Origin of the sequence: Robiginitalea myxolifaciens (assembly GCF_900115205.1) — a bacterium.
In the GTDB taxonomy this organism is placed as follows: domain Bacteria; phylum Bacteroidota; class Bacteroidia; order Flavobacteriales; family Flavobacteriaceae; genus Robiginitalea; species Robiginitalea myxolifaciens.
Genome location: NZ_FOYQ01000001.1, coordinates 1210968 through 1326310 on the forward strand (window position 1 = coordinate 1210968; position 115343 = coordinate 1326310).

The 115343-nt window shown below is 49.4% G+C and carries 99 protein-coding genes and 1 tRNA gene (2 of these 100 cut by a window edge); 30 read left to right on the forward strand and 70 right to left on the reverse strand.

The window, feature by feature from the left end:
- Positions 1 to 579: the 3' portion of a methionine aminotransferase gene (locus BM318_RS05325; RefSeq protein WP_092981248.1), read on the forward strand. Its footprint begins 576 nt before the window's first position; the window shows 579 of its 1155 coding nt (coding positions 577-1155); its start codon lies off the left edge, out of view; it ends in the stop codon at positions 577 to 579.
- Positions 580 to 645: 66 nt separating this feature from the next.
- Here BM318_RS05325 and BM318_RS05330 read toward each other — a convergent pair whose 3' ends face one another.
- The 8 genes from BM318_RS05330 to trhO all read right to left on the reverse strand — a co-directional run bounded on the left by BM318_RS05330 (position 646) and on the right by trhO (position 9302).
- Positions 646 to 1797 (reverse strand): serine hydrolase domain-containing protein, encoded by a 1152-nt coding sequence (locus BM318_RS05330; RefSeq protein ID WP_092981249.1) that lies wholly within the window; start codon positions 1795 to 1797, stop codon positions 646 to 648.
- Between the two features lie 10 nt (positions 1798 to 1807).
- Positions 1808 to 2374, reverse strand: coding sequence for a GNAT family N-acetyltransferase (locus BM318_RS05335; RefSeq protein ID WP_092981250.1), 567 nt, complete (start codon positions 2372 to 2374; stop codon positions 1808 to 1810).
- Between the two features lie 415 nt (positions 2375 to 2789).
- The gene (locus BM318_RS05340; RefSeq protein ID WP_092981252.1) at positions 2790 to 3443 is read right to left on the reverse strand and encodes a CoA transferase subunit B; all 654 of its coding nucleotides are present in this window, start codon (positions 3441 to 3443) and stop codon (positions 2790 to 2792) included.
- Positions 3443 to 4144, reverse strand: a complete 702-nt coding sequence (locus BM318_RS05345) for a CoA transferase subunit A (protein WP_092981253.1) — start codon at positions 4142 to 4144, stop codon at positions 3443 to 3445. The genes BM318_RS05340 and BM318_RS05345 overlap by 1 nt, the downstream gene beginning before the upstream one ends.
- Before the next feature lie 9 nt (positions 4145 to 4153).
- Entirely contained in the window at positions 4154 to 6511 is a 2358-nt protein-coding gene (locus BM318_RS05350) for a transglycosylase domain-containing protein (RefSeq protein WP_092981255.1), read from the reverse strand.
- Positions 6512 to 6517: 6 nt separating this feature from the next.
- Positions 6518 to 7003: a gliding motility lipoprotein GldH gene (locus BM318_RS05355; protein WP_245759746.1), complete on the reverse strand. Its 486-nt coding sequence runs from the start codon at positions 7001 to 7003 to the stop codon at positions 6518 to 6520.
- The gene (locus BM318_RS05360; protein ID WP_092981257.1) at positions 6996 to 8153 is read right to left on the reverse strand and encodes a PSP1 domain-containing protein; all 1158 of its coding nucleotides are present in this window, start codon (positions 8151 to 8153) and stop codon (positions 6996 to 6998) included. The genes BM318_RS05355 and BM318_RS05360 overlap by 8 nt, the downstream gene beginning before the upstream one ends.
- A 117-nt stretch (positions 8154 to 8270) precedes the next feature.
- Complete coding sequence (trhO, locus tag BM318_RS05365; RefSeq protein WP_092981260.1) at positions 8271 to 9302, reverse strand: oxygen-dependent tRNA uridine(34) hydroxylase TrhO; 1032 nt, start codon at positions 9300 to 9302, stop codon at positions 8271 to 8273.
- A 329-nt stretch (positions 9303 to 9631) separates the two neighbouring features.
- On the opposite strand from trhO, the gene recA reads away from it, so the two are divergent.
- From recA to BM318_RS05385, 4 genes are all read left to right on the forward strand, one after another.
- A complete protein-coding gene (recA, locus tag BM318_RS05370; protein WP_092981261.1) occupies positions 9632 to 10639 on the forward strand; it encodes a recombinase RecA in 1008 nt (335 codons plus the stop codon).
- A 73-nt stretch (positions 10640 to 10712) separates the two neighbouring features.
- Positions 10713 to 11153, forward strand: coding sequence for a hypothetical protein (locus BM318_RS05375; protein WP_092981262.1), 441 nt, complete (start codon positions 10713 to 10715; stop codon positions 11151 to 11153).
- A 42-nt stretch (positions 11154 to 11195) separates the two neighbouring features.
- Positions 11196 to 11729, forward strand: coding sequence for an RNA polymerase sigma factor (locus BM318_RS05380; protein ID WP_092981264.1), 534 nt, complete (start codon positions 11196 to 11198; stop codon positions 11727 to 11729).
- A 9-nt stretch (positions 11730 to 11738) separates the two neighbouring features.
- On the forward strand, positions 11739 to 13310 hold the full coding sequence (locus BM318_RS05385) for an outer membrane beta-barrel protein (protein ID WP_092981266.1): 1572 nt from the start codon (positions 11739 to 11741) through the stop codon (positions 13308 to 13310).
- 45 nt (positions 13311 to 13355) lie between these two features.
- Here the strand turns inward: BM318_RS05385 and BM318_RS05390 are convergent, their stop codons facing one another.
- Complete coding sequence (locus BM318_RS05390; RefSeq protein ID WP_092981268.1) at positions 13356 to 14096, reverse strand: lysophospholipid acyltransferase family protein; 741 nt, start codon at positions 14094 to 14096, stop codon at positions 13356 to 13358.
- A 62-nt stretch (positions 14097 to 14158) separates the two neighbouring features.
- Between BM318_RS05390 and trpS the strand changes: the two genes are divergently transcribed.
- A complete protein-coding gene (gene trpS, locus BM318_RS05395) occupies positions 14159 to 15136 on the forward strand; it encodes a tryptophan--tRNA ligase (protein ID WP_092981270.1) in 978 nt (325 codons plus the stop codon).
- Between the two features lie 187 nt (positions 15137 to 15323).
- Here the strand turns inward: trpS and dprA are convergent, their stop codons facing one another.
- Positions 15324 to 16286, reverse strand: a complete 963-nt coding sequence (dprA, locus tag BM318_RS05400; protein ID WP_143099924.1) for a DNA-processing protein DprA — start codon at positions 16284 to 16286, stop codon at positions 15324 to 15326.
- 268 nt (positions 16287 to 16554) lie between these two features.
- On the opposite strand from dprA, the gene BM318_RS05405 reads away from it, so the two are divergent.
- Positions 16555 to 17520, forward strand: a complete 966-nt coding sequence (locus BM318_RS05405) for an HU domain-containing protein (protein ID WP_092981274.1) — start codon at positions 16555 to 16557, stop codon at positions 17518 to 17520.
- Between the two features lie 29 nt (positions 17521 to 17549).
- Positions 17550 to 18062 carry an acyl-CoA thioesterase gene (locus tag BM318_RS05410; RefSeq protein ID WP_092981276.1) on the forward strand — a complete coding sequence of 171 codons (513 nt, stop codon included), beginning with the start codon at positions 17550 to 17552 and terminating at the stop codon, positions 18060 to 18062.
- A gap of 27 nt (positions 18063 to 18089) precedes the next feature.
- On the opposite strand, the gene BM318_RS05415 is transcribed toward BM318_RS05410, so the two are convergent.
- From BM318_RS05415 to BM318_RS05520, 22 genes are all read right to left on the reverse strand, one after another.
- Complete coding sequence (locus BM318_RS05415; protein ID WP_092981277.1) at positions 18090 to 18926, reverse strand: aldo/keto reductase; 837 nt, start codon at positions 18924 to 18926, stop codon at positions 18090 to 18092.
- A 9-nt stretch (positions 18927 to 18935) separates the two neighbouring features.
- Positions 18936 to 20174, reverse strand: a complete 1239-nt coding sequence (locus BM318_RS05420) for a murein hydrolase activator EnvC family protein (RefSeq protein WP_092981279.1) — start codon at positions 20172 to 20174, stop codon at positions 18936 to 18938.
- The gene (locus BM318_RS05425; protein WP_092981281.1) at positions 20171 to 20944 is read right to left on the reverse strand and encodes a lipoprotein insertase outer membrane protein LolB1; all 774 of its coding nucleotides are present in this window, start codon (positions 20942 to 20944) and stop codon (positions 20171 to 20173) included. The genes BM318_RS05420 and BM318_RS05425 overlap by 4 nt, the downstream gene beginning before the upstream one ends.
- A complete protein-coding gene (locus BM318_RS05430) occupies positions 20941 to 21879 on the reverse strand; it encodes a tetratricopeptide repeat protein (RefSeq protein ID WP_092981284.1) in 939 nt (312 codons plus the stop codon). The genes BM318_RS05425 and BM318_RS05430 overlap by 4 nt, the downstream gene beginning before the upstream one ends.
- Before the next feature lie 27 nt (positions 21880 to 21906).
- Positions 21907 to 22341: a dUTP diphosphatase gene (gene dut, locus BM318_RS05435; RefSeq protein WP_092981286.1), complete on the reverse strand. Its 435-nt coding sequence runs from the start codon at positions 22339 to 22341 to the stop codon at positions 21907 to 21909.
- Positions 22338 to 23798, reverse strand: a complete 1461-nt coding sequence (locus tag BM318_RS05440; protein WP_092981288.1) for a lipopolysaccharide biosynthesis protein — start codon at positions 23796 to 23798, stop codon at positions 22338 to 22340. Before BM318_RS05440 ends, dut begins: the two co-directional genes overlap by 4 nt.
- Before the next feature lie 110 nt (positions 23799 to 23908).
- On the reverse strand, positions 23909 to 24430 hold the full coding sequence (locus BM318_RS05445) for a hypothetical protein (protein WP_092981290.1): 522 nt from the start codon (positions 24428 to 24430) through the stop codon (positions 23909 to 23911).
- Positions 24431 to 24544: 114 nt separating this feature from the next.
- The gene (locus BM318_RS05450) at positions 24545 to 25129 is read right to left on the reverse strand and encodes a hypothetical protein (protein ID WP_092981292.1); all 585 of its coding nucleotides are present in this window, start codon (positions 25127 to 25129) and stop codon (positions 24545 to 24547) included.
- On the reverse strand, positions 25116 to 25628 hold the full coding sequence (locus BM318_RS05455; RefSeq protein WP_092981319.1) for an RNA polymerase sigma factor: 513 nt from the start codon (positions 25626 to 25628) through the stop codon (positions 25116 to 25118). The genes BM318_RS05450 and BM318_RS05455 overlap by 14 nt, the downstream gene beginning before the upstream one ends.
- Before the next feature lie 3 nt (positions 25629 to 25631).
- Entirely contained in the window at positions 25632 to 26465 is an 834-nt protein-coding gene (locus BM318_RS05460) for an alpha/beta fold hydrolase (RefSeq protein ID WP_092981321.1), read from the reverse strand.
- Between the two features lie 147 nt (positions 26466 to 26612).
- A complete protein-coding gene (gene atpG, locus BM318_RS05465) occupies positions 26613 to 27473 on the reverse strand; it encodes an ATP synthase F1 subunit gamma (RefSeq protein ID WP_092981323.1) in 861 nt (286 codons plus the stop codon).
- Between the two features lie 49 nt (positions 27474 to 27522).
- Entirely contained in the window at positions 27523 to 29103 is a 1581-nt protein-coding gene (gene atpA / locus BM318_RS05470; protein WP_092981325.1) for a F0F1 ATP synthase subunit alpha, read from the reverse strand.
- Positions 29104 to 29105: 2 nt separating this feature from the next.
- Positions 29106 to 29642, reverse strand: coding sequence for an ATP synthase F1 subunit delta (gene atpH, locus BM318_RS05475; protein ID WP_092981327.1), 537 nt, complete (start codon positions 29640 to 29642; stop codon positions 29106 to 29108).
- A gap of 3 nt (positions 29643 to 29645) precedes the next feature.
- Positions 29646 to 30146, reverse strand: coding sequence for a F0F1 ATP synthase subunit B (locus BM318_RS05480; protein ID WP_092981329.1), 501 nt, complete (start codon positions 30144 to 30146; stop codon positions 29646 to 29648).
- A gap of 78 nt (positions 30147 to 30224) precedes the next feature.
- On the reverse strand, positions 30225 to 30416 hold the full coding sequence (atpE, locus tag BM318_RS05485) for an ATP synthase F0 subunit C (RefSeq protein WP_092981331.1): 192 nt from the start codon (positions 30414 to 30416) through the stop codon (positions 30225 to 30227).
- Between the two features lie 44 nt (positions 30417 to 30460).
- Entirely contained in the window at positions 30461 to 31597 is a 1137-nt protein-coding gene (gene atpB, locus BM318_RS05490; protein ID WP_092981333.1) for a F0F1 ATP synthase subunit A, read from the reverse strand.
- A gap of 90 nt (positions 31598 to 31687) precedes the next feature.
- The gene (locus tag BM318_RS05495; protein WP_092981335.1) at positions 31688 to 32107 is read right to left on the reverse strand and encodes a DUF6168 family protein; all 420 of its coding nucleotides are present in this window, start codon (positions 32105 to 32107) and stop codon (positions 31688 to 31690) included.
- A complete protein-coding gene (locus BM318_RS14525; RefSeq protein ID WP_092981337.1) occupies positions 32108 to 32371 on the reverse strand; it encodes an AtpZ/AtpI family protein in 264 nt (87 codons plus the stop codon). It abuts the gene before it with no gap.
- Positions 32346 to 32789 (reverse strand): bactofilin family protein, encoded by a 444-nt coding sequence (locus BM318_RS05505; RefSeq protein ID WP_245759747.1) that lies wholly within the window; start codon positions 32787 to 32789, stop codon positions 32346 to 32348. Before BM318_RS05505 ends, BM318_RS14525 begins: the two co-directional genes overlap by 26 nt.
- A gap of 5 nt (positions 32790 to 32794) precedes the next feature.
- Positions 32795 to 35347: a type IX secretion system periplasmic lipoprotein PorW/SprE gene (porW, locus tag BM318_RS05510; protein ID WP_245759748.1), complete on the reverse strand. Its 2553-nt coding sequence runs from the start codon at positions 35345 to 35347 to the stop codon at positions 32795 to 32797.
- A gap of 98 nt (positions 35348 to 35445) precedes the next feature.
- Positions 35446 to 36153 carry an ABC transporter ATP-binding protein gene (locus tag BM318_RS05515; protein ID WP_092981339.1) on the reverse strand — a complete coding sequence of 236 codons (708 nt, stop codon included), beginning with the start codon at positions 36151 to 36153 and terminating at the stop codon, positions 35446 to 35448.
- 11 nt (positions 36154 to 36164) lie between these two features.
- Positions 36165 to 37637: a DUF5687 family protein gene (locus tag BM318_RS05520; protein ID WP_092981340.1), complete on the reverse strand. Its 1473-nt coding sequence runs from the start codon at positions 37635 to 37637 to the stop codon at positions 36165 to 36167.
- Positions 37638 to 37779: 142 nt separating this feature from the next.
- Here BM318_RS05520 and BM318_RS05525 point away from each other — a divergent pair, with 142 nt between their 5' ends.
- The gene (locus BM318_RS05525; protein ID WP_092981341.1) at positions 37780 to 38829 is read left to right on the forward strand and encodes a ferredoxin--NADP reductase; all 1050 of its coding nucleotides are present in this window, start codon (positions 37780 to 37782) and stop codon (positions 38827 to 38829) included.
- Between the two features lie 19 nt (positions 38830 to 38848).
- Here the strand turns inward: BM318_RS05525 and BM318_RS05530 are convergent, their stop codons facing one another.
- Complete coding sequence (locus tag BM318_RS05530) at positions 38849 to 39688, reverse strand: patatin-like phospholipase family protein (protein WP_245759749.1); 840 nt, start codon at positions 39686 to 39688, stop codon at positions 38849 to 38851.
- A gap of 260 nt (positions 39689 to 39948) precedes the next feature.
- On the opposite strand from BM318_RS05530, the gene BM318_RS05540 reads away from it, so the two are divergent.
- From BM318_RS05540 to BM318_RS05550, 3 genes are all read left to right on the forward strand, one after another.
- Positions 39949 to 40284 carry an arsenosugar biosynthesis-associated peroxidase-like protein gene (locus BM318_RS05540; RefSeq protein WP_092981343.1) on the forward strand — a complete coding sequence of 112 codons (336 nt, stop codon included), beginning with the start codon at positions 39949 to 39951 and terminating at the stop codon, positions 40282 to 40284.
- Positions 40285 to 41340: an arsenosugar biosynthesis radical SAM (seleno)protein ArsS gene (arsS, locus tag BM318_RS05545; protein ID WP_092981345.1), complete on the forward strand. Its 1056-nt coding sequence runs from the start codon at positions 40285 to 40287 to the stop codon at positions 41338 to 41340. It begins immediately after the preceding gene.
- Between the two features lie 225 nt (positions 41341 to 41565).
- On the forward strand, positions 41566 to 42180 hold the full coding sequence (locus tag BM318_RS05550) for a TetR/AcrR family transcriptional regulator (RefSeq protein ID WP_092981346.1): 615 nt from the start codon (positions 41566 to 41568) through the stop codon (positions 42178 to 42180).
- Here the strand turns inward: BM318_RS05550 and BM318_RS05555 are convergent.
- Genes BM318_RS05555 through BM318_RS05565 form a run of 3 tightly spaced genes read right to left on the reverse strand, consistent with a single transcriptional unit; the run spans position 42170 to position 44765 of the window.
- Positions 42170 to 43210, reverse strand: coding sequence for a glycosyltransferase family 9 protein (locus tag BM318_RS05555; protein WP_143099925.1), 1041 nt, complete (start codon positions 43208 to 43210; stop codon positions 42170 to 42172). The genes BM318_RS05550 and BM318_RS05555 overlap by 11 nt on opposite strands.
- On the reverse strand, positions 43194 to 43799 hold the full coding sequence (locus BM318_RS05560; protein ID WP_092981348.1) for a DUF4254 domain-containing protein: 606 nt from the start codon (positions 43797 to 43799) through the stop codon (positions 43194 to 43196). The genes BM318_RS05555 and BM318_RS05560 overlap by 17 nt, the downstream gene beginning before the upstream one ends.
- A gap of 27 nt (positions 43800 to 43826) precedes the next feature.
- Positions 43827 to 44765: a DUF6427 family protein gene (locus tag BM318_RS05565; RefSeq protein ID WP_092981349.1), complete on the reverse strand. Its 939-nt coding sequence runs from the start codon at positions 44763 to 44765 to the stop codon at positions 43827 to 43829.
- A gap of 39 nt (positions 44766 to 44804) precedes the next feature.
- Here BM318_RS05565 and BM318_RS05570 point away from each other — a divergent pair, with 39 nt between their 5' ends.
- A complete protein-coding gene (locus tag BM318_RS05570) occupies positions 44805 to 45026 on the forward strand; it encodes a DUF6341 family protein (protein WP_092981351.1) in 222 nt (73 codons plus the stop codon).
- On the opposite strand, the gene purD is transcribed toward BM318_RS05570, so the two are convergent.
- The 20 genes from purD to BM318_RS05670 form a co-directional block, all read right to left on the reverse strand.
- Positions 45021 to 46292 (reverse strand): phosphoribosylamine--glycine ligase, encoded by a 1272-nt coding sequence (purD, locus tag BM318_RS05575; protein ID WP_092981352.1) that lies wholly within the window; start codon positions 46290 to 46292, stop codon positions 45021 to 45023. The two genes, BM318_RS05570 and purD, sit on opposite strands and share 6 nt — an antisense overlap.
- 103 nt (positions 46293 to 46395) lie before the next feature.
- Positions 46396 to 47382: a UDP-glucuronic acid decarboxylase family protein gene (locus BM318_RS05580; protein WP_092981354.1), complete on the reverse strand. Its 987-nt coding sequence runs from the start codon at positions 47380 to 47382 to the stop codon at positions 46396 to 46398.
- Between the two features lie 41 nt (positions 47383 to 47423).
- Positions 47424 to 48725, reverse strand: a complete 1302-nt coding sequence (locus BM318_RS05585) for a UDP-glucose dehydrogenase family protein (RefSeq protein WP_092981356.1) — start codon at positions 48723 to 48725, stop codon at positions 47424 to 47426.
- Positions 48726 to 48905: 180 nt separating this feature from the next.
- Positions 48906 to 50258, reverse strand: coding sequence for an undecaprenyl-phosphate glucose phosphotransferase (locus BM318_RS05590; protein ID WP_092981358.1), 1353 nt, complete (start codon positions 50256 to 50258; stop codon positions 48906 to 48908).
- Positions 50259 to 50345: 87 nt separating this feature from the next.
- On the reverse strand, positions 50346 to 51074 hold the full coding sequence (locus tag BM318_RS05595; RefSeq protein ID WP_092981360.1) for a WecB/TagA/CpsF family glycosyltransferase: 729 nt from the start codon (positions 51072 to 51074) through the stop codon (positions 50346 to 50348).
- Positions 51074 to 52207, reverse strand: coding sequence for a glycosyltransferase family 4 protein (locus tag BM318_RS05600; protein ID WP_092981362.1), 1134 nt, complete (start codon positions 52205 to 52207; stop codon positions 51074 to 51076). The genes BM318_RS05595 and BM318_RS05600 overlap by 1 nt, the downstream gene beginning before the upstream one ends.
- A complete protein-coding gene (locus BM318_RS05605; RefSeq protein WP_092981364.1) occupies positions 52185 to 53426 on the reverse strand; it encodes an O-antigen ligase family protein in 1242 nt (413 codons plus the stop codon). The genes BM318_RS05600 and BM318_RS05605 overlap by 23 nt, the downstream gene beginning before the upstream one ends.
- The gene (locus BM318_RS05610; protein ID WP_143099926.1) at positions 53423 to 54754 is read right to left on the reverse strand and encodes a hypothetical protein; all 1332 of its coding nucleotides are present in this window, start codon (positions 54752 to 54754) and stop codon (positions 53423 to 53425) included. The genes BM318_RS05605 and BM318_RS05610 overlap by 4 nt, the downstream gene beginning before the upstream one ends.
- Positions 54751 to 55587 (reverse strand): sulfotransferase domain-containing protein, encoded by an 837-nt coding sequence (locus tag BM318_RS05615; protein WP_092981367.1) that lies wholly within the window; start codon positions 55585 to 55587, stop codon positions 54751 to 54753. The genes BM318_RS05610 and BM318_RS05615 overlap by 4 nt, the downstream gene beginning before the upstream one ends.
- A gap of 4 nt (positions 55588 to 55591) precedes the next feature.
- Positions 55592 to 56503: a sulfotransferase family protein gene (locus BM318_RS05620; RefSeq protein WP_092981369.1), complete on the reverse strand. Its 912-nt coding sequence runs from the start codon at positions 56501 to 56503 to the stop codon at positions 55592 to 55594.
- Positions 56500 to 57849, reverse strand: coding sequence for an oligosaccharide flippase family protein (locus BM318_RS05625; RefSeq protein ID WP_092981371.1), 1350 nt, complete (start codon positions 57847 to 57849; stop codon positions 56500 to 56502). The genes BM318_RS05620 and BM318_RS05625 overlap by 4 nt, the downstream gene beginning before the upstream one ends.
- Before the next feature lie 24 nt (positions 57850 to 57873).
- A complete protein-coding gene (locus BM318_RS05630; protein ID WP_143099927.1) occupies positions 57874 to 58356 on the reverse strand; it encodes a hypothetical protein in 483 nt (160 codons plus the stop codon).
- 12 nt (positions 58357 to 58368) lie between these two features.
- The gene (gene rfbD, locus BM318_RS05635; protein ID WP_092981375.1) at positions 58369 to 59169 is read right to left on the reverse strand and encodes a dTDP-4-dehydrorhamnose reductase; all 801 of its coding nucleotides are present in this window, start codon (positions 59167 to 59169) and stop codon (positions 58369 to 58371) included.
- On the reverse strand, positions 59166 to 59711 hold the full coding sequence (gene rfbC / locus BM318_RS05640) for a dTDP-4-dehydrorhamnose 3,5-epimerase (RefSeq protein ID WP_092981377.1): 546 nt from the start codon (positions 59709 to 59711) through the stop codon (positions 59166 to 59168). Before rfbC ends, rfbD begins: the two co-directional genes overlap by 4 nt.
- A gap of 2 nt (positions 59712 to 59713) precedes the next feature.
- Positions 59714 to 60580: a glucose-1-phosphate thymidylyltransferase RfbA gene (gene rfbA, locus BM318_RS05645; protein ID WP_092981379.1), complete on the reverse strand. Its 867-nt coding sequence runs from the start codon at positions 60578 to 60580 to the stop codon at positions 59714 to 59716.
- A 1-nt stretch (position 60581) separates the two neighbouring features.
- Complete coding sequence (gene rfbB, locus BM318_RS05650; RefSeq protein WP_092981381.1) at positions 60582 to 61598, reverse strand: dTDP-glucose 4,6-dehydratase; 1017 nt, start codon at positions 61596 to 61598, stop codon at positions 60582 to 60584.
- Positions 61595 to 62593, reverse strand: coding sequence for a hypothetical protein (locus tag BM318_RS05655; protein ID WP_092981383.1), 999 nt, complete (start codon positions 62591 to 62593; stop codon positions 61595 to 61597). The genes rfbB and BM318_RS05655 overlap by 4 nt, the downstream gene beginning before the upstream one ends.
- A 9-nt stretch (positions 62594 to 62602) precedes the next feature.
- Positions 62603 to 64273: a DUF6909 family protein gene (locus tag BM318_RS05660; protein WP_092981385.1), complete on the reverse strand. Its 1671-nt coding sequence runs from the start codon at positions 64271 to 64273 to the stop codon at positions 62603 to 62605.
- A gap of 33 nt (positions 64274 to 64306) precedes the next feature.
- The gene (locus BM318_RS05665) at positions 64307 to 65809 is read right to left on the reverse strand and encodes a GH3 auxin-responsive promoter family protein (RefSeq protein WP_092981387.1); all 1503 of its coding nucleotides are present in this window, start codon (positions 65807 to 65809) and stop codon (positions 64307 to 64309) included.
- A 21-nt stretch (positions 65810 to 65830) separates the two neighbouring features.
- The gene (locus BM318_RS05670; RefSeq protein ID WP_092981389.1) at positions 65831 to 66703 is read right to left on the reverse strand and encodes a M23 family metallopeptidase; all 873 of its coding nucleotides are present in this window, start codon (positions 66701 to 66703) and stop codon (positions 65831 to 65833) included.
- Between the two features lie 125 nt (positions 66704 to 66828).
- On the opposite strand from BM318_RS05670, the gene tatA reads away from it, so the two are divergent.
- The 3 genes from tatA (at position 66829) to BM318_RS14400 (ending at position 70120) form a co-directional block, all read left to right on the forward strand.
- Entirely contained in the window at positions 66829 to 67011 is a 183-nt protein-coding gene (gene tatA / locus BM318_RS05675) for a twin-arginine translocase TatA/TatE family subunit (protein WP_092981391.1), read from the forward strand.
- Between the two features lie 261 nt (positions 67012 to 67272).
- Entirely contained in the window at positions 67273 to 69846 is a 2574-nt protein-coding gene (locus BM318_RS05680; RefSeq protein WP_245759750.1) for an OmpA family protein, read from the forward strand.
- 103 nt (positions 69847 to 69949) lie between these two features.
- On the forward strand, positions 69950 to 70120 hold the full coding sequence (locus BM318_RS14400; RefSeq protein ID WP_177218264.1) for a hypothetical protein: 171 nt from the start codon (positions 69950 to 69952) through the stop codon (positions 70118 to 70120).
- Positions 70121 to 70429: 309 nt separating this feature from the next.
- On the opposite strand, the gene BM318_RS05685 is transcribed toward BM318_RS14400, so the two are convergent.
- From BM318_RS05685 to BM318_RS05695, 3 genes are all read right to left on the reverse strand, one after another.
- On the reverse strand, positions 70430 to 71422 hold the full coding sequence (locus BM318_RS05685; protein ID WP_092982088.1) for a DUF4837 family protein: 993 nt from the start codon (positions 71420 to 71422) through the stop codon (positions 70430 to 70432).
- 11 nt (positions 71423 to 71433) lie between these two features.
- Positions 71434 to 73044, reverse strand: a complete 1611-nt coding sequence (locus tag BM318_RS05690) for a LysM peptidoglycan-binding domain-containing protein (RefSeq protein ID WP_092981395.1) — start codon at positions 73042 to 73044, stop codon at positions 71434 to 71436.
- 135 nt (positions 73045 to 73179) lie between these two features.
- Positions 73180 to 74370, reverse strand: coding sequence for a phosphoglycerate kinase (locus BM318_RS05695; protein ID WP_092981397.1), 1191 nt, complete (start codon positions 74368 to 74370; stop codon positions 73180 to 73182).
- A gap of 98 nt (positions 74371 to 74468) precedes the next feature.
- Between BM318_RS05695 and BM318_RS05700 the strand changes: the two genes are divergently transcribed.
- Positions 74469 to 75620: a DNA polymerase III subunit gene (locus BM318_RS05700; protein ID WP_092981399.1), complete on the forward strand. Its 1152-nt coding sequence runs from the start codon at positions 74469 to 74471 to the stop codon at positions 75618 to 75620.
- A gap of 23 nt (positions 75621 to 75643) precedes the next feature.
- Positions 75644 to 76036 (forward strand): DoxX family membrane protein, encoded by a 393-nt coding sequence (locus tag BM318_RS05705; RefSeq protein ID WP_143099928.1) that lies wholly within the window; start codon positions 75644 to 75646, stop codon positions 76034 to 76036.
- Between the two features lie 5 nt (positions 76037 to 76041).
- Here BM318_RS05705 and BM318_RS05710 read toward each other — a convergent pair whose 3' ends face one another.
- From BM318_RS05710 to BM318_RS05730, 5 genes are read right to left on the reverse strand one after another with little or no spacing between them, the layout of a single operon-like run.
- Positions 76042 to 76551 (reverse strand): OmpH/Skp family outer membrane protein, encoded by a 510-nt coding sequence (locus tag BM318_RS05710; RefSeq protein ID WP_092981401.1) that lies wholly within the window; start codon positions 76549 to 76551, stop codon positions 76042 to 76044.
- Between the two features lie 51 nt (positions 76552 to 76602).
- Entirely contained in the window at positions 76603 to 77427 is an 825-nt protein-coding gene (locus BM318_RS05715; protein WP_092981403.1) for a class I SAM-dependent methyltransferase, read from the reverse strand.
- A 36-nt stretch (positions 77428 to 77463) separates the two neighbouring features.
- Complete coding sequence (mnmG, locus tag BM318_RS05720) at positions 77464 to 79332, reverse strand: tRNA uridine-5-carboxymethylaminomethyl(34) synthesis enzyme MnmG (protein WP_092981405.1); 1869 nt, start codon at positions 79330 to 79332, stop codon at positions 77464 to 77466.
- Between the two features lie 2 nt (positions 79333 to 79334).
- A complete protein-coding gene (gene ybeY, locus BM318_RS05725; RefSeq protein ID WP_245759751.1) occupies positions 79335 to 79781 on the reverse strand; it encodes an rRNA maturation RNase YbeY in 447 nt (148 codons plus the stop codon).
- On the reverse strand, positions 79732 to 83325 hold the full coding sequence (locus BM318_RS05730) for a hypothetical protein (protein ID WP_143099929.1): 3594 nt from the start codon (positions 83323 to 83325) through the stop codon (positions 79732 to 79734). The genes ybeY and BM318_RS05730 overlap by 50 nt, the downstream gene beginning before the upstream one ends.
- Before the next feature lie 66 nt (positions 83326 to 83391).
- Between BM318_RS05730 and BM318_RS05735 the strand changes: the two genes are divergently transcribed.
- The 3 genes from BM318_RS05735 to BM318_RS05745 all read left to right on the forward strand — a co-directional run bounded on the left by BM318_RS05735 (position 83392) and on the right by BM318_RS05745 (position 87058).
- Positions 83392 to 84450 (forward strand): alkane 1-monooxygenase, encoded by a 1059-nt coding sequence (locus tag BM318_RS05735; protein WP_092981409.1) that lies wholly within the window; start codon positions 83392 to 83394, stop codon positions 84448 to 84450.
- 70 nt (positions 84451 to 84520) lie between these two features.
- On the forward strand, positions 84521 to 86020 hold the full coding sequence (gltX, locus tag BM318_RS05740) for a glutamate--tRNA ligase (protein WP_092981410.1): 1500 nt from the start codon (positions 84521 to 84523) through the stop codon (positions 86018 to 86020).
- Between the two features lie 105 nt (positions 86021 to 86125).
- Positions 86126 to 87058, forward strand: coding sequence for an SPFH domain-containing protein (locus BM318_RS05745; protein ID WP_092981412.1), 933 nt, complete (start codon positions 86126 to 86128; stop codon positions 87056 to 87058).
- 150 nt (positions 87059 to 87208) lie between these two features.
- Here the strand turns inward: BM318_RS05745 and BM318_RS05750 are convergent, their stop codons facing one another.
- Positions 87209 to 88897: a glutamine--tRNA ligase/YqeY domain fusion protein gene (locus BM318_RS05750; RefSeq protein WP_092981413.1), complete on the reverse strand. Its 1689-nt coding sequence runs from the start codon at positions 88895 to 88897 to the stop codon at positions 87209 to 87211.
- A 278-nt stretch (positions 88898 to 89175) separates the two neighbouring features.
- Here BM318_RS05750 and BM318_RS05755 point away from each other — a divergent pair, with 278 nt between their 5' ends.
- From BM318_RS05755 to BM318_RS05780, 6 genes are all read left to right on the forward strand, one after another.
- Positions 89176 to 91428 carry a T9SS type B sorting domain-containing protein gene (locus BM318_RS05755; RefSeq protein ID WP_245759752.1) on the forward strand — a complete coding sequence of 751 codons (2253 nt, stop codon included), beginning with the start codon at positions 89176 to 89178 and terminating at the stop codon, positions 91426 to 91428.
- A gap of 12 nt (positions 91429 to 91440) precedes the next feature.
- Positions 91441 to 93555: a PorP/SprF family type IX secretion system membrane protein gene (locus BM318_RS05760; protein ID WP_092981414.1), complete on the forward strand. Its 2115-nt coding sequence runs from the start codon at positions 91441 to 91443 to the stop codon at positions 93553 to 93555.
- On the forward strand, positions 93555 to 106973 hold the full coding sequence (locus tag BM318_RS05765; RefSeq protein ID WP_092981416.1) for a T9SS type B sorting domain-containing protein: 13419 nt from the start codon (positions 93555 to 93557) through the stop codon (positions 106971 to 106973). The genes BM318_RS05760 and BM318_RS05765 overlap by 1 nt, the downstream gene beginning before the upstream one ends.
- Before the next feature lie 17 nt (positions 106974 to 106990).
- Positions 106991 to 107953 (forward strand): PorP/SprF family type IX secretion system membrane protein, encoded by a 963-nt coding sequence (locus BM318_RS05770; protein WP_092981417.1) that lies wholly within the window; start codon positions 106991 to 106993, stop codon positions 107951 to 107953.
- A gap of 36 nt (positions 107954 to 107989) precedes the next feature.
- Positions 107990 to 108349, forward strand: a complete 360-nt coding sequence (gene folB, locus BM318_RS05775) for a dihydroneopterin aldolase (RefSeq protein WP_092981418.1) — start codon at positions 107990 to 107992, stop codon at positions 108347 to 108349.
- 44 nt (positions 108350 to 108393) lie between these two features.
- A tRNA-Cys gene (locus BM318_RS05780) sits at positions 108394 to 108464 on the forward strand.
- Between the two features lie 32 nt (positions 108465 to 108496).
- Here the strand turns inward: BM318_RS05780 and BM318_RS05785 are convergent.
- Genes BM318_RS05785 through rnr form a run of 3 tightly spaced genes read right to left on the reverse strand, consistent with a single transcriptional unit; the run spans position 108497 to position 112075 of the window.
- Positions 108497 to 109162 carry a LysE family translocator gene (locus BM318_RS05785; protein WP_092982092.1) on the reverse strand — a complete coding sequence of 222 codons (666 nt, stop codon included), beginning with the start codon at positions 109160 to 109162 and terminating at the stop codon, positions 108497 to 108499.
- 9 nt (positions 109163 to 109171) lie between these two features.
- On the reverse strand, positions 109172 to 109864 hold the full coding sequence (locus BM318_RS05790) for a head GIN domain-containing protein (RefSeq protein WP_092981419.1): 693 nt from the start codon (positions 109862 to 109864) through the stop codon (positions 109172 to 109174).
- Positions 109865 to 109891: 27 nt separating this feature from the next.
- The gene (gene rnr / locus BM318_RS05795) at positions 109892 to 112075 is read right to left on the reverse strand and encodes a ribonuclease R (protein ID WP_092981420.1); all 2184 of its coding nucleotides are present in this window, start codon (positions 112073 to 112075) and stop codon (positions 109892 to 109894) included.
- Between the two features lie 558 nt (positions 112076 to 112633).
- Here rnr and BM318_RS05800 point away from each other — a divergent pair.
- Genes BM318_RS05800 through BM318_RS05810 form a run of 3 tightly spaced genes read left to right on the forward strand, consistent with a single transcriptional unit; the run spans position 112634 to position 114452 of the window.
- Positions 112634 to 113065, forward strand: coding sequence for an RpiB/LacA/LacB family sugar-phosphate isomerase (locus tag BM318_RS05800; protein WP_092981422.1), 432 nt, complete (start codon positions 112634 to 112636; stop codon positions 113063 to 113065).
- 29 nt (positions 113066 to 113094) lie between these two features.
- Entirely contained in the window at positions 113095 to 114006 is a 912-nt protein-coding gene (locus BM318_RS05805; protein ID WP_092981423.1) for a cation diffusion facilitator family transporter, read from the forward strand.
- Between the two features lie 2 nt (positions 114007 to 114008).
- The gene (locus tag BM318_RS05810) at positions 114009 to 114452 is read left to right on the forward strand and encodes a GNAT family N-acetyltransferase (RefSeq protein WP_092981425.1); all 444 of its coding nucleotides are present in this window, start codon (positions 114009 to 114011) and stop codon (positions 114450 to 114452) included.
- On the opposite strand, the gene BM318_RS05815 is transcribed toward BM318_RS05810, so the two are convergent.
- Both BM318_RS05815 and BM318_RS05820 read right to left on the reverse strand, forming a co-directional pair.
- Positions 114453 to 114830, reverse strand: a complete 378-nt coding sequence (locus BM318_RS05815; protein ID WP_092981426.1) for a hypothetical protein — start codon at positions 114828 to 114830, stop codon at positions 114453 to 114455.
- Between the two features lie 102 nt (positions 114831 to 114932).
- Positions 114933 to 115343, reverse strand: the final stretch of a protein-coding gene (locus BM318_RS05820; protein ID WP_092981427.1) for a pyrroloquinoline quinone-dependent dehydrogenase. 1749 nt of this gene lie beyond the right edge of the window; the window shows 411 of its 2160 coding nt (coding positions 1750-2160); the start codon falls outside the window, past its right edge — the gene reads right to left on this strand; its stop codon occupies positions 114933 to 114935.

A 115343-nucleotide genomic window follows, 5' to 3' on the forward strand; every position in this document is an offset into this window, starting at 1 on the left:
CCGACGGACATCCTGTTACTCAGCGACGAGGTCTATGAACACCTGGTCTTTGACGGCCGGGAACACCAAAGTGCCTGCCGATTCCCAGGGCTTAGAGAGCGCAGTTTTATTTGTGCTTCCTTCGGAAAAACCTTTCACGTAACCGGATGGAAATTGGGCTACTGCCTGGCCCCGGCCGGGCTGATGAAGGAGTTTCGTAAATTGCATGAGTTTGTGGTATTCTGCGTAAACCACCCTGCACAACGCGCGGTTGCCGCCTACCTGCAGGTGCCAGCCCATTATCTGGAGTTGGGTGCTTTTTTCCAGCGCAAACGCGACCGGTTTTTAGCGGGTCTTGAAGGTTCGCGCTTTCGATGGACTCCTGCTCAGGGAACGTACTTCCAGCTCCTGGATTACACCGCCATCAGCGAGCAGGGCGATGTTGCGTTTGCCGAAGAACTGACCCGCAAACACAAGGTAGCGAGTATTCCTATCTCCGTATTTAACCTGAATCGCACCGATCCGAAACGGCTGCGCTTTTGCTTTGCGAAAAAAGATGAAACCCTGGATCGGGCCGCTGAGATTTTAAGGAGTCTATAAAATGTTCTTAAGTCTTGGGCAACTCCCACTTGGGCAACTCCAAGACTTCAAAGAATGCCCAGAAGTTTAAAGAGCTTTAAAAACTTCCCGTACAAAGTTGCCCACCTCGCTGGGCTCGAGCCAACGCAATACCATCACCAGGTCCTGATCGGGGGCTACCACAATAAAATTCCCTCCGAATCCTGCGGCATAGAACACGTTTTCGGGCACCCCTTCCCAGTGTCGGTTCCCTTGCTGGTTGAGCCACCACATGTACCCATAATTCGGATTGGGGGTTGAGGGGGTCAGGGCTTCGCTGATCCATTCTTCGCTAATGAGCTGTTCGCCATTCCATGATCCCCCGGAGAGGAAAAGCAATCCAAATCGGGCCATATCTTCTGCACTGATAAAGATCCCTGCCCCGGAATGTCCACCTCCGGTAACCGATTGCATTTTATAGCCATCGATGGTGGTCCAGGCGTGGTCATAACCAAACCAACGCCAGGTCGACGAGGCGCCGATCGGATCCATCAGGTGGGTTTTCAAGACGGTAGGCAGGGGTTGGCGCCACACATGTGTAAGCGAATAAGCCAGGACGTTTACCCGGACGTCGTTGTATTCCATAACGGTTCCCGGCTCCACGAGTTTCCGATTCTTCCAGTCGTCTATTCCCCCTTCCCGCGGCGGGCGATCGGCCCAGTCTTTTAAACCCCAGAGATCTCCCGACCAGTCGGAGTTCTGTTGCAACAAGTGGCTCCAGTTGATTTTTTGGTTATGCTCCGAGCGAAAAGTCCCGTCCCAGATGTATTCGTGTACCGGGTCCGAAGTATTTCGGATTAAGTTGCGGTCCGCAGCCAGGCCGGCTACCGTGGAGAGGAAACTCTTGGTGACGCTGAAGGTCATGTCTACCCGTTGGATATCCCCCCAGGATGCAATCAGGTATCCATCCTTGATGATCATTCCGGCAGGACCTCCCCGTTTCTTAACGGGTCCCAAAATCTCGTGATAAGGTTCATATTCGAATCCCTTCAGGATGGCTCTGCGCAAATCCCGAGGTCCGGAATACTCGTGTGTTTCTGCATAGTTAACGGCTTCCTGCAGCGCTGTGGCTTTTAAACCGGCCTCCCTAGGAGAACGGGTTTCCCAATCTACGCCGCGCTCCGGATAATAATAGTCCGTTTGGGCCAAGAGGGTGGAAAAACAAAAGAATACGAAGAAGAAAGATAGGGTTGGTTTCATATGTGGTCTATTAGAGATCAAGGCGCATCAACCAATCCATTTGGCGATCGGAACCTATGTAATACGGATGCTCCCCAAAAATAACAAATCCCATCCGCTGATAGAAGGCCACTGCCCGGGTATTCTCCTGCCACACTCCGAGCCACAGGAAAGATTTGCCTGCCTTCTTGGCCATTTCCCCCGAGCGCTCGATCATCCATTGGCCCAAACCCTTTCCCTGATGGCCATCCCGGACATAGATACGCTCCACTTCCATCCCTTCCTCCCCTAGGGGTTCGGACTGCGCGGCGTCGGTGTTGAGCTTTAGGTAGCCAAGGGTAGCAGCACTTGGCTCTGTTGCCCCGGTATCCGTATTATTTGCAACTGTCGGTGCGGCCTCCCGGAGAAAGTAAAAGGTAGTCCCCGCTTGATGCAATTCCTCAGTCAATTGTTCTCTGGAGAAGGCGTTCTGTAAATAATTCTGGAAGTCCGCGGGATCGTTTTGAGGACCAAAGGCCGCGGTGAATGTCTGGATGGAGAGTTCCCGCAGGTCCTCCAGCTCGTCTTCAGAAACAGGGATCAGGCTAAGTGGGTTCATTCCATACAACTGTTGGCATTTACTCCCACAAAATACGCACAAAAAAAAACGCCTCCGACTGGGAGGCGTTCATTAAGATTCTATTTGAATCTTATAGCATAAATAATTTTTTTGCCAGCAAAAGAAATCCGCTCCAAAAATCATTGCGGTAAACCTGTACTTCTTTTTGCTCTGTTTTTTGGATCTGGGCGTCCATGATAGTGGGATATTTTTGTTAATTCAGTTGCCTCGCTAATATAGGAACCGACTATGAAAAATCCATAGCGTTTGTTGTGAATTGTTGCGGAATTGTGGTGAGATCGACCAACGACAATTCGGTTTTCGACGAACTACACATTTTATTAAGAAATAGAAGGGGGTGCCCCAACTGAAGTGAGCGCCTGAAACCCGATTTGAGCATGAAAATGCGAAGTCCTTACAGGTCCATTTCCGGAACCTCGTCGGGGATGTGGAGCCGGCCAGCAGTAGCCGCCTTTATCTCGGCCACACTTACCCCGGGTGCCCGCTCCAAAAGGATAAACCCTTCCGGCCCTACTTCCAGAACGGCCAGGTTGGTCACGATTTTTTTGACACACCCCACTCCGGTAAGCGGCAGGGTACATCGCTCGAGTAATTTGGAAGCTCCTGCTTTGTTGGTGTGCATCATTGCCACGATAATATTTTCAGCAGAGGCTACGAGATCCATGGCACCGCCCATACCCTTGACCATCTTCCCCGGAATTTTCCAGTTGGCGATATCGCCGTTTTCAGCTACTTCCATCGCTCCCAGGATGGTGAGGTCTACATGTTGACCGCGAATCATGGCAAAACTCATGGAGGAATCAAAAAAGGATGCGCCGGGTAAGGTGGTAATGGTTTGCTTACCGGCATTGATGATGTCCGGGTCTTCTTCGCCCTCCCAGGGAAAAGGGCCCATCCCCAGGACCCCATTTTCACTCTGGAATTCGACCTCAATATCGTCCCGCACAAAGTTGGCTACCAGTGTGGGTATCCCGATACCGAGGTTTACGTAGTATCCGTCTTTTACTTCCCGCGCAATCCGCCGGGCAATTCCATTCTTGTCCAACATCAGCTTCGGGTTCTAACGGTTCGTTGTTCTATGCGTTTCTCGTAGAGTTCGCCCTGGAAAATGCGCTTGACGAAAATCCCCGGAATATGGATCTGATTCGGATCCAGGGCCCCGGCGGGTAAGAGTTCTTCTACCTCAGCCACGGTAACTTTTGCTGCACCTGCCATGACCGGATTAAAGTTCCGGGCGCTTCCTTTAAAAATCAGATTCCCCGCCTCGTCTCCCTTCCATGCTTTGACAAAGGCAAAGTCGGCCTCATAAGCGGGTTCAAGGACGTACATCTTACCGTTATATTCGCGTGTTTCCTTACCCGCTGCGACCTCAGTTCCATAGCCGGCCGGAGTATAAAATGCAGGGATGCCTGCCTGGGCTGCCCGGCATTTTTCGGCCAGTGTGCCTTGTGGGGTTAATTCCACCTCGAGTTCTCCACTGAGCATTTGACGTTCGAATTCGTCGTTCTCCCCCACATAGGAGGAAATCATTTTGCGGATTTGTCGTTGCTGTAAAAGCAGTCCCAATCCAAAGTCGTCTACCCCGGCGTTATTGCTGATACAAGTCAAATCCTTTACCCCCAAACGAACTAATTCAGCAATAGCGTTCTCCGGGATTCCACTCAGGCCGAATCCTCCAAACATAAAGGTCATGCTGTCGCTTACCCCCTTCAGGGCTTCCCGGGCATTGGCAACTGTTTTTACTATCATGTCGTAAGTCTAAAAATCGAGATCTTCCAGGTCGTCTTCAAGATCGTCAAAATCCTCTTCGGTTTCCGAAGTCTTGGAACAATCTATCCGGATGGATAAATCCTCCGGTTCTTCAAAGTCTTCCTGGGAAACATTGAGATCTTCATTGGCATAGTTCCCTTTCATATAGAGGGCCCAGATGGGGAGTGCCATGGAGGCTCCCTGCCCATAGGTGATGCTATTGAAGTGGGTGGAACGCTCTTCTCCTCCTACCCAAACCCCGGTAACCAGGTTGGGAACCATCCCGATAAACCAGCCATCGCTGTTGTTTTGGGTGGTTCCGGTTTTCCCGGCAATCGGGTTGGTAAATTCATACGGGTAACCCGTGATAATTTCCTTGTAAACGGTTACCTCGGCCTGGGATTTATGGCGCAAGCGCATTCCCGATCCACTTTCGGTAACTCCCTTCATCAGGTCTACCATAGCATAGGCCACATCCTTGCTCAGCACATCCTTGGTTTCGGGAGCGTATTCATAGAGCACCGTCCCGTTGCGATCCTCGATGCGAGTAACCATTACCGGTTTCACATAGACCCCCTGGTTGGCGAATGCGCCGTAAGCGCCTACCATTTCATAGACACTGAAATCCGGTGTCCCGAGTGCAATGGAGGGAACTTCAGGGATCTCATTGGTCAGCCCGAGGTTCTTCACAATGTTCACCACGGAGCTGGGGCCAACTTCATCGATCAGGCGGGCCGTTACCGTGTTTACCGAGTTGGCCAGGGCCGCCTTGAGGGTGTAGCTCTTTCCTGAATACTTTCCGTCCGAGTTCTTGGGCGTCCAGGGTTCCGGGTTTCCGTGCTTATTTGCCTCGATACTGTACTGGGTGTCTGGCAACGTATCACAGGGGGAACGCCGAAGCTGATCGATTGCTGCAGCATAGACAAACGGCTTAAAGGTAGATCCTGCCTGCCGCTTTCCAAACTTGACGTTATCGTATTGGAAGTGGGTATAGTTTACTCCGCCCACCCAGGCTTTGACGTGCCCGGTTTGCGGCTCCATGGACATCATGGAGGCCCTGAGGAATGTTTTATAATAACGGATGGAATCCATTGGCGTCATTACCGTGTCCCGGTTGTAGCTCGGGCTGTTCCAGTCAAAAACGGTCATTTCGGTGGGCCGGTTAAAACTGGCGCGAATCTCCTCCTCGCTCTTACCTTCTGCGGTCATTTTGCGCCATCGCTCGGAAGTGCGGACGGCGCGCTCCATGATACGGTTGATCTCCTCGGAATTCAAATCGCGGAATGGAGTCGTGGGATTACGTTCCGGGGTATTCTGGTGGAAGAATTCGGCCTGAAGGTTTTTCATGTGCAGCTTTACCGCTTCTTCGGCATTAGCCTGCATGCGCGAATCAATGGTGGTGTATACTTTGAGGCCGTCCAGGTAAATATTCCACTTGTCCCGTTCCCCTTCCAGGGCAGGCTTCGGATTCTCTTCGATCCAGCCTTTGAGCCAACTTTGCAGGTACATCCGGAAATAGGCGGCCGGGCCCTCCCGGTGGTTCTCCGGGTTGAAATTGATATCCATTTTACTGGCAATCAAAGAATCCCGCGTGGCTTCGGTAATGTATTCGTATTTGGCCATCTGGGCCAGGACGGTATTGCGGCGGTTTTTGACCAATTCCTCCCGTCGGATCGGATTGTAATAGGAAGAATTCTTGAGCATCCCTACCAAAACGGCCGACTCTTCCGTCAGCAGATCCTTGGGTTCTTTCCCGAAGTAAATCCGGGCTGCAGATCGGATTCCATCGGCATTATTTCCAAAGTCGTAGATGTTCAGGTACATCGCGATAATCTCCTCCTTGGTGTAATTGCGTTCCAGGCGGGTGGCAATGACCCATTCTTTAGCCTTCTGTAACACCGCTTCCATCAGGTTGCTGGAGCGTACCCCGACAAAGAGCTGGCGGGCAAGCTGCTGGGAGATGGTACTAGCACCCCCGCGACTCCCCAAAAAGGCAAATGCCCGAAGTGTTCCGCGGGCGTCGATCCCGGAATGGCTGTAATAGCGTGCATCTTCAGTGGCCACCAGGGCGTCGACCAGGTTATCTGGTAATTGGGAAAAGGGAACATCGGTTCGATTTTCATCCAGGTAGAATTTCCCCAGCGTCTTCCCGTCCGAAGAGAGGATCTCTGTGGCCAGATTGGTCTGTGGATTTTCCAGGCGCTCGAAGGTGGGCATATCCCCAAAGACTCCCCAGGAGGCTAACAGGAACAAGAGTACAAAGCCCAGCACGGCGGTGGCAAAAAGGATCCAGAACCATTTAATGAAGGGCCAGAACGTTTTGAATTCTGCCGCTATACTTGCTTTTGCCTGCTTTTTCTTTGCCATGATTGCCTAGTTCTCGTTGGATTCGATTTGCAAGCCTACATCCAGGACCCCGGGCAGGCTTTCCATCCCGGCAACACTGCCATTACGCCGCATCGCATGGGATATACTTATAGTATATACGCCTTTAACGGGAAAAACGACGTTTCTCTTGTATCCCAATTTATTTTCATAGACACTTCCGTACCCGGAACCCAGGAATTTTCCATTGGCATCGGCCATTTCATACTCGAGGGTATCGCGTTGGGATTCCCCGTCGGGGCCAGTCATTTCGGCGATCAGGAAGAGGTTTCGAAACGGATAGCTATCGTCGTTGCGGAGCATGATATACATCGTCTGAGCACGGGTAGTATCCGGATCCTCGACCTGAAATTCCATGACCTCATCGCGGTCCCAGGAGCCATCGCCGGTAGCAGAATACTGCGCGTACTCCAGGTTGTCCTGGCAGGAAACCAGAGCGAGTACCATAAAACATCCAAGGATCCACTTATGCATTTTTTGATCTCTTTTTTTGTGAATTGTTGCGTCTGCGTTTCTTTTTGCGGCGATTGCCACGCGGCCGGTCGAAGCGGGTTAGGCTGTCCTGCCCTACCGCGTTCTCAAAAACCAGATCGTCTTCCCGGATATTCTCCCGGGCGTATTCCTCCAGGCTTTGCACCTTGGTCTTTTTCTCATTGAGCTGGAGAATCTCCTGAACCTGTGCCTTGGTCAAGGCATGCCAGGCGGTAGGATCTTCGCGATAAGAGAACCAAAGGACCCCCTTAAAAATATCCGTCTTCTGACAGAAGGCCAGCCCTTTTTCGGTCAATAGTTTACTGTCCGTAGGTGGAAAGTCCTTTAAGGCGTCGAGATAGGTGTCGAGCTCATAGTTCAGGCAGCATTTCAGTTTCCCGCACTGCCCGGCCAGCTTCTGCGGATTCAGGGCCAATTGCTGGTAGCGCGCAGCTGCTGTACTCACCGAACGGAAATCGGTAAGCCAGGTAGAACAGCACAACTCCCGCCCGCAGGAACCGATTCCTCCCAGGCGCTGGGCTTCCTGCCGATATCCGATTTGCCTCATTTCGATCCGGATTCCAAAGGCCTTGGCCATGTCCTTGATAAGCTGCCGGAAATCGACCCGGTCCTCGGCGGTATAATAGAAGGTAGCTTTAGAGCCATCGCCCTGAAACTCCACATCGGAAATCTTCATTTCCAATCCCAGGATAATGGCCATCTCCCGGGCGCGTTTTTTAATCTCTTCCTCCTGATTCCGGCATTTCTGCCATTTATCGATGTCGCGCTGTGTTGCTTTTCGGTAAATCTTGGGCAATTCGGCGTCGGCGTTGAGCTTCTGCTTTTTCATTTGAATCCGGACCAGTTCCCCCGTCAGGGTTACCATCCCGATATCGTGTCCGGATTTGGCCTGGGTAGCCACCACGTCGCCTATGGATAGGGTAAGCCCTTCCTTATTCCGGAATATTTCCTTTCTGCTGTTTTTGAAACGCACTTCCACTGCGTCGAACACCTGCTGTCCGGCAGGCAATGACATATTGGAAAGCCAGTCAAAGACGGTAAGTTTGTTACAGCCATCCGACCCGCAGGTACCATTGTTCCTGCATCCGCGCGGCTGTCCTCCCGAAGCGGTTGAACAACTGCTACACCCCATTCTGTATATATTGATTCCGCCTTCGGTTTAGTCCCGGTACAGGTGGAATTGGGTTCATAATTAAACTACCCGTAAATATAGGATAATTTTGACACCCGAATGAAGAATAACCGGGAGCTATTGCTTGTATTTCAGGACCTCGGAGCGTCCCTTCTTGAAAATTTGATTGCTCTTGACTTTTCCCTTCCGCAATTTTTTCTGTTCGGCTTCCGGGAGGGCGATTACCTCCATACAGTCTTCCGAGCAACAGCCATTCATCTTTTCTGCACAGGATTCGCACTGAATAAACAGCAGGTGGCAGGCTTCGTTCTCACAGTTGGTATGGGTATCGCAAGGTGCCCCGCATTGGTGGCAGGAAGCGATGACTTCCTCTGAAATTCGCTCGCCCCGTCGCTGGTCAAAGACGAAGTTCTTCCCCTTGAATTTATTTTCCAGCTCCTGCTCCCGCACCTGCCGGGTATATTCGATGATGCCGCCTTCGAGTTGGTAAACCTGCTTGAAACCCTTGTGCTTATAATAGGCACTTGCCTTCTCGCAGCGAATACCGCCGGTGCAGTACATGACGAGCTTTTTGTCTTCCTTGTGATCCCGTAACTGCTCTTCAATGAGGTCCAGGGAATCCCGGAAGGTATCCACGTCCGGGGTTACCGCCCCCTGAAAGTGGCCGATCTCACTTTCGTAGTGATTCCGCATATCCACCACTACGGCATCCGGATCTTCGATCAGGGCATTGAATTGTGCTGCCCCGACATGAATGCCTTTGTTGGTTACATCAAAAACACCGTCGTCCAGACCGTCTGCCACGATCTTCTTGCGGACTTTAACCTTGAGTTTCAGGAAAGACTTGTTGTCCTGTTCTATGGCGATATTGAGGCGTACGTCCTTGAGGAAGGTAATGCTGTCTAAATGTTTCTTAAACGCTTGAAAACGGGAGGCCGGGACGGAAAGTTGCGCATTGATGCCTTCGTGTGCCACGTAAATGCGACCCAGCACTTCCAATTCGTTCCAAGTGATAAAGAGATGATCCCGGAGGAGTCCCGGGTTTCCGATGTGCGCGTACTGGTAAAAAGAGATCGTCAGGCGGTCTTCCCCGGCCTGGTCGATAAGTTCCTCTCTTTCCTTCGCGCTTAGCGTATTGTACAGTTGCATGCTATACGTGGCTTTGAGCGTTAGAAAATCCCGGCAAAGTTAGCAAAACAAGGGAACTGCACAAAAAAAGCCCCGCCGAGGCAGGGCTTAAGAGGACCGCAATTAAATCTTCTTCTTCTTCATAGCAAGCTTTCTGATTTTACTTTGCGGTGTAATCATCTAGCTTTGAATTCTCGCTGGATTTCATCTCAAAGATGCAGGCAATTGCAAATGGTTGCTTCGAGCTTCTAAATTGTTAATTAAACCTTCAAAAGCTTGGGTCTGTGATTGTGATTCCAGTAAAAGAAATGGTAATTTAGCCTTCCTTTAAAATTTAAGCCCGAGTACCTATGAGCAGTGAAAAAGACGCCAAGTTAAAAGCCCTGAAATTAACCCTGGATAAGCTGGACAAAACCTACGGTAAGGGAGCCGTAATGAAGATGGGCGATGATGTTGTCCAGGATGTGGAAGTAATTCCTTCCGGATCTCTTGGCTTAGACATTGCCCTGGGTGTTGGCGGTTATCCCAGAGGTCGGGTCATTGAAATTTACGGCCCGGAATCCTCAGGGAAAACTACCCTGACCCTTCATGCTATTGCGGAGGCACAGAAGGCAGGAGGAATTGCTGCCTTTATCGATGCAGAACACGCCTTTGACCGTTTCTATGCGAAAAAACTCGGGGTGGATATTGATAACCTCATCATCTCCCAACCCGATCACGGGGAACAAGCTCTCGAAATTGCCGATAACCTCATTCGCTCCGGAGCCATCGATATCGTAATTATCGACTCCGTTGCCGCCCTGACACCCAAAAGCGAAATTGAGGGAGAAATGGGAGATTCCAAAGTTGGGTTACATGCCCGGCTAATGTCCCAGGCCTTGCGAAAGCTTACCGGTTCGATCAGCAAGACGCATTGTACCGTGATTTTCATTAACCAGCTCCGGGAAAAAATTGGGGTGATGTTTGGGAATCCGGAAACCACCACAGGGGGAAATGCCCTGAAATTCTATTCCTCCGTACGCCTGGATATCCGGCGTTCCACCCAGATTAAAGATTCCGATGGCGCTGTTTTGGGGAACAAAACCCGGGTTAAGGTCGTTAAGAACAAAGTAGCCCCACCTTTCCGAACCACAGAATTCGACATAATGTACGGCGAAGGGATTTCCGTATCGGGCGAAGTGCTGGATCTTGGGGTGAATTACGAGATAATCAAAAAGAGCGGTTCCTGGTTCAGTTATGGAGACACCAAACTGGGACAGGGCCGGGATGCGGTAAAAGCCCTGTTGGCGGACAATCCAGAGCTGATGGAGGAATTACAGGACAAAATCAAAGAAGCCATCGCTGCAGTAAAGGAATAACACTGCAAATTCCGCCTTTCTTCAAGCAACCCTGAGGGTTCTTGCGCATCTAAGTTATTGGAACGATTTAACCATGATGTATACCAAGCGCTTTCTAAAAGGGTTTTTACTAGCTGCAGTAGTGCTGCTGTATTCCGGCTGTTCCCTTGAGGATGATGAACTGTCTTATCGGTTTGTTACCCTTGGAATCGTCGAGGCGAGGTTACCTGAATTCTTTGAACTTAACCATACATACGAAATCAGTGTTACCTACCTGCAAACCAACGGATGCATTTCATTCGAAGGATTCAATGTGGATACTGAAGCCACTACCACGAGACGCGTCGTTGCCGTAGGTACTGAGGCCTTAAACCAGGCATGTACCCAGGCGATAGTGCCCATGGAGGCAAGTTTTCAGTTTGTTTGCGTTTACTCCGACACCTACGTTTTTAGATTTTACGCCGGAGAAAACGAAGCAGGTGAGGCCGAATTTCTGGAATACGAAGTGCCGGTTAACCAATCGCCAACGAACTAAAGGCCCTGGGAACACCTGCTGCTCCATAAACCGACCACGTACTTGACTCAGGAAGAACTCATACGAAAGTGCATAAAGGGCAATCGCAGTGCCCAGCAGGAGCTGTACTCCCGTTACAGCGGGGTATTGTTCGGGATCTGTATGAAGTATTCCCGAAATCGCACGGAAGCCGAAGACAACCTGCACGACAGCTTTCTGATCATTTTTGACAAAATCCATCAATATCGTTCCCGCGGATCCTTTGAAGGATGGCTCAAACGCATTACCGTAAATACGGTATTACAGAAGTATCGCAAATCGGAACCGCTGACTTTGATAGAGGAAAGGTTGGAGGATGAAACCGGGGAAGAGGAAGATTTAAAGACAGATATCCCCCTGGCTACTTTACTGAAGTATATCCAGGAACTCCCCAATCGTTACCGCCTGACCTTTAATATGTATGTGCTGGATGGGTTTACCCACCGGGAAATCAGTGAGAAACTCGGCACGTCCGAAGGAACCTCAAAATCGAATTTAGCCCGTGCCCGCAACATACTTAAAGAACGCATACTCAACGCCAAAATAAACATTGCTTAATTCCGACACATGAAGAAGAAATATACAGATGATATTTTCAGGGATAAGCTGAAAGATTACCAGGAAAATCCGGACCCCGCCGTATGGGATCGGATTGAGCATTCCCTGAACCGACGAAAACGCCGCGGAGTGATCCCAATTTGGTGGACCCTCGGAGGTGTTGCCGCCCTGCTAGCGCTTGGGATATTCCTCTTCGGCCCTGAAGGGGTCGATACCATGCCTTCAGGAGTAAGTGACTCCCCTAGTGTAGTAAAGGATTCGGAAAACCAGGAGGCTTCCGAAGCGACCACCGGGGAACAAACCAGTACTCAGGAACAATTGAATTCCCGGGAACAAACCCAGGAGGAAGGCGTGGCCCGTAGTGGAAGAGGCGATACCCCGAACCAGGAAGAGGCTGATGCCGGTGAACGGGTAGCGAATAATCCAGTAACACGCGAGGCCCAACGAGATCGGACCACAGGGACTGAAGTACAGCAAGAGGGAACTGCCCAACCAGAAAGGCAAGCCGTAGCAGCGGTTGAAAACCGTTCTGGTGAGGATAATCAGGAATCCCGCCTGGAAAAAATAGTCTCCGGAGAAAATTCTCAGGAATCCGCTGTGGCCGTTACCGAGGCAGTAGTTGCTGACCCGCAAGGGGAAGTATCAATAATGCCTGACCCGCAAGAGTCGAATCGGAGCGGGGAGCAAACTAACACCACAGTATTGCCCAATCGAAATACCACGGACACTGGAGTTGCAGTAGCTGAGGAAAAAGACCCTGAAGAAGGCAAAATTTCAATCCTGGATGCCGCTGCAGAGCAGGAGGCGCTTTCCCGTAATGAGGATGAATTCCAAAACGCGGAAGAAAAATCAAAGTCCTGGACCGTTGGACCGGCCGTCGCACCTGTTTTTTACAGCAACTTTGGCAATGGTTCCCCCCTGGATCAGGATTTTGTGCCAAACAGCAAATCGGGTACCCTGAACATGAGCTTTGGAGTAGCCGTAGCCTATGCCGTGACCGGAAAGCTCAGTGTGCGTTCCGGGGTACACCGGGTAGATTTTGGATACAATACGAACCAGGTGAGTTTTTCCCCTTCATTAAACGCAGGCCCATCCAGCCTGATAAGAACGATCAGTTATTCAGAAAGCTCACGCAACGTGGTAGTGCATAGTAATGTGAGCGGAGCCGGGGCCCAGGCCGTAGAAAACGCCCTGGATGTCTCCGCCCAAAGCCCACAGCGAAACGGAAGTATGCTCCAGGAATTTGGATACCTCGAAATTCCATTGGAAATGCAATATGCCCTGGTAGAAGGTAAATTTGGGGTGAACCTGATTGGGGGTATGAGTTCCCTGTTCCTGGTCAATAACAGTGTTAGCCTGGATTCTTCGGGATCACGGACCGAAATCGGAGAGGCTAACAACATTAACCCGGTTAACTTCAGTAGCAACCTGGGGCTCGGTTTGTATTATAACCTCAACCCTTCGATGCAGTTGAACCTGCAACCGATGTTCAAGTACCATATGAATGCTTTTTCCCAGACTGCAGGGGATTTTCAGCCCTATACCCTTGGGGTTTACAGTGGGTTGAGCTTCCGGTTCTAGGCTAAACTCCCGATTTTAGGTTAAGCTTGCGGTTCTAGGAGTTGCTTACTGTTTGGCCGACAGGCTGTCATGGAGTAATTGCCAGGCCTTTTCCTTGAGCTTAGACGCCTCAGTATCCTGCATTCCGGCTGTCGGGATAAAAGGATGCACCCTTACCCGCAAGGGACCAGGGGCTCCCCCATTCCAACGAAAGGGAAATCGTTTCTTACAATCATAAAAGCTCATGGGAACAATGGGGATCTGATGGGCAATGGCCATTTTAAAGGCCCCGTCTTTGAACCGATCCAGCACCAGGGATTCCTCCGGCACCCCCCCTTCCGGGAAAATGCAAATATTCAAACCCCCGGCCAGGCGCTTTTTTACCCTGCGATATACTGCCGAACGGCTTCTCGGGTCTTCCCGGTCTACCATGATGCAAACCCGTTTGTAGAAAAACCCGAAAATGGGAATTTTTACCAGTTCTTTTTTGCCGACAAACACGAAAGGATGCCGGCTGGCCCGGAGCATTAGCATGATGTCGAGCATGCTGGTATGGTTGGCAATAAGCATGTAGCTTTTTCCTCTTTCCATACGCTCGTCCCTTTTAATATGGGGGATACATCCCATACCAATCAGTATAAAAAGTGCCCAGATATTCCGCGCCAACCAAAAGAATTGCGCATAGGTGCGCTCACTGAGGGTAAATAGTAAAAGCAAAGGGCCAAAAACAAGGATGGGCAGGGTCACCAATATATAGAACCAGATACGCCATAAGAATCGGCCCAGGGAGATCAACGCTTTCGCCATGAAACGAAAATAGCAATTTAGAATGCGCTACCTTTGTCTCCACCTTTAAAAAGGGAATAAACATGCCACGAATTCTTACAGGGGTCCAAAGCACGGGGACCCCGCATTTGGGGAACATACTCGGAGCCATAGAACCGGCAATTGCCATGGCTGGTGAGCCCAAAAACGAGTCTTTTCTTTTTATTGCAGACCTGCACTCATTAACGCAGATTAAGGACGGTTCTGTACTGCGGGAGAACACCTATGCCACTGCAGCCGCCTGGATGGCTTTTGGCCTGGATACGGATAAAACGGTATTCTACCGCCAGAGTGACGTGCCCCAGGTTACGGAGCTCTCCTGGTACTTAAGCTGTTTCTTTCCCTATCAACGCCTGACGCTGGCCCATTCCTTTAAGGATAAGGCAGACCGCTTGGAAGATGTGAATGCGGGTCTTTTTACCTACCCCATGCTTATGGCCGCAGACATCTTGCTTTACGATGCGCATTATGTACCCGTGGGTAAGGACCAGTTGCAGCATTTGGAAATGACCCGGGATGTGGCCTCCCGGTTCCATGCACAATTGGGGGAAACCTTTGTTTTACCGGAGGCTAAAGTCCAGGAGCAGACCATGTATGTTCCCGGAACAGATGGTCAAAAGATGAGTAAAAGCAAGGGCAACCTGATCAATATCTTTCAGCCCGATAAAGCCCTGCGCAAGCAAATTATGGGCATTCAAACCGATTCAACGCCACTGGAAGATCCGAAGGATCCCGAATCCGATACCGTTTTTGCCCTGTATCGATTACTGGCTTCAGAAGAAGCGGTAAATGAAATGCGGGAGAATTATCTGAAAGGGGGATATGGGTATGGGCATGCCAAGCAGGCCCTGTATCAATGTATCCTGGAACGATTTGCGGAACCCCGGGAGCGATTCGAAACCCTGATGAGCAACCGTCAAACCCTCGACGAAGCACTATTTCAGGGGGCCGAAAAGGCGTCCAAAGTGGCCGAAGAAGTCCTGAATCGGGTACGAAACAGGCTGGGATACTCCAATCGATGAAATGCACATAACCGACCCGGCGGTCGGAATACGAACCTTTTATCGGAGAATTTAAGCCCTCTTCCCTCGCTTTTCGGAACTTTTTCCTCGTTAAGCTACCTGAAAGGTGTACTTTGAGCACTTGTGATTGACCATTACCGACTATCCGGTCGGTTTAACACCTGCCATACATCCGGTGGACCCCGGCTCAGAAACCAGCTTTCCGGACCCAGGAATAGCTTTTTCCCGGAAATCCTTGTATCAAACCTTCCATTTCCATTAAAAAAAGCTCCTGATTGAGCAAGGCGGGGGGAATTTTAGTGGCGATCAAGAGCGCATCGATCTGGCACTTTTGCCGGTCTCGCAGGAAGGTGGCGATTGCGACCCGGGAACGCGACCAACCGGCCGGAAAGCTCGCCTCACTATTTGGAATGGATTCGGTTAATGGAGCTTTTTCCTGAAGCGATGACTTCCAATTTAAGGCTACTGCCAGTTCTCCGGCGCTTCTCAAGAGTTGTGCGCGCTGCTGGGAGATCAATCGATTGCATCCGGCGCTCATTGGATCGCTCAATCGCCCCGGAACGGCAAATACCTCCCGGTGATACCCCAGGGCGTAGTCTGCAGTGACCAGGCTCCCACCCTGATCCCCCGTTTCAATGACCACTGTGGCCTGCGCCATCCCAGCGATTAAGCGATTCCTGCGGAGAAAATACTCCGGCCTGGGCCGAATTCCAGGAGGAAATTCCGAAATAAGCCCCCCCTGATTCATTATAGCCAGGGCATCGGCCTGGTGCGCACTGGGGTAAATGCAGTCCAATCCGTGTGCCAGGCAGGCTATAGTCTGCAACCCACTTTTAAGGGCTGCCCGTTGGCCGCAAATATCCACCCCATAGGCCAGGCCACTAATGATAATGGGATTATGCCGTTGAAGCTCCTGAATAAACTCCCTGCAGAAATCCCGTCCATAAGGAGTCATACTACGGGTTCCAACTACGGCCAGGCCCGGGCTGGCATTGGCCTGAATCTTTCCCTTGCAATACAACACAAGGGGCGCATCCGGGCATTGGTTCAGATAGTCCGGGTACTCTTGGTGCTCATAGGAAATCACAGTTATCCCAAGCTTGAGGGCCCGGTTGTAGTACCTTTCGGCCTGTTTGAGGTACTGATCCATGGCCAGGGATTCTTGTAGCCGCTCTGAAAGCCTGGGGAGCTCCTGAGGCCATTCACCGGAAAAAATCGCGGCTGGTCTGTCAAAATATTGGAGGAATTTTCGGCTGCTTACGGGGCCTATACCCGGGATTAAACTTAGCCTGATTAGCGCAATAATTTGTTTATCAAGCACTTAATTTCATTTTGAAGCGTTGGATGTAAAGAATCTGTTAATAATTGAGCCCCGTGCGGTTTGCAAATAGCCTTAAAATTTTCCCATATTTGTGTTGATGAACGCCGCGCAACACATAGAAGCTCTATTGTACCGCTACCAATGCGTGGTGGTGCCTTCTTTTGGTGCGTTCCTCACACAAATTAAACCGGCCTTCCTGCAAGCCGATAGCAATACCTTCTTTCCACCCTCGAAAACGGTATCCTTCAACAGCCAACTCCAGACCAATGACGGACTCCTGGTCTCTCATATCGCCAGGGAAGAGGGCAAGACCTACGAGGAAGTTCTCGCAGAGCTGGAGCAACTGGCCAGCCTTTGGTCCCGGACCCTGAGAAGGGAAGGGACTTTGCGCATGTTCCCATTGGGAATATTCCGCAGAAACGGGGAAGGGAAATTGCTGTTTGAGCCCGAGGAGAAAAATAACTTCCTAACGGCTTCTTTCGGACTCAGTCCCGTTCGGGCGAATCCGGTTATCCGCGAGGTCCTGAAGGAAGAGGTTGCTGAGGTGGAGCAACGCATCCCATTTACCTTTACACCAGAGCGCCGCAAGATTGTGGGGCTTCATCCTGTGTTTAAATATGCCGCTATCGCTTTGCTGGCCCTAACCGCAGGGGTGTCGGCCTATACGTTTAACCAGGACTTTAAAGTAAATGACGCCCAGGTGCGCGCCGAGGCCCAGAAAGAGGTAACCCGCCAAATTCAGGAAGCTACTTTCTTTTCCAATAATCCCCTGGAACTTCCCACTTTAACGCTGGAGGTTGTTCAGGAGGAAGCACCGGCACCTGAAATTTTCGAAGCAAGGCACCACATTATTGCCGGCGCATTCCGCGTTCGGGCGAATGCCGAAAAGAAAATCCGCCAATTAAAACGCCGTGGTTTTGACGCCCGTTATATTGGTGAGAATGCTTACGGGCTTCACCAGGTGGCTTATGGTTCTTACGTCGAGGCCGAAGAAGCCCTCGAGAAGCTTAAGGAAATAAAGCAGCAAGTATCCCAGGACGCCTGGTTGCTCTCGCAACGATAGTAAGGCGTATCTTTGCCCAAATTTTCAGTATGAAAGCGAAAACTCCGAGCGATTCCCGTACGGTAATGACCGATTTGGTATTGCCCAGCGAAACCAACCCACTGAATAACCTTTTCGGGGGAGAACTATTGGCCCGAATGGACCGCGCAGCCAGTATTGCTGCCCGACGCCATAGTCGTCGCATTACGGTAACGGCTTCAGTGAACCATGTCGCTTTCAATCGTTCAGTTCCACTGGGAAGCGTAGTCACCATAGAAGCTGCCATTTCCCGCACCTTTCGAACTTCCATGGAGGTTTTTATCGACGTTTGGATGGAAGATCGCTTCAGTGGGGAGCGCACCAAAGCAAATGAAGCCATTTATACCTTTGTTGCCGTAGACGACGCCGGTGTTCCTACCGAAGTTCCCCCATTGGTTCCAGAAACCCAACTGGAAAAAGAGCGTTTCGAAGCTGCCCTGAGAAGAAAGCAGCTCAGCCTGGTCCTAGCAGGCAAAATGAAGCCTCACGATGCCACAGAACTCAAGGCATTATTCATGGACTAACCCATTCGGGGTAGTTCCTTCAAGTGTTTAGAAGTCGAAATTATCCGGATCCGGTCCAAACCGCTGATCCCGGTCCATAGCATCGAGTTGGGCTACATCTTCCGGGGAAATTTCGAAATCAAAAATGTCGCTGTTCGCTACAATCCGATGCTGTTTGGTGGATTTTGGAATGGTAATCACTCCTTTTTGCAGATCCCATCGCAGTAATACCTGGGCGATGTTTTTCCCGTATTTGTCTGCTAGTGCCTTCAATTCAGGCAAGTCAAATGCCTTCCCTTGCATGAGGGGGGACCAGGCTTCATATTGAATGTGATGCTGCTGGCAAAATTCCCGGAGATCGGTGCGTATGAGATACGGGTGGAATTCCATCTGATTTACCATGGGAACTACCTCAGCGCCGTCCATTACGTCTTTGAGATGCTGGATCATGAAGTTGCTCACGCCAATTGCCCGGACTTTCCCATCGCGATAAAGCTGTTCCAGGGCCTTCCAGGTTTCCTTGTATTTCCCGGCTACGGGCCAGTGAATAAGGTACAAGTCCAGATAATCTAACTGAAGTCGGTCCATGCTAGCTTGAAATGCATCCAGGGTACTTTGAAATCCCTGGTCGGCATTCCAGACTTTAGTGGTGATGAAGACCTCATCGCGGGGGACATTGCTTTCAGAAAGGGCCTTGCCTACTCCCGCTTCGTTCCGGTAAATACTGGCGGTATCGATATGGCGATAGCCCGCCTCCAAAGCCCAATGCACGGCCTGTTCCACCTCTCCCCCGGTCTCGGCCAGATACACGCCCAGACCAAAATAGGGCATTTCGACCCCGTTGTTTAAGGTAAAAGACCCCTGTAAATCAGTTATTGTACTCATCGTTATATTTTATAGTTGAAATATCCATTCCTCTGGATTCAAGCGTGTTACGTCCCGGTATAGATAAAATTTCAGTTGTGTTAGTCCATTAGACCGATTGGTATGTATAGTGCCCAGCTCCTCTTTGGCCTTTACTTTATCGCCCTTCTTTACATAGAGTTCAGAAAGGTTGTAGTAGGTACTGATAAAATTCCCGTGCTTTATCTGTACCCCTTTATTGCCCCCGGGTACAGCGAGGATGGCTATGACCTCCCCTTCAAAAACAGCCCGGGCCCGGGCTCCCTGGTCTGTAGCAATAATAACCCCATTGCTCTGGTGCTTGATTCCGGGATAAACCGCATCTGCATAGATTCCAAAGCCCTGTTTTTTAATGCCTTTCTCTACAGGCCAGATCAATTTACCCTTAGCGGCCGAAAAATTACTGGCTACTATACTGGCTTCCGGGGTCAGGGCAAAACGGGCAGCACTATTCGAGCGGGAAGTACTGCTGCGGTTCGAAGCCGCAATGGCCGAACGGATCAGACGATCTATCTGACGGTCTATTTCACGGGCTTCCTTTTGTTTTTCTTCGATTCGGGCAGTATAAGCGCTTTCGTTCTGCCGGATCGATTTCAATAATTCCTTCTGCCGACCCACCTCAGCCATCATTTGATCCCTTGCCCTTCGATTCTGTGCAATCAGCAACTCTTTTTCTTTGCGCTGGCGGGTCAGTTCCTGGTTTAAGCGAGTTAGTGTATCGGTTTTCGCCTGAATTTCCATCCCCTGCTCCTTGCGGAACTGGGTGTATTGCTTCATGTACTCCAGCCGCTTGTAGGCCTGGCTCCAGCTTTCGGAGGAAAGCAGAAAGAGCATTCTGTTCTGCTTGGATCGATTCTGGTAGGATTTGCGAATCATGGCCGCATAATCGGCCTTCAAATGCTCGAGTTCCTCCCTGAGCGTGCTGATGTTGCGAATGTTCGCATTGATCCGGCGATTGAGCAGGTTGGATTGCTGATTGGTGATGCGGATGAGCTGTTGTTGTCGGCTAATCTTCTGGTCCAGGGCTTCCATCTGATCCAGGACGCTTCCCTTTTGCTTGCGTTCTGCAAACAACAAACGGTTCACCTCCCGGATCTCACGTTCGAGTTGTTGCTTTTTCGCCTCCAGCGCTTGCTGTTCTTTTTGCTGGGCATACAGGGAGTCGGTAGTGCCCAGGAATAGTAAGAACCCGGTCACCAAGAATACTATGACACCCTTTCCAGTGCTCATTCTGCAGAAATGTCGGTATATCCGTTAGGAATTCGGTAGGGGAACCGCAATTCCCGATTCAATTCTAACTGCCGGTAGTCTATGGCTATGGAGACCGTCCCCGATTCGGATACGGCATCTATGGCTACCGCTTGCGGCAATACCTCGGTAGCTACTTTCTGGTAGCTTTTGTACTGTACCTCCATGGCCCGTTTTTGCATGGGTTGGGCCAGCATTTGGGCGGCCAGTTTAAAGTTCTGGGGCTCGACCAGAAACATCATTTTCGAAAATACATCGGCGTTTCTGGGGGTTAAGCGGTAGGCCTCCGAAGTAAAATCGAGTTCATATTTCCCGTCCCCCAGATCAACAATCGCCTGGCCCAGCAAGAGGTTCTGAAGTTTTGGAAAATCTATTTCAGTACCCAAAAAGCCACTTAGGAATTCAAAGTCGCCATCGAAGTACTCGTTCTGCAATTTGTTGTAGTAGGAAACCCGGGTAGGGGTGATATAGACCTTGACCACTCCCAGGGGAGCACTCAGCCAGATAATCTCGTCCTTTTTCATCCGCAGGCTTACGGAGACACTTGAGGATTCCTTCCCATCGGAATAATCAATCCCCAACTTACCGCTGAGAAACTGGAAATCCGTAGCCCCGGTACTGTGGTTCCGGACCACCTGCTTGGCACTCAATGCCTGGTTTACCTCCGTTCCGCCAAGAATAGCTTTGGAGCGGCAACCCGCCAGAACCAGCAGGGAAGCAACTATCATAACGGCTTTATTAAACCTTTTCATTCGCCTTGAGGATTTAATTTTTTAGCGTAAAACGCGGCCTTCTCACTATTTCCCATCGCCGTGTATACCTGCACAAAGGTCTTATAAAATTCCTGAGCTATTCCATCGGAGCCCAGCAGGAGGATTTCTCCTTCTTTCAAGCGGTCAATTGCCCTGGAATACTGGCCCATACCGGCCAGCGACTGGCCCATCCCCAGATAAAAGTCGGGTTGCAAGGGATAGGATTCCACGGCCTCCATGGCTATCTCAAGGGCATCCTCCCAAAAACCTTCCCCAAGCTTTTTCGTGAGTTGAATGCGATAATTCGTTAGCTGATCTGCCGTATTGTTGTTGGCTGCATTTACACCATTATTAGGCTGGGCCGCTGCCGGGTTACTATTTCCAGCCGAAAGGGCCGTAAGCGTGCGCGCTTTCTCCTGTAACACTCGTATTTGGGTAGTTTGCGGCAAATCCTCCAAGTACTCGAGCGCTTTGGTTCCCTTTGCACGTTGCAAATACCATTTGCCGAGATTCAGTCGAATGTCGGGCATGTCCAGCGCAATAACCCCGTCCAGGGAGGCTTCGGTTTTATAAGATGCCGATAAGATCTCCATTAGTGAGTGCAGATACCAGTATTCCGATGGCGCCCTGTTGACCGCTGCAATGGCATAGGGTTCCGCGGCTGCGTACTGCTGCTGGTGGTATAAGGCCTTCCCTAATTCATGATCGACCACCGGATTGTCGGGCTGCATTTGTTTACACTCCAGTAAGAGCGCCTCCGCGCGATCATAATTTTCGATCCCGCGTTGTTTCAGGGCTTCAAAGAATTTTTCCTGGAACAGATCGGTGTACGATTCGAGGAAAAGTTCAGCACTGGGTTGCTCCTCCTGAGCTGGTAAATTACCTGCCAGAAGAAACAAAACGGCCGTGCACCAGGCTGTTATCTTCTTTTTCACGTGAAAATTCTTGCTTTCCTGTACTGCTTATTGCTTTCCTGTACTGCCAAAACCCCCGGCTCCCCGAGAGCTTTCCTCCAGAATCGCTACCGGTTCCCATTGCGCCTGTTCGTATCGGGCGATAACCATTTGTGCGATACGCTCCCCAGGAGCTATTTGTACTTCCTCCTGACTTAAGTTCACAAGAATCACACCAATTTCTCCCCGGTAATCGGCATCGATGGTCCCGGGGCTGTTGAGAACGGTGATCCCCTGCTTATATGCCAGACCACTACGGGGCCTGATCTGCGCCTCATATCCTCCGGGAAGCTCAATAAAAAGGCCGGTTTTGATAAGTTTTCGCTCCAGAGGTTTTAAGACAACGGGCGCCTCCAATACTGCTTTGAGATCCATCCCAGCAGAATCCGCGGTTTGGTATTCCGGAAGCGGAAATCCGGATTTATTGATGATCCTTACCTTCATTTAGATCGAATTAACTTGAGCAGGACTTCTTTTTCCATGCGATATACCAATCCCAAAAATAGTAAAAGTAGTCCCAGGCCTACTACCAAGTTTCTGTTAAATACGTAAAAGGAAAGGGCTGCAAACAAGACGGATAGCCCCAGATAGAAGCCTATTTTACGCAGGTTGTAGGGAATGGGATATAAGCGTTTGCCCAGGGCAAAGGACAACAGCATCATACTGCCATACGCGGCAAGAGTAGCCCAGGCCGAAGCAAAATAACCGTATTCGGGTATAAAAATCAGGTTTATCGCAATGGTAAGTGCGGCACCCACCAGGGATATCAGGGCTCCATACCGGGTTCGGTCGGTTACCTTATACCAAACCGACAAATTGTGATATACCCCGAGGAAAAAACTTGCCAAAAGCAGGATGGGAACCACCGACATCGCATCCCAATAGGCCTCGTCACGAACGAAGAGCACTTTGAGCACGTCGGCAAAGACTACTACGGCCAGGAAAATAACGCTGCCCAGGATTACGAAATAATTCGTGATCTGGGCGTAGGCACGTCTGGGATTCTCAGAATTTGCATGGCTGAAAAAGAAAGGTTCAATCCCCAGTCGGAATGCCGTAGCGAATAAGGTCATGAACATCGCCAGTTTGTAACAAGCTGCATACTTTCCCATTTCTGCCTTGGCGATATCGGAAGGAAGGAGTTCGCTCAGGAGGTATTTGTCAAAAACTTCGTTGATGGTGAAGGCAATGCCGGCAATCATGACCGGGAAACCATAGCGCAGCATCCGCCGGAGTAACGCCTGATCGAATACCCATTGCCGGCGGAGATAATTCCCGCTTAGAATAAGCAAGGTAATCCCACTGGCGATTACCATGGAAATCAGGATGTAATTGATCTCGTAATTAGGCTGATACAGGCTTCCCCAAAGCCCTTGTGGATCCTCGGCCGCCAACTTAGGTAGCGCCAGGAGGAAGAACAGGTTAAAGCCGATGTTAACACTGACGTTGGCCAGTTTAACCATCGCGTAGATCCCTGGTTTTTCCTCGGCCCGAAGCCGGGCAAATGGAATGATTACCAGGGCATCCAGGGCCAGGATCACAATGAAATATCCAAAATATAAAGGGTCAAAGTTCAGGAAATCACTCAGAGGGGCTCTTACCAAAAAGGCCAGTAAGGCGAAGAGCAGCGTGGATCCTGTCAGGGCCAATAATGAGGTTGTCAGCACCTTCTCCGAATCGTTTTCTTTATTGAAAAAGCGAAAGAATGCGGTTTCCATCCCATAGGCCAGGATGACATTAAAAATGGCAAACCAGACAAAAACCAGGGAGAGTTCGCCATAAGGTTCCGGTGGCATTACCGCCGTATACAGGGGAACAAGCAGGAAGGAAAGCATCCGCGGCAAGACAGTGGCGAGGCCATAGATAAATGTTTGCCGGAAAAGTTTCTGAAAAAGCTTCAACCGCAGCGCGTGTTAGATCTGCACCTAAATTAGGCATTTAGGGGTGTTTCGGCAAAGTTATACGAGCCGTCTTGATAGTATTCGAAGCGGGAAGCCTGCCGGGGTTTGTCTTATTGACGCGAAGGAGGAATTCGGCCGGGTTTTTCCTTAATACCGGAAATCCTGTAATAAAATCGTTCCCCGTCTGATTTTCTGTGATAGACAAGGATGGCTTCATCCGCTTTTAGTTCAAAAGGAATACTTACCTCGGAATCTAACGGCATTGGAGGCTGGTTTCCCACTTCTTTCCGGGAATCGGCATCCATGATCATATCCGGTTTTGCACGCGAAGGATTCTCCGCGGAAACAGTCAATCGCATCCCGGTTTCGGTATCCTGGATTGTGGGAATCAAGGCCTGACCCCTGAAATAGAGCGTGTCCAGGCCATAAGCTAATGGCTCATGGGGATTCCAGCGCATGCTTAGTTCCATACCGCTACCCCCTCTTTCGCGACCCGCAGTCCAGTATACCACCTGAGGTTCGGACACCGAAAATGGCGGGTCCTGGACCAGGGCGTTCTGGGAGGCACAGCTCGCAAGTCCTAAAATCATGGCCAGCAGGGCAAGGCTCTTATGATCAATTCCGAAATTCATGGTTCAAAGCTTTATTAAAGCTATCCAAAAGTGATGCCAAAAACAAAACCCGGGCAGCTTGCCCGGGTAATTCTAAATATTTTGGAAGGTATTCTACTGTCGGAAGGATGCACTTCAGTCCTTCAGGTGCTCTTCCCCCTGCTGCTCCTTTTCCATTGATCTGAGTAAGGACAGTTCTTCCCGGGCCTGTCGGATTATTATCCAGCTGAGCAATAGCAGGAAAACGATTCCGGAAATAATGATGTACAGGTAAAACCCGCGGGATACCTCATCTTTAAAAAAGGGAATCAATAAGATAAAACCATAGCAGTAAGCCAGCAAGGACAACGGTGTCAGCAGCAGGTGAACCCATCTGCGCTGGCTATAAAATCGCCTCAGGCGACCCCTATAGGCTATTGCGCTTTGGCCGGGGTTGATCTTCTTTAACTCAATTTTACCGAAGAGCTCGGCTGCTATACGAATCGCGAGGGCCCCGGTCATCAGGAGGACAGGTGTTGGAATCGGGCCGTTGAGCCGTACCCCGAAGTAGTAAAAGAAAATAGCAATCCCCACCAGGGTAGCCGTTAGGATGAGCAGGGTGCTGACGTAAGACCGTCGTAAATTACCCACCTTATCCTGTATGGATTTTACCCCCTCTTTTTTGGGGCCAGGTTGCTCCTGCTCTTGCCAGGAAGACTGTAAATCATCAAAATTTTTCATGTTGCATACGTTTTTGAAGGTCTGCTTTTATCCGGTGGAGCCTGGTTCTCACAGCTGTGTGTGAAACCCCGGAAATACTGGCGATTTCCTTTTGAGGCAGTCCTTCCAGTTCTAGCAATATTATTGTTCGGTTCATAGGGGTCAGCTCCTGAATCATGCGATACAACCACTGTAATTGGCGTTGCCGCAGCTGATCCGTTTCTGAAGAAGGCTCGCCTTCCGAGGCTGAATCCTTGAGAAATTCCGGCTCCAGGCGTACTTCGCGTTGTCGCCGGACTTTCCGCAGGTAGTTCAAGCAGGTATTCACAGCAATTCGATACATCCAAGTGGCGAGCTGGCTGTCTCCCCGAAACTTCGGAAGGTTTTCCCAGACCGCGATAAATACCTGTTGGGTCAGTTCATCGGCCACACTGTCGTCCCCGCCGGCATATCCCAGGCATATTCGGCGAATCCGAATGTATTCGGCCTGATAGAGCTCGTTGAATTCCGTGCGGTCCATGAATTAGTAGTTGAGGATGCTCTTGAGGTTTTGCTGAAAGGCTTCCGGTTGGTCGTACATGATAAAATGGGAGCTATCAGCTATAAAAGTAAGGCGATAGTCCTGTAGTTTGGCGTACTGCTGCTCGTAGTTTTGCCGCGCCGTGTCTTCCCCGAACGGCAGGGTGGCCGCCAGGATATCCACCGGAATAGATATCTGCTCCAGGGCTTCCCTTAAATCGAGTTTCAGATAATCCGTATACCCATATACATAAGTCTTCCGATCGGCTTCGATTATCCAATCTTTCAATTGGCCGTGAACCTCAGGGTTAGCGCTCATTCCACTCGCCATCTGGCCGGCCATAGCGGCAAACTGTTGCTCGTCCATTTGCAGGAGCTGGTTGTTCCAGGGGCTGTCGTAAGCGAGTTGATCGGGATCAAAATTAGGAATCATCAGGGCGCCTGCTGCAGGAAGCGCATCTACAATGATAAGCCTGGACAGCCCTACCCCATCAGCGGCCAACCAGAGGCCCAGGGTCCCGCCCAAACTATGCCCGATAACTACGGGATTCTCGAGCTCGTTAGCTGCTAAGTAGGTTTTGAGATCGTCCTTTATCTGGGGCAACCACGGAAACTCAATAGGAGGCTGCCCATCGAAGCCCGCCAGGGTTAGTACATGGCATTGGTATTTGGAAGAAAGTGCCTGGACCGTGGTATCCCATACGGAAGCGCCGCAGGTAAATCCCGGGATCAGGACAATGGGAGGACCGCTACCGGTAACTTCAGCTTTAAAGGAGCTGGATTGGGCATTCAGCCCTGCAATCAGGAAACAAGTAAGAAGGGTCAATCGAATTTTCATGGTTTATGATTTTTAATTCCCCCTTTTGAAACCACAGCTTGGAAAATGTTACATCCCGAAATTATTTAAGGCATAAAAAAACCCGGAGCCTGTGCTCCGGGTTTTCAAATTTATGTCGATTCCCTGTTTCAGGGATTTCGGATTTTACTATCCGTTCAAAGCTTCTGCTCCTCCCACGATCTCGAGGATCTCGTTGGTGATCGCTGCCTGACGCGCTTTGTTGTAGGTCAGGGTAAGCTGTTCTTTCAGCTCTCCTGCATTATCCGTGGCTTTGTGCATTGCAGTCATTCGCGCCCCGTGCTCACTGGCAAAGGAGTCCCGAACGGCTTTATACAACTGGGTGCGCAGGGATTTTGGGATCAACTGCTCTACGATTTCGGCCTCGGAAGGTTCGAAAATATAATCGGCAGGCGTCTGATCGGCATCGGCTGCTGGCTCAATAGGGAGGAATTGTTCCGTCATTACGATTTGCGTGGCGGCATTCTTGAACTTGTTATAAACCAGTTCAATTCTGTCGTAATTCCCACTGGCAAAATGCTCCATGAGTTCCTCGGCAATTGCGGCTACCGCTTCAAATGTCAAGTCGTCAAAAACGCTACTGTGGTCAGCAACGATGGTATGCCTTTTGGCCAGGATATCGTGGGCTTTCTTTCCAATAGTCAGGAATTCCACCTCACAATCTCCATACTTGCCCTGTACCAGCGCAACACTCTGCTTGATAATATTTGAGTTGAAGGCACCGCACAATCCCCTGTTAGAGGAAACAGGCACTACAAGCACACGGCGCACCTCGCGGTTTACGGCATACTGGCTGCTACTGTCTCCGTCGAGATTGGCGCTCAAACTCTGCAATAACTCCGTAAGCTTATCGGCATACGGCCGCATTGCGGTTATCGCATCCTGCGCTTTTTTAAGCTTTGCGGCGGAAACCATTTTCATGGCAGAAGTGATCTGCATGGTGGAGGACACCGAGGAGATTCTGCTGCGTATTTCCTTTAAGTTTGCCATATTGCTTTGCGCTTAATTATTACCGGTTAAACCTTTGTGCTTTGAGAACTTACGCCTGGTACTTGCTGGCGAGGTCCTTACAAACAGCGGTCAGGGTATCGGTTACTTCGTCGGTCAGTTTCCCGGCCTTGAGGGCATCGAGAACATCCCGGTGCTTAGCTCCAAGGAATTCCAGATAGTCGGCCTCAAATTCCTTCACCTTATCTACGGGTACGTCGCGAAGCAGGTTCTTGGAACCGGCATAAATAATCGCAACCTGATCTTCTACCGTAAAAGGATCTCCTTGTGCCTGCTTCAGAATCTCCACGTTACGACGTCCTTTTTCAATGACGTTCAGGGTAGCGGCATCCAGGTCAGATCCGAACTTGGCAAAGGCTTCGAGTTCACGGAACTGCGCCTGGTCGAGTTTCAGCGTACCGGCCACTTTCTTCATGGATTTAATCTGTGCAGATCCTCCAACACGGGATACCGAAATACCCACGTTAATCGCAGGGCGAACCCCCTGGTTAAAGAGGTCCTGCTCCAGGAAGATCTGACCATCGGTAATGGAAATTACGTTGGTCGGAATATAGGCAGATACGTCACCCGCCTGGGTTTCGATAATTGGAAGTGCGGTAAGTGATCCTCCTCCTTTAACCTTTTTCTTCAGAGTCTCCGGCAGGTCGTTCATTTCTGCGGCAATGCTATCGTCATTGATAACTTTTGCAGCACGCTCCAACAGACGGGAGTGAAGGTAGAATACGTCTCCAGGATAGGCCTCACGCCCCGGTGGACGACGCAGCAGCAGGGATACCTCACGGTATGCAACCGCCTGCTTGCTCAAATCATCATATACGATCAGTGCAGGACGTCCGGTGTCGCGGAAGTATTCCCCGATCGCCGCTCCGGCAAAGGGAGCGTACACCTGCATTGGGGCAGGGTCGGAAGCATTCGCAGCTACGATAGTAGTATACGCAAGGGCACCTTTGTCTTCCAAGGTCTTGGCGATAGCGGCAACGGTAGAGGCTTTCTGTCCTATTGCAACATAAATACAGTATACCGGTTCCCCGGCATCGTAGAACTCCTTCTGGTTAATAATGGTATCGATACAAACGGTAGTCTTACCTGTCTGACGGTCTCCAATAACCAGCTCACGCTGCCCACGACCGATCGGAATCATGGCGTCGACCGCTTTTACCCCGGTTTGTAGGGGCTCGTTTACTGGCTGACGATATATTACTCCAGGGGCCTTGCGCTCCAGAGGCATTTCGAAAGTTTCTCCGGCAATGGCACCTTTACCATCGATGGGGTTACCCAGGGTGTCTACAACACGACCTACGATTCCTTCACCGACATTGATCGAAGCAATGCGCTGGGTACGTTTTACGCTGGCACCTTCCACAACTTCTTTGGATGGTCCGAGCAGTACAACCCCAACGTTGTCTTCCTCCAGGTTCAGTACAATTCCTTCCAGGCCTCCGTCGAACTCTACGAGCTCGCCGTATTGTGCATTGGAAAGTCCGTAAACGCGGGCAATACCGTCACCAACCTGAAGTACGGTTCCTACTTCGTCCAGGGTAGCGGTTCCTTCAAATCCGGATAACTGCTTCTTTAAAATTGCTGAAACTTCAGCGGCCTTAATTCCTGCCATTTTTATCGCTTAATTAATTCTCTTTTCAGGTGGTCCAGTTTCCCGGCAACACTGGCGTTGTATTCCAGATCGCCTACCCGGAGTACAAAGCCTCCGATTAATTCAGGATCCACCTCGTTTTTAAGGCTCGTTTCCTTGCCTGTAATTTTCTTTAATTGACTGAGGATGCTCTTTTCCTGCGCCGCGCTCAGCGGAACTGCAGTCGTTACCAGAGCTACGTCCTGTCCCTGCATTTTCTCGTAGAGCAAAATGAACTGATGGGCAACGGTATCGAGCAAGCCGATCCGTTTGTTCTCCCCAAGGACGTCGAATAATTTTTGGGTCATGGGCTTTGCACCGGCAAAGACAGCTTTGAGCGCTTTGAGTTTTTCGGCAGTATTCACCACCGGATTCCCAAGGAGGTCCCGCAGGTCTTCACTCTCGGCAATCGCCTCGCGAACCTGGCGCATATCCTTCTCCAGGGCATCGGCCTGCTTGGATTCCACAGCCAGGTCCATAACGGCCTTGGCGTAGCGGTATGCAGCTAGTGTTTCGCTCATGATTTACTTGAGTTTGATGTTGCTTACCAAATCGTCGACCAGCTTTAATTGCTTGTTTTTATTGTCCAACTCGTTGCGGAGGACTTTTTCAGCAATCTCTACTGACAATTCAGCAACCTGATTCTTGATATCGGCAATTGCTGCTTTCTTCTCGCCTTCGATGCTCTGCTGAGCGGCAGCAACAATTTTGTCGCCTTCTGCCTGGGCCTGGGCTTTGGCATCTGCGATCATTTTATCTTTTATTTCGCGGGCTTCCTTGAGCATTGTCTCGCGCTCAGCACGAGCTTCGCGAAGCAGCTTCTCGCTGTCTGCAGTAACATTCTGCATCTCTTTTTTAGCGTCCTCCGCTGCGGCAAGGGCATTCTTAATTCCTTCCTCCCGCTCATTGACTGCATTCAATATTGGCTTCCAGGCAAATTTCCGAAGCAAAAGCAGCAGCAGAACAAAGAGTATGAGTTGCCAGAAGAATAGACCAGCCGAAAATTCGTTGATTAACTTTTCCATGTTTTACTATCTATTATGGATTCCGTTAAAACGGCAACCCCAACCAACCGTTGGGGCTGACGTCTTTTTCGTAGTGAATTACCCTGCGAAAATCGCAGCGAAACCAATACCTTCAATAAGCGCCGCTGCAATCAGCATCGCTGTTTGAATTTTCCCATAGGCTTCGGGCTGACGGGCAATCGCCTCCATGGCGCGTCCACCGATCATTCCGATACCGATACCAGCTCCAATTACAGCCAGACCTGCACCTATTACACTTGGAATTTCCATAAACTATATATTAAAAATTAAACAATCCTAATTCAAAAATCCGATTACGAATGGGCCAATTCGGCTTCATCGTGATCGTGGTCATGCTCGTGCTCTTCTGAGGCAAAGCCAAAGTAAAGCGCCGCCAGCATTGTAAATATGTACGCTTGTAACAAGGCCACCAGGACCTCGATCAGTGAAATGGCGAAACTAAGTCCAAATGACAAAGGTCCCCCTATCCAACTCTTAAATATGAATATCAATCCGATAAGGCTCATCAGTACCACGTGACCTGCAGTCATGTTTGCATAAAGACGAATCAGTAGGGCAAACGGCTTGATAAAGATCCCGAGGATTTCAATCGGGACCAGAATAATATAGATGATGGCTTTCCCATACCAGGGCATTCCATCTCCTAAGGGATCAAAAATGTGTTTCCAGTAATCCTTCGTTCCTGTAAAATTGGTCAGGAGGAAAACCAGGATAGCCAGGGCTGTGGTAACTGCAATATTTCCAGTTACGTTAACCCCCAGCGGGGTAAGTCCAAACATATTCAGGAACCAGATAAAGAAGAATACCGTAAGCAGGAATGGCATGTACCGCTTGTATTTCTTCTCGCCGATGTTTGCAATGGCGATATCGTCCCGGACATATAATACGATAGGCTCAAACAAGCGTCCCAGACCTTTAGGAATGGCGCCATGTTTTGCATAACTGCGGGCCAGGCTTCCGAACAACCACAGAAGCAGGAGTCCGGTAATAATCATCATAAAGACACTTTTGGTAATCGACAAATCCAAAGGCTTGGCATTTGTCGGATGGTGTGCCTCATCATAAGTAAGATCCCCGGCGGCATTCGTCTTGTAGATTTTCGCGTGGTGCAGTACGTAATAATTGCCGTCTACTTCGGCAACTGTCTCGCCGTGGTGGAATTTAGAAGAAGAAAACACTTTTAATCCGTCGTCCCAAAGAATAACCGGAAGCGGAAATCCAACGTGGACTTTCTCGCCAGCATCATTGGTGTAGGAATACAAGTTGAAGTCGTGAGAATCCTGAAGGTGGTGCTCAATATAGGCGTCTATCTCGGCCTTAATCCCTTCCTTGGTCTCCCCATTTGAAGGCTCGGCATCTTTAGCCGACAGTACAGAGGTAAAAATCAGGGCAAAAACGGCCAGAATTCTACTCAGAAAGATCATTCGCATAGTGCTCTTTTCTTGGGGTCGCTGAAAATCGCTGCAAATGTAAGCTATTCCTCTAAAAAGAAAAAAGCAATTGGGTTTTATTTTAGGGCTTTAGACCGCGTTTCCGGCCTCGTCATCTTTTTCAAGCCTACGAAGCATTTGGGCTGCAAAAACGGTCTCTAAAACAAGGCTAATGCCGTAAGGAACAAAAAAGGCTGCGAACTCGCTTCCGTCCAACTGACCGTCTGCCTTGTAGGGGGGATAGAAGTACAGGAAAAAGAACAAGAATTTTAGCAAACTTCCCGCGATAAACAGAAAGCCCAGGAGATTTTTAAACCGTTGGCGCAACAAATAGAGTACGGCTACTATGCCCAGGGCCAAAGCTGCCTGGATAAGATAAGACGGCACCAACAAATCTCCCAGCGAAGTAAGTCCGATCGATGATCGCCATGTGGTGTGTACCCAGAAAGCAATACCGAGCACCAAAATCAGGCTCAGGGTATATCTAAGGAGGAAAGGCAGGGATTTCATTTATGTATTGAATCGTCTCAACTGTTTGAGGACTACCCATAGCGAAATGCCAACCCCCAGTAAAACGCAGCAAGCAGTAAATAGGCGCTTTTCGGTTTGATAATGATTATCGAGCCACATACCACCTCGTGCAGCTAAATAGATAATTACGCCCATTTCGATTCCAATACCGGAGAGCACGGCTACATTGCGCAGTGTTTTCCCCGAAGATGTGGAATCTTTTTTCGGTTGGTCTGAATCAGGAAGCTTTGACTCGTCCGGCATCGGTGTTGCGTACCTGCTCAGATTTTATTCCCATGTTGGAAGGGGCAGCCGGAGCTCCTTTACCCTTCATGCTACAGGAGGCATTGAATGTCGCTCCTGGCTCTACGGCCAGCTTGCTCACCTGCACTGTTCCTTCAATAACGGCAGAGCTTTTCAGGGTAAGCAAATCGGAAACCAGTAATTCCCCATTAAAATTGCCCTCGATGTCTGCGTTTACACATTCTACTTTTCCATGGATGTAGCCATCCTTTCCGATGACGACTTTTCCCGAAGTTTTTACATTGCCGTCCAACTTCCCGTCGATGCGGAAGTCCGCCTCTGAAATAATGTCGCCCTTGATTTTCGTATTCTTCTCAATACGATTTGGTTGCCCGCCGATCTCGCTCATAGCTCTAGGTTTTTTGTTGTCTGAAAACATTCTCGTTATGGTTTTGGGGTTTGAACCTGCCGCAGATAATCCTGCAGGTTCTTGTGGATTTGCACCACTTTATAGTTGGAAGATAAAATTACAAAATTCTCATTATCAATCCGGTAATCTTTGTTCTTTTTTATAAGCTCTGCGAAGCCCAGAGCGAAGTCCTTGGAGCGGAAGCCATGGACTACCACAAACTGGTCTTCCAGGTTATAAATGTCCTTGGAAACAGCATTCTTATAGTTCAGGTCTTTAACGACTTCCTCGAGCCGTTCGCGTAGCTTCTGAGCAGTTTCGTCATCGGCGCGTTTAAAGGGGAAAACGACCTTCCAGTTTGCCGTTCCCGGAGCGCTGAGTGCCGGGGTGAGTTCCAGGGCTTCCATTTGTGGTATCTGATCGCTTACAATCTGTTGCGCCTCTTTCCCTTCGTCGGTATTCGGGTAATTCAAAGCGAGGTAATTCAGGGCCTCCTTGAATTCCTGCAATCCCTGAAGCCTGCCGATGGCATTGGCCTTGAGCAATTCCAACTTTGGCACAATAGGATCCCCGGTAAATTGGGTTATGCTCTCCTCGGATCCCGTAATCACTTGCAAGTACTGCTGGTCCCTGTAGGCCTTATACAGATCCGCATAGCGGCGGTCGGGACTGTTTTCGAGGGCGTCTAACTGAATATCGGGATTGGTGAGGATGGCTGCATATCGGGAGCCCGGATGATTTCTGATAATGTCTTCGCGCATGTCGGCGGCCAGCGGACTCTCCAGTTCCTCGTAGATTTTGAGCAAATTGTACTTCGAGGGCAGGATCAGGCGTTCCTGAGGATCTCGTTGCAGGACCAGTTCCAATTTCCCTCCGGCAAGGAATAACTCCTTGAATTTCTCTTTGTAAATGATCCCCAGTTGATAGTTGGCAAAATTGCGCTCCTGGCGCAGACTGTCTGCCACAAGCGGGTCTTCCGGGATCTGACTCACGTAATACTCCACCGAATAACGCTGCTCATCCTGCACTACCTCGCTGCCTGTGGCTGCCGCATCGGTACCTGCCACAGCTTCGTCGGGGATGGTTCGGGCTTTATTACTCCAACGCCAGTTGTCTTCCAGCTGCCGTTCCCCCCATTGGTTGCGGAAGGCGGTTTTACCATATCCCAGGCTGGTGATATTGTAGAAGTAGAATTTCCCCTTGTTTTGTTTGCCCCCGCTCGATTGGGCAAAGGCCTCAAAGCCGGCACTGGCGCGACGCTCCTTCTTTTCCGCCTCTGCGGCATCGAAAGCTTTTAAAGAATCTACATATTGCTCAAAATAAGCCGTTCGATTCTCCGGACTCATTTCATAAAGTCGGAGTACGCTGTCGGTATACTGGACGATTTCCTCATATTTGATCACGTCGTCCAGGTTCTCCCGTTTTTTGGTGATGGCCCGAAACTTACGGGTATTTTCATCGAGGTTCAGTAAGACGCTGTCGTAATAGGCTCCCGCATTGCGGTAACTGTTTTCGTCGAAATAATAATCGGCCAGGTCATTGTAGTTCAAGGCGTTGATAACCCGGTCTTGCTGGGTAGCCCGAAGGCTTTTATCGTAGGAAGCCAGAGAAAGGCTGTCTCGGTCGGTATCGGCATAAAACAGGGCGCGCTGCCGGTGGATCTTATCCAAAAACGGACGATTCTCCCGGTTTTCGACCAGTTCCTCCAGGTATTCTTCCACAAAATCCCGGTTCTCCGGGTTGATTTCAATATTATCGATCTTCTTTAAGTGGGCATTTACCAGATACACCCGGGGTATTCTCCGGTTCATCTCAATGATGCGGTCAAAGACGAGGTTGGCGCTATCCTTGTGGTCCAGGGAATTGTAGAGTTGGCCGATAATGAAGAGGTAACGGGCCTTTTCCTCTTTTTTCCGGGCATAAGCAGCTGCGGTTTTAAGCTCACGCAGGGCAGAATCCGGGGCATTCAGGTCCAGAAATGCCTGCCCCATTATGGCGCGGGCATCGGCGTAATCCTGATCCTCGACTTCTTCGAAATAGAAAAGTCGCCTCAAATTTTTGATGGCCAGTTCCGGATACCCCAGGCGGATATTGGTTTTCTCCCGCCAGATAGTTGCTTCATTGAGCTTATCGCTATCGGGGTATTTCCTCAGGATGTAGTTAAAGGCTTCAATTGCTGGGATGTAGCGCTCATCGAAATAACGCGCTTTGCCCAACAGGAGAAAGGCTTCATCGGTCTGCGGGTTGCGCTCCCGATCCTCGATTTCCATGCTGTGCTTCTGGATGGCCTTGGTGGCCTTTTCCTCTGCTTTTAAAAAGTTGGGGTTGTTGTCCTCGGAATCCAGCTTTACCTGGCCGCTGACCTGTAACCGCTCCACGGGTAGGATTTCCCAGTAGTTATCGCGATAATCCTGTCGGAGTTGTTCCCGCCCGGCTTCAAAGGCGAGCTCCCCGTTATAAAGGACATTATACTTGGTGGTAAGGGCATGCCAGTTGCGGTTTACGAAGGCATCTTTCTTCGTAGAACAACTCGCAAAAAATAATGCCCCGATAAGCAGGCAAGCCCCAATAGCCCTTAAATAATTCAAGATTCCCTCAAGTTCGTTTGATACCTTAACTTGAATTCCCGGGATTTAGTATGCTTTTTAACGGATAAATTCCGCAGGTACGGACGATTCCAGGGCCTTTATAGCGCTACGGACTTGTCAAAGAATTGCTCCAGTTCTTTCAGGGTTTCCGGAGTGGTTTGAATATCCCGGACAATTTTCCCCTTCTCAAGAACCACAATTCGTTCGCAAACCTCAGTAACGTGCATCAGGTCGTGGCTGGAAACCAGCACAGTAACTTCTCGATTAGCCGCCAATTCCTTGATGATTTTCTTCAGGCGGATTTGGGTGGTAGGATCCAGGTTGGCAAAAGGCTCATCGAGGATGACTACCTTGGGATTTCCGATAAAGGACGCCACAATACCAACTTTCTTCTGGTTCCCCTTGGATAAATCGCGTAAATACTTGCGCTGGCCGAGGATTTCCCCATGGAAAAAGTCTTCAAAGCCGGAAAGCAGTGCATTGACATCGGCCTTGGATGCACCGCGCAGCTCCCCGATAAAGTAGAAGTACTCCTCTGGCGTCAGGTATCCGATCAGAAAACTCTCATCGATAAAGGCGGAGGTGAAGGGTTTCCACCCCTCACTTTGCTGAACTACAATATCTTGGTTTCGGATCTCCCCGGTACTTGGTTTGATCAGGTCCAGCAAGAGACTGAAAAGCGTGGTTTTCCCGGCGCCGTTGTTCCCCACCAGCCCAAAACTCTGGCCTTGCGGGATTTCCAGTGACTCAATATCCAATACGGTTTGCTTCCCGTAAACTTTGCTTAAAGTAGCTACTTGTATCATTGTACTTTAGTTTATTTTCCCTGCTTGTACGCCAGCAGTGTTTTGTATTTTTCTTTCTTATAAATTTTTTCGATCAGGCGGAATACCCGATCCTTGAAGGCAAATCCGATCACCCCGCAAAGGGCGACAGCTATAAAGCCTGCGGTCTCGTTCCAAATAAGACTACCTACCCAAAAAACCACTAAGGGCAAAAGGAGTTTCGGAATGGTCAACAGCAGGGTTTTGGCATTGAAGGCCTGCTTATCCCCAAACGCTTTTTTATTGGTGGTCAGGTCTATGGGGGTCTTAATATAGGCCCCGCCCCAGAGTACCAGATGGGAGTTCACCCCGATATTATAAATGGCGCCAACCACAACTGCCAGATAGGCCTTCCACCCGAAATAGAGGTAAAATGCAGCCAGGATGGTACTGATCGCCGTGGCAATTACTATAAGCCACCATTTGGAATTCAAGTATTCCCGGTATTTGATATTCTGGCTCATCATCAGCGGATAGTAGGCGCTGTCCCAACTCGGCACATACTGCCCAAAGGTGAACAGGAAACCACCGGAAACGAATATCCCGGCAAAAATCTGCCAGACCGGCCCCTTGTATACCTCCATGGCGCCGGTTAAGAAGAGCATCCCGTAGAATAGGAATAAGAAACTAACCAGTACCGTGGTTTTAGAGCGTTTGTTTCGCTTGATAAGCTTGATATCGTTTTTCAGGAAGGTTCCCAGGTTGCCAAAGCGGTTGAGCCAGGCGTAATCTTCTGTTTTCCCCTCGGCAGTCTTAACTGCCAGGCCGCCGTCCAGATACATCTTCCCTTTGAAATAGTGGAAGGCTGCCCATGCGGCGACTACGAGCAGCACCCAAGGTATAATGGCTGTAAGCGGTATATCGTAGAAGAGGTCAAAAATCGGTGCGGTGTAAACCGTAATGTCGAACCAGCCATAGTACTGGGCTACCGCCAATAGGGTAACTACTACAACAACCGGGTAAAAAATGCGGTCGACATTGTTTATCAGTACGTTGAGGAAATTATTCAGGTAAAACAGGGCAAACATGGCCAGATGCCAGCCCAATACCTGTACCGGTGGATAATCCTGGGTGATCAGGACAATGGAAAAAGGCACGAAGAAAAAGGCGTGCGAAATGTTGAAAAATGAAAACAGGGTTTTGCCCAGGGCAAAGCGCACCACTACTCCTTTGCGAATAGGCAGGTAAAGCAGCGGTCGAATATTCATTACCGGCATTTTCTGGAGCATGTACCGTAAGTACAAATCCATAACCAGGTAATAGATCATAAATCGGTTAACCACGCGAAGGGGGTCCCCCAATTCTGCTTTCTCAATAATGAAGTAGGCGCCAACCCCCATGGCCAGAAAGACGGCTATGAAGTAGAGGGCTCCAAGCGCCATCAGAATTTTGAACCAAATTTCGGTTTTAAACGAGGCAGAGCGCACAAAGGATAACCACTGCAGGCGGATAAAATGTCGGAACATAGTTGGTCGGTGCTTAAGGAAAGGTTGTTTTCCAGGCTATTGGTAGCAAACTGCATCAAAATGTTACAGCTGAGCTAAAATTAGGGGAAACGGGCCTGCAAAAGCAAGAGGATGCTTAATTTTGCACATATTTTTTTATGCTATGAGCGATTTTCATGCCTTGCGGGTTTCTCAAGTTCGCAGATTAACACCCGATGCTGTCGAAGTATCTTTCCTACTCCCAGAAGACAAAAAAGGCACTTTTGCCTTTTCGGCAGGACAGTATATAACCCTGAAGACCGAATTGGAAGGAAAGGAAGTAAGACGCGCCTATTCCCTGTGTTCTGTTCCGGGAACGGATACCCTGAGTGTAGGAATCAAGAAAGTACCAGATGGTACATTTTCTGTTTACGCCAATGATTCCCTGCAGTCCGGGGATACCCTGGAGGTGATGCCTCCGGAGGGTCGCTTTACTTACGAGTCGGGTCAGGGGATACAAACCCTTGCCGCCTTCGCTGCGGGAAGTGGTATTACCCCGATTATGAGTATAGTTCAGCAGGCGCTCCAATCGGATCCGGATGTTCGGGTAGTGCTGGTCTACGGGAACCGAAGTACGGAAAGCGTCATGTTCCGCGAAGAACTCCAGGAATTAACCGATTTATATTCCGATCGGTTTTTTCTTTACCATACCTACAGCCGCGACCGGGAGGATAATGCCCTCTTTGGCCGGATAGAAAACAGTACCGTAAACTACGTCCTGAAGAATAAACATGCGGATTGGGAGATCGATCGCTTTTACCTCTGCGGTCCCGAGCCGATGATTCGCGAGGTGGAATCCAGCTTGCAAAACTCAGGAGTCCCAGAATCCAAAATCCTGCATGAACTGTTTACCAGTAGCGAATCCGAAGCCGATCTTTCTGAAGTTAGCGAGGGGATGACCCGGGTTAGCGTAATCCTGGACGAACAGGAAACCACTTTGGAAATGGATGCCAAGGATCGCATCCTCGACGCCATACTGGAGGCGGGTATCGATGCCCCCTACAGCTGCCAGGGTGGAGTTTGTAGTACCTGTATTGCCAAAATCTCCGAAGGGAAGGCAACCATGGCCAAAAATCAGATCCTGACCGATTCGGAAATCGAGGAGGGGTTAGTGCTCACCTGCCAGGCGCATCCAACCTCCCCATCTATTCGCGTAGATTACGACGACGTATAGTATTTTCTGGGGGTACAAGCTAACTAGCCTGGTCTTTCAGGTAGTCGTCCATGACCTTTCGGGCATAGTCTTTCCCGATCTGATAGGCCTTTTCGATTCCCGCTTTGTCCAATACGTTGATCTTCTCGAGGTTTAAGGGCTCAAAAAGCAGGTCGCTTTTTATGATCCGCTCTTTGTTGATCGCATAGAGCATCAGGCTTGTTGTGCGATTGGTCAATTGAAACGAGGAGCTTATGGCCTTCTTTTCCACGGTCTCAATTACGGAAACATTACTTCCCACCAGGAATTCAACGTGTTCTTCCAGGGGGGAGCGCGGAAAATTGTCCATAATCCCGCCGTCGGCATATAGACCTTTACCGATCTGAACCGGGCTGAAAATCGGGGGAAGTGCCGCAGAAGCCAATAAGGCGGGGATAAGTTCCCCTTGGTGGAAGTATACGACATCCCCATTGAGCAAATCGGTTGCTGCTACATAGAGGGGTCTGCGAAGGGATTCGAAACTGTTCTCAGGCCATTGTGCCTTAAACAAATCAAAGTAGCGGTCCGTATTGAGGAGTCCCGGTTTACTCAGGCTAAAAAAGCTGTAACGGAACAAGGGGGTATTCTTAAAAAAAGCCAGCATTTCCTTTGAGGAAGCGTCCTGGGCATACAAGGCTCCGATCAGGGCTCCCACACTACTTCCGGAAACCCAATGAGGTTGTAATTCGTACTCCTTTAATACTTCCAGGATCCCGATATGGGCCATCCCCCGAACTCCACCCCCCGAGAGGATCAATCCGCATTGCTTTTTATCTGGCCAGTTGCCTTGCATTTTACCTTTTATCGATTCCACTATCCGACCGTCTGGTCGGTTTCGCATCAGTTCGTCGTAAAATTAATCAAGGAATTGACCTTTTGACGGAAAAAATGGAGGGCTTGGCCCTAATAATTTTACCCAGGGTTTCGACCAAAGGTTGCGGAACCGACTCCACAGTCGGTTTTGGAATTTCATCGAAATACAATAAAAATCCCCCTTCGCTGTAATGGAAACCGACCTCTTCCGACCTAGGATCAGGTGGTATTTCCATTCCCTGGAGAGAACATTAAACCCGTATCTTCACGAAATAAATTCAAAAGCTTATGGCATCTAATTATTACGATCCGGCAGACCTTAGGAAATTTGGAAATATTACGGAATGGAGTGAAGAACTCGGGACCAAGTTCTTTGAATACTATAATAAGGTATTTGAAGAGGGCGCCCTGAGTGCCCGTGAGAAGTCGCTGATTGCCCTGGCAGTTGCCCACGTGATTCAATGCCCGTATTGCATTGACGCCTACACCAAGGATGGCCTGCAACGGGGTATTACCAAAGAAGAAATGATGGAAGCCGTGCACGCCGGCGCCGCTATAGAGAGCGGGGCCACCCTTGTACACGGGGTCCAGATGATGAATAAGTACAACAAACTATCCATGTAAATGGCTACAAAATCCCTGAAAGCCCGGCAAAGCGACCTGGCCAGCACCCAAAATCAATTGGATTACCTAGAAGGTGGCCTATTTGCCTCCGGCGAACTTCCCCGCTTCAAGGATAAACTCGCAGACGCCGGCCTGACCGCGTTAAAACCCAAGGCCCTTGAGATCCTGCAGATCAATCTTGGCTATATGTGCAACCAGGTCTGCGCGCACTGCCATGTCGATGCCGGGCCTGATCGCAAGGAAATCATGACCAGGGATACCATGGAACAATGCCTGAAAGTTATCCGCACCACCGGTGCGCATACCCTGGACTTAACCGGAGGCGCCCCGGAAATGAATCCGGATTTCCGCTGGTTTGTAACCGAGGCTGCCAAAGCTGGGATTCAGGATTTCATCGTCCGGTCTAACCTGACTATAATTCGCGCCAACAAAAAATACCACGACCTGCCGCAGTTTTTTGCCGAACACAATATTCATGTTGTTTCGTCCATGCCCCATTATACCCGTGGCAAGACCGACCGACAACGCGGGGATGGGGTTTTTGATAAATCCATCCAGGCCCTCAAAGACCTCAACGCAGTAGGCTATGGGATGCCCGATTCTTCCCTCCGGCTCGATTTGGTTTATAATCCTTCTGGAGCATTTTTGCCCGGGGATCAGGCCTCGCTGGAACTGGATTTCAAACAAGCCCTGCGCGAGGACTTCGGAATCGAGTTCCACAACTTATTCGCCATTACCAACCTGCCAATCTCCCGTTTTCTGGAATACCTTATCGCCTCTGAGAACTATGAGGATTATATGACAGCGCTGGTGGAAGCCTACAATCCGGAAGCTGTCAAGAATGTCATGTGCACCAACACCTTATCCGTATCCTGGGATGGTTGGCTGTACGACTGTGACTTCAACCAGATGCTCGACCTTAAAGTAGATACCCCCCTGCGGCATATTACTGACTACAACGAGCAGGTGCTCCAGGATCGGAACATTATTATTTCGCAGCATTGCTATGGATGCACGGCTGGTTCTGGAAGTAGCTGTCAGGGCACCGTGGCGTGATTTAAAGGTCATTTCGAGAAATTCACCCTGTCGTTTATCCGCTTTTTAAGGGCGTTTAACCGACCGAGCGGTCGGTCGGTTCTTTCAAAAATCGGGTAGTTCATCGGATATTTTACCGCTTATCGATTCTTTTGGGAAATTCGCCGGAATGTTCTGAAGGCTTCCTGGCATCGCGGGTTCTTTGTATCAGACCACAAGGTCGGTTGACCCCAAATCAACAATATCATGGACAAGAACCTAAAACGTATGGCTACGGTACACCGTATGCAAACCACAGGCCTGGAATTATTCTATAAGCAGGGCTACTACAACACCAGTATTGATGACATCCTCAAAACCCTGGGAATGTCCAAAGGTGCTTTCTACTACCACTTCCAATCCAAGGAGGAATTCTTTATCAGTATTGTGCAGCAACTGGTTTTCCGAAAGGTGTACAGCATGATGATCGAACCTATAGAAGATCAGAACAACCCATTCCACGCTATCGAAACCTGTCTGGACGATGCGCTGCAAACTGCTGAATTCAACGAGATGGATTACGGTTTTGTACTGGCGAACTTTATGAATGAGTTCAACGGAAGGAACGAAAAGATCATGAAATTCCTGATGGATACCTGTAAGGTGTGGGAAGTAAATATTGTTACCGCGCTCCAAAGAGGTAAAACCGATGGTTTTGTTGAGCGCCATGTAAATAGTGAAGGTGTAGCACAGTACATTATTTCCTCCTATTTCGGGATCCGTACGCTAATGGTTAATGGAAACTGTAAGATTCTGAGGTACAATTACATTCAACAAATGCGGAATTACTTCCGCTCCCTGTCTCCTGTAGTTATTGCCTAAGGAGTTCGGCAACTTTCCCAGCAATCTGTGCGGGATTAACACTCGCAATGGCCTGCTCGTACCCCTCTGGGTAGGTATTGCCGTAGACCGATGTCGGAACCAGGGGGAATTGCTCCCGATCTGCGGTTAGGGAGTTGGAGTCGGGCTGTCCAAAAGGGGCAAATCCAGCATAGGGATGGGTAACGCCCCAGACAGAGACTACCGGAACCCCGAACATAGCTGCCAAATGTCCATTTCCGCTATCCATAGAGATCATCAGCTCGAGGTTGGAAATAACGGCCAGTTCCTCCGACATTGAAAACCGTCCGGCCATGGACTGGACATTCGGATACTGGGATTCCCATCGGGAAAATAAATCGGTTTCCTTCTTCCCTCCTCCAAACAACAAGATGTTGCAATCGGCTTTCCCGGAAAGTAGCCCCAGGAGCTCTTCGACAAGGGCCGGGGGATAACTCTTGCCCGCATGGGCAGCAAAGGGTGCCAGGCCAATGAGTTTTGCTTCCTCAGCACCGAGGTTTATCCCTTCCGGTAAACTACGCGCCGGCAATACATCTGAAGCTTCCACCTGCAGTGAATACCCCAATTTTCTAAATACCTCTGCCGAACGTTCGTGCCCGCTCATTAGGGGGGCAAATACTTTATTTTCCTCCCGGGTAAGTGCCGCTTTTTCGGCCCGGCCTTTATCCAAATGCCTCCAGGGGGTGAGCCAGCTTCCGGGCATGACCCGCAATAACTTCGTGCGCAATACATTGTGGAGATCGGCTACCGCTGCGGGATTTGTTCTAAAAATCTGGAATCCAAGGCTAAATAATCGCGGCAAACCAGAGTTTCCATTTTCGGATTCAAGGGGAATAACCCTGACTCCGGGTATGGCAGCAATAACCGGAAGAAATCGTCCTTTGGTTACAAAAATGAGGTTTAGGTGGGGGTGTGTCCTTTTCAGGGCGAGTAATACCGGGACGCACATAGCCACATCCCCCAGGGCGGAAAAGCGAAGGACAACGAGCGTTTTGTCACTGGGTTTTGCCACGCAGGACCGGGTTTAACTCGTCGTCGTTGTACATTTTCATTTGCTTGTAGACCTTCATATACTTACGGCCCGCCGCAATATCTGCCAATAACTGATCAATGGCAGAAGATAAATCGTTGCGCTGCTCGAGGAGTACATTGAGCTTCTGACTGCACTCGGCCCGGTGTTTCTCGGAGGCGTCCTCGCGGTTTGCCTCCTCCTCCATGTGGTAAATTTTAAGAGCCAGGATGGATAAGCGATCCACAGCCCAGGCCGGACTTTCGGTATTGATCGTAGCATCGGCCAACACGCGAACCGTCTTGTATTTGTCCAGGAAGTAACTATCGATGTATTCTACCAAATCGGTGCGCTCCTGATTGCTGGCATCGATCTTCCGCTTGAGCTCCAGGGCTGCGCCCGGCTCAATTTCCGGGTCCCGGATCAGATCTTCGTAGTGCCATTGAACGGTATCGATCCAGTTCTTTCGAAATAACAAGTGGTCAATCCCGCCGGAATCATAGGGATTAACCATAGGTTGGTCTACCCGGTCTTCGATGTGGTACTTCTCGATGGCCTCTTGAAAAACTGAATTCGCATTTGCGCTGAACATGGCGGTAATTTTGGGCAAAGATACCGCTTATTTAAGAATCGCATCGGCCATAAAAACTCCCAGCATCAGGGCAATCACAGACCAAAGCAAAAGGTCCCGAAGCCAGACCTTTCGAACCGTTTCCAAATACCGGGACATGAAAATCGCTGCTGGGAAAAAGACAAACAACAGCCCCGCACCTTCCCAGGGCCGCCAAAAGAGTCCCAGAACGGCCGATAGCAATAAACATACACTTATCAGGCGCAAACTCAGCATGCGTCCGGAGCCTGTATTGCGCATTTTTAAAAAAGAAAGGAGCATACTTACCAGAACTAAAAGCATAAATCCTCCCTGGCGGAAGGCGGTCTGCTTCCAGTCCGGCAAGGTCCAGAAGCGCAACTCACTGAAGTCGTAAGTATTCCAGAGGGCCGCGAAGTCGCCAGTAAGCACAGATACGCCCAACCCTATCAGGACAAAAGTTATGATCGCTGCAAAAGGAACCAGCCAGTTTCGGATTTCTTTGGGCTCATAAAAGTAGAGGTATACCATGGGTAGTGGCAAGAGCACCAGGGTCCAGTTCACAAAAAGGCTGGATACTAAAATCCACAGGGTAGCGTCAAAGACCTTGGCGGGAATCCCACGCAAGGAGTGCATACTGATCAGGCGCCTGAGCGCAAGCAAACAAAAGAATAGTGCTACCAGGGCTCCTGAATCCCTCAGGACTTCTGAAAACAGGGCAAAATAGAGCACAAAGAAGAGCTGCGCATAGCTGTGCGCAGCCGTAAGCTGGTTGCGTTGCACCACAAAATTCATCAGCAACACGGAAAGTAGCAGCAGCGCCAGGGTCAGAAAAAGAAGGGGTAAGTTCTGAAGGCTGAAAGAATCGGGATCCCACCACCAATTACTCAGCAGGAAGAGCACAGCCAAAAAGGAAAGAACGAGGACCGTATTAATGGGTTTGGTTTTGCCAAAAACGCTTGATATCATCGCCGGTTTTCCTATCTTTGTCTGGTAAATATAGGTACAATGAGAGCTTTTTTTGAGGGGATCGAGGATTTATTCGTAAACGGACTTTTCTGGCCTTACGATGTACTTCGCGGAATGGACAACTGGTGGTTAGCGAATTCCGTTAGTTGGATCTTCGTTGTAATTGGGATGGTAGCCATGGTTTACTGGCTGCGTCAGTTGCGCATCTTCGATGCTAACGGTGAAGAAGATTACACCATTAGCTCCCACTCTTACCTATAGGTCAAAGCCGATATCTTTCCGATAGTTGGCCTTTTCAAAATCCAGACTTGCTACCCCGTTATAGGCAGTTTGCAGGGCTTTCCTGAAGTCGCTGCCCAAGCCTGTTACGGCCAGGACACGCCCACCGCTTGTCTGCACTTCACTGCCTTGTTGTCGGGTACCGGCATGAAAAACCAGGGCTTCCCTTGCTGAGGTTAAGCCGGATATCGCGTAGCCTTTATCATAACTTTCGGGATATCCCCCGGATACCATGACCACAGTAGCTGCGGCCTCCTGGCGGATTTTCAGTTCCACATCCGATAAGGTTCCATTAGCCGTTGCCTGCAAGACTTCGACCAGGTCCGAAGCAATCCTGGGGATAACCGCTTCGGTTTCCGGATCCCCCATCCTTACATTGTATTCAATAACGTAGGGGTCGTACCCTACCTTGATCAGGCCAATAAAAATAAACCCGACATAAGGAATACTATCCTGCTTCAGGCCTTCAATGGTGGGCTTAATGATCCTTGACTCGATCTTTTCCATGAAGCCAGTATCTGCAAAAGGAACCGGGGAAACTGCGCCCATTCCTCCTGTATTTAACCCTGTATCGCCTTCTCCAATCCGCTTGTAATCCTTAGCAGTTGGTAATACTTTATAAGATATTCCGTCGGTTAGTACAAAACAACTCAGTTCAATCCCGGAGAGAAATTCTTCGATTACCACCCGGGCACTGGCTGCCCCAAACTTAGCTTCTACCAACATCTCCTTGAGAGCGGCTTGCGCTTCTAGTTTGTCCTCGATGATCAGAACGCCTTTTCCTGCTGCTAATCCATCTGCCTTGAGCACATAGGGTGGTTTTAGCGTTTCCAAAAAGTCAAAAGCCTCCTGAAGATCGTCCGCTCCAAAACTCTTATAGGCAGCTGTCGGAATCCCGTGACGCATCATAAACTCCTTGGCGAATTCCTTGCTCCCTTCCAGGCGGGCGCCTTCCTGAGCCGGGCCTATAACAGGGACTTCTTTCAGGGCTGCGTCTGCGAGAAAATAATCGTGAATCCCTTCTACCAGCGGCACCTCCGGCCCTACCAGTACCAGGTCGATTCCATGCTCCAGTACGGCCTCGCCAATGGCGGCAAAATCGCTGACCCCCAAATCCAGATTCGTGCCCACGGCGGCGGTCCCGGCGTTTCCGGGTGCGATATATAAATTATCTAAAAGCGGACTTTGGCTGATTTTCCAGGCCAGGGCGTGTTCCCGGCCTCCAGAACCCAATACCAGTATGTTCATCGAGATGGTTTTGGGCAAAAATAATGGCCCCGATCGGGATAACCGAGCGGGGCCGTATCTTTTTTAAGTGGTCTTCCGGCAAAGGTCTCCAGGAATGCTACACTTAGTATCGGTTTCGGTCCGAAAAGTCGCGGTGTTCCTTTTTATCGAGATCCTCCCGGGAAAGCGATTTAAAGTAATCAAAGGTTTTGCGCATACCTTCCTCCCGTCCAACTTTCGGTTCCCATCCCAGGATTTCCTTGGCCTTGGTAATGTCGGGCTGACGCTGCATGGGATCGTCCTTGGGCAGGGGCTTAAATACAATCTTTTGGTCCGTCCCAGTGAGTTTAATGATCTCCTCTGCAAATTCCAGGATAGAGATTTCATGGGGGTTCCCAATATTCACCGGCAATTCATAATCCGAGAGCAACAGGCGATAAATACCCTCAACCTGATCGTCGACAAAACAGAATGATCGGGTTTGCGAACCATCGCCAAAAACGGTCAGGTCTTCCCCGCGCAGGGCTTGTCCCATGAAGGCAGGAATTACGCGGCCATCGTTCAGGCGCATCCGGGGTCCATAAGTATTGAATATCCGAACAATTCGGGTTTCCAAACCGTGGAAGCGGTTGTACGCCATGGTAATGGACTCCTGGAAACGCTTAGCCTCATCGTAAACGCCACGGGGGCCAATAGTATTCACATTCCCGTAGTACTCTTCGGTCTGCGGGTGCACCAGGGGATCGCCATATACTTCCGAAGTGGAAGCAATCAGGATCCTCGCTTTCTTTTCCTTGGCCAATCCAAGCAGGTTATGCGTGCCCAGGGCACCTACCTTCAGCGTTTGGATCGGAATCTTTAAGTAGTCGATCGGGCTGGCCGGGCTTGCAAAGTGCAGGATATAATCCAGCTTCCCCGGCACGGTAACGAACTTGGTTACATCGTGGTGGTAAAATTCGAAATGCTCCTCCTTAAAGAGGTGTTCGATATTCTTCAGGTCGCCGGTGATCAGGTTATCCATTGCGATAACGTGATATCCCTCTGCCATAAATCGATCACACAGGTGGGAGCCTAAAAACCCCGCTGCTCCGGTTATTAAAATTCGTTTCACTTCGGGTCTGTTAAAAAGCGGTTGCTAATGATACGTTTGGCCTATCCTCGGCCAATGGATTCGTAATGGAATCCGAGTTCTTTCATCTCACTCAGGTCGTAGAGATTCCGGCCGTCGAAAATGACGGGTTCCTTAAGCAGCTCCTTGATCATGGTGAAATTGGGATTTCTGAAAACCCCCCATTCGGTACAGATTACCAGGGCGTCGGCATCCTCCAGAGCCCCGTACATTCCAGGGGCAAAAGTGATGGAGTCCCCGAGTTTCCGCTGGACATTTTCCATAGCCTCCGGGTCAAAGGCAGTAACCTCAGCACCGGCCTTGAGCAACTCATCGATGATATACAGGGACGGCGCCTCGCGGATATCGTCGGTTTCCGGCTTAAAGGCCAGCCCCCAAAGTCCGATACGTTTTCCTTTTAAATCCCCGCCAAAGAACTTCTCTATCTTAGGGATGAGCGCAGTTTTCTGTTTTTGGTTTACCTGGATAACGGAATCCAGGATCTTGAAATCGTAACCGGTATCCTTCCCTGATTTATGCAGGGCCTTAACGTCTTTTGGAAAGCAGGATCCTCCGTATCCAATTCCTGGGAAAAGGAATCTTTTCCCGATTCGGGAATCCGTTCCCATTCCGATACGCACCTTGTCCACATCGGCCCCTACACGCTCGCAGAAATTCGCGATTTCATTCATGAAGGTAATCTTGGTGGCCAAAAATGAATTGGCCGCATACTTGGTGAGCTCCGCCGATTTTTCATCCATGATGATTACCGGGTTTCCGGAACGCACAAAGGGCTTATAGAGTTTCTGCATCATCTCCGTGGCGCGCTGCGAGCTGGAACCTACAACAATACGCTCCGGCTTCAGGAAATCGTCAACAGCAAAACCTTCCCGAAGGAATTCCGGGTTTGAAACCACGTCAAAGTCGGACTTGGCGTTCTTGGCAATAGCCGCGTGTACTTTATCTGAAGTACCCACAGGGACGGTACTTTTATCTACGATTACTTTGTAGTCCTTAATAAGCCTTCCGATGTCGTCTGCGACGCCTAAGACGTATTTCAGGTCGGCAGAGCCATCCTCATCTTCCGGGGTAGGCAGTGCCAAAAAGATAATGTCGCCATGATCCAGGCCTTCTTCGAGGGAAGTGGTAAAGGTCAGGCGGCCCGCTGAGATGTTACGCTCAAAAAGCACATCGAGATGCGGCTCATAAATGGGCACCTCGCCCGCTTGCATACGTCGGACTTTTTCCGCGTCAATGTCGACACAGACTACTTCGTTCCCGGTCTCGGCGAGACAGGTACCGGTCACAAGACCTACATAGCCAGTTCCTATAACGGATACTTTCATGAATTCTATAAGATTTAATGGGTATTGGGTATTTCCGGGGCCAATATTAGGAATAGCCCTACACCCGACCAATTGTTTTGGATTAAAAACACCTTTCTAGGTTTAATGAAACGCAAACAGTGCCAAAATTGATATGCCGGCCAAAAACTAATTGACTTTCCCCCTGAGCCTTGCACGTCCTCAATAGGCCTTTTCATCGCCTTTGAACATATTGATAATGGTCTGGATAATAATTTTAATATCCAGGAGGAAGGACCAGTTTTCGATATAAAAAACATCGAATTTTATCCGATTCTGAATGTCGCTTTCCTTTTGGACTTCTCCCCGATAGCCCCGTACCTGGGCCAGGCCTGTAATTCCCGGCTTCACAAAGTGGCGCACCATATACTTATCTACCTTCCCGGCATACTCATCTGTATGCTTAACCATATGGGGGCGGGGTCCCACTACCGACATTTGCCCGAACAGCACATTGTAGAATTGCGGTAATTCGTCAATGCTAGTTTTGCGTATAAACTTCCCAACCCGCGTGACGCGCATGTCCCCTTTACTGGCCTGCTGCTTATCCGCATCGCGGTTCATGGCCATAGACCGGAACTTGTAGCAGTAGAATTCGTTATTGTCCAGGCCGGTACGCTTTTGCATAAAGAATAGCGGCCCCCGGGATTCCATCCAGATAAGGATTGCCAATAGCGGCGTTATCCAGATCAACAGCCCGAAAATCATAAGCAGGCTAAAGAGGATGTCGAACAGGCGCTTAACAAAGGCGTTGATTGGATTGTGCAGGGGGATGTCCCGCAGGGACAATATGGGGAGGTAGTCGTAATATTCGAATTTGAGCTTCTTGCTGTAGATGTTTTTATTATCCGGCAAAAACTTCAGTACCTTGAGGTTGTTGTCGGCGAAGTTGATAAAGTCGACAATCTCGTTGTTCTTGAGCTCTGATATGGAGCAGTAGATCTCGTCGATATTCTCCTCCTGTATAAATCTGAAGTACTCCTCAATGGGCATGTCGTCCGTTTTTGGACAAAACTGGCGGACGAAATTATAGCCGTACTCCGTGCGGTCCCGGAACATCTGAATGAGCTGGCTGGTTTTCTTATTCTGCCCGATTACGACCACATTGCGCGTGTTGCTCTTAATACGTTCCCGGAATTCCATCAACAAATAATAATGGACCAGTTTCAAGACGCTCACCGTTACAAAAACGATAGCGACATACTGCGCCAGCGCCAATCGACTCATATTGGGCTGCTTGAAAAAGCCGATAAAGGCATAAATGATGAGGAAGTAAAAGAAGAACTGCCGAACGATCAACCGCAGCACATAGGTTATTTTCGAGTAGCGGTAGATGATGTAGAAGTTCGTCTGCAGCGCGATGATTATCCAGGCTGTGGTAATGTAGCAGTGAAACAGGATAATCTCCTCCAGGTTGATAGGCAGGAGGTAGGCAATGGAATTGATCAGGATTAAGTCCAGAACAATAAAGAATGCCGTCAGGAGATCGGTGTATTTAATCCGCTGAAAGAACATGTTACCTGCTGTTTTCGGAAAATCGGACCCTGCCGGGGTAAATCAGGGACTTCTTTACACTGCTGAAATCAGCGTCAAAAATACCCTTTATTTTACACTTTCGCGGAGCAGTAGCCAGAGAAACTTTGTGTTGGTATACAGATACCTCCGGAACATTCTGCGCGGCTCCTTGATTAACCGGTAGAGCCACTCCAGGCCATTGTTGCGCATAAAAGCCGGGGCTCTTCCCACCGCCCCTACATAGGTGGGTAAGGCTCCCCCTATTCCAAAGAGCATCGCCTGGATTTGGGAACTGTGGTCGTACATCCATTTTTCCTGTTTGGGACATCCCAGAGCAACGAATACGACCTGGGTGCCGCTGGAATTTAGCTGCTCGATGTAGGTGGAATTGTCCCAGGGCTGCCCGAAAGGCGGAGAAATAAGATGCGTTAGGGTAACTCCGGGAAATTCGTCGGCAATTTTTTCTTTGGCCTGTTGGAGTATCTCCGGGGTGGACCCGATTAAAGCCACCTTATACTTACGCGCGTCGCTTACGCCAAGGAAGTGCGGGAAAAAATCCATGCCCGCGATTCGCTCCTGACGCACACCGTGCAATATTTTAAAACTCCTGGCTACCGGAAACCCATCTGGAAAGGCATAGCGCGCCGAGTTGACTACTTCGGCAAAGGCCGGGTCGTCGTAGGCCTCGATGAGCATATGGACATTGGAGAAACAGCAATAGCCGCGTATCCCTGCACTAATGTCCTCATTGATACGGGATACGTATTCCTCCCGGGTACCCTCGTTTACCGATATCGAAATTATAGATCGCTTCATTAAGGAGTCAAGGCGTTGTAAATGGATAACAGGGAATTGTAATTGGCTTCGTGCGTATAGTGTTGTTCATACGTCTTTCGCGCTTCCAGGCCCAATTTAGCAAATTGGTCTGCATCAGTTTCTTCCAAAACCTTTTGCAGGCTTCCAGCTTCCTTGGGGTTAAACACCAACCCATTTTTTTGGTGCGTGACCAGGGTATTGATGTTATCGAGGTCTGAAGCTATTATGGGGGTCCCGGAGGAAAACGCTTCAATGATGGTATTGGGCAGGCCCTCATACCAAACTGACGGAAATACCAGGGCTTTCGCCTGGGCCAGTTGCTCGCCGATGACCGTTTTACTTTGCCTGCCCATAAAAGTAATATTCGGCCCGGCCTGCGCTTTTAATTCCTCCAGCAATGGGCCATCTCCGATCAGGGTGAGTTTATGCTTGAGTCCGCTGAATTCCCGAACCAAAATATCGACCCCTTTCTCCACGGACAGGCGTCCGACGAACAAAAACCCTTCGCGGGAGCCGGATGGGGCATGTGCCGCCTGAAAATCGTCTGTACTGTTGGGTTTGACCATAAGCTGCTCCGCGGGAAGCTTAAGGCTGGAACTTTCGAATAAACTTTTGATGAATGGGGTCAGGACAATAAACCGGTCTACATACTTCCTCCATACCCCGGTGGTTTTGGTATATCCAATAAGGGAGGAAAGCGCTGCGCTTTTAACGGCGGAATCCTTAAAGCATCCATGGCGAATCCCATGGATGGGTAAGGTGAGGTCCTTACACTTGGTGCAGACCTTTCCGTTTCGCAGGAAGAGGGCACCCGTGCAGAGCAGGCGATAATTGTGAAGGGTCATCACAACAGGCACGCCTTTAGATTTTAAGGCCTTGAGGACCGCCGGGGAGGCCTCGTAGAAAAGGTTGTGGACATGGGCCACATCGGGTTGGAATTCCTCGATCTTCTCCAGGGTTTTCTCGTAGGATTCCCGGTTGAAAAAGAGTTTTCCCGCCCGGATACGATCGTTCTCAAAGAACAGCTGCGCCACAGTGATTCCGCGTTGGCTAAGCAACTGCTGCTCATTGGCCACCACGGCATCCTCGCCACCATAATGGCGGTATTGATTATGAATCTGCAGTACTTTCATAGGGGCGCAATGCAAACCAGATTAGCGGATTAAAAAATGAAAATAATAAGATCATGGCATTTCGGTTGAAATGCGATTCGGTGAGTCCGGTTCCAAAAAACAGCAAAATAAATAACAGGTACAGTGTATTTCCCGTTTTTAAGCTGTTTAGGAGCGGATAACCAATAGCCAGCAGGAGCAAGAGCAAGCCGATAATTCCTGTGGTCAGGAGTGCCTGCAGAAATATATTGTGAGCGTTGAAATTATTGCCGCCAACCAGCAGCGGTTGATAGCGATATTGCCGGTAACAATAATCCAGTTCGCTTTTCTGATCTCCCAGCCCAACCCCCAGTACGGGGTGAGCTCTGCTCACATGTACGGCGCAATTCCAGATTAGTTCCCGAAAGCCCCTACCGCCCCAATTCTCGTCGATGTCGTACCTCCCCTCAAAGTTTATCGCCTCTTTAAACTTATCCTTCAAAACCGGGTTCAGTGAAACGAAGCCAATCAGGGAAACCAATGCCAGCGGAATGAGGATTTTTCCAACACGAGACAAGCGAATCCTGCTGCGGCCGGCTAATACTATCCCGAGGGACAAGGTTGCTGCTACCGCCAGGGTAGTTCGGCTACCTAAAAGCAGGAGGATGAGCCCCATAAAAATCAGGATTCCCCCTAGCAGCTTCTTGTACCAGGCGGGAAAATTTTCCGGGGCGTACAAAATCAGGTATAAATTCAGGACCAGTGCAACGGCGGTATACAGGGAAAATCCGAGGTAATGAAAATCAATAGCCGCTGTGGCCAGGCCATTCTGTGAAAGGGTCTCAAACGAAATCCCATGGGAGGTGACGCTTGCGATCAGGGAGACGACACTGAGCAAACATAAGGAGCAGGTAAATAGGATCAGGAGCCGGGCAAAGTCTCCGGGCCTGAAGTATTTCCTAAAGCTCGAATGCGCTAAGAAAAGGACAGGGATCAACAGCCAACTCGACGCCTTTTCCATCCCGGAATTCAAATCCTCACTCCAATACAGGGAGAGCAAATGAAAGAGCACAAATCCATTACATATCAGGAACCAACCTAATTCCTGCTTGCCGAGTTTCCAATAACCCATCAAAAAACCCCCCAACCAATAGGCGATCAACAAGCCTGAGAAAATATTGGGTAATGCGGGCCCAAAAGGCAGGACAGCCGCGAATCCAGCCATCAAAAACACCCCTATTTTATAATAGACAGGGTTCATTCCTCAGGGATATTATTGTTAGCGGCATCTACCTCAGCCAGTTTTACTACCAGGAGGAAGAGGAATACCACTTCGGGGTATTCCAGGTAATTCTGTGCCAGGAAGAGTACAAAGAGATAAATCCCCAAAAAGCGGATATAATTGGCCGGGCCAGATCCTTGATACATCCGGGCCACCCGACGGATACCCAGGAAAAACAGCAGTAAAAAACCGCCTCCTGCCAAAAGGCCGTATTCCAGCAAAACCGAAACAAAGGAAGAAAACGTCTGGTTCCGGGTACCGTCGTTAAAGGGCCGCTGTATCAGTTCCCGGTTGAGCAGTGGGAAGATATCTTCGGTATGCGCTGGGGTCTGGATTTGAAAATTTTGAAGGAGAAATTCATTTTGTACAAAGTCGCCATTGAGGTAAAAGGCAGTCCGGGAATTATACCCTCCGGGAGCAACCCCGAGGAGGGCATTTTTCGGGCTGGCCGTAACCCGCTGCGATGCCCCGTCCAAGAAAGTGAGGAATCGGGGAATCTCAGTAATTTTCATTTCGGCGGATTTCTGCATTTCCTCCTGATAATCATAGGATTCGAAAATCAGCAGGCTCTGCGCAATATTCTTCTCGATATAATCCAGGTTTCGGGCATTAAACAGGCTAATAAACCCAAACCCGATGAAACCGCATATGAGCAGCACCAGGAGTACCTTCCAGTACTTGAGGATTTGAGAAAAATAGAGTATGCCGAGGGAAGCCAGAAAAATGAGCAAGCCCAGACCATAGAACCCCATAATTCCCGAGAGGAGGAAGAAGGCAAATTTCAAATACGCCTTGCGATCCAGGAAGTAAACGCTTATCCCCAGGTTTACCAGGGACAGGGTATGGGATCCGAACCCCCCATGTCCATAGAGTCCGGTAAAGGCATCCTCGTAATTGCTTATCCCGGTATTGACAATAAACTGCGAGTAAATCAGGGCACTGACATTGACCACGGCCAATATCAGGGCAAAGTAATTCATGCATTGATCAAACAGCGGCTGCCCGGCAAAACCCGGGCTGGGGGTTACCCGTGCCCTGAGGAATATCCAGACGGGCAGGATTAAATACAGGGAAACGGCGAGATTAAAAAAATAGCCTCCTGAGATCCAGGACGAGAGGAAGGCCAGGATCAAAAACCCCACTAAAAAAAGGGCCGACTCCCTATCGAGCTTTTGACGAAACAAATAGGCGAGGCAGCAGGCAAGTACCGGATACAAAAAGATCAGCGTGGCCCTTAAAAAACTCAGTGAGATAAGTAGAATAAGGACGACAAATGCTATCGATGCCTGTCTGCGACTAATTTTCATGGCCTGAGCCAACTTTCATCTTGCTCGTATCCCAGGGCTTGCAATACATCCCCTGCATAGTGGTTGTATGCCTCGCGTTCCGCCGGACCAAAGTAGTTCTTCCAATCGCCTGAAATGCCTTTTCTCAGAAAACTGTTTTTGTCTTCCTGACCCTTTTTGCGTTTGGCCTGGTTTTCGAAAGAAAACTTTTGTACGGTTTGCCGGAGCTTTTCCTCGTCTACCGCCTCGATATCGAAAAACCCCTCAAACATATCCTTCATGGTTCCAAATGCGTCCAGCAACAAATCCTCGTAGCGAACCAGATAAATGTTCTCATCGGATTGTTCCCGTTGGGCAATCCAACTGCGGTTGTAGGTAGCCCAGTTACCCATGTAGGTGAAATGCTGGAGCTTGCTGGGTTGCTCGGTAAAAGTGTAATGAATAAAGTCCAGCATATTCCCTTTAACGTCCTCAAAGTCCTTAAATCCGGTTTGCTTTCTGTGGTAGATCACGTCTTTGGGATTCAATTTGTTCTTCTCGTTCCAGATGAGCTGGTGGAAGTAGAGGGAAACCATCACATCGCGCCCGTCGCGAACCAGATAAACAATCCTGGGATTATTGGGGATACGCCACTTAGGCAAATAGTGGCTGTGAAACAGGGATTTCCTGGCTATTGGCATGCGGTTTCGAGGAAAGGGCAAATCCAGGTAATTTGAGATTAACTGGCCCAACCAGGTTCCCCCGGATTTGGGATACTCCACGATAAGAACCGACCCATTGGAAGCGGTAATGGTATTGATATATAGCAGCCTGGTGGCTTGCTCGATCTTGCTTTTGAGGGTAGTTATCAGCATAGGTTCAGGATTTCCAGGCGGTTAGGTCCCGCCCGATCAATGTCTCCAGATTTTGGATGTCTTCTATAAAATAGGACCGTAACCAGTTGGCGCGTTCATGAGTTAAAACATCGGGCTGGCCGGAATCATTCTTCGCCTTCCCGGTCATAGCACGGAGGAAAAACAATTTCAGGCGATATTTTAAATTATAGGGAAGGATTGGGTCAATGATGTACTTGAGCAGGAATTGCTTCCATTTACTATCGTTGTACACCATATTCTTGATCCAGGTGTAGCGCACTGATCCGGTTTGATTGAGCTTGCGGTAGTCGGGTGTAAAAGTCGCATCCACCCCTATAAAGGAGTAAATATCGTGCATTATTGTTTCGGGTTGTTCCCGAATGTCCTCATACAAGAGAATGCGCACTTGTTCGGGCTTAAAGTACTGATACAACCGTTGAATCTGACGATGATATAGCCCGTGATCCACATAAGTAGTCTCGGACTGTATTTTCAAATCCGGATGTGCTATCCGATTGGGTTCATCGGCAATGGCCGCTTCCAATTCCATATCCTCCAGGTTGCGTTTCTTAGCAAATTTATAGGCCGAAAACGCGCGCTCAACCGGATCCCTCAGGATGAGGATAAGCTTGGCGTCGGGTTGGAATTCGGCCATGCGCTTTAAGGCATGTTCAAAATAGATGTTATGCGCGCTACCATTTAAAATTACCTTCTGATCGCGGTATTCAGGCCGATAGACCTGCTCCAAAAACTTAACCCCTTTGTTGTATAATTTATCGTCGATAAAAAAGGGGGTGTCTTTCATGGAAACCGGACCGCAAATGTCGGGATGCTGGGCCATCCAATCATATACAGAGGTGGTAGCAGACTTTTGCACCCCTATTAAAAAGACATTAGGATGTAGTCTGTTCATCATTTGGATTTAAAGATTCGCAAAGGCAAACTAACATGCGCTGAAATCCCGAGCTTCTTTCTACAAAAGTATATTCCATAAAGATTCCAGGTCAATATGCTGGCAAAGGTAGCCAATGCAACGCCCATGGCGCCATAAAATGGAGCCAGTAAGCCGTTTAATATAAGGTTGACCAATAGGCCGGCAATCATAATCCGCTGATAGAGTTTCTGATACCCGGTCATCTGCAGCAAAATTCCAACCGAACCGCTGAAGCAATTCGCGAGTTGTGCAAAGGCCAGCACAAACAGGAGTATCCAGCCCTCCTGATACTCCGGACCAAAAATCCCCAGGAGCAGGTCGTGCCCGATCAGCACAATCGCCAATGTACTCAGGGAGATCAGACCGCTTATGTTTGCGCTAAAGCGCACCAGTTGCTGCAAGCGGTCCTTTTGCCCGGCTTCGTAAAGCTCAACAACTTTCGGGGCAAGAATGGAATTTACCGCGTCCAGGTTAAAGGAAACCAGGATAGCCAATTTGGCGGCAACGTCGTAGATGGCCACGGTTTGTTCGTCCTGGAAAAACCCAACAAAAAAACGGTCCACCCAACTGAGTAAAATGAAGATCAGCGAAGTAACCAATATAGGCCTGGAGGTCCGGGAAAATGCCTTCCAATCAATTTTTCCACGCAGTGCAAAGGGATACATTAAATGTCCATGGGTTATGACCAAACAACTCAAAAACAGGAGGAGCACACCCAGGAAGTGCAGTTTGAGTACCCAAACCCCGGTTAAGTCATTGTAAAACCAGAGTCCTAATAACAGCAGGCATACCACGGCAAAGAAGCGGGCGAAGGCATTGTAAAAGGAAAACAACGTATTGCGCTTCAGGCCGCGATACAGGCCAATGTGTATCAAAATCTGGGACCATAGCGGAAAAGTCAGGGCAGCGTACAGCAGGTAAGGTCCCAGTTCTGGTTTTTTGAAAACCTCCAGGGCGATCCATTCCCGAGCCAGGATTACGATGGCCGCAAGGGTTCCGGCCACCAAAAAAGAATTTCCCGAGGCCCGGGCCAAATAAGCGCCTATTTCCTGCTTACTGTACTTTCCTGTTGCAACCCAGCGGGTCAGGGCAATATCAAATCCTTTTTTCCCCGCAATTGAAGCAATCATAAACAGGGTGAGCCCCAGAACCACGAGTCCATAGACCGAACTACCGAAATTTCGCGTCACCAAAAGGGTAAAATAGTAGCCCAGTAACAGGCCCAATACCCGCAGAACGATGTAGACAAAGCCCTTGCGCATGACCTCGGCCTGGTTCCCATCGGCCAGTAATTTTTGAAGCTTCTTTTTCAAATTGTTCAGCGGCATCCTAATGCAGTAGTTGGGCAGTATTTAATTGGTGTTAATGGCAAGGGTATCTACTTTCAACGAAAATACGCGCCGGCCGTCAGCATTGATCAGGCCATATCTGAGGGAATCAAACTCATGGCGTGCGGTCGTAAAGGTTCGGGAATAAATGTGCGCATCCTTTTCAACCCTAAAGTCCAGGGTTCCGACAGCCAGGAATTCATCATTTTCATGTTCCCCCGGAAACAGGTGGAGGTAAAACCGCTGCTTCTCATTGAATTGTGCGGGATCATCGGGAAAAAGATAAACGTCGATCTTGTATTGATCTTCTCCTAAATTCACCAGGCGGATATCCTGAACGCGTATGCCGAGGGTATCGTTGAGGTATTCCAGGTCCAGGATACTTTTCCCTTCCTGCTGCTGAACCCAACTGTAATCGGCCTGACGACATCCTCCCATAACTAAAATGAAAACAACCCATAAGCCTGCTAGTGCTAATGGGTTTTTATGGGTTGGTATTCCTGACATCCATGGTCGCGATTAAGATGGAAGTTGAGCCTTTCCGGAAAGCAGAATGCTCGTTTGTGGCCTTTCGGCTAAAGTACGATAATTCTGAACCCTTTGCAGGCGGGTCTCTTCGAGCAAGCCTTCTTCCTGGAGTATTCTTTTTGCGAAATCGAACCAGGTCATCGCCTCTCCATTGGTATAATGATATATCCCGTATTTATCGGACCCGGAACGCACCAAATCCAGGAGGAAGCGAGCCAGACTTTCGGCCTCCGTAGGACAACCCCGTTGTGTATCTGTGATTTCCAGGGCGTCTCCATTCCGCGCGCGATCCCTGATTTTTGTATAAAAATTGGGGCCGTGTTTTCGGGAATAGAGCCAGGAAGTGCGGATAATAAAATACCGCTCCAATATGCTGCGGATCGCCTCCTCCCCTGCCAGCTTGGTCTTGCCATAAACGTTGATGGGATTCGTTTGATCCTCCGGATAATAGCCCCCTTCTTTTTTGCCATCAAAGACATAGTCTGTAGAGATATGGATCAGCGTTGAGCCGGAATCCCGGCATACCCGGGCCAGATATCCTGGTCCTAAACCGTTTACCTGCATAGCTTCCTGAGGAAATTTCTCTGCGAGATCTACCTGGGTATATGCCGCACAATTGATCCAGTAATCCGGCTTGACCTCCTGGTGGACGGCGTTGATAATCTCCAGGGAGGTAATGTCCAGGTGGTTGCGATCAAAAAAGAAGGCGGAAATTTCAGGATAGGCCCCGGACACATCTTCAAGCGCCCTGGCCAGCTGTCCGCCTGCCCCGCTGATAGCCACCCGTATCATCCAATAACTTCTTTTAGTGAAGGCAGGTCCCTGTCCTTCCCGGAAAGTCGGATATTATCATGGCCAACCCCCCAGTCCAGCGCGAGATCCGGATCATCGAAGCGAATGCCCGATTCCGATTCCGGGTTGTAGAACGCACTGCATTTATACTGGAAAACCGTTTCGTCTTCCAGGGATAAAAAACCGTGGGCAAGGCCCGCCGGGATATACATCAACTGGTGGTCGCTGGCGTCCAATTCAATAACAAAGTGCTGTAAATAGGTCGGGCTATCCTTTCTCAGGTCCACTACGGCGTCCCGCACCTTACCCTGAATTACCTGGATGATCTTGGCCTGTGCATGGGGCGCCTGTTGAAAATGTAACCCCCGAAGTACATGCTTGGCCGAACAGGAACGATTATCCTGCACAAAATTCATGACCTCGGGAACAAAGTCCCTGAGCACCTCAGCATTGAAACTCTCATAAAACCACCCGCGTTCATCCCGGTATATCCGGGGCTTAAGTAACAGGCAACCCGCAATAGCCGTCTTGACGATTTCCATACTTATGCGTCGGGGATTAATTGAAGGAGATATTCTCCGTAACCACTTTTCCGCAAGGGTTCTGCCAGGGATCGGAGTTGTTCAGCTCCAATAAAGCCCATCTTATATGCCGTTTCTTCTATGCTCCCAATTTTCAACCCCTGCCGTTGTTCAATAACCTGGACAAATTGGGAAGCCTGCATCAGGGACTCAAAGGTTCCGGTATCCAGCCAGGCGGTACCGCGATCGAGGATGCTTACCCGAAGCTTGCCGTCCTGCAAATAGGCCTTATTGATGTCCGTGATCTCCAGTTCGCCCCGCCGGCTCGGCGCCAAATCAGCCGCATAGCTGACCACATCATTATCATAGAAATAGATACCCGGAATGGCGTAGTTGGATTTTGGGTTTGCAGGCTTTTCCTCAATGGATTCCACCCGGCCGTCTGCCGCGAGGTTTACCACCCCGTAGCGGGAAGGGTTCGTGACGTGATACCCATAAATGATTGCCCCGTCCGGATCTGTATTGGCTTTGAGCAGCTCCGATAAGCCTGACCCATAAAAGATGTTGTCGCCCAAAATTAAGGCTACCTTATCTCCTCCAATAAAATCTCTTCCGATTCTGAACGCATCCGCAATTCCCCGGGGGGCTTCTTGGGTGGCATAATCAAAACGACACCCTAATTGCGTACCATCGCCCAACAGATTGCGGAATAGTTGGTGGTCCTGAGGCGTAGTGATAATGAGTATTTCTCGAATGCCCGCACTCATTAAGGTAGCGAGCGGATAATAAATCATGGGTTTATCGTAAACCGGCATGAGTTGCTTGGAAATGGCCAGGGAAAGCGGATGCAAACGGGACCCCGTTCCTCCAGCTAAGATTATTCCTTTCATATCAATGCTTTATGCGGTTCTCAACATGCCACTGCACCGTAGCGCTTATTCCCGCCTTGAAATCAGTGGCAGGCTTCCAGCCAAGTTCGCGATCTATTTTGGAATTCGAAACTGCGTACCTGAAATCATGCCCGGGACGATCGGCGACGAGGGTAATCTGATCTTCATACTTCCCCTGATTTTTAGGTCGGATGCGATCTAATTCCGCACAGATCGTGCTGGCGATTTCCAGGTTGCTGCATTCATACCCACCTCCAATGAGGTATTGGGAACCGGGACTGGCCTGTTCAAAAATCCGCAGCAGGGCATCACAGTGGTCTGCGACAAACAACCAATCGCGCACATTGCTGCCATCTCCATAAATTGGGATCTGCTCCCCGGCCAAGGCCGTACGAATGATCGTGGGAATTAACTTTTCGGCATGCTGATTGGGTCCGTAATTATTGGAGCAATTGCTAATCGCAGTGTCCAGGCCATAGGTCTTATTATAACTCCTTACCAGCATGTCTGCGGCCGCTTTAGAGGCGCTATACGGACTATTCGGGGCATAAGGGCTGGACTCTGTAAAGTGGCCTTCTTTTCCCAGGCTTCCAAACACCTCATCGGTCGAGACCTGATGAAACTTTCCTCCCTGAGTATTCGCTCCGGCCCAGTGTCGTCGGGAAGCTTCCAGCAGTTCGTACGTGCCTCGAATATTCGTGTCAATGAATGGTTCCGGAGAATCTATGCTGTTGTCGACATGGGATTCTGCAGCCAGGTGGATTACCCCGGTAATGTTGTAATCGCCAAAAAGTTGATCTACCAACTCGCGATCCCGGATGTCGCCGTGCACAAAAATATGGGCTTTATTATCAATGAACTCCGAAAGGTTGTCCTTGCTCCCGGCGTAGGTGAGGGCATCCAAATTAATAATTCGCAGCCCGGGCCTTACGTTGAGCAAATGCCCTACTAAGTTGCTCCCGATAAAACCGGCCCCGCCGGTTACCAATATGGTCTCCTGCTCTAGTTTGCGTATCATTCCATATGGTGCGCTGATGCCTTCTGGTTCAGGTATTGTAATAACCTGAAGAATAAGAATAGGGAAAGGAGCAAAAGTGGAAATAACACCATGCGTCGCTCCAACAGGGATTTCTCTACCCGGTGCGCCCGGCCAAAACTAATTACCGATATCCCCGACTGTATCTTGCTTAGTTCCAGATTTTTTATCTCGATATCGCGTTGTAGCCCGCGTTTAATTTCCAGAATTTCCGCAATATTCAAATCCTGTTCCCCGTCCAGGACCAATCGGGCGGAGCCATCACTATCTGAGCGAAGCATCTTTTCATTGAAATTTCGCAAGAGCTCATCGGTCTCCATCAGGAGGGAATCGCTAAAAGCAATGCGCTCGCGGGCATTGGTCCGCACCGTATTGACCAGTTCGGTATAGTAGGGATTCTCGTTGATATAGTCCACTATTCCTTCTGCAATTCGGGTGCCTTTAACCGGATCCCCGAATTCGAACCGGAGTAAGAATTCCAGTGGGGTATGCCTGCGTAATTCGGCCCGGATAATCTCCGGGGCCTCTGTTCCCCCACCAAAGTCCTGAAGCAGTTGCAAGTACTTCATGTCCTGGTTGGTCTTTGGACCCGTAGCCTCAGGGATGGTGCTGAGTTCAAAATCAAGGGCGTCCCTGTCCGAAGTACTCAATTCCAGGGAAGCATAGAAAGCACTGTCTCCGGATTTTAAGTTGGCCCGGGCCTCCTGAACCGCGGTGTAGAGGTAATTTCTGCTATCCAGATTCGGGCTCAAAATCACATCCAGGGCATATTTGGGTGCCACGAATTTGTCGAGTCCGTACCCTATGGCCACTCCAAGCAGGATTACAACGAGGAGTCCGATAATATTCCGCTTGAAAAAGAGGAAGATCCCCAGAATCCCCCTGAAAAAGCTCTGGCCTATTTCTTTGAATAACTTAAAAACACCCCCGAGATCAATGTCGTCGGCATTGGTTGAATTAGCGTTTTTTTGCGTCATCGTAGCACTCTATGAATTAAAAATTTGCTTTAAAATCTTATCCGTGATCAGGTAAGTAGGCTTGACCCCGGTTGTCCCCAGACCACCGGAAGCCAGCGTATGTCCGGTTTTTAACGGATTATCCGAGGCGTAATAGGCATAACGCACCTTAACGGAGTCCGAGATACTTCCCCGTATCCGGGATGCAGACTGTATCGCCTTTTGATAATGCACCCCTTCCATTTCCAGACCAATGACATTCCAGGTCGATTCCTTGAAGAATTTCAGGATATCCTTATTCTGCAAGGATGTCCCGAGTACAGTTACCATGGTACCCTCGTAGACCTTAAGCCCGTTCCCTGAAAAATCCTCCTGGCAAAGTTCATTCTCAAAAGGATAGTTATCCGCTGTACCTTCAAAAATATGGGCAGAAGGAATCATTAAATCCCCTTTATCTCCATCTAATATTCCAGCCTTTCCCATGATAGAAACCGAAGCTACATTCATAAAGATACGTTTTCCATCCATCTCCAGGGGTTTCAACAATTCGTCTATAGTCTCAAAAGCCTGTTCCCCAAAGGCGTAGTCCATAACCAACAACACGGGTTGCTGTTCCGGGTTCGTTTCGGAAAGCTCATAACAACAGGCGCCCGGGCCCAGGCGAGCCAGGTCAAAAACCTGTACATCGATATTGGCACCGGATTGATCCGGAATTTCGATCATCCCGTTTTTGCGGGCATTTACGGCTACTTTCTTGCGCAGGTCCTGCCCGGTTTCCTTGCTGAGTTCTTCATAGATCTTCAGGGATTCCTGTTGCGGAAAAAGTTTAGCCAGGGCTTTACGGGCAAAGAGGGAATTCATGACACTGTGCATATTTGAACTGATAATATGCAAGGGACGCTCCAGCATCCCCTCTTTTTTCAGGATCATTTTAATATTGCGCGCCCAGCGCTCCCCGTGGATGTGATGTCCCAGGCGCTCCCGCAGCAAAGCACTGAAGGTAATGGTGCGCTTGTCCCCTCCGGTCTGCTCCTCAATAGCCAGCTTCCCAAGCCAGTAGATAATTTTAAGAAAGCGCTCCGGATCTGATGCGGTACCCAGTTTTTTGTGAATCTCAGCTACCTCTACAAAAGAACGTCCCAGGATATTTGCGGTATGGATCAGCGCCGCTTCCCGTTCGGTGCGGTTGAGTTTGGTCTTTTTAAGCACCTCCTTGATCTTCTGCCAGTCGCGAATGGTTTTCTTACCCTCTTCGATCAGCACCCGCCTTCCAATTTTCTGGGATTCTATAAAAAGGAACGTAAGGTGGGTCAGGATATCGTAAATGTCTGAGCGACCGCGGGTAATTTCAATATTCATTTGCTCAGCATCGATACGGTAACAATTCCGGCGACGCTTCGGGGGAATGATGGGCTTGAATTGTGACTGATCATAGCCCTCATCAGAGGTCAGGTTAATATACCGGCACTGTTCAATTCCTTCGGGCAGGCGTTCGAGGACATAAATCAACCCTTCTAATTCGGCCTTGTCTTCTGCAATGGAACCATAAATTTCGGGACGTAATTGCAACAGGGCATTGCGCAGGGTTTCCCCGGAAATTCCCATAGGCTTGTAGAATCCCCGGTTAAAGAGATGGCGCATGGTAATGTACATACGCTCGATAGCGTTAGTCGATTCCTGGGCGCGGGTGGTTGTTTGCATAGAACCTTTTCTCCCGCAAAAATACAGTAATTTTCAAGGGGAAATCCGGTATGGGGCCAAACCTTCGGCTACTTTGCGATCATTGGAAAGGCGCTGCACCTTGTGTTGCCCGCCGAGTTTCCCTTGCAACTTCATAAAATTCCGGAAGCCTCCTGGGGCGATACAGGTGATTTTAAGGGGTTGCAGGATATTCCCTTCGAGCAGGTCGGCGTAATAACTATTCTGAGCCTGCATGCTGCGATCAATGACCCGGGCCATTTCCTCCAGCTTTTGCGGGACACTTTCAAACTCGATCAGCCATTCGTGAAAAGGCAGTTCCCCGTCCTTAGGGCTGATCACCGGGGCAACAGTGAACTCATTGACATCTGCGGCTACCGCCTTGAGGCCTTCCTGCAGTGCGGTTTCCACCTCTTTGGCAATGACGTGCTCCCCAAATGCGGAGATAAAATGCTTGATCCGGCCCGTAACGATAACCCGATAGGGCTTCAGGGAGGTAAAGGCAATGGTATCCCCCAGATTATAAGCCCATAGCCCGGCATCAGTAGAAATGATCATGGCGTAATTCACCCCCATTTGCACTTGCTCCAGGGTAAGACGCCTGGGGTTTTCGTCGTAAAATTTATCGGCCTCGATAAATTCATAAAATATTCCGGCGTCTGTGAGCAAGAGCATTCCCGGTTCCTGATCCTGGTCCTGATAGGCGAAAAATCCTTCGCTGGCCGGGAATAATTCTATGCTGGCTACTTTGCGTCCCAAAAGACTTTCAAAACGCGCGCGATACGGTTCAAAATTTACCCCGCCGTAGATAAATAATTCCAGGTTGGGAAAAACTTCTCCCACGGCTTTGCCCGTTTGATCCTGAATTTTTTCGAAATACATCTGTACCCAGGAAGGAATCCCTGCGATTACCGTCATGTTCTCCGGCAGGGTTTCGGCTACGATTTTATCTACTTTGGCTTCCCAATCCTCCATGCAGTTGGTTTCCCAACTGGGCAATCGGTTTCGTTGCAGGTAACCCGGTACGTAGTGGGCGGAAATCCCGGAGAGCCGGCCTATCTTCATGCCGTTCTTCTCCTGGAGTTCTGGACTACCCTGCAGAAATATCATTTTTCCATCGACAAAGGAGCTGCGGCCCGTTCGGTGGATGTAGTTGAGGATAGCGTCACGGGATGCGCCAACCTGGGCTTTGATGGAAACATCGGTAATGGGAATGTATTTGGCACCGGAAGTTGTTCCACTGGTTTTTGCCAGATATAAGGGACGGCCCGGCCAGAGTACATTGGCCTGTCCTTCCAGGATTTGATTCACATAGGGCTTCAGGTCCTCATAATCCCTAACGGGGACCTGCCGGGCAAAATCCTCGGGATTCCGAATGGTGTCAAATTGATGGTCCCGGCCAAATTGGGTGCTTGCTCCCTGGCGAATAATGTGCTGAAAGAGTTTGCGCTGAGCCTGGATAGGATGTTGAATCCAACGCCGATTCCTGCGATGTACCGAAGCGGCAAAAATCCTGGCGGCGAATGCCTTTAGGGACATAGGGACTGGGTTTGCTTCTGGTTAGTTGAAATCTACGTAGTTCAAAGGGTTTACCGGGGCTCCGTTCTTCCAGAGTTCAAAATGCAAATGTGGGCCGGTGGTTAATTCGCCGGTATTACCGACCGTGGCGATTACTTCCCCGGCCCGGACCAGATCGCCCTGCGATTTGGACAGGGAACCATTGTGCTTGTAAACAGTAAGCAGCTCTTCCCCGTGGTCGAGGATTATGACATATCCCGTGGCCGCAGTCCATTCCGCAAAAATTACCATGCCGTTGGCTACCGCTTTTACCGGGGTGTCTTTTTCAGCTACCACATCAATAGCGCTGTGATTCTCATCGGGATCGAATCCCTGGGTAATGGTCCCGGTAAGCGGCGCAAACAATAACTGGCTCCCCCGACTTCCATCCGGCCTTTCGAACAAGTTATACTTATCTTCCAGGGCTACCTGCGCCCGGAGCACGCTGTCTTCGCGGATCGGGCTCAAGTCTATCTGTGAAGGATCCAGCTTAAAGGCTTCGAAGGTGGAATCGGGATTAATGGCGGCCGAAGTTACGTCGCCCCGCAAAACCATGCGGATATTGTCAATATACTTATTGGTATAGTTTAGAACAGTTACCAGGGAGTCGGTTTTGTAGGTCAGCTCTGTGGCCTGTCTTTTCAAGGCCGTCGAGGAATACCCGGGAATATATTCGCGCAAAGGGGTAAAAGCGATGAGCAGGGTAGTCAGGCCAATAAGGCCCACGGCAGCCAGGGATCCCGTAACGAATACGTTCAGCCGGCTCAACTTAAAAGAGATCTTCTCTTCAAAGGTGTTTTCGTTGAGGATAACCAGGCGATACTTGTGTAAAAGCTTCCTTTTTATTTCCTTCCTGCGCTTCTTCTTCTTGGCCATTACAAATTATTTTAGCGTGCAAAACTACGACGCTCCAACCCGATGGTCTAAAATACGGCTTAAAGCACAATATTTCCGTTACTATCTTGTTTTTTCACTACCTTTACTCACTTAAAACTTGGAGCATGCTTTCATTATCATATTTTCTCGCTATAGGCCCCTGGCAGATTGTAATTGTTGTTCTGGTCGTATTATTACTTTTCGGAGGAAAGAAGATTCCGGAATTGATGCGCGGTCTGGGTAGTGGAATCAAAGAATTCAAAGACGCCTCCCGGGAAGACGAAAAACTAGACGAAAAAAAGGAGTAATAACTCCCTTAGAAAATATTGAAAGCGCCTTATGGCGCTTTTTTTGTACCCAAAGGTATTATTTGTCGACCCCCTTCCTGATGCCCTTGATATTCAGCGATTATCGACAACCGTCCTGCCACTAAAAATACATTCATCAGGCATTTATGCTGATTTTAGCCGCATTCACAACAAAAAGTTAGCCGCAGCTATCCAATCGCTTACTTTCGGAAAGTTATTATTTAGGTGTACTCCGTGGTCGCCTTAAAGCTTATCCAACAGATGAATGCATCGAAACAATTAATCATTGGGCTCTGCTGCCTGCTCATGGCAGGTTCACTCTGGTCCCAGGACTATCCCGCGGCGACGTCGCGTCCGGCTAGCAGCCAGGCAACACCCGGTGATGGAGTTGATGGTTCTGGCACGAATGCCCGGGACGCATATCAGGCATTCCGCCAAAGGGCCAAGCGCTTCGATGTTGCTTCGCGATCCCTTGAATTGAATGGAGCCCTGGAGCCCGGATATTACCTGATAACCGGGGTTTTCTCAGATGGAAAAAACCTGAACCGCAATATTCGCAACCTGAAACGTCAGGGATTACCAGCGGGAAGCTTTGTAAATCCTGAAAATGGCCTGAACTATGTTTATGCCGCTGCCTTTGACAATGATGAGGCTGCCCTGCAGGGGGCCATCTCTAAAATGGATGGAAAATATCAGGGCGATTCCTGGATTTTAATGATCGATAATCCAGCTATTAACTCAAGAATATCCGTTGCTGATCGCTTACCTGAAAGCAACACGGCTTCGTTGAATATCAAACCAGCCCCAAAAGCTCCGGAGACCTACAAAGCTCCCTGGAATACAGATTGGGATCTCGAGGAAACCCCGGATTCCGAATTGGATTTTGGATTGCAGTCCGGCGCTGCCGATGATTACATTCAGAACACCGAACGTCCGGTCAATATGATAGTTCGCAAAGCGGATGATCTCTTTGACAAAATGTGGTACGCAGAAGCTGCCAAGCTCTACGAAGCCGCCATTGAGCGCAATCCCGATATGAAATCGGCGGAAACCGTAAAGCGTCTGGCCGATTCCCATTACTACAATACCAACATGGAGCGTGCCTTTTATTGGTACGAGACCCTGTATAATATGCAGCGCGGCAATATGAGTGCCGAAAACCTGTTCCGCTATGCGCATACCCTGAAGGGAACCGGTAAATACGGGAGAGCAAAACGCTTCATGCGGCTTTACGATAAGAAAAGTGCAGCTAGTGGATCCGGATCCCGCCGTGTTAGCATGGAACAACGGGAGACTATTTTAGATAACATCCTGAGCGGAGTAGAAGTCGCTGACGTTAAAAACCTGAATATCAATTCAAAATATTCGGATTTTGCCCCCATGTTCTATGGGGAGGACCAGGTGGTTTTCGCCTCTTCGGTAGACTCTGCTTTTTTTCATACCCGTCGGTATAAATGGAATAACCAGCCTTATCTGGACCTATATGTAGCCCGCCTGAACGAGTCTGCAGATGAACTGGAGGGTGCTGTTAAGTTTTCGAAGTCCCTGAACTCGAAATACCACGAAGCAGCGGTGACCTTTTCCCCGGATGGGAATACCATCTATTTTACCCGTAATAATTACGGAAAGAAATTGCGTCGCGATAAGAACGGGGTCAATCACCTCAAGCTCTATATGGCCACCAAAATGGGTAACGAGTGGAGTGATGCGGTAGAACTGCCCTTTAATGGGGAAGATTTCTCTACCGGACATCCAGCCCTGAGCCCGGATGGCAAACAACTTTATTTTGTTTCCGATATGCCCGGAAGTATTGGGGAAACGGACATTTTTGTAGTCGATGTCCTCGGAAATGGACAGTTTTCCGAACCCCGCAACCTCGGGCCGGAAATTAATACCCCCAGCAAAGAACTATTTCCTTTTATCAATGGTTCCAAGATGTACTTTTCTTCTGAAGGCCATGTGGGTCTCGGGGGACTGGACGTTTTTGAAGTAGCCTTTAATCCAGAGGAAGAAGGCTTTCTGGAAGTTCGCAATCTCGGGCAGCCAATCAATAGTAAAAAGGACGATTTCTCCTATATCGTTGATGAAGCTACCCAAAAAGGCTTTTTCGCATCCAATCGAATAGGAGGAAAAGGCGATGATGATTTATACTCTTTTCAGCGTCTGCTTCCTGAGGAAAAGAATGAGAATGCCATTGAAGGAGTTGTCCTGGATGTGGTAACCGGAGAAGTAATCCCCAACGCGCTGGTTTCTTTACTGGACGAAAACAATATGAAATTACTGGAAGTGCGCTCCGACGAGAATGGGGAGTTTGTTTTCCAGGACCTGGAGACCAACACCCGTTACAATGTTCAGGTGGAAAGCGACGACCACATGATCAAAGCCGTTGACGTGGAAACCCGCGAAAATCAGCGGGTGGCGCTGGAAGTTCCCCTCGAAAAACTGGACGAACGAATTGCCGTCGAGGATGGTGTGCGCAAGCTGAAAGTAGACAATATCTACTTTGATTTCGACAAATTCTATATCCGCTCCGACGCTGCTTCCGAACTCGATAAGCTCGTAGGCGTGCTTGAAGAATATCCCAGCATGGTCATCGCGATCGAATCGCATACCGACTCTCGAGGACCTGCTGTTTACAACAAATATCTCTCACAACAGCGAGCCAGTGCAACGCGGGATTACCTGATCAAGCGTGGAATTGATCCTTCGAGAATCCAGCGTGCAGAAGGCTTTGGAGAAGAGCGACTGCTCAATGGTTGCGATGGCAGTGTCAAATGTACCCGCGAACAACACCAGATGAATCGACGTTCGGAATTCATCATCGTGAACATGTAATTGTCGTTCACAACGCGGGGAACCCATTTGGCAACATTATCCTTCAAAATTATATGTAACTACCTGTTTTTGAGTTTATAACTATATAAAACTCATCCAAGCCATGAAATCAGCAGAACAAATTACTTTTCAATGGGAAGCTACCCTGAAAGGCATTCGTGCCTTCGTAATGCGATACGCGCATAAAGCCATCTTCTGGACCATGTTCCTGTCTTATTTGGTAGTGCTTTTTGCATTCCTCTACAAAGTAGCTACGGAATTTCCATTCTATTAATCGCCAGGGAATCAATAGGCACAAGATTACCTTTTAACCGTTTTTTGGTCCTTTCAACCGATAATTCGGGTTTGTAGTAAAATTCTTCGGATTTTAGATTTGTACCACCCAAATCTTAAGTTATGGAGCCCTCTTTTTCCCAAGGAAACGGCAACAGTAAAGGCTGGTTTTCCCAGCTACTTCAACGAAATCACAGGACCCTGGCCTGGATTGGATTTGCTTTGTGGATTCTGACGATGTACGCTGTACTTTTCAGAATGACCGACTTATTCTAAGCAACCGCCACCCAATTCCCGAAACACTTTTGAATTACTCCTGACCTTGAATCTTCAGGGTGCGCAGGATTGCCTCCAATTCAAACATATAATCGCGTTTGTTGGTTGCCGGCGCAAAGGTGAAACCTTCCAAAACCATTTTTCGATTACGCACGGTGTCGTTTACGATATACGTTAAAAAAGGTCCTGCCATAGGATAGTTAACCACCTCCCAGATTCCGCGTACTTCTACCGCTTTAAATCCATTCACTTCCGAAGCAAAAACGGCTGGAGCAAAGGCTTTTTCAGTGCCCATATAAGTGATCTTTCCGGGAACATCCGGACCAGGTACGTATAACCGGCCAATGGAATCGCGCATTCTCACAATATCCCGGACTAGGGTGGAATCGGACTGAAAGTAATCCGCAGGCATCTCATAAGCGATGATATTCATGCTGCCTTTTTGAATTTCCCGGTCGATCCAGACAAAATTGTCTTCTTGTTTGCCGACCTTGTAAACCGAAGGCAGTCGTAAGTTTACCCCATACTTCTCATCCAGGACGTTTTCCTTGCTTAAGGATCTGAGGAAGCGCTGCTGTGATTCTTGTAATTCCATCCTGCGGAATTCCTGCTTGATTCGCGCTGCGTGGGTGTCCAGTGTCTGGATCAGGGCTGAATCGGAATCCCCCTTGACTACAGCTACCTGTTGTGGCGCCGCATAGAGATCCTCCCTGATTTGCGCCCCGGTAACCGAATCCAGGTCTACGTAGAGTACCGCCCGACGGTATTGGGTTGTCCCCTGAAAAACGGAAGGGGGTAAATGTACCAGGTCAAAAGTGGGTTCGTCCCAGGTTAATCCAATGAGCGGGGCGGCAAAATGTTCGCGCACCTTATCCCCAACAGCCCCTTCCCAAAGACTATTGCTCATTACAACCGCCACAGAATTAATGGCGCCAATAGACTGGGGGTTATATTTCTTTTTGGGGCCATCTTCACAGGCTGCGAAAACCACGGCCAGAACAACAGCAAATACATGCTTCAACTTCATAATTTGGAATTTTACAGGGAATTGCAGTTGCATAGTTTTAAGCGCGTGCCAGGCATCAGGGTGTTCCCCCGTAGCCCATTCCACTCTTTAAGATTTTCGATGCTTACGCCAGGATATTGTTGTGAAATCGTCCAGAGCGAATCGCCTTTACGAACAACATGGATCTTGGCGCCTCCTGCACTGGAGGAAGCCGTGGTGGTAGTTTCTTTGGAGCTGTTGGATGTGCTGGGCTTGGCTGTAGTTACTGGTTTTCTGGGATATATGGTCAATCGCTGACCTATACGAAGATTGTTTGAGCGTAATCCGTTCCATCGTTTGATCTGACTTACCCCTACCCCGTATCGCTCGGCTATCTTGCCCAGGTAATCCCCGCTGCGTACCCGATATCGGATGCGGTCTTCGGCCTGAACGAGTTCCGGCAGCGGCTTTTCCCGCTTGGCGAGTGCCTCCTTGGCCTCCTCATAGATTTTTGCCTCATTATTGACAAAACGGCCTATGGCATAAACCGGCAAACGCAGGGCATATTCCTTGCCTTTGACCTTCGGAATAATATCCAGCTTGTAAGCCGGATTCAGGATCCGCAATTCAGGCACTGAAATTGCCGTTACCTTCGAAATCTGATCAAAGGTGAGTGTTTGCTTAATGTGGATGGTGTCAGTCTCCAAATAAGGCCTTGGTGCCTCGGTTGGTCGTAACCCATGCTCTTCGGCGTAGTGAAAAATATAGTAGGTAGCCAGGAAAGCAGGTACATACCCCGCTGTTTCCCTCGGCAGGTTTCTCCGGATATTCCAGTAATTGGTTTGACCGCCAGATCTTCGGATGGCTTTGTTAACATTGCCGGGGCCTGAATTATACGCGGCGAGCGCCAAATCCCAGTCCCCGAATATCTCGTAGAGTTTCGATAAATACGCCGAGGCTGCAGCAGTAGCCAGCAAGGGATCGTTGCGTTCGTCTACGTAGCTGCTGACGCTCAGGCCGTACATTCTGCCTGTTCCGTACATAAACTGCCATAATCCGGTAGCGCCGACCCGGGATCTTGCTCTTGGATTCAAGGCCGATTCTACAATGGCCAGGTATTTCAGTTCGAGCGGTAGATCGTTCTTGGCCAGGGACTCTTCGAACAATGGGAAGTAAAACTGACTGGCAGATAGCATGCGCTCCATCAGGTCCCGCCTTTGCAGGAGGAAAGATTTGACAACCCTTTCCAGGGAAGGATTGTATTCCACTTCGAAAGGCGTAAGTGCATCCATCTCGGCCAGCCTTTCCTTAAAAACTTCCGTATCCCACCCCTCAAGAGCATCCAGGGTACTGTCGGAAACCGCCTCCTGTACTACGGCATACATATCTCCATAGCGGCTGGCAGCCTCGGTAAGCTCCTTCAGCCACAGGCTGTCATAGGTCGCAGCCAGGGGTAAATCCTTTAATTCGGAAGCTTCCGACTGTGCTGAGTCCAAGGAAGCCTGTCCCTCGAGGGCAACCCGGGTGTCGTCTGCGAGTTCAGGTTTCGAGGCCTCAACCACAACAGAATCCGTTAAAGATTGTTGCGATTCTTGTGCTTCATTTTCCTGTGCGCTCACCAGAGAGCAGCCCACGAGAAGCCAGATAGCTACTATTTGCTTCATCTATTTTGGCGTGTTGAATGGAGTGGGGACTAGCGAAAATCGCACTTTTTTACAGAAGTTTGAAAAAAACATTCTTAAAGTGCGCAAGACTGCCGTCTAGCTGAGGGAACCGGCCGCTCTGGGCTGTGAAAGGGATTAGGACTGAATAGCCGCAATTCCGGGCAGGGTTTTGCCCTCCAGACTCTCGAGCATGGCTCCTCCTCCGGTAGAAACGTAACTCACCTGATCCTCAAAGCCAAACTGCTTAACCGCGGCAACAGAATCGCCACCGCCTACAAGGGAAAATGCGCCTTTTTCCGTGGCCTCTGCGATATAATTCCCAACGGCAATGGTTCCTGAGGCGAAAGAAGGCATTTCGAAAACCCCAACCGGGCCATTCCACAAGATGGTGCGCGACTGGAGGATTACCTCCTTAAAATGAGCCAGGGTTTGTGGCCCTGCATCGAGGCCCTGCCATCCTTCCTGGATCTCATTTACGGCCATTACCTGAGTTTGGGCGGCATTATCAAAGGCATCCGCTGCCACTACATCTACCGGAATGTGAACCGCTACCCCCAATTCTTTAGCTTTTTTCAGGATATCCAGAGCTAAATCCATCTTGTCGTCCTCGCAGATGGAGTCGCCTACCTGGCCTCCCTGAGCTTTTACAAAGGTATACGTCATCCCGCCGCCGATGATCAGGTGGTCTACCTTGGCCAGAATGTTTTCAATTATGGTGATCTTGGAGCTTACTTTGGCACCTCCAAGTATGGCCAACACGGGTTTCTCTCCGGTTTCCATTACCTTTTCAATGGCCTCGATTTCTCGCGCCAGCAAGTACCCGAAACACTTATTCTCGGGGAAGAACTCAGCAACTACAGTAGTTGAAGCGTGAGCGCGGTGGGCCGTACCAAAGGCATCATTCACATAGATGTCCCCCAAACGTGCTAAAGCCTCGGCAAAAGCCTTGTCGCCTGCTTCTTCTTCACTGTGGAATCTCAGGTTTTCGAGCAGTAGGATTTCGCCATTCTCAAGAGCAGCAACCGCTTCTTCGGCGGCTTCCCCCACACAATCCGGCACAAACTTTACCTGAACCCCGATAATATCTGAAACTGAGTCAATGATATGTTTGAGCGAAAGATCGTCGCTTGCCTTCCCCTTGGGCCTCCCCAGGTGGCTCATAAGTACGGCTCTGCCACCATCTTCCAGCACTTTGATGATCGATGGTTTGGCCGCCTCGATCCTGTTCGTATCGGTTACCTCAAAAGCGTCGTTGAGAGGAACATTAAAATCTACCCGGATTAGGGCTGTTTTGTTTTCAAAATTGAAATCGTCTATGGTCATGATTCTCGCTGTAATGAAGGCCTAAAAATAAACAAAATAGGAATGCTCCGGACCCTATTTATCCCAACGGCAACCGCTGAGAAATATATTACCTTTGAGGCATGCTGTTCAAAGAGGTACTCGGACACAGAAATCTCCATGCGCACCTGACTGCCAGCGCAGATGGGGGACGTATCCCCCACGCCCAACTTTTTGTGGGGCCGGAAGGGAGCGGGACCTTGCCGGCGGCCATTGCATACGCTCAATACATCCTTTGTGGAAATTCGGGCGGCGAAAATGAAGGCGGCGCTGAGGCATGCAATCTTAAATGTGCACAATTAACACATCCCGACCTGCACTTTTCTTTTCCCGTGGCCTCTTCGGGAAGCGGGAGTAACCATTCGGTAAGCAATGATTTCCTTAAGTCCTGGAGGGATTTCGTAGCCAACCAGCCCTATGGCAACCTTTTCGATTGGTATCAATCTATGGGTATTGAAAAAAAGCAAGGGCAGATCAGCGTCCACGAGGCCGCCGATATTGTCCGCAAACTCAGTTTGAAATCCTTTGAGGGCGGCTACAAGGTACTTATCATGTGGATGGCAGAGCGGATGAATAATTCTGCAGCCAATAAACTTTTAAAGCTGATCGAGGAACCCCCTGCCAAAACAGTGATTATCCTTATTGCCGAACAGGAGGATTTACTGCTGCAAACCATACGGAGTCGTTGCCAAATACTGCATTTTCCCCCATTGCCGGAAGAAGTAATTGTTGAAGGGCTTATGCGAAAAGGCGGAACCCGGGAGGAAGCCATGCAAATCGCACAGGAGGCACAGGGTAATTTCAACAAGGCGCAGGACCTCTTACTTCAGGATTCGGAAGATTTAATCTTTGAAAAGTGGTTCATTCAATGGACGCGAACCGCCTTTAAGGCCAAGGGAAATAAGGCATCCATACATGAATTAATTCTCTGGAGTAATGAAATCGGGAAAACTGGGCGCGAAACCCAAAAGAAGTTTCTGAACTATTGCCTGTCCGTTTTTCGCCAGGCACTGCTACTAAATTATAAAGCCAACTCCCTGGTGTATTTGCGCATCCACGACGAAAGTTTCCAGCTGAAGAAATTTGCCCCTTTTGTCCATGAAGGAAACATACAGGACATCAGGGATCAATTAGAAACCGCTATATACCATGTGGAGCGCAATGGGAATGGAAAAATAATTTTTACCGATCTTTCCATAAATCTAACCCGCCTGTTGCACAGGCCTGCAGCCTGAAGATGGGATAAAACTAACCACTAATGGGTACCCTTATGGAATTGCCACAACTTGTTTTGCTACTATTCGTAACCATCACATTCCTGCAAAGCGGGTTGGATAAGGTTTTCGATTGGAAGGGTAATGTCAGCTGGCTAAGCTCGCATTTCAGCAAGACCTTTTTAGGTGCCATGGTTCCGCTACTACTCGCCGTAATTACCCTGGCCGAAATAGCTACAGGAATATGCGCAATAATAGGCATATATGGCTGGTTTACAGGGTCTTACATGAATTTTGCCTTATATGCTGGTTTTGGCTCCTGCATCACCTTGCTCATGCTGCTTTTCGGGCAACGTGTGGCCAAAGACTACGACGGTGCGCGCACTATTGTAATCTATTTAGTGCCTTGCGTGCTACTACTAATTTTAGCAGGTTAAGACCGCTAGTTGTTTTTATAGGAATCGTTAAGGACCTTGAGGACTTCCTCGGTCACATTTTGAGCCTCTGCACCATAGATCACTGAACTTCCTTCTCCTGAAGCGAGGATATACGTGTAGCCTTTGGATTTGGCGTACTCGGCAACTTCTGCCTCCACAACAATTCGTATACTATCCACCTTTACCTGTCCTTTACGCTGCATTGCGGCCTCTTCTTGCTGTAACTGCTGGCCTACGAGGTTTGCCCGTTGTTGCAAAGCATTCATTTCCTCCTGTGCCTTTTGCTGAGACATGCTACGGGACTTTGTTTGTATATCCTGCGCCAATAATTGGAACGCCTGCGAAATACTATCCCGACGACGTGCAAAAGTTTCCGCCTCCAATTGATATTTGGTTTCAACATCAATTTTCCGTTGATAACCCTCTAAGAGTTCCGGATAATTCACATACGCTATTTTGGTTTCCTGGCAACCCATCGTTAAGGCAACCAATGCCACAAAGAATACTCGTTTCATACGTTCTATTAAAATTCGTCCAAAAATAGTAAAGCCAAAGGACTATGGGTCCTAATTCAGAGGTTGTTTTTGTAAAATATAGATCATGGAAGATGCCTGGCCCGAAAAGACTGATTTAAAATTTGACCATAAGCCAACGCATATTCCCCGAAGACCAGCGAAGCTTTTGCCCTTGTGTCTTTCGGACAACCAGGAGACGTAAAAGGCATCCAACCACATCCTTTTCATTCCTGCTTTTTGAAAACCTATCGGTACAATATGCTCGTCTATCGCGGCGGGCGAAAAGTGCCAAAGGTGCCTGGGTACGTCATACGCTGCCCAGAATTCCTTGTAATAATGCGCATCACATGACTCAAAATTAGGAAGGGCCAGGACCAAAATTCCGGCATCACTGAGCATGGCATGAAACTCTTGGAGCGCCTTCTCCCAATTCGGAATATGTTCCAAAACGTGCCACAGCGTTATGACATCAAATCGTTGATCGCTTAAAGCCTCGGTATTGGCTTGCAATTCTACTCCCTTTGTAGCGGCGATATCCCTGGCCTTTTTGCCGGGCTCCACACCCACGGCATTATATCCCTTGACTTGGGCTGCCCCAACAAAATCCCCGGTTCCCGCTCCAAAGTCAAGCAGCCTGACACCCGGTTTGCTGTGCTTTCCGATGATCCCTAATTTCCATTTCAAATGAAAGCGCTTGGCCTGAGCATAGACCCATTCCATAAGACCCTTTTTACGATCCGAATGAGAAACGTAATCCGAGGAGGCGTAATACTTAGTCAAATTATCCGGAACCGGCAGGGTTTGCCGAATGCTTCCCGACCCCCAGGGTATTACCTCGTACGTTTCCTGGCTTACCAAGTGGTCTTTGACTTTCATTGAAGGATTCTTGTTGAAATATGTTCCACGTGGAACTTAACGCCCCAAATGGACGAGCAAAACACTGATGTCGCTAGGCGAAACACCGCTGATTCGCGAAGCCTGGGCTATGGATGTAGGTTTGATTTTCTTTAGTTTTTCCCGCGCTTCATAGGATAACGAAGACAGAGAATCATAAGCTATCCCCTCTGGGATGGGAACATTCTCCAGACGGCTAAGTTTATCCGCATTCTCCTTTTCCTTGCGAATATATCCGGCGTACTTTACTTCTATTTCCGCCTGCTCCAACACCTCTGCATGCAAATCATTGGAGGCTACATAGTCCGATACTTCCGGAAGTTCCAGCATGTGCTCCATAGTGATCCGCGGACGTGAAAATATTCTAACCAACTTGTCGCTCTGCTTTACGGGTGCAGAACCTACGCGTTCCAGAATTTTATTCACCTCTTTAGGGTTAAAACTGGCCTTTTTGAAGAAGCCAACCAACGCTTCAGATTCCTTTAGCTTTGATTCACTCTGCTTTAAGCGATCTTCAGACGCCAATCCCAAATCATATCCCCTTGGAGTCAGGCGCAAATCGGCATTGTCCTGGCGCAATAGTGTGCGATACTCTGCTCTTGAGGTAAACATGCGATAAGGTTCCTCTGTGCCTTTGGTGATGAGATCGTCAATCAATACGCCAATATAAGCCTCATCCCGGCCCAGTTTAAAAGGACCCTTCTCCTGTATCTTGAGGCTGGCATTGATTCCCGCCATCAAACCCTGGGCCCCCGCTTCTTCATAACCGGTAGTTCCATTGATTTGACCTGCAAAGAATAAATTAGTCACCAATTTCGTCTCCAGCGTGTGACGCAATTGGGTTGGAGGAAAATAATCGTATTCTATCGCGTATCCGGGTCTGAAAAATTTAACCTTTTCAAATCCTTTGACTTGTCGGAGCGCTTTGAACTGTACTTCTTCAGGGAGGGAAGTACTAAAACCATTTACATAAACCTCAACCGTATTCCAGCCTTCCGGCTCTACGAATATCTGATGACGGTCCTTATCCTTAAAGCGATCGATTTTATCTTCTATACTGGGGCAATAGCGCGGTCCGATACTCTGTATGCGCCCATTAAACATAGGGCTTCTATCAAAGCCCTCCCGCAAGAGATCGTGAACGGCTTCACTCGTATAGGTCATATGGCAATCCCGCTGACGGGTTAGGCCCTTCCGGTTTAAGTAGGAAAATGTGCCCGGATTCTCATCCCCGGGTTGAACGATCATTGCCTCATAATCCAAACTTCTCCCATCTACTCTTGGCGGCGTTCCGGTTTTCATTCTCCCCGAATCAAAACCAAGATCTACCAGCTGCTCCGTTATCCCGGTTGCTGCTCTTTCCCCGGCACGGCCTCCGCCAAACTGCTTCTCGCCAATGTGGATTAATCCATTGAGGAAGGTGCCGTTAGTAAGCACAACACTTTTGGCTGCTATTTCAACTCCCAGTGACGTACGAACACCTACTACGCGTTCGCCTTCAATCAGCAATCCAGTTACCATTTCTTGATAGAAATCCAGATTTCCGATCCCTTCCAGGGCATTTCTCCAGGATTCCGCAAAAAGCATCCGGTCGTTCTGGGTGCGGGGACTCCACATGGCCGGGCCTTTTGATTTATTGAGCATCTTAAACTGTATCGCTGAGGCGTCGCTTACCAAACCACTTAATCCCCCCAACGCATCGATCTCCCTAACGATCTGGCCTTTTGCGATTCCGCCCATAGCCGGATTACAGGACATCTGTCCAATGGTCTGTAAATTCATAGTAACCAAAAGGGTCTTGCTTCCCATATTGGCAGCAGCAGCGGCAGCCTCACAACCTGCGTGACCTCCACCTACTACAACTACATCATATACTTCTGAAAACATAATTAATGTTTCACGTGGAACATATCTAAGGCCGCGTCTTCGAGCTTTCGCATTTCCCAGACTTCTTCTTCACTATGATCATCGTAGCCCAATAGATGCAATAACCCATGTGCCATTACCCGGCGTAACTCCTCTTCATAAGTCGTTTTCAAACTCGCAGCATTATCTGCAACCCTATCCGTAGAAATAAAGATTTCCCCGGATATCTCCTGATTTGACCCGTAGGGAAATGTTAGGATATCGGTGTAATAATCGTGGTTTAAGAACTGCTTATTCATTCCCAGCAGTTCCTCGTCTGAACAGAAATAATAATGAAGATTCTCAATCCTTGCAGAATGAACCTCCCCCAAAGAAATTAACCAATCGGTATATTTCTCTTTTTCCTGAAGATCAGCGCCTTCACTCTTGTGGTATACTATCGGATCGTTCCCGGAAATAACTTTTGACACGGTCCTTATAATTGAGCCGCAAAGGTAATACTTGTCTGTTTAATATCTCCTGAGTGTTTTGAATGCGTTCAAATACCTCCGGACGCGTAATAATGGGGTTTCTGAAATACTCCTCATTTGTATTGCTCGTCCGACGGCTTTCCTCCTCCTGCTGAAAAGATGCGTTCTCCAATTGCATCAATCGTTGCTGAATCGCATTCATTTGATTCGCCGTACGCTCCGTGATACCAGACCGAAGCAATTCATTTTCGAACTGCTCCATCTGCCGCGCAATACTTCGCAGCATTTCCTTATCTGATTCCTGTATTAAGTCTTCTAACTGTTGCTCCAGTTGCATTCGTATACGCTGCTGCTCCTTATATATACTATATACTTCCTCGTAATTCAATTCACTCTCACCCTGACCATTGCCCGATCCGCTGCCTTCTCCTGAACTACCGTCTTTTCCCCCGTTCTGGCCCTCTCCCTGCTGTCCTTGAGAACCATTGCCATCACCTCCCTGTTCGCCTTTGCCGTTATTTCCAGACCCGCCTTGCTCTCCTGATTCTCCATTCTGCCCTCCTTCACCTTGTTGCCCTGATTGGCCTTGCTCGCCCGATTCACCTTGCTGTCCACCTTCTCCCTGTTGACCACCTTCTCCTTCAGATCCGGATTCTCCCTGTTTCCCGGCTTCGCCTTCGTTTCCTTCCTGACCTTCCCCGGAACTTCCTTCCTGCATTTGTTGCTGCAAATCCTGCTGGCTTTTGATAATGTCCGGCAATTGAAAATCTCCCCCGCCAGATCCCTTTCCTGGTTTCATGGATTGTTGCATGTTCTCCAGGGCAGCTGCTAGCATTGCTGCGAGCTCATTAGAGGCCGTTATGGTGTATTGCTGATAGGAAGCTCCCCGCAGCCATTGGCTCTCCGCCAGAACCTCCAGGCTTTTGTCAATATTGTAGTAGACCTCTCCAATCTGTTTGTTAATGGTTTCGCTGATTTCCGGCCGCCGCAGCGAAAGCGCCAACAAGCTATCATCTACGTGCTCAAAAAGATTGCGCAGTTCCTGTTGCCTGCGAATGTCCCCTGTTTCATTCAATCCCCGCTCCCTGTACTGTTGAACCTGGTCAAACAAACGTTCCTCCTCCAAGGAAAAGCTCACCAAATTCTCCAGGATCTGCCGAAGCATTTCGGCATCCTCGGCGTTCTGGGATTCGCTGGAACCACCCATGCCCCCGCCATCCTGGTTTAAAGCTTCCGCCATCTCCTTTATTTTACGAGCCGCACTACGCTGTTTATTGGCTGCCTTTGCCGCCTCAGACGACGATTCGCCCTCTTGGCCACCCGCCATCTCGTCTCGCTTGGCGTTCTCATAGCTCTCCAGAGCCCTTTCGGCATCCTGCTGATCTTTGTCTATGGCCGCCTCCTTGGTTGCATTCCGTTTCCAGGGCATAGGCTGTTTCAAATCCTGATTTGCTCTTTCTAAATCCTGCAGATCCAATCGCAGGCTGTCGAACTGCTTGCTTAGTTTTTCTTGTTCTTCCAGGCCGCTATCCTCAAAATTCTCCTTTAATCCGGAAAGTGTTTCCTGGCGCTTGGCCATTTTCTCCAGCTTCCGGGCCAAAGCGCGTGCCTGCTGCTGTACATAGTATCGCTTGGTAAGCTCGAGCAGTTGCTGTAAACTTCGGTCATTCTGGGCTTGCTGCTTGCCCATTTCTTCCAGTTGTTCCTGCAATTCTTCCTGGCTCAACTTGTCGAGAATCTCTTGCATCTCCTTCATTAAAGCGGCATTTTTCCTGGCCTCTATCTCTTGCCGTTCCAAACGCTCCTCGAGCAATTCCTTGAATTCATTTTCACTCTCATCTTTCTCAAAGCTTTCCTTCAGCTCCCTGGAGAACTTCTCCATCAGTTTCTCCTGTTGAATCTGGCGATTGATCGTTTCCTTCAGGCCCCGGCTTTCATTAAAGCCCATTTCCTGCCGCTCCTTTTGCAATTGCAATTCGTTGTCCAGCGCCTCTGTGGCCTCCTTTTGCTTTTCCCGCGTCCGCTCCAGAGCAGAAAGTATTCCCTTCTGATTGTCCAGCAATCTTTGTGCTAACTCAGCGCTATCAGGCACCTGTAGCCTGAATACCTGGCTCTTCGTACTTTTTCCATTCCGTAACCCGTCATTATCCCGAACTTCAAAATACAACTCGTAGGAAGCCGGGGGAAGATTTGCTATCCCACTAGGAAACGTATAGTAAAACTCCTGGTAATTATCGCCGGAAGGTTGCAGGGCTATGGTGCCCACTTCTTCGGAGGTGTCTGAATCCGAAATGACCACCGCAAGGCCAGCTATGCCGTGATCGTCAGAGGCCGTTCCCGAAAAGAAATATTGCTCAGGTGAAATAGAATCCTGCAGCACCTCAACAGCCACGCGGGGATATTCGTCGCGGATCACCTTTACCTCATAATTAAGACCCTCGTAATCCATTAAATTTTCATTGCTCGTACTAAGGGCATAGGGGCCCGATGAGAAAAACCGCTTTTGAAATGTAAAGTTGTTCCCCGCCTTCTCCATAAAGCGCATGGTATCCTTATCGGTATAGCGTATTGCATCGGTATGTACTGCGGTCAGCTCCCAATTAACCCGTGTCCCTTCCGGTATGGAAAAATCGCCGGAGCCCTGAATTTCCTCGGGGGATCTCTTTAAGTAGGTGGGATATTCCAAGCGTACCGAAAAGCGGTCGATAAGTGGAATCTGCAGGACTTCCAACTCGTAGCGCGCCGAACGCCAACCGTTGGATTCGAAATAGAGTTCCGAGGATTGCAGAGGTGGATTGAGGGTTGTTTCAAAATGGGTTAGCCTGTCCGACATAAGCACCGGCCGGCCATCTACCCAAAGCGTAACTTCTTCCGGCTGCAGTTCCCCTTCTGTACTTACCCTAATTACAACAGGAGCGTTTTCCAGCACCCGAAGCGAATCGTTCAGGAGGGCAAAGCTAAATGGGGCTGGGGGCGAAAAATTTGCTTCGTAGCGCAGCACGCGATCGTAGGATCCGAAGAAATCCCTGGCCTTACCGGTCACAAAAATGAGTGCCAGCAGTGCCAATGGAATTAAAAGCAGCTTGGCGCGTTTGTAGGCGATTGAAAAATTTACCGCTTTGATAAAGGGTATCCGGGTAAGCTGTTCTGAGCGCTGATCGATACTGGCCATAAGCAATTCGGAATCGTCTTTGCGCCTGGCTAATTCCAACAAGTTCAGCAGCCTGTCACCTACTTCAGGAAAATGCTCCCCGATGATACGGGAGCCTTCCTCCTGGCTCAATCCTTCCCTTAAGTTCAAGAGCTCCAGGGAAGGCCTGATAATCCAATAGTACAATCCGAAGCCGATACCCAGCAGCAATACCCAAAACAAGACGGCCCGGGCAGTTCCGGACATCCAGAGTGCGTATTCCAGCCCTCCTGCAGCCAACATCAGTACCGCGGAGGCGAAAATAAACAGGATGCCCCCGAGCAAAAGCTTCCTCAGGTAATAGCGCCGCATAAAGGCTTGCAGTTTCTGCAGTATGGTTTGGTACCGTTCCAAATCCCTATCTTTAATCACAAGATACTAAGGGCCGGGAAAAAGCGGCCGTTAATTGTTGTTAAAAGCATGTTCAAATCGTTGAAATACCTGATGGCTTACACCCTGCCGCTTGTTGCCTGGTTCGGTTTGAGCCAAGGCGGTTTCTGGTATTTTGCACCGGCAATTTATGCTTTTGGGATTATCCCGATATTCGAAACACTGCTGGCCCAGGACGGCCGTAACCTCGGGGAGCAGGAAAAGGAGAAGCTAAAGATTCATCCCATTTTTGACTGGATGCTTTACCTGAACGTTCCTATGGTCTACGGGATTCTAATATATGGTCTGGTTCTCGGTACCACCCTGCCGCTGTCCACAACAACAATGATTGGGTTGATCAGCGCTGTGGGTATTACGATGGCGGTCAATGGCATTAATGTGGGGCACGAACTCGGGCACAGAAACTCCGCTGTAGAACGCTTCCTCGGCAAGCTCTTATTGCTGCCCAGTCTCTATTTACATTTCTACCTCGAGCATAATAAAGGACATCATCTGTATGTAGCCACCCCTAAAGACCCGGCAACCGCACGGTATAATCAATCGGTTTACCATTTCTGGCTCAGCTCAGTCATCGGTCAATATATCAGTGCCTGGCGCCTGCAGCGCCAAATACTTCAGGCCGAGGAGCTCGCCTTTCTCTCGCCTAAAAACCATATGTTTTGGAGTACCGTGGCCCAAATCGCCTACCTGGCGTTGGTTTGGCTGGTATTCGGTGCCCTGGGAGCGCTTATTGCCTTTTCCGCGGCAGTGGTTAGTTTCCTGATGCTCGAAACGGTAAATTATATCGAACACTACGGTTTGCGCCGTCAGTTATTGCCTTCCGGACGGTATGAGCGGACGACGGCCCGGCATTCCTGGAACAGCAATCATACGGTGGGTCGCATTGTGCTTTACGAACTCACACGGCACAGCGACCACCATGCCCGTTCGAATAAGAAATATCAGTTGCTCGATTGCAAAGAGGAAGCCCCTCAGCTTCCCTATGGCTACCCTACGTCTATGGTTTTGTCCCTGATCCCCGGCCTTTGGTTTTCCATAATGAATCGCAGGGTACCCGCAGATATGTTGCCGGAAACACGCCGGCCCTAATCCTTTTGCAATAAGCTCGAGCTTTGCAGTGCCCGCCGGGCTTCCTATCTTTGCCCCTCAATAAAAGCATATGGCAGCTCCTGTACGTGTTCGATTTGCTCCAAGCCCTACCGGGCCCCTGCACATAGGTGGTGTTCGTACCGCCCTGTACAATTACCTCTTTGCACGGAAACACGGAGGTTCCTTCGTGCTTCGAATCGAAGACACGGACCAGAAACGCTTTGTGGAAGGAGCAGAGCAATACATCGCAGAAAGCCTTGACTGGCTCAACATTCCCTACGATGAAGGTCCTGGGCGCGAAGGTAACTACGGCCCCTACCGCCAGAGTGAGCGCCAATCCTTATATCAGGAGTATGTTTTCCAACTCATAGATAGCGGATGGGCCTATTATGCCTTTGACCGGCCGGAAGCCCTGGAGGCGCATCGGGTGGATCATGAAAAGAAAGGCAAGACTTTCATTTACAACTGGCATAACCGGGAAAAGCTAGACAACTCCCTGGGCCTTACGTCCGAGGAATTAGCAAAGCGCCTGGATTCCGGGGAGGCGTACACCGTCCGGTTTAAATGGCCCAAGGATGAAACCCTGGTCTTTACCGACATTATCCGTGGCGAAATCCGGATCGACACCAACACCCTCGACGATAAGGTCCTCTTTAAATCCGACGGGATGCCAACTTACCACCTGGCCAATATCGTAGACGACCACCTTATGGAAATTACCCATGTGATTCGGGGGGAAGAATGGCTTCCTTCGCTGGCATTACATGTTAAGCTCTACGAAGCTTTTGGGTGGAAGGCGCCTGAGTTTGCGCACCTCCCGCTGATTCTCAAACCAAGTGGAAAAGGCAAGCTCAGCAAGCGCGATGGGGACAAGCTCGGATTTCCGGTTTTCCCGTTGCAATGGGAGGAGAGTATTGGCTATCGCGAAGCCGGTTACTTTCCCGAGGCTGTAGTCAACTTCCTGGCGTTTTTGGGTTGGAACCCCGGGACAGAACAAGAGTTGTTTTCCCTTGAGGAGCTGGTAGATGCCTTTAGCCTGGAGCGGGTGCATAAATCCGGAGCGCGGTTTGATCCGGATAAGAACGCTTGGTTTAACCAACACTACCTTCAATCCAAGCCAATTTCTGCTTTAGCCGGTGAATTTGTTTCGCTGGTCGGTGAAACCTATCCCGGTGATTATGAGGATGGCTTTCTCTTGCGAATCCTGGAGCTCATGCGGGAGCGGGCACACTTTCTACCGGAGATCCTGGAGAGCGCAAAATTCTTTTTCGTTCGGCCGGCGGAATATGATCCCAAAGCCGCTTCAAAACAGTGGAAGCCAGAAACGCCCGAGCGTATGGAGGCCCTGGAGGAATTCCTGAAAACCGTGCCGGAATTCCGTAGCGCTGAACTGGAAGCAAGCGTTAAGGAATGGATTGTCAATTCCGGATATGGTTTTGGACAAATCATGGCGCCTTTCCGGCTGGCCCTTGTTGGGGCTTTGCAGGGACCTCACCTCTTTGATATTGCGGACTTGCTGGGACGGGAGGAAACGCTATTGCGGCTGAGAAACGCTATTGAATCCCTGTAACTTATTGTTTTTTATATCCTTACATTATTATTCGTAACAAAATCACACGAATTACGACTAATAAGGCAATTCCGTATCTTTTTCTAAACGTAAATACTAAACACTATGGGCTCCATTTTATTCTGGGGACCCGCAATATTTGTGGGTTTCTTTCTATGTCTACTCATTTTCTTTGTTGTCAAGCAGCAAACCGCTGTGGTAGTTGAGCGCTTTGGTCGCTTTCAAAGCATTCGCAATTCAGGGCTGCAATTGAAAATTCCGCTTGTCGATCGCATTGCCGGACGGCTGAGTCTGAAAATCCAGCAGTTGGATGTGATCGTTGAAACAAAGACCCTGGACGACGTATTCGTAAAACTGAAGGTCTCGGTTCAATATGTAGTGATTCGGGACAAGGTCTACGAAGCCTTCTACAAACTGGAATATCCACATGAGCAGATTACTTCTTATGTCTTTGACGTTGTTCGCGCCGAAGTGCCCAAGATGAAACTGGACGACGTCTTTGTCAAGAAAGACGACATTGCCATAGCGGTGAAATCTGAACTTCAGGACGCGATGCTCGATTACGGGTACGATATCATCAAAACCCTGGTTACGGATATTGATCCGGATTCTCAGGTTAAGGCGGCTATGAACCGAATTAATGCCGCGGAGCGCGAAAAGATCGCAGCGCAGTTCGAAGGAGATGCCGCCAGGATTCTGATGGTCGAAAAAGCCAAAGCAGAAGCAGAAAGCAAAAGATTGCAAGGACAGGGTATTGCCGATCAGCGCCGGGAGATTGCCCGGGGTCTGGAAGAGTCTGTTGAAGTGCTCAATAAAGTTGGTATAAATTCCCAGGAGGCTTCCGCGTTGATCGTAGTTACGCAACACTATGACACCCTTCAGGCTATAGGGGAGGAAACCGACACCAACTTAATCCTGCTTCCGAATTCTCCGCAAGCCGGAAGCGACATGCTCAATAATATGGTTGCTTCTTTTACCGCAAGCAATCAAATTGGCGAGGCCATGAAGAAGAAAAACAACAATCCTCAGGGAAATTAAGTTTGCGCTAAAATAAGCCCTGCTGCCAGGATTTCTTCCTGACGGCAGGGCTTTGTCTTTCCAGGGCCGTAAAAAGCTCTAGAAACGCCTTATTTAAAGCCCTTTTTCATTGATAAAACCGATTGGTTTTTTAATGACGATAGGGCTTTTCTATTTAGCCTTTTCTTCGATTTTTGCCCAGGTATCGCGCAAGGTCACTGTCCGATTGAATACGAGTTGATCCGGTGTGGAATCAGGATCTACACAAAAGTATCCCAGACGCTGGAATTGAAATCTATCACCAGCTTTTGCTTCGAGCAAGCCGGGTTCAACATAAGCCTTGACAATTTCCAAAGAATCCTCATTCACGAAATCCAGGAAGTCTTTATCTTCATGTTGGTCTGGAGTCGGATCAATAAACAGCCGATCGTACAATCTTACCTCGGCCTCTCCGGCGTGTTTTGCAGAAACCCAGTGCAGGGTACCCTTAACCTTGCGCTGACTTTCTGGCGTGCCACTTCCACTTTTACTTTTCGGATCATAGGAGCAATATACCGTAGTGATATTGCCTTCCGCATCCTTATCGACACGTTCGGCCTTAATAATGTATGCATTCTTCAACCGAACTTCCCCGCCTAACTTCAGCCTGAAAAACTTGCGGTTGGCTTCCTCCTTAAAATCGGATTGCTCAATCCACAGTTCTTTAGAAAAAGGGATTTCCCGGGAACCTGCGCTTTCGTCTTCCGGATTATTCTCGGCTTCCAGCCATTCCTCCTGCTCCTCAGGATAATTCTCAATGACCACTTTCAGTGGATCGAGTACCGCCATTACCCGCGGAGCTACCTTATTGAGGTCTTCCCGCATGTGGAACTCCAGCAAATTCATATCGACCACATTATCCCGTTTGGCAATTCCTATGGTTTCGGCAAAGTTCCGAATTGCAGCAGGGGTGCTGCCACGCCGGCGTAATCCCGATATTGTGGGCATCCGCGGATCGTCCCAACCCTTAACATGCCCCTGTTCCACCAATTGCAGCAGTTTTCGCTTACTCACTACCGTATGGCTAATGTTTCTGCGGGCGAACTCACGCTGCTTGGGCCGGAGCTTGTCCTTAGATACCAATTGGTCCAAAAACCAGTCATAAAGTGGTCTGTGCGGCTTGAACTCCAACGTACACAGGGAATGTGAGACTTGTTCTATGTAATCGCTCTCCCCGTGTGTCCAGTCGTACATCGGATAAATACACCAATCGGTATTTGTGCGGTGGTGAGCCTTATGCAAAATCCGGTACATCACCGGGTCCCGCATGAGCATATTAGGTGACGCCATATCAATCTTAGCGCGCAGTACATGGCTTCCTTCCGCATGCTTGCCTTCCTTCATCTCCCGGAATAGCTTCAAATTCTCCGCTACACTTCGATCCCGGTACGGACTATCCGTGCCCGCCTGTGTTGGCGTTCCCTTTTGCTCTGCCATGGCTTCTGAAGTCTGGCTGTCTACATAGGCCAGCCCCCGTTCTATCAATGCTTCCGCCCAATCGTAGAGCTGCTGAAAGTAGTCCGATGCATAGCATTCCTGATCCCACTCAAACCCCAGCCAGGCCACGTCCCGTTTAATGGCTTCTACATACTCCGTTTCTTCCTTCGCCGGATTGGTATCGTCGAACCGCAAATTCACGGGCGCCTCATAGCGCAGACCCAGGCCGAAATTCAAGCAAATCGAGCTTGCATGCCCAATGTGTAAGTACCCATTGGGTTCCGGTGGAAAACGAAAACGCAAAGCCTCCGGATCAAAACCATTTCGCAGGTCTTCCTCGACAATGTGCTCTATAAAATTGAGGGATTTTGATGCCTCACTCATAGCTGGAGTTTTAAGCTGACAAAGGTAGGAAAAATGGCGCTTACAAGCCGATCGCTTCCCAGTATCCATACAAATCCACCCGTTTCACAACATATTTGATCGGCCCGACAACAATAAATTCGTCCAACTGCACTCATAAGCCATATTTGTTAGGAATTGATCTTGGGAATTTTCTGTAGGACAACGATTAACCGCTAACCAATTCCGTCCAAAGCAAACCCGAGTGATTTGAAAAGTAGGGCAAATACTTTGACAAATCGATTTTAAAAATGCGTCTTATGTTTCAAAAATTACGTTTCGCCACAGCCCTACTGTGGGGCCTAATGTGGATCCAAACCGGATCCGCCCAGGTACTCAATGCTCCTGAGGCAGCCCCCAACCAAACCCCACCGGCTGGCAGCACCGCCTGGTCTGCCGCCTGTGCTTCCGCAAGCTTTAACGATTACTGGGTAAACTTTACCTGGAGCCCGCCGCTTGTGAACTCCGATAACGAATTTATCCTGGAACTCTCCGATGCTTCCGGTAGCTTCTCAAATGCCACCGAACTTGCACGAGACGGCTCCAAGAATGCCGAATTTGACTTTTATTTCCAGTTCTCTTTGCCTACCGATACACGTGGGGAAGGATATCGCCTCCGTGTTCGCAGTACCAGCCCGGCCATTACCAGCCCTGTATCTGTAGCCTACCCCATGTATTATCTCGACGTTAATGGCGGGATAACTGTCAGGCCTCAGGGACAAGCCGATTTTGGCGACGGTACTGCCCAGGTATGTGATGGTAATTCCATTACCCTGGAAGTTTACGGACTGCCTAATGCAGGCACCTACAACTACAACTGGTACCGCAGCGGAACCCTGCTGGCCGACAAAGGCCCGTCCATTGTGGTTAGCCAGGCGGGTATGTACAATGCCGAAATTGACTACGGTTCGTGTTCCGGATCGGGAAATACCCTATCAAACATTATTGATGTAACCACGGGGTCCAGTTTGGGCATTCAGATTAATCCCCCCTCGAAAACTGCTTTATGTAGTGGGGAAACCGAATTGTTGGAAGCCAACATCACTGGCCAGGGTCTGACGTATACCTGGTTCAAAGATGGCGTTGCCATTACCAGTCCTACCGTGGACGACTCCACCTACCTGGTAGATGCTTCTACCCCTGGATTTGAAGGGGACTATTCCGTAGAAATATTTGGTACCGGGGCTTGCGTGGAACAGTCTCCTGTAGTTACGATGACTAATGCCGGGGATTTCAATGTAACCCGCGACAACCCGGATACTGTTGTAGTCCTGCCCGGTCAAAACTCCACCCTGAGTGTTTCCACGGATGCTTCAGGTGTAACCTATCAATGGTATCGCAATGGTAACCCCATCAGTGGGGCTACTTCAGCCTCTATTACCGTAGACGATACGGTAACCGGAACCTATTTCGCCCGGGTATCGCTTACCGGAGGCGCCTGTGCCTCCACCAGCAAGGATTCCCCGGCAACCGAGGTTGTTGCCCCCGTGGCCCTTGAGCTGGATATTGCTTATTCCGGTACTTACAGTGCCTGTCAGAATACAGATGTTGTGCTGAATGTTTCTCAAATCCGCGCTATTGACGGCGGGGGAGGGGCTACCGACGTTACGGCCAGCCTGCAGGGAGACCTCAACTACCAATGGTTTTTCGATGGAAATCCTGTCGGCGGTGCTACCGGTTCCTCCATTAGTCTTACAGACGTTAGTGAGAACGGAGACTATTCCCTTCAAGCCAGTATTTCGAGCTACAACGCGACCTCCAATACCCTGGGTGTGCAGCTTCGCGTAAATGAAACGCTGGTGATCAACGCCTCTGAAACCACGGTTTGTGGCCCGGCCCAACCCGTTATTCTGGATACCAACACAGATCTTACCGGTGTTACTTTTGATTGGTTCCGGGATGGTGTTAACCTCAATCGCGCAGAAGCCAGTATTGATGTTAGTACCCCAGGAATATACCAATTGGTTATACAGCGTAGCGGATGTCCGGTTCCGTCCAATGAAATTACACTGAACAGCCTGGACGAAAACCTGATTACGCTCGATCCAGGAACAGATCTTCGCATCCCTGAAGGCACCTCCCGTACGGTTACTGCGAGTGGTGGTGATTCCTATCGCTGGATGGATGCACAAAACAACGAACTAAGTACTTCTTCCTCCTATTCCTTTACCACTGAGGGACAATATATGTTGGTGGCTACCCTAGGCGGGTGCCAAATCAGCAGAGTCCTGACCGTAAGCTATCTCGACACCTTTAAGGTGCCCAATGTTATTTCCGCGAATGGTGATGGGATCAACGACCAATGGATCATCCCGAATAGCTTTTCGGGAAGAGCTGAGGTCCAGGTGATCATCTATAACGATAAGGGTGAAGAGGTGCTCAATGAATTTAATTATCAAAACGACTGGCCTTCCTCTGCAACGAGCTTTCCAAGTCAAAACATGGTGTTCTACTATAAAATCCAGAACGCCAGTGAGACGCTTAAGCAGGGTACCATTACCGTTATCCGCTAGCCAACTAAACCCATGAACCGCAAACTGATACTCTTCATCCTGGCTGTTTTTTCCTTGCTGCCCGCTATGCAGGCGCAGGAGGAGAATCCCTTTATTGCCTATGATGTACCCTCACAGAACCTGTTGAAATTTAACCGGTTCCTTATAAACCCGACCTTTTCGACGGTTCGGGAGGATAAGAGTTATATCAATTTGCTGCATAGAAACCAAGCGGTATCTTTTGATGATAACCGGCAGATGTACTTCCTGAGTTACAGCGGTCGTATTGGGGATCGGGCCGGACTCGGACTGAGTCTTTATACCCAGCAATTCGGTACGCTCAGCAACTACGGGGTACTGGCAAACTATGCCTACGGTGTTAAGCTAAGCGACAAAAGCAATTTCACCTTTGGTGCCAACTTGTCGTACTACAATAGTGGATTCGATGAGTCCCGCGCCAATCCAGTGGAAGTTGATCCGTTTTTAAGCGGGTTTCAGGATGGATCCTTTCTGACCTTCCAGCCAGGTTTTAACCTGTCGTATGGCGCCTTTGACTTCGGGATGTACGCAGAAAATCTTTTTGATTACAACCTGAAGACCAGCGAGCAAATCACAGAATTCTCCGAGAAGACATTCTCGGGTCACTTGCAGTATACCCACCAGTTCGACAATACTTCCGGTCTCTTTGAGGGCGGTCGATTAATGCCGCTGGCGCGTACTCGTAAAGTGGGGGATGACTTTGTCCTTGGAGGAAACCTCATTCTTGACCTTCCAAAAATCGGATGGTTGCAGGGAGGTTACGACAGCTTTTACGGGGCTTCTGCTGGTATCGGTTTTAATATTAACCGCAGAGTTTCCATTGGATATACTATGGAAAAGGGACTTTCCAGTGACCTGGACAATTTTGGGGTCACCCATGAAGTATCCTTTGCCTATTCCTTTACCCCGAACCTCACTGAGGATCGGGTAATGCTGGAAGACAACTATCAGGAAGAGCTCGCTCAAAACAATCCCGAGAGCCTGACTCAGGACGAGAAGGACATTGAAATTGCCGAGCTTAAGCGGCGTCTGGCCGAAAACGATGCCATCCTTGCGGAATTGATGTTCCGTCAGGATTCCCTGGAATCGAACCGTCAGGCCGATCTGGAGCGACGCTTTGAGATGGTCATGCGGATGGTGCGGCAGGAAACCAATGGAGAGCGTCCTGACCTTGAGGCCCGGGCGCGGGAAACGTATTTCGTTAACAACGATAAGACTGCTGTTTCCCCAACTGAAGAAACGATTATACCTTCCGGTACAGAAGCGGTTGCCGCTACGGAAAACCAGACTGTTGAAGAGAATCAAGTCGCTGCTGACCCTGCGGCTAACGACCGATTGGCCGCTGCCAATCCGGTTGTTCGCGAACCGCAACAACAAGATGTGACCCGTACGGCACAACAAGTAAATCCTAAGCCGGTAAAACGCCGCGAATTCCGGGATTTACAGGATGTTGCCCAGGGGTATTACGTTGTCGCTAATGTCTATAAGGGCGAGGCCTATCTCAACAAATTCGTCGACCAGATGCGTGCACAGGGCTTTGAGGCCGATTATATCGACAACCCAAATAACGGTTTGAAGTATGTATACCTCAAAAAACTGGATACCTGGGAAGACGCCGAAACAGCTGTACTAAGTAGCCTTAATGGCGCTTACGACGGACAGCTTTGGGTAATGAATGTCACCAGTCCTTATGAAAATCGCGATCTGGCGACCACTACGCCCCAATCCCGACGGGACAACATAAATACTCAGGATCAGGACGATCGCTATGACGCCACCGCCCTGCGTAAGAATGTAGTACAGCAAGATGTGCTAGCTGCTCAGGACCCGTCTAACCGCCAACTGATCAATAACGGATCCGGCTCAGGCTTTTACATCATCGCCAATGTATTTGCCAAGCCGCGAAATGCAACCCGTTTTGTGCGATATCTCAACAGCCTTGGACTTAGCGCAAGCTATTTCATCAACCCTGAAAATAACTACCGCTATGTGTATTTGAAACGCCACGATTCCTGGAATAATGCGCTGATTTCTTACTACTCCAAGCTCAATAACACCTATGACCAGAAAATGTGGATCATGCGTGTGACACCAAACCTGATCGCTTAATGAAGCCAACCAAACTTTGGTACTTGCTGGCCGCCTTAATGCTGACCACATTCAGCGGCTTTGCACAGGAATACAACTCCTTTGACATTCGCTATCAGGCAAATCTCCGGGGAGACCTGACTTTTATTGCCAATAACATTGTTAACCGGGAAACCGGTTCGGCAGATCCGGAAGATCCATATAATATTACCGGGAATTCCTCTACCTATAACGACTGGCTCGATATGCAATATATCGATGTCGACTCCGATCCCAGTACGTTTAGCTCCAGTTCAGCGACCTTTACCTATCCCGACCCCAATTGTAACCTGGTCCGATATGCCGGGCTATACTGGTCGGCGACCTACCCCAGTGAACAGGCCGGGCAAGCCGTAGGTACAAACCGGCAAAACGACTTCAATCAGGTGCGATTACGGGTTCCGGGAGGCGCCTATGTAGACATTACGGCCGATGAAATCCTGTACGATGGTTTTACAAGTACAGAATCTTCGATGCGCCAGAATAGCCCCTACGCCTGTTACGCGGACGTAACGGCTTTGGTTACCGCGCTTGCTGATCCTCAGGGGGAATACACCGTGGCTAACATTCGCTCTGTTGTCGGCTCCCTTTCCCCTGGTGGAGGAGCGGCAGGAGGATGGACACTCGTTATTGCCTATGAAAACCCTACCCTGACCGGTAAGCTCATAACAACCTTCGATGGTTTCGCTCGCGTTAGGAGCGCCAACCCATCGGTAGATATCGCTTACAACGGTTTCAACACCATTCCGGCAGGTCCTGTAATTGCGGATATCGGAGCGATTGCCCTGGAAGGGGATAACCGAATTACCGGAGACCGCATGCGCATCCGTGCCGCCAGTAACGGAGGCTTTACAACAATCAGCAATGCCGCCAATCCCGCATCGAACTTTTTCAACAGTAATATCACTGAGGACGGAACCGTGGTTACCGCGCGTAACCCCAACAGTGTAAACACCCTGGGGTATGACACCGATATGTTCATCCTGAACAACCCTTTAAACTCGGTAATTCCCAACGATGAAACCGCCGCCACCTTCCGGTTTACCTCTAACGGAGACCAATACTACCCCATTTTTAACTCCTTCAATGTCGAGATCATCGAGCCCAATATTGTGCTTGAAAAACGGGTCGAAGATATTGCCGGAAACGACATAACCGGAGCCGGGGTAAACCTGGGGCAATTACTCGACTATGTGCTCACCTTTGAGAACATCGGAAATGACGATGCCACCCAATACGTTATCCGCGATATTCTACCGATAAATGTTACGCTGGACGAGTCTAATATGGACCTTCCGCCCGGGGTAACCTATACCTATAACCCGGGTACCCGGGAAGTGATTTTCAGCATTCCCGACAACCTGGTCGAAGTGGCAGATCCCGCCTATTCGATTCGTATGCGGGTTCAGGTGGCTGAAAACTGTTTCGATTTTATCGACGCCTGTACAGACCTGATCCAAAACCTGGCATATTCCACCTACCGGGGCGTATTGAATACGGCACAAATTTCCGATGATCCCAGTGTTACCGAATTTAATACCTGTGGTTTTGTTGTTCCGGGAGCCACAAACTTCCTGCTGGACGACCTGGAAAACTGTGATTTTTCAAGGGATGTCGAGCTCTGCGGTACCAGTGTGGTGCTGGATGCCGGAGATAATTTTGATTCCTACGTCTGGTATATCGACAATAACAATGATGGCCTGATCGATGCCGGGGATACGGTAATTACGGATGGCGATCCTGATAATGACCCCAGCACGCTGCTGGTAACCGACACCGGACAGTACATCGTCGATAAGATTGTTGCGGATCCGTGTAAAGGATTTCAGGAAATCATCAATGTAACACTGCCTGGATCAACACAGATCAACCCGATCATTACCCTGATCAACGATACCACGAATACCGTTGAAGGTGAGGTAGTTACCTGTCCTAATGACGGAAGTCTGTTGCCCAAGATTTTCCTTTGTGGTTTGAACGATACGGAACTGATCCAGATCAACATCCCGGACGCCACGAGCATTTCCTGGGAACAACTCGACGAAGCGAGTTGTGCGGACTCCGGCGACGATTGTGCCAACCTGAATTCTGCCTGTACCTGGAATCAGGTCGATACCGGTAACGACTTTCTGGCTTCCGATGCCGGAGAATACCGGGTGGTGATAAACTACCAGAATGGGTGTTTTACCCGTTTCTATTTTAACATTTTCAAGAATCCCCTCAACCCACAATACAACGTCACAGACATTATCTGTGCCACTCCGGGGAACATTACGGTAACCAACATGCCGGCCGACTACGAGTATCAGCTGGTAGATGCCGTAAGCGGTGCCGTCCTGGTGCCTTACAGCGCCGGAAACGGGCCTAGCTTTGACATTGCTACCAACGGGGCATATACCGTAGAAATGCGTCAGGTTGGTGTTGTAGACGGGTGTGTTTTTTATCTGGAGAATATCGGTGTTCTGGCCCGGGATTTCCAGGTCGATGTCGTAGCCTCCAATGTCGATTGTAACGGCCTGGGATCCATTGATATTTCGGTTCTAGATGTTGAGCCGCAATACTATTACGAGATTTCCCAGGGTGGAACCATCGTAGACACCTTTGGTCCGAGTTTGGACAACAATTACTCATTTGACAATCTAAATGCGGGCATCTATGACGTGCGAGTTACTACCGACGATGGTTGTTTGCATACAGAACAAGTCGAAATCCTTGACGTATCTGACCTTGCGGTGACCGCGGTGACCACGAAATCTATCGATTGTACCGATGGCATCATCACTGTAAGCGGCTCAGGAGGGTTCCCGAATCCCGATTATCTCTATGCCGTCTGGAACGTAAATGGCACAGACCTCTACGCCACCGTGGGGGATATTCCTGCAACTGCCTTTCAGGATACCGAAGAATTTTATTTCACCAATGGGGAAGAAGGCGATTACCAATTTATCGTCGTTGATGGGAGTAACTGTTTTGCCCTTTCCAACATCGTTACCATCGCTGTTGCTCCTGCGGTTGAATACACCACAACTGCAACCGATGAGTCTTGTTTAGGGCTTGCCGACGGGCAATTCGAAGTAAACGTGACCAATTTCAACGGGTACTCCGTTTCCTATACCCTTACCTATCCGGACTCCAGTACAGCGACGAATACCTCAGGTGTATTCTCCGGACTGGGACAGGGGAATTACAGCCTGGTGCTGACACAAACCAACGGTACGGACACCTGTGATTTTACAGAAACCTTTACCATTGGTGGTCCGGCAAGCGCCGTAACCGCTGATGCCGTGCAAACCCAGGCCTACACCTGTCTGCAGGATGCTATTATACAGGCTCAAAATGTGACCGGGGGTACGGCGCCTTATGAGTACAGTATTGATGGGATCAATTTTGCGGCTTCCGACACTTTTACCGGGCTTACCGACGGCACTTACACCATCGCTGTTCGGGATGCTAACGGGTGTGTATTCACCACGGCTCCGATCACTATCGATCCGCTAGATTTACCAGACGATTTTACTTTTACCCAAACCCAGGTTACCTGCCCTGGATTAACCGCTGATGTAACGGCAACCGTTGTCAATGGAACCGCGCCGTTTACGATTGAAATTATTGCTCCTGCGGCTATAGCTGCCAGCAGCAGTGCAGGCAATAGCGCCACTTTTAATGGGCTGGCGCCAGACACATATACCTTCCAGGTAACCGATGTCAATGGCTGTACCTACCAGGAAAATTATACCATAGCCCCAATTACTCCGATCACAGTTACCGGCACCCCGGTATCGCCTGTTAGCTGTCTGGGAGGCGCCGATGGAGAGGCAACCTATACGGTAAGCGGCTTCGCTACCTCATACGATTATGCTGTTACCGGACCGGCGACTTTCTCCGGAACGGCCGAGACCAATGGAACCATAAACCTTACCGGGCTCCCTGCGGGAAGCTACGATATTACCGTAACCGATACAGATACCAACTGCACGGACACTGCTACAGTGGTCATTGACGCTCCAGCCGCCGCGCTGGCCTTTACCTTAAGTGTTACCCAACCCACCTGTACGGATGACGGTTCCGTAACCATTTCAGCCAGTGGGGGATGGGGAAGCTATAGCTATCAACTTATTCAACCGGACGCTTCTGTTGTAGGGCCACAGGGCAGCCCAACTTTCACCAGCCTTACCCAATTGGGTGCCTATACCGTTGAGGTTACCGATGCCAATGGCTGTGTGGAAACCGACACCTTTACCCTTTCCGCTCCAACGAACCCAACAGTAACACTGGATCCGGTTACTGATCTGTGTTACGATCCGAGTGGAGGCGTATCCTTAACCGCAAATGCTTCCGGGGGCCTTCCTCCGTATAACTACAGCCTCAATGGCGGGCCTACCCAAACCAGCAACACTTTTGACAACCTTGGGCCTGGCAGCTACACCGTAGTAGTGACCGACCTCAACGGCTGTACCGCGAGTTCTACCGCCGTAGCGATTGCTCCTCAACTCACTGCTACCGGAGTCCTTACCAAAGAATTGGATTGCTCGGTAAGTCCGGACGCAATCATTGACGTTACCATTGCTGGTGGCGCAGCCCCATTCAGCTATACGGTAAATGGAAGCGGCCCAACAGCGGTTACTGGCAATGCATTTACTTATACCGCGACCACCGACGACACCTACGTTTTTACCATTACTGACAGCGAAGGATGTACCACAGATGTAACCGTAGTGGTAGACCCTATAACCAATCCGGTTGCTACCCACACACCAGTAGACCCAAGCTGTAATGGGGGCGCTGACGGCAGCGTGACAATAACCATTGATCCCAACTTCGGAACAGCTCCCTATGAGGTAAGTTTCGACGGGTCTGCATTCAGTTCTCAAACCGTATACAGTGCCTTGGCTGCAGGAACTTACACCTATGTTGTACAAGATTCCAAAGGCTGCCAGTATACCGACACCGTTACCTTATCCGAACCCGCTCCGATAGCTGCAGATGCAGTCCTGGTTCAGGCATACACCTGCCTGCAGGATGGCAGCATCCAGGCGCAAAACGTTACCGGTGGAACCGCCCCGTATTCCTATAGCATTGACGGTGTAAATTTCGCTGGTTCAGATACATTTACCGGGCTAACAGACGGCACCTATACCATTACCGTTCAGGATGCCTCCGGATGTACATTTACCACCGCTCCCGTGACCATTGATCCGCTGGATCCGCCTACAGATATTAGCTTCGCAGCAACGGCTCCGAATTGTCCGGCAGAAGTTTCGGATGTTACGCTGACCGTTACCGGAGGTACAGGCGCGATAACTTATGAGATACTAGCTCCTGCAGCGGTAAATAATGGAAACAACAACCTGTTTACCAACCTCAGCCCCAACACCTATACCTTCCAGGTCACGGATGCCAATGGCTGTTCTTATCAGGAAAGCTTTACGATCCTTCCGGTTACCCCAATCGATGTGGCCGGTACGCTGGTGAGCAATGTAAGCTGTGTTGGTGGAAACGACGGTGCTGCAGATTTCGCCGTAAGCGGATTTGCTTCCACCTATTCCTATACCGTTAATGGCGGAGCTGCCGTAACCGGACAAAGCGCTGCTGTTATTAACCTAACCGGTCTTATAGCCGGAAACTATACAGTGGTGGTAACTGACGAAACCACCAACTGTACGGACACCGATGTGGTAACCGTGAGTGAGCCTGCCATGGCTTTAGCATTTACCTTTACCACTACGCCGATTACCTGTGTTTCGGACGGTGCAGTAACCATCAACGCCACTGGCGGGTGGGGCGCCTACAGCTACCAACTGGAACAACCCGACACCTCGGTCCTTGGCCCTCAGGCTTCGGCTACCTTTACCGGCTTGACGCAGTTGGGGACGTACACCATCACAGTAGCAGATGCCAACGGATGTATAGCAACGGATACTTTTGTGCTGGCCGCCCCGGCCAACCCGGTTGCCAGCATCGATGCGACTTCTGACCTCTGTTATGATGCCGCAACAGGTGCCACTGTGGTCATTGGAGCCAGCGGCGGACTTGCGCCATATACATATAGCGTGAACGGCGGTGCCTCTCAGGCTTCAAACACCTTTGCCGGACTGGTTCCCGGAAACTATACCTTCACCGTTACAGACAGTAATGGGTGTAGCGATACCGTTGCCCAAATAATAGAACCTCAGCTTACGGGTAATGCCGTTCTGACCAAGGACGTAGATTGTACGGTATCTCCGGACGCTATTCTGGACGTAACCGTAAATGGGGGATATGCCCCGTACACCTACGAAGTCCAGTTCAATGGAGGCGGGTTCACGCCCTATGCCGGCGGCTTCCCGTATACCACAACTACTTCCGGCGACTATCAATTCCGGATTACAGACAGCCAGGGTTGTGTGGGAGTCACCAATACTGTAACGGTTACGCCAATCGTTTTTCCACAGGCAACGGAAACCATTATAGACCCCACTTGTTTTGGGGATGCCAACGGAATCGTAGAAATCAATATCGATCCGAATTTCGGGGAAGCCCCTTACCAGGTAGACTTCGATGGAGCGGGCTTTTCCAACCAGACCGTGTATTCGGGATTGGCCGCAGGAACCTATAACTATACCGTACGCGATGCGCGCGGGTGTACCTTTACCGATACAGCAGTACTGACTGATCCGGCCTTATTCGATGCCAGCATTACTGTAACCGATGTGAGCTGTAGCGGCACTCCCGGAGGGGGTGACGTTCCCGGGCGTATCGATATATCGATTATCAGCGGCGGTACTGCAAACTTTACCTATACGCTGTACGACCAATTAAACAATATCGTTCCGGTTACCGGATCCAACCCTATTGTAAACACGGCTTCCACCACCGCCACTTTCGACGGGCTAGCTTTCGGGGATTACTATATCCGCATCATCGATGCCAACGGATGTGAGTTCTATCAGAATCCGGTTCGTGTGCGTGCGAATCCGTTCCTGAGCCTGGAAACCTCAGTGCCTCCGCCGGATTGTATTACAGGTGGAAGTGTTACCGTCTCGGCCGATGGTGGATCAGGAGATTACAGTTTTAGCATCTATGGTCCTGGGACTGCCCCGGATTCAGAAACTGCTGGTCCTGGCGTGCTGGAAGAGCAGGCTACCTTCCTCGCATTAAACCCTGGCCAGACGTATATCTTCGAGGCGATTGATAATATCACCCTATGTAGCAGTTATATCGAAGTCACCATCCCGACGCTTTCCGGGATAGAAGTCGTACCCACGCCTACAGTGACTGATGCCACTTGCTTTGGGGATAACAACGGAAGCATTGCCTTCCAGTTCCAGAATTTCGACGGTACGGTAACCACAGTAGACTATCAGATCCTCGAGGCCCTCACCAACAACCCAACCGGTTTTGCCGGGAGTGTTACCGGGCCTGCCGGAGGACCAACGCCACTGGAAACGGTCACCAACCTGCCTCCGGGAGATTACGTATTGTTCTTCCAGGAAGCGACGAGTCCGTTCTGTTCAAACACCTATGATTTCCGCATACTGGAGCCATCGCCTATCAGCTTCAATATTGTGGATCAAAACAATGGGAACTGTATTGACGATGCCCAGGTAACCGTACAAGCTACCGGAGGCGCCGGAGGCTTTACATACGCCTTCGTCGAGGACGGGGTAGCCCCAGTTCCCGGAGATTTTACGGCCAGCAGCTATGCCGAATTGGACCCTGCAGTCAATACCCAATGGGATGCCTATGCGCTCGACGCCAATGGGTGTATGACACCTCCCCTGGACATAACCATTGTGGCGGATCCCGAACCGGTAATCTCTATTGTAGCGAACCAATGTGCTGCAACCGAAGGTAATTTCGAGATTACCGTAACCCTTGACAATGCTGGGGTAGGTCCTTACAGATTGAGCCTTGATGGAGGCGCATTCCAGGCTTCAACCCTGGTTAATGCCGGAGATACCTTCGTGTTTACCGGTATCAGCTCAGGCACCCATACTGTTGAAGTGCGGGACTCGAACGGTTGTGGAAACCTCGTTTCCCTGGACATCTATCCACCTTCAGACCTTTCGGCCGAAGCCCTGGTACAGCCTTCTTGTGCCTTGAATGATGGACAAATTTTGCTGACTGCCTATGGTGGTTCCAGCGTCTATACTTACGAATTATTCCTCGGTGGGGTTAGCGTAACTGGTGGGCCACAAGCTTCGCCTCTGTTTACCGGATTGGCTCCAGGCTCCTATACCGCCTTTGTCTATGACACCCTGGCCACCGGCTGTGGGGCCAGCTCAAGCCTTGTACTCGATGTGCCTACCTTGGTAGCATTCTCCAATATCGTAACGGACGTGAGCTGTAACGGAGGTGCTGACGGGATCATCGAAGCCGTGCTGGATCCGGGAATGGATAATCCTCCCTACACCTATCAGCTCTTCGACAACACCGGCCTGATCCCGCAAAGTGGCGTACAATCCAGCCCGGTATTCACCGGACTTACCGCAGACGACTACATTGTTCGCGTAACTTCCGGAAGAGGATGTAGTACCGACGAGCCAGCAACTGTAGCAGAACCTGCCGCTGTGACTGCAAGTGCAGTGGCTACTGACTTTGCCTGTGCCCCGGATAATTCTGTGAATCAGGCTACGATAACCGTAACTGCAGGAGGGGGAACAGCTCCTTACCTCTACAGTATTGATGGAACAAACTTTACCTCCACCAACACCTTTGATATCACAGATACCGGGGTAATACAAAACTTTACGCTAACTGTCCGGGATGCGAACGGATGCGAAGCTACCGATGCCATCAGTATAAATCCTTTGCCAGAAATTACAGATGCAGTTGTAAGTCAGGTTACTGCCATTACCTGTACCAATGACGAGGTAGTGCGAATCACGGTTACCGGTGGTTCCGGAGATTTCGATTTTGATCTGCTCCCGCTGGGAACAGTGGCCACGCAATCTCCAGGTGCCGGGGTATTTACTGCAGATTTCAACCTGAGCAGTCCGGGAGACTATTCCTTCCGGGTTACCGATAACGTTACCGGGTGTTATTTTACCACCTTGCCCTATACTGTGGCTCCCTATGACCTGATCGAAGCGGTTGCAACAGCTGTTACGCCGGTCAGCTGTTTCGGCGATGCCACAGGCGAGATCAGTGTACAGGTAAATAACTATACAGGGAATTACACCTATCAGGTATTCGATGGGGCTGGAACTCCAGTTTCCGCGGTTGTTCCTACAGACACCTCTGTGAACCCGAGAGTTATCGGGGGTCTTACCGGTGGGAATTACTATGTTGAGGTTATTGCCACAGACACGCCATTCTGTGATGCGCTTACCAACACGGTAACCATTCTATCGCCACCAACGCCAGTTAGCCTGGCGCTGGTCAGCAATACCAATGCAAACTGTAATGCCGGAGCAGAAGTTACGGTCGCAGCCAATGGGGGAACTCCCGGCTACACCTATGCCTTTGTGCCCAACGGCAGCATTCCGGTTGCAGGAGATTATACGCCAAGCGCAACTGCTGTTCTTAGCCCGGCTACCTACCCTGCCGACTATGACGTCTATGTCCTGGACAGCAATGGATGTGCGGACATGATTACCGTAACCGTGGATGAAGATCCGCTGCCAACAGTTACAGCACCACCTTATGCTGCCGACCAATGTACTTCCGATGGTACCTCCTACACATTTACAGTAACAGGGACCGGAATTGCGCCGCTGTCTTATAGTGTGGGTGCCGGCTTCCAGGCCTCCCCGACCTTCACTGTATTTGCCCCGGGCACTTATACCGTAACCATCCGGGATGCCAACGGTTGTTTGGCCACGGATACTATCGATATCCTGCCTCCTCTTGGTATCTCCGCACAACCGACGATTCAGCCTTCTTGTCTGCTGAATGACGGGGAGATTACCGTAACGGCAAGTGGTGGATCGGGTGCATACACCTACGACCTTCTAGATAATGGAGGGGTTAGTGTAATTGGTGGGGTGCCACAGGCTTCTAATGTATTCTCAGGCCTTGCCCCGGGCAATTATACCGCCATCATTTACGATACCTCAGGATCTGGCTGTGACGCCCAGGCGCCGGTGATGCTTGAAGCTCCTACGCCTGTCGCCTTCACCACTTCCGCTGTAGATGTTAGTTGTTTCGGAGGTGCCGATGGATCCATAACTGTAACCTTGGATCCGGGTCAGGATAATCCGCCTTACACCTATGAGTTGTACGATGGAGGTATGGCCTTGGTCGCTGGTCCTCAAAGTAACCCACTGTTTACGGGATTGGTTGCAGACAACTACACGGTAAGGGTGTTGTCGGGACGTAACTGCGAAGCTACTGTTGTCCAGGCTGTTACCGAGCCTGCTGTGCTTAACGCCAGTGCAACGGCAACTCCATTTGCCTGTGCCGCCGACAATTCTGTCACCACATCCACGGTAACGGTATTCGTTCCCGGAAGCGGAGGTACTACGCCGTACCTGTACAGTATCGACAATATAAATTTCCAAAGCTCCAACACTTTCGAAGTGTCCGACACTGGGGTAACCCAAACGATTAATGTCTACGTGCGCGACGCGAATGGGTGTGTCGCTACGGATTTTGTTACCCTGGAGCCGCTGAACACCTTTAATGCAACCGTTAGTCAGGATATTGCCATTAGTTGTGCAAATCCGGAGCAAGTTACCGTAAGCGTAACCGACGATGGTAACCCGGCCAACACCTATACTTTCGAATTACTGCCACTAGGCAGTCCCGATGGTACCCTTATCAGTACTCCTACGAATACCACGGCGGTATATGAGCTTAATGTGCCGGGAAGCTATGTATTCCGGGTTACGGATAATGCAACCGGATGTTACGTCACTACGGCTCCTTACGACATTGCTCCATACGACCTGATTCAGGCCAGCCTTAGCCCGCTTACGCCGGTGACCTGTTTCGGGGACACCAACGGCTCGCTTTCCCTGAATATTAGCGGATACAGCGGTGCTTATGACTATGAAGTTTTTGATGCTGGCGGAACAACCACAGGTATAACCGGAAGCGCCAATACCGCTACCAACCCCCTCACCATTACTGGCTTGAGTGGTGGAAACTATTTCGTGCGCATCACGGAAACCGGAGCCCCTTTCTGTACTGAAGACACAGGCATCGTGACCATTGCTTCCCCTGATATGCCTATTTCGGCAGTATTCAGCCAAATTGCGGATGTCACTTGTACCAATGACATGGGTGAAATCCTAGTAGATCCATCAGGAGGATTTGCCCCGTATGATATCGTGCTGACCAATACCACCACTACGCAAACCTACACCGCAAATGGGGTACAGTCTCAGGTGTTTTCAGGTCTTGCTGCGGGAACCTATACCCTGTCCATTACGGATGCCGGGGGATGTGTATATACGCATCCGACAACCCTTGATATGCTTCCTCCAGCCCCAATTTCGGCTGGGATCAATGCCACGCCTACAACGCTTGCCTGTTATGGGGACACCAATGCAGTTGTAACAGCAACCGGGGTTACCGGCGGTTCAGGAAGTTATCAGTTTAGCCTGAATTATTACGACTCCAGCGGCACAACTGTTCAATTTGTGTCCGGATTCCAAAGCAGCCCGGTATTCACCGGACTGGGTTCAGGGGTGTATAGTATCACCATTTCGGATGGATGGAACTGCGACATTGAAACGCCGCAGGTGTCCATTTCAGAACCCAGTGAGGTGGCCTCCAACCTGATCCAGACGGCCATGCTTACCTGTACAACGGATGCAGCGTTATTATTGACCGCTACCGGGGGAACCGCTCCTTACGAATTCAGTACCGATGGCGTACTCTATTCCCCAATGTCTGGCGGGGACAACCACACCTTCAGCGTAACAGATGGTGTATACCAATTCTATGTGCGTGACGCCCAGGGTTGTGAGGCAAACCTCAGCAACCAGGTAAGTATTGAGCCCGTACAACCGCTGATGCTGGATATTGATATGAGCGCCGCTTTTGTCAATTGTACCGGTGAAATGACGGCTTCCCTGATGGCTACCGCAACCGGCGGGCTTGGAGGCTATCAGTACGAGCTCTACGGAGATGCGGGGCTGACCAGCCTGATTACAGGGCCCCAGGCCTCAGGGACTTTCCCGAATCTGGGCGTGGGAAGCTACTGGATCCGGGTTACCAGCCAGGATTGCGAGGAAGTTTCCAGCGAACTTATCGTTACTGAGCCTGCACCCCTGCAAATCGATCGGGAGGAATTCACCGATGTGACTTGTGCGGGAGAAGAAGATGGAAGCATCATCGTTGAGGTTAGTGGCGGAACCGGTCAGATCCTCTATGCCATTTCCCCGAACCTCAACCAATTCGACGATGAAAATGTATTCGATGAGCTGGCGGCTGGTGTGTACGATGTTATCGCACAGGATGAGAATGGATGTTTTATAACCTTCCAGTTTACGATTTCCGAACCTGCACCGCTTCAGGTAGACTACACGGTTTTACCGGAGGTATGCGAAGGCAATGCGGATGGATCTATAGATGTGGTAATTACCGGGGGAACTGCACCTTATGCGACGGCCTTTAATTCCAATGCAGATGCAGACTTTGTACCGGGTCAGACCAGCTTTACGGGACTTGCCTCGGGCACCTATGTGATCTTTGTGCGCGATGCTCAGGGTTGTGAAACCAATGTGATCGTGGAGGTTGCTCCTGGGGTTAACCTGAATGCAACGGTAACACCGATATATGAATGTACCGGAAACATCCCGGACAACTATCTGGAAGTTATTCTGGAAGATCCGTCGGTAAGCGATCAGGTGATGTATGCCCTGGATTCTACAGATCCAGCAGACATGCAACTCGATGCAGATTTCACCAATCTCGCACCAGGTCCGCATTATCTGGCCATATCGCACAGTAACGGCTGCGTCCTGACCATTGATTTTGAGATCGAGGATTTTGAACCGCTAACTCTTACCCTGGACCAGTTCAACATCAATGAGATAACCGCTACAGCCACCGGCGGTGTAGCGCCGTATACCTTCATTTTCAATGGAGATGATAACGGGGAGGACAACACCTACTATATCGCGGAAACCGGTACCTATGTGGTACAGGTAATCGATCAGAACGGATGTGTTGCAGAGGCTTCGATATTCATGGAATTCATAGACATCGAAATCCCGAACTATTTCACCCCTGATGGCGATAATAACAACGATTTCTGGATACCTAACAACATGGAGGGCTTCCCGGAAATACTAATCAAAATATATGATCGTTATGGTAGAGTGGTGGCCGAAGTTCGACGCAATGGCCCAGGTTGGGACGGCACCTATAATGGTGCGGATATGCCAACCGGAGATTACTGGTATGTAATCAAGCTCAATGGTGAACGGGACGACCGTGAGTTTGTCGGACACTTTACCCTTTACCGTTAAAATATAACTGAAGAAACATGCTGAGGAGACTGATTTTTATCGCAATAGTGCTGGGATTTTTCAGGGCAGGTGCCCAGGAATTAAATTCCCCCCAGCTCTCTCAGTATTTGGCGGATAACCCCTTTGTACTGGCTCCCACCTATGCGGGTATTGGAGACCACGTTAAGGTGCGGCTCAACGGTCTGAGCCAGTGGGTGGGGATTAAAGATGCCCCGCAAACACAATCCCTGGCAGCAGACGCCCGAATCGGAAACAAGTCGGGGCTGGGTATTTTCCTCTATAACGATAGTAATGGATATACCCGACAGCAGGGTGCCCGATTGTCTTTTGCGCACCACCTGACGCTTGATCGGTACGAAGACGAATTTCTTTCGTTTGGGATCTCGTACAACTTTAACCAGTTCCGAATCGATATTGAGGAGTTCCGGGAGGCCACAGGGTTACCCGCAAATGACCCCAGTGTAACCGACGACCGCTCCACCAGCAACCACAACTTCGATATCGGGATTATGTACCGCTATAACAAGTTTTATGTGAGCGTCAATGCCTCGAACCTGTTAGACAAGAACCTGACCACCTTTAATCCTACTTTCGAGCCCAACGAACTGCGTAACTATTACGCCTATATCGGCTACCGCTATTCTAAAAACAAGAATAGCCGTGTAGAAATAGAACCTTCTGTGCTTTATAAGTTGTTCGAAAGTGACGGACGGTCAGAAACGGACCTTAACGTTAAGGTACGCCTCTATGATTTTGAAGACTACTATTACGGGGGAATCAACTACCGCTTCCTGAACGACCAGATTGGAAAGCCGCTGTATATCGCGCCTTTCGCCGGTTTAAAGAAAAGTAACTTCTATTTCGGTTATTCCTTCCAGATAATCCTCAATGACATCCTGGCTTACAGTTATGGTACCCACGTTGTAACGGTCGGGATGGACCTCTTCCAGGGAATCAGTAACTGTCGTTGTACTTACTAGGAAATTTGGGCTAGCTTTGCAAAAAGTTTCGCCCCAATGGGAATCATCAAACTTGAAAATGTCCGCCTGTACGGCTTCCACGGCTGTTTAAAGGAGGAAGAAATGATCGGATCGGACTATCGGGTCGATCTCGAGGTTCATGCGGACCTGAGCAAGGCATCGGTTAGCGATCAGTTACAGGATACTGTAGATTACGTTCATCTGCAGCGAATAATCCGGGAGGAAATGGCGCGAAGAACCAAACTCATTGAGACTGTGGCCAAGCGAATCCTGGATCGCGTCCTGGAGGAATTGCCTCCGGTGGATTCCTGTAATATTTGCGTTTCCAAGATTAATCCTCCCATTGGAGGAGACGTCCAGCAAGTAACCGTTTGCCTGGAATCGATACGGGAATAAGTTTTACGAAACTTCGAAAAAATACTACCTTTGACGCGCATTAAGGCATCGTGGCCGAGTGGCTAGGCACAGCTCTGCAAAAGCTTGTACAGCGGTTCGAATCCGCTCGATGCCTCAAGAAAAACCCTGGGAGTTCCCGGGGTTTTTTTATTCCGATATCATCTCGATGCCCTGCTCTATGGAAAGCCGGTCCTTGGGAAGAAAGCCCTTTACAATCAAAACCACCCCACAAATCACCAACAGCACCCCGAGGCATTTTTTTACCCAGTGGATCCGGCGCCGTGTAAGCTTTCTGCGCAGTTGTTTGGCCAGCAGTATTTTGAGGATGTCCATAAAGAGGTACGCCCCTAACATGGCCGAAAAGAAAATGATGATGCGGTTGGGTTGATTCTCCAAACTCGGGCCAACAATGATGATTACCCCCAGCCAAAAGACCAGGACCCCGATATTGATAAAATTCAATAGGAATCCTTTGATGAATAATCCGAGGTAATCTGCAGAGCGCGTTTGTATTTGGGGATTGTCTTGTTTATCCTCCCGGCGAAAAATGGTAGTTACTCCATAGACAACCAGGATAACCCCTCCAAAAATGTACAAGCCGGGTTGGTTGCTTAGGTTTTCGAGTAGTTTCTGGCTGGAAAAATAAGCGATGGTTAAAAAGAGGATATCGGCCAGAACCACACCCAGGTCCAAGACCAACGCTGCACGAAAACCCCGGGTGGCACTGGTTTCGAGCAACACAAAAAAAACAGGCCCAATCATAAAGCTCAAAAAGAAGCCCAGTGGAATTGCCGCCTGTATATCGTTCCAGATCACGGTAAACTACATCCGTTTAATCGTTCCGCCAAAAACTGTTTTTTCCTCCATCTTATCGGGGTCGCCGTAAACAAGGACTTTTCCACCTGCCTTAACCACCGCCTTCACATAATCCCGTGCGTTGATTTCCGCGGTAGAGCCCGCATTTACGTTTACGGTACAAAATCCGGTAGCGAATTTGCTGCCTTTATAGATTCCTCCTGTATTGATCTGCACGTCCTGGTTGGCGGAGCTGCCCGAAGCGGTTATCATTCCTCCTGAAACAGCCTTGACCAAAAACTGGGTAACCTCGGCAGAAATCCGAATTTCGCCGCCTTCCTGGGCTTTTACTTCCAGGACTTCCTGTTTGAGCACTTTGTCAGAGGTGACCAGGGCGTCCTCATTGACGTCAATAACCTTGAGCGGACTGTTGTAGTAAAGATCTACATAGGTTCGATATCCACTGAAAATCCGGGTGATTTGCATGCGAATTTTCAAGATACCATTGGTATTGACAACAGCAACTTTATCGGTATCCTCCCCGCGTATAACAACCTGGTTCTTATCGGATGGAATGAGTTTAACGGAAATACCATCGTAGACCTTAATTTCAGAAAATACTTCTACGGTACGGGTGATTTCTCCACCCTGGGCTAATGCCTCAGCAGGGCATGGCCCCAATAGCCATAAAAACAAGATGCTTAAACCGATTTCCCGCATACCTGAAATCCTTGGTATTACCACTAATTAAGCCTTTCCTATCAACGTAAAGTCCAGGTGGCGTTTGATCAGGTCGGTATTCTTTACCATTACCTCAACTTCCTGGCCCAACTGATAGATTTTACCTTTTCGCTCGCCAATAAGGGCGTACTGCCTTTCATCAAAGGTATAATAATCATCTTTTATATCCCTGATCCGGACCATTCCCTCACATTTGTTTTCGATAATCTCCACATAGATCCCCCATTCTGTAACCCCGGATATTACTCCTTTGAAAACCGCGTCCTTATGATCGGCCATGAACTTGATCTGCATGTATTTTATCGAATCCCGTTCGGCACTGGCCGCAAGGCTTTCCATCTCCGAGCTATGTTTACATTTTTCCTGGTACGCCCTGGCATCAGGGGATTTGCCATTATTCAGGTAATGGTCGAGGAGTCGATGCACCATAACATCGGGATAGCGCCTTATGGGAGATGTAAAATGCGTATAGTAGTCAAAGGCGAGCCCATAGTGCCCGATATTCTGGGTATTATATTCTGCCTTGCTCATGCTTCGAATGGCCAGGGTGTCGACCAGGTTTTGCTCCTTCTGCCCTTTTACGTCCTCAAGCAACTTATTTAAACTGCTATTGAGGGCTTTTTTATTCCTGAAGTTCAGTTGGTGCCCAAATCGCTTTACAATGCCGTTAAGCACCATAAGTTTGTCTTCATCGGGTTGATCGTGGATACGGTAGACAAACGTCTTCTCAGGGCGTTGTTTGCCTATAAACTCAGCTACTTTGCGATTGGCGAGCAACATAAATTCTTCGATGAGCTTATTGGCATCCTTGCTCTCCTTAAAATAGACCCCGGTTGGCTCATTATCCTCGCTTAGATTGAACTTAACCTCTACTTTATCAAAAGAGATCGCTCCCTGATCCATGCGCTTCTCACGCATGATCTTAGCCAATTTATCCAGGGTAACTACAGCGTTAACTACCGCATCGCTCACCTGGTAGGCCCCTTCCCGAATCGAAATTTTTTCCGGGATCTTACCGCTTCCGGTCTCGATGATATGCTGCGCTTCCTCATAGGCAAAACGCTCATCGGAATGGGTAACCGTCCGGCCAAACCATTGTTTGGTAAGCCGCGCCTCCTGATCCAGTACAAATACCGCTGAAAAGGTGAATTTATCTTCATGAGGCCTGAGGGAACAGGCATTGTTAGACAGCACTTCCGGCAACATGGGAACTACCCGGTCTACAAGATAGACGGAAGTTGCCCGCTCATAAGCTTCTTCATCCAGAATGCTGTCCGGTTTTAAATAGTGAGCCACATCTGCAATATGAATACCTATTTCATATCCACCTTCCTCCAGTTCCCGAAAGGATAAGGCATCATCAAAATCCTTGGCATCCTTAGGGTCAATAGTAAAGGTCAGGGTAGATCGCATGTCCCTGCGTTTGGCTACCTCGTGATCGTGGATGCGGGTATCCAGGGAATTGGCATAATGCTGAACTTCTGAAGGGAATTCATAAGGCAGCCCATACTCTGCGAGGATTGCGTGAATTTCGGTATCATGCTCCCCGGGATTACCCAAGACCTCGGTTATCCGCGCATAGGGGGAATCGGCTTTATCGGGCCATTTCAGGTATTCAACGATAACCTTCTGCCGGTGTCCTGCACCGCCCAAATCTTCCAAGGGAACAAAAAAATCGGTATACATCCGATTGTCTGTAGGACGCACAAAAGCAAAAGATTTATACAAATCCACTATCCCGACAAACTGGGTCTTCCGCCGCTTGACAATAGCTACAATTTTTCCTTCGGGGCGGCTACCGCGCTGTTTCTGAAAGAGTTGTACCTCGACCTCGTCGCCATGAAAAGCCCGGTTGAGATTGGGATTGCTAACGAAGATATCCTCGTCCAAATCCTCGACGGTGATATAGGCATTCCCCTGGGAATTCATATCGACCTTCCCTGTATAGGTATCCGGTACGTAAAGTGCTTTAAACTTCCCCCTGGAAGATTCCAGGATCCGCTTTTTCTTTTTGAGTTCTTCGAGCCTTTTTATAAGCAGGTTTCTGCCTTCAGTATCATCGATCCCTAATTGAGCGCCAATCTGTTTGTAGTTAAAGCTCTGATTCGGCTTTTGCTCGAGTACGGTAAATATCCCTTTGGTTAATTCATTAATGCGCTGATTCCTTGCGCGCTTTTTCTTTTTCGACATTCAGGGTTGATTTCAATGCAAATTACAAATAATATTCCCGGGGAGTCCTCTAGCTCAGACCGAAAACCTTTTATTCACAACATATAGTATATCATATATACTTTAACTTTTAAAAAGAAAGAGTTTTGGATATGATTATTGCTTGTGAATAGCGGTATAAATACTGACTTCGAAATTTGTTTTTACAGTAATCAAAAAGAATTCAACATCGCTGTGGATATCAAGCTACTCGCTTTCAGACGTATAAATTAAATATCCACAGTGTTGATAAAATCGGATGGTCTGAAATTATGGATAAGTTCCTCCTGAAACAGCTGTTCATTACTTGCAATTCAATGTCAATTCCGAGCGCATAAATTCTGGAAAGCAGGACTTGACTTTTATAATTAGTTTATCTAGTGCAAAAAATATTCAGAATCAGACCGGCCTACTTATCAAGAGTTATTGATATTTTCCTAACAATTTGGTAACATATTAAAAGGGAGTGCTTATCGGGTGGTTTTCATTCGGAATCTTCCCCGGGCATTTGTACCTTTAAGGGGAGTTAAAAACCCAATTATGAAAGTTGCCATAGGAAATGATCACGCCGGAACAGATTATAAGCTAGCGATAATTGGGTTATTAAAATCCATGGATATCGAAATTAACAATTACGGTACCGATGGCACTGATAGCGTGGATTATCCTGATTTTATCCATCCCGTCGCAACAGATGTGGCTTCGGGGGAAGCTGCTATAGGGATTGTTATTTGTGGTTCGGGCAATGGTGCTTGTATGACGGCTAATAAGCACCAGGAAATTCGGGCGGCACTTTGTTGGAATAATGAACTGGTTTCCCTGGCACGGGAGCACAATAACGCGAACATCCTCTGTATACCCGCTCGCTTTACGGCTATTTCACAGGTATTGGAAATGGTCAAAACATTTTTGAATACCCCATTTGAAGGAGGAAGGCACCAGCGCAGAATCGAAAAGATTCCCTGTTACTAGACTTTTTTGGTAAACCCGGCATACGGGACATGGCACACCACCACCATCACGGACATCATCATCCGCCGGTTCACGGCAGGAATTTGCTGGTTACCATCTTGTTGAATATCGCCATTACGGTGGCACAGGTGATCGGTGGGTTGTTGTCGGGAAGCCTGGCACTACTCTCCGATGCACTGCATAATTTTAGCGATGTTATTTCTTTGATTATCAGCTTTTTTGCTCATAAAATTTCACACAAGGAAGCTTCGACAAACAAAACTTTTGGATACAAGCGAGCGGAAATAATCGCCGCTTTTGTCAACGCTGCTTCCTTAATCATCGTAGCCATTATTTTAATAAAAGAGGCCATTGAGCGCTTGTTGAGCCCTGAGGGTATCCATGCGACAACCGTGATCTGGCTGTCTTTATTGGGTATTGCAGCAAACGGTTTCAGTGTTTGGTTATTACGGAAGGATGCAGATCGCAACATGAACATGCGTTCGGCCTATCTGCATTTGTTTACGGATATGCTCGCTTCCATTGCTGTGCTGGCCGGCGGGCTGGCCATTTATTACTTTCAGTGGTTCTGGGTGGACCCTCTGCTTACCATTCTCATAGCATTGTATCTGGTCTATGTGGGGTATGCTTTATTGAAGACTTCTACCCGCGTTCTTATGCTCTTTACCCCCGACAGCATACAGGTTCGGGAGATTGAGGCCAGTATTATGGCTATAGAGCCCGTTAAGAACGTGCATCATGTGCATATCTGGCAGCTCAATGAGGATGAGGTACATCTCGAAGCGCATATTGATTTTAAGGAGGATATCCTGCTATCTCAATTCGATGCGATTTTGGAACAGATCGAGCGGGAAGTTTATCAGAAATTTGGCATCAATCATGTTAATATCCAGCCCGAATTCGGGAAATGCGACAGCAAACAACTCATTGTACAGGACTGACTATGGAATATAAGGTAGCCCAATTTGAATCCCTTACCCCCCAGGAGGTTTATCTGATATTACAGCTGAGGGCCGCGGTTTTTGTAGTGGAACAGGAATGTCCTTATCTGGATCCGGACGGCAAAGATCAAGAGGCCCTGCACGTTTTGGGGTTTGATGCCGGGAATTTAGTGGCATATACCCGCATCTTGACTCCCGGTAAGGATGGAGCCGATTGCAGTATCGGAAGGGTAGTCGTTGACCCCCAGCATCGGGGAGCTGGTTCTGGGCGGGAGCTGATGCTCAAATCCATGGAAACTGCGCAGGAACATTTGGGCTGCGAAAGTATTCACTTATCGGCACAGGGCTACCTCAGGGAGTTCTATGAATCCCTGGAATTTCACGCCTATGGCGAACCGTATCTGGAAGATGATATCCCACACATCGCAATGATGCGCAGGTACTGATCAGGTAATCTTGATCAGCTCCTTGTTCCCTAAATTCAACTCCTGTAAGAGGGTATTGGTGAATTTATAATGCCCGCGGAAGGTAATGATGCGGAACCGGTTACTACGGAGTCTGCTCAAGGTGTCCAGAAGTAACCATTTGGATTTTAACAAGGTTGGTTTTTCCGATTTCAGGCTAATATCGAATAAATACTTTCGCCCGTTTTTTGTCGCTGTAATGTCCGGGGTTACTGCCTTTCCAGTGCTTTGTTTGATGTAGGATTTAGGGCTTTCATACCCTTCCATGTCTGCTTTGATGTTGTCGAATCCCCGGGATTCCAAGTGCTGGACGGATTGTTCCAGCAATGCTTCGTTTTCTTGTTTTTCTATTTTGATCATAGCTAATAAAATACAAAAAACAAGGACATATGCAAGAATCTGCTTGCAATTAACATTACTTTATAGGGCTGGAAATCAGCTTATTTAGGCAGAATTTTGGGCTTATTCCAGGCCAAAAGCAAGGATGGTATTTCCCTTGGGTGTGCCCAGCTTTTCACCTCCGCAAGCCAGTACAATAAATTGCTTGCCACCTGAAGTGTAGAGCGCAGGGGTGGCGAAAGCGGGAGCCGGTAATTTATACTCCCACAACAGGGCACCAGAATCGCGATCAAATACCCGGAAATAGCCATCTTTGGTTGCGGCGATAAAGAGCAGGCCGTTTTCGGTGATTACCGGCCCCCCGTAGTTTTCCGTTCCGGTCGGAGGCTGCCCTTCCGCTTTCAGACTTTCGGTATCTCCCAGGGGGATTTGCCATAGATATTCCCCGGAATTCATGTCCACAGCATGCAAGGTGCCCCAAGGGGGATTTATACCCGGCAGGCCATTGGCATCTAAAAATTTGTGATAACCCCG

Excerpts from the sequence above, each read along its gene's own strand:
- BM318_RS05550 (WP_092981346.1), top strand. The coding sequence starts at position 41,566 with ATGGACAAGAACCTAAAACGTATGGCTACGGTACACCGTATGCAAACC.
- BM318_RS05570 (WP_092981351.1), top strand. The coding sequence starts at position 44,805 with ATGAGAGCTTTTTTTGAGGGGATCGAGGATTTATTCGTAAACGGACTT.
- BM318_RS05560 (WP_092981348.1), bottom strand. The coding sequence starts at position 43,799 with ATGTTCAGCGCAAATGCGAATTCAGTTTTTCAAGAGGCCATCGAGAAG.
- BM318_RS05565 (WP_092981349.1), bottom strand. The coding sequence starts at position 44,765 with ATGATATCAAGCGTTTTTGGCAAAACCAAACCCATTAATACGGTCCTC.
- BM318_RS05615 (WP_092981367.1), bottom strand. The coding sequence starts at position 55,587 with ATGCTGATAACTACCCTCAAAAGCAAGATCGAGCAAGCCACCAGGCTG.
- BM318_RS05710 (WP_092981401.1), bottom strand. The coding sequence starts at position 76,551 with ATGAAACGAGTATTCTTTGTGGCATTGGTTGCCTTAACGATGGGTTGC.
- BM318_RS05445 (WP_092981290.1), bottom strand. The coding sequence starts at position 24,430 with ATGAATTTCGGAATTGATCATAAGAGCCTTGCCCTGCTGGCCATGATT.
- BM318_RS05770 (WP_092981417.1), top strand. The coding sequence starts at position 106,991 with ATGCTGAGGAGACTGATTTTTATCGCAATAGTGCTGGGATTTTTCAGG.
- BM318_RS05610 (WP_143099926.1), bottom strand. The coding sequence starts at position 54,754 with ATGAAAATTAGTCGCAGACAGGCATCGATAGCATTTGTCGTCCTTATT.
- BM318_RS05520 (WP_092981340.1), bottom strand. The coding sequence starts at position 37,637 with ATGTTCCGACATTTTATCCGCCTGCAGTGGTTATCCTTTGTGCGCTCT.
- BM318_RS05415 (WP_092981277.1), bottom strand. The coding sequence starts at position 18,926 with ATGAGTACAATAACTGATTTACAGGGGTCTTTTACCTTAAACAACGGG.
- BM318_RS05745 (WP_092981412.1), top strand. The coding sequence starts at position 86,126 with ATGGGCTCCATTTTATTCTGGGGACCCGCAATATTTGTGGGTTTCTTT.
- BM318_RS05620 (WP_092981369.1), bottom strand. The coding sequence starts at position 56,503 with ATGATGAACAGACTACATCCTAATGTCTTTTTAATAGGGGTGCAAAAG.
- BM318_RS05585 (WP_092981356.1), bottom strand. The coding sequence starts at position 48,725 with ATGAAAGTATCCGTTATAGGAACTGGCTATGTAGGTCTTGTGACCGGT.
- rfbB (WP_092981381.1), bottom strand. The coding sequence starts at position 61,598 with ATGATACGCAAACTAGAGCAGGAGACCATATTGGTAACCGGCGGGGCC.
- atpH (WP_092981327.1), bottom strand. The coding sequence starts at position 29,642 with ATGAGCGAAACACTAGCTGCATACCGCTACGCCAAGGCCGTTATGGAC.
- BM318_RS05480 (WP_092981329.1), bottom strand. The coding sequence starts at position 30,146 with ATGGAAAAGTTAATCAACGAATTTTCGGCTGGTCTATTCTTCTGGCAA.
- BM318_RS05335 (WP_092981250.1), bottom strand. The coding sequence starts at position 2,374 with ATGAACCCACTTAGCCTGATCCCTGTTTCTGAAGACGAGCTGGAGGAC.
- BM318_RS05460 (WP_092981321.1), bottom strand. The coding sequence starts at position 26,465 with ATGAAAATTCGATTGACCCTTCTTACTTGTTTCCTGATTGCAGGGCTG.
- BM318_RS05450 (WP_092981292.1), bottom strand. The coding sequence starts at position 25,129 with ATGAAAAATTTTGATGATTTACAGTCTTCCTGGCAAGAGCAGGAGCAA.
- BM318_RS05735 (WP_092981409.1), top strand. The coding sequence starts at position 83,392 with ATGTTCAAATCGTTGAAATACCTGATGGCTTACACCCTGCCGCTTGTT.
- BM318_RS05670 (WP_092981389.1), bottom strand. The coding sequence starts at position 66,703 with ATGGCCAAGAAGAAGAAGCGCAGGAAGGAAATAAAAAGGAAGCTTTTA.
- tatA (WP_092981391.1), top strand. The coding sequence starts at position 66,829 with ATGCTTTCATTATCATATTTTCTCGCTATAGGCCCCTGGCAGATTGTA.
- BM318_RS05810 (WP_092981425.1), top strand. The coding sequence starts at position 114,009 with ATGGAATATAAGGTAGCCCAATTTGAATCCCTTACCCCCCAGGAGGTT.
- BM318_RS05685 (WP_092982088.1), bottom strand. The coding sequence starts at position 71,422 with ATGAAGTTGAAGCATGTATTTGCTGTTGTTCTGGCCGTGGTTTTCGCA.
- BM318_RS05425 (WP_092981281.1), bottom strand. The coding sequence starts at position 20,944 with ATGAAAAGGTTTAATAAAGCCGTTATGATAGTTGCTTCCCTGCTGGTT.
- BM318_RS05630 (WP_143099927.1), bottom strand. The coding sequence starts at position 58,356 with ATGTCAGGAATACCAACCCATAAAAACCCATTAGCACTAGCAGGCTTA.
- BM318_RS05360 (WP_092981257.1), bottom strand. The coding sequence starts at position 8,153 with ATGGGGTGTAGCAGTTGTTCAACCGCTTCGGGAGGACAGCCGCGCGGA.
- BM318_RS05755 (WP_245759752.1), top strand. The coding sequence starts at position 89,176 with ATGTTTCAAAAATTACGTTTCGCCACAGCCCTACTGTGGGGCCTAATG.
- BM318_RS05455 (WP_092981319.1), bottom strand. The coding sequence starts at position 25,628 with ATGGACCGCACGGAATTCAACGAGCTCTATCAGGCCGAATACATTCGG.
- BM318_RS05690 (WP_092981395.1), bottom strand. The coding sequence starts at position 73,044 with ATGAAGCAAATAGTAGCTATCTGGCTTCTCGTGGGCTGCTCTCTGGTG.
- BM318_RS05705 (WP_143099928.1), top strand. The coding sequence starts at position 75,644 with ATGGGTACCCTTATGGAATTGCCACAACTTGTTTTGCTACTATTCGTA.
- BM318_RS05595 (WP_092981360.1), bottom strand. The coding sequence starts at position 51,074 with ATGAAGCGATCTATAATTTCGATATCGGTAAACGAGGGTACCCGGGAG.
- BM318_RS05605 (WP_092981364.1), bottom strand. The coding sequence starts at position 53,426 with ATGAACCCTGTCTATTATAAAATAGGGGTGTTTTTGATGGCTGGATTC.
- BM318_RS05420 (WP_092981279.1), bottom strand. The coding sequence starts at position 20,174 with ATGAGCACTGGAAAGGGTGTCATAGTATTCTTGGTGACCGGGTTCTTA.
- BM318_RS05530 (WP_245759749.1), bottom strand. The coding sequence starts at position 39,688 with ATGCGAAACCGACCAGACGGTCGGATAGTGGAATCGATAAAAGGTAAA.
- gltX (WP_092981410.1), top strand. The coding sequence starts at position 84,521 with ATGGCAGCTCCTGTACGTGTTCGATTTGCTCCAAGCCCTACCGGGCCC.
- BM318_RS05655 (WP_092981383.1), bottom strand. The coding sequence starts at position 62,593 with ATGACGCAAAAAAACGCTAATTCAACCAATGCCGACGACATTGATCTC.
- BM318_RS05375 (WP_092981262.1), top strand. The coding sequence starts at position 10,713 with ATGATGTATACCAAGCGCTTTCTAAAAGGGTTTTTACTAGCTGCAGTA.
- BM318_RS05765 (WP_092981416.1), top strand. The coding sequence starts at position 93,555 with ATGAAGCCAACCAAACTTTGGTACTTGCTGGCCGCCTTAATGCTGACC.
- BM318_RS05410 (WP_092981276.1), top strand. The coding sequence starts at position 17,550 with ATGAAAGCGAAAACTCCGAGCGATTCCCGTACGGTAATGACCGATTTG.
- mnmG (WP_092981405.1), bottom strand. The coding sequence starts at position 79,332 with ATGTTTTCAGAAGTATATGATGTAGTTGTAGTAGGTGGAGGTCACGCA.
- BM318_RS05600 (WP_092981362.1), bottom strand. The coding sequence starts at position 52,207 with ATGAAAGTACTGCAGATTCATAATCAATACCGCCATTATGGTGGCGAG.
- dut (WP_092981286.1), bottom strand. The coding sequence starts at position 22,341 with ATGAAGGTAAGGATCATCAATAAATCCGGATTTCCGCTTCCGGAATAC.
- BM318_RS05340 (WP_092981252.1), bottom strand. The coding sequence starts at position 3,443 with ATGTTGGACAAGAATGGAATTGCCCGGCGGATTGCGCGGGAAGTAAAA.
- BM318_RS14400 (WP_177218264.1), top strand. The coding sequence starts at position 69,950 with ATGAAATCAGCAGAACAAATTACTTTTCAATGGGAAGCTACCCTGAAA.
- BM318_RS05390 (WP_092981268.1), bottom strand. The coding sequence starts at position 14,096 with ATGGCGAAAGCGTTGATCTCCCTGGGCCGATTCTTATGGCGTATCTGG.
- BM318_RS05700 (WP_092981399.1), top strand. The coding sequence starts at position 74,469 with ATGCTGTTCAAAGAGGTACTCGGACACAGAAATCTCCATGCGCACCTG.
- BM318_RS05715 (WP_092981403.1), bottom strand. The coding sequence starts at position 77,427 with ATGAAAGTCAAAGACCACTTGGTAAGCCAGGAAACGTACGAGGTAATA.
- BM318_RS05760 (WP_092981414.1), top strand. The coding sequence starts at position 91,441 with ATGAACCGCAAACTGATACTCTTCATCCTGGCTGTTTTTTCCTTGCTG.
- rnr (WP_092981420.1), bottom strand. The coding sequence starts at position 112,075 with ATGTCGAAAAAGAAAAAGCGCGCAAGGAATCAGCGCATTAATGAATTA.
- BM318_RS05505 (WP_245759747.1), bottom strand. The coding sequence starts at position 32,789 with ATGTTTTCAGACAACAAAAAACCTAGAGCTATGAGCGAGATCGGCGGG.
- trpS (WP_092981270.1), top strand. The coding sequence starts at position 14,159 with ATGCCACGAATTCTTACAGGGGTCCAAAGCACGGGGACCCCGCATTTG.
- BM318_RS05385 (WP_092981266.1), top strand. The coding sequence starts at position 11,739 with ATGAAGAAGAAATATACAGATGATATTTTCAGGGATAAGCTGAAAGAT.
- atpB (WP_092981333.1), bottom strand. The coding sequence starts at position 31,597 with ATGCGAATGATCTTTCTGAGTAGAATTCTGGCCGTTTTTGCCCTGATT.
- BM318_RS05680 (WP_245759750.1), top strand. The coding sequence starts at position 67,273 with ATGAATGCATCGAAACAATTAATCATTGGGCTCTGCTGCCTGCTCATG.
- dprA (WP_143099924.1), bottom strand. The coding sequence starts at position 16,286 with ATGGATCAGTACCTCAAACAGGCCGAAAGGTACTACAACCGGGCCCTC.
- recA (WP_092981261.1), top strand. The coding sequence starts at position 9,632 with ATGAGCAGTGAAAAAGACGCCAAGTTAAAAGCCCTGAAATTAACCCTG.
- BM318_RS05625 (WP_092981371.1), bottom strand. The coding sequence starts at position 57,849 with ATGCCGCTGAACAATTTGAAAAAGAAGCTTCAAAAATTACTGGCCGAT.
- BM318_RS05345 (WP_092981253.1), bottom strand. The coding sequence starts at position 4,144 with ATGATAGTAAAAACAGTTGCCAATGCCCGGGAAGCCCTGAAGGGGGTA.
- BM318_RS05405 (WP_092981274.1), top strand. The coding sequence starts at position 16,555 with ATGAACGCCGCGCAACACATAGAAGCTCTATTGTACCGCTACCAATGC.
- BM318_RS05350 (WP_092981255.1), bottom strand. The coding sequence starts at position 6,511 with ATGGCAAAGAAAAAGCAGGCAAAAGCAAGTATAGCGGCAGAATTCAAA.
- BM318_RS14525 (WP_092981337.1), bottom strand. The coding sequence starts at position 32,371 with ATGCCGGACGAGTCAAAGCTTCCTGATTCAGACCAACCGAAAAAAGAT.
- BM318_RS05525 (WP_092981341.1), top strand. The coding sequence starts at position 37,780 with ATGAGCGATTTTCATGCCTTGCGGGTTTCTCAAGTTCGCAGATTAACA.
- trhO (WP_092981260.1), bottom strand. The coding sequence starts at position 9,302 with ATGCAACTGTACAATACGCTAAGCGCGAAGGAAAGAGAGGAACTTATC.
- BM318_RS05660 (WP_092981385.1), bottom strand. The coding sequence starts at position 64,273 with ATGCAAACAACCACCCGCGCCCAGGAATCGACTAACGCTATCGAGCGT.
- rfbD (WP_092981375.1), bottom strand. The coding sequence starts at position 59,169 with ATGATACGGGTGGCTATCAGCGGGGCAGGCGGACAGCTGGCCAGGGCG.
- folB (WP_092981418.1), top strand. The coding sequence starts at position 107,990 with ATGGGAATCATCAAACTTGAAAATGTCCGCCTGTACGGCTTCCACGGC.
- BM318_RS05815 (WP_092981426.1), bottom strand. The coding sequence starts at position 114,830 with ATGATCAAAATAGAAAAACAAGAAAACGAAGCATTGCTGGAACAATCC.
- purD (WP_092981352.1), bottom strand. The coding sequence starts at position 46,292 with ATGAACATACTGGTATTGGGTTCTGGAGGCCGGGAACACGCCCTGGCC.
- rfbA (WP_092981379.1), bottom strand. The coding sequence starts at position 60,580 with ATGAAAGGAATAATCTTAGCTGGAGGAACGGGGTCCCGTTTGCATCCG.
- atpG (WP_092981323.1), bottom strand. The coding sequence starts at position 27,473 with ATGGCAAACTTAAAGGAAATACGCAGCAGAATCTCCTCGGTGTCCTCC.
- atpA (WP_092981325.1), bottom strand. The coding sequence starts at position 29,103 with ATGGCAGGAATTAAGGCCGCTGAAGTTTCAGCAATTTTAAAGAAGCAG.
- BM318_RS05665 (WP_092981387.1), bottom strand. The coding sequence starts at position 65,809 with ATGTCCCTAAAGGCATTCGCCGCCAGGATTTTTGCCGCTTCGGTACAT.
- BM318_RS05590 (WP_092981358.1), bottom strand. The coding sequence starts at position 50,258 with ATGTTCTTTCAGCGGATTAAATACACCGATCTCCTGACGGCATTCTTT.
- BM318_RS05330 (WP_092981249.1), bottom strand. The coding sequence starts at position 1,797 with ATGAAACCAACCCTATCTTTCTTCTTCGTATTCTTTTGTTTTTCCACC.
- BM318_RS05355 (WP_245759746.1), bottom strand. The coding sequence starts at position 7,003 with ATGCATAAGTGGATCCTTGGATGTTTTATGGTACTCGCTCTGGTTTCC.
- atpE (WP_092981331.1), bottom strand. The coding sequence starts at position 30,416 with ATGGAAATTCCAAGTGTAATAGGTGCAGGTCTGGCTGTAATTGGAGCT.
- BM318_RS05540 (WP_092981343.1), top strand. The coding sequence starts at position 39,949 with ATGGCATCTAATTATTACGATCCGGCAGACCTTAGGAAATTTGGAAAT.
- BM318_RS05805 (WP_092981423.1), top strand. The coding sequence starts at position 113,095 with ATGGCACACCACCACCATCACGGACATCATCATCCGCCGGTTCACGGC.
- BM318_RS05790 (WP_092981419.1), bottom strand. The coding sequence starts at position 109,864 with ATGCGGGAAATCGGTTTAAGCATCTTGTTTTTATGGCTATTGGGGCCA.
- BM318_RS05750 (WP_092981413.1), bottom strand. The coding sequence starts at position 88,897 with ATGAGTGAGGCATCAAAATCCCTCAATTTTATAGAGCACATTGTCGAG.
- rfbC (WP_092981377.1), bottom strand. The coding sequence starts at position 59,711 with ATGGAAATCGTCAAGACGGCTATTGCGGGTTGCCTGTTACTTAAGCCC.
- BM318_RS05515 (WP_092981339.1), bottom strand. The coding sequence starts at position 36,153 with ATGATACAAGTAGCTACTTTAAGCAAAGTTTACGGGAAGCAAACCGTA.
- BM318_RS05495 (WP_092981335.1), bottom strand. The coding sequence starts at position 32,107 with ATGAAATCCCTGCCTTTCCTCCTTAGATATACCCTGAGCCTGATTTTG.
- arsS (WP_092981345.1), top strand. The coding sequence starts at position 40,285 with ATGGCTACAAAATCCCTGAAAGCCCGGCAAAGCGACCTGGCCAGCACC.
- BM318_RS05800 (WP_092981422.1), top strand. The coding sequence starts at position 112,634 with ATGAAAGTTGCCATAGGAAATGATCACGCCGGAACAGATTATAAGCTA.